59 protein-coding genes (1 of these 59 cut by a window edge) are annotated in these 93,755 nt (G+C 74.6%); 34 read left to right on the top strand and 25 right to left on the bottom strand.

Annotated elements, in window-relative coordinates; genetic code table 11:
- Positions 1-140: 140 nt before the first annotated feature.
- The 10 genes from AB0G01_RS24260 to AB0G01_RS24215 form a co-directional block, all read right to left on the bottom strand.
- Positions 141-1,703, bottom strand: coding sequence for a tryptophan halogenase family protein (locus AB0G01_RS24260; protein ID WP_360949177.1), 1,563 nt, complete (start codon positions 1,701-1,703; stop codon positions 141-143).
- A gap of 913 nt (positions 1,704-2,616) precedes the next feature.
- Positions 2,617-3,033 carry a hypothetical protein gene (locus tag AB0G01_RS24255; protein WP_360949175.1) on the bottom strand — a complete coding sequence of 139 codons (417 nt, stop codon included), beginning with the start codon at positions 3,031-3,033 and terminating at the stop codon, positions 2,617-2,619.
- A gap of 161 nt (positions 3,034-3,194) precedes the next feature.
- On the bottom strand, positions 3,195-4,769 hold the full coding sequence (locus AB0G01_RS24250; RefSeq protein ID WP_360949173.1) for a hypothetical protein: 1,575 nt from the start codon (positions 4,767-4,769) through the stop codon (positions 3,195-3,197).
- A 60-nt stretch (positions 4,770-4,829) separates the two neighbouring features.
- A complete protein-coding gene (locus tag AB0G01_RS24245) occupies positions 4,830-5,633 on the bottom strand; it encodes an RNA polymerase sigma factor (RefSeq protein WP_360949171.1) in 804 nt (267 codons plus the stop codon).
- A gap of 102 nt (positions 5,634-5,735) precedes the next feature.
- Entirely contained in the window at positions 5,736-6,446 is a 711-nt protein-coding gene (locus AB0G01_RS24240) for a TetR/AcrR family transcriptional regulator (RefSeq protein WP_360949169.1), read from the bottom strand.
- Between the two features lie 75 nt (positions 6,447-6,521).
- Positions 6,522-9,515, bottom strand: coding sequence for an amidohydrolase family protein (locus AB0G01_RS24235; RefSeq protein WP_360949167.1), 2,994 nt, complete (start codon positions 9,513-9,515; stop codon positions 6,522-6,524).
- 63 nt (positions 9,516-9,578) lie between these two features.
- Positions 9,579-11,153, bottom strand: a complete 1,575-nt coding sequence (locus AB0G01_RS24230) for a PQQ-binding-like beta-propeller repeat protein (protein ID WP_360949187.1) — start codon at positions 11,151-11,153, stop codon at positions 9,579-9,581.
- A 101-nt stretch (positions 11,154-11,254) separates the two neighbouring features.
- Positions 11,255-12,274, bottom strand: coding sequence for an acetamidase/formamidase family protein (locus AB0G01_RS24225; protein WP_360949164.1), 1,020 nt, complete (start codon positions 12,272-12,274; stop codon positions 11,255-11,257).
- The gene (locus AB0G01_RS24220) at positions 12,271-13,662 is read right to left on the bottom strand and encodes an APC family permease (RefSeq protein ID WP_360949162.1); all 1,392 of its coding nucleotides are present in this window, start codon (positions 13,660-13,662) and stop codon (positions 12,271-12,273) included. Before AB0G01_RS24220 ends, AB0G01_RS24225 begins: the two co-directional genes overlap by 4 nt.
- 120 nt (positions 13,663-13,782) lie before the next feature.
- Positions 13,783-14,934, bottom strand: a complete 1,152-nt coding sequence (locus tag AB0G01_RS24215) for a substrate-binding domain-containing protein (RefSeq protein WP_360949160.1) — start codon at positions 14,932-14,934, stop codon at positions 13,783-13,785.
- A gap of 46 nt (positions 14,935-14,980) precedes the next feature.
- Between AB0G01_RS24215 and AB0G01_RS24210 the strand changes: the two genes are divergently transcribed.
- Positions 14,981-15,400: a MarR family transcriptional regulator gene (locus AB0G01_RS24210; RefSeq protein ID WP_360949158.1), complete on the top strand. Its 420-nt coding sequence runs from the start codon at positions 14,981-14,983 to the stop codon at positions 15,398-15,400.
- Between the two features lie 79 nt (positions 15,401-15,479).
- Here AB0G01_RS24210 and AB0G01_RS24205 read toward each other — a convergent pair whose 3' ends face one another.
- Positions 15,480-15,620 carry a hypothetical protein gene (locus AB0G01_RS24205; protein ID WP_360949156.1) on the bottom strand — a complete coding sequence of 47 codons (141 nt, stop codon included), beginning with the start codon at positions 15,618-15,620 and terminating at the stop codon, positions 15,480-15,482.
- A gap of 113 nt (positions 15,621-15,733) precedes the next feature.
- Between AB0G01_RS24205 and AB0G01_RS24200 the strand changes: the two genes are divergently transcribed.
- The 16 genes from AB0G01_RS24200 to AB0G01_RS24125 all read left to right on the top strand — a co-directional run bounded on the left by AB0G01_RS24200 (position 15,734) and on the right by AB0G01_RS24125 (position 49,667).
- The gene (locus AB0G01_RS24200) at positions 15,734-17,032 is read left to right on the top strand and encodes an MFS transporter (protein WP_360949185.1); all 1,299 of its coding nucleotides are present in this window, start codon (positions 15,734-15,736) and stop codon (positions 17,030-17,032) included.
- Positions 17,029-18,429, top strand: coding sequence for an aminotransferase class V-fold PLP-dependent enzyme (locus tag AB0G01_RS24195; RefSeq protein WP_360949154.1), 1,401 nt, complete (start codon positions 17,029-17,031; stop codon positions 18,427-18,429). The genes AB0G01_RS24200 and AB0G01_RS24195 overlap by 4 nt, the downstream gene beginning before the upstream one ends.
- A gap of 76 nt (positions 18,430-18,505) precedes the next feature.
- Positions 18,506-19,078 carry a hypothetical protein gene (locus AB0G01_RS24190; RefSeq protein WP_360949152.1) on the top strand — a complete coding sequence of 191 codons (573 nt, stop codon included), beginning with the start codon at positions 18,506-18,508 and terminating at the stop codon, positions 19,076-19,078.
- Positions 19,079-19,430: 352 nt separating this feature from the next.
- Entirely contained in the window at positions 19,431-20,618 is a 1,188-nt protein-coding gene (locus AB0G01_RS24185) for a metallophosphoesterase (protein WP_360949150.1), read from the top strand.
- 313 nt (positions 20,619-20,931) lie between these two features.
- A complete protein-coding gene (locus tag AB0G01_RS24180; protein ID WP_360949148.1) occupies positions 20,932-21,147 on the top strand; it encodes an MbtH family NRPS accessory protein in 216 nt (71 codons plus the stop codon).
- Positions 21,148-21,219: 72 nt separating this feature from the next.
- Positions 21,220-26,994 (top strand): amino acid adenylation domain-containing protein, encoded by a 5,775-nt coding sequence (locus tag AB0G01_RS24175; protein ID WP_360949146.1) that lies wholly within the window; start codon positions 21,220-21,222, stop codon positions 26,992-26,994.
- Positions 26,991-30,098, top strand: coding sequence for an amino acid adenylation domain-containing protein (locus AB0G01_RS24170; RefSeq protein WP_360949144.1), 3,108 nt, complete (start codon positions 26,991-26,993; stop codon positions 30,096-30,098). The genes AB0G01_RS24175 and AB0G01_RS24170 overlap by 4 nt, the downstream gene beginning before the upstream one ends.
- Positions 30,099-30,171: 73 nt before the next feature.
- Positions 30,172-31,524, top strand: a complete 1,353-nt coding sequence (locus AB0G01_RS24165; RefSeq protein ID WP_360949142.1) for an NAD(P)/FAD-dependent oxidoreductase — start codon at positions 30,172-30,174, stop codon at positions 31,522-31,524.
- The gene (locus AB0G01_RS24160; protein ID WP_360949140.1) at positions 31,524-32,204 is read left to right on the top strand and encodes a DUF6875 domain-containing protein; all 681 of its coding nucleotides are present in this window, start codon (positions 31,524-31,526) and stop codon (positions 32,202-32,204) included. The genes AB0G01_RS24165 and AB0G01_RS24160 overlap by 1 nt, the downstream gene beginning before the upstream one ends.
- 1 nt (position 32,205) lies before the next feature.
- The gene (locus AB0G01_RS24155; protein WP_360949138.1) at positions 32,206-35,499 is read left to right on the top strand and encodes an amino acid adenylation domain-containing protein; all 3,294 of its coding nucleotides are present in this window, start codon (positions 32,206-32,208) and stop codon (positions 35,497-35,499) included.
- Positions 35,496-36,785, top strand: a complete 1,290-nt coding sequence (locus tag AB0G01_RS24150; protein ID WP_360949136.1) for an MFS transporter — start codon at positions 35,496-35,498, stop codon at positions 36,783-36,785. The genes AB0G01_RS24155 and AB0G01_RS24150 overlap by 4 nt, the downstream gene beginning before the upstream one ends.
- Complete coding sequence (locus AB0G01_RS24145; protein ID WP_360949134.1) at positions 36,782-41,170, top strand: amino acid adenylation domain-containing protein; 4,389 nt, start codon at positions 36,782-36,784, stop codon at positions 41,168-41,170. The genes AB0G01_RS24150 and AB0G01_RS24145 overlap by 4 nt, the downstream gene beginning before the upstream one ends.
- Before the next feature lies 1 nt (position 41,171).
- Positions 41,172-42,173 (top strand): methyltransferase, encoded by a 1,002-nt coding sequence (locus AB0G01_RS24140; RefSeq protein WP_360949132.1) that lies wholly within the window; start codon positions 41,172-41,174, stop codon positions 42,171-42,173.
- A 10-nt stretch (positions 42,174-42,183) separates the two neighbouring features.
- Positions 42,184-44,376, top strand: a complete 2,193-nt coding sequence (locus AB0G01_RS24135; protein ID WP_360949130.1) for an Ig-like domain-containing protein — start codon at positions 42,184-42,186, stop codon at positions 44,374-44,376.
- 78 nt (positions 44,377-44,454) lie between these two features.
- Positions 44,455-44,748: a hypothetical protein gene (locus AB0G01_RS24130; RefSeq protein WP_360949128.1), complete on the top strand. Its 294-nt coding sequence runs from the start codon at positions 44,455-44,457 to the stop codon at positions 44,746-44,748.
- A gap of 122 nt (positions 44,749-44,870) precedes the next feature.
- On the top strand, positions 44,871-49,667 hold the full coding sequence (locus tag AB0G01_RS24125) for a DUF4082 domain-containing protein (protein WP_360949126.1): 4,797 nt from the start codon (positions 44,871-44,873) through the stop codon (positions 49,665-49,667).
- 16 nt (positions 49,668-49,683) lie between these two features.
- Here AB0G01_RS24125 and AB0G01_RS24120 read toward each other — a convergent pair whose 3' ends face one another.
- The 10 genes from AB0G01_RS24120 to AB0G01_RS24075 form a co-directional block, all read right to left on the bottom strand.
- Positions 49,684-51,009 carry an IS4 family transposase gene (locus AB0G01_RS24120; RefSeq protein WP_360949124.1) on the bottom strand — a complete coding sequence of 442 codons (1,326 nt, stop codon included), beginning with the start codon at positions 51,007-51,009 and terminating at the stop codon, positions 49,684-49,686.
- A gap of 297 nt (positions 51,010-51,306) precedes the next feature.
- The gene (locus AB0G01_RS24115; RefSeq protein ID WP_360949122.1) at positions 51,307-51,483 is read right to left on the bottom strand and encodes a hypothetical protein; all 177 of its coding nucleotides are present in this window, start codon (positions 51,481-51,483) and stop codon (positions 51,307-51,309) included.
- Between the two features lie 55 nt (positions 51,484-51,538).
- Positions 51,539-52,408 carry an LLM class F420-dependent oxidoreductase gene (locus tag AB0G01_RS24110; protein ID WP_360949120.1) on the bottom strand — a complete coding sequence of 290 codons (870 nt, stop codon included), beginning with the start codon at positions 52,406-52,408 and terminating at the stop codon, positions 51,539-51,541.
- Between the two features lie 120 nt (positions 52,409-52,528).
- The gene (locus AB0G01_RS24105) at positions 52,529-53,308 is read right to left on the bottom strand and encodes a class I SAM-dependent methyltransferase (RefSeq protein ID WP_360949118.1); all 780 of its coding nucleotides are present in this window, start codon (positions 53,306-53,308) and stop codon (positions 52,529-52,531) included.
- Positions 53,309-53,454: 146 nt separating this feature from the next.
- A complete protein-coding gene (locus tag AB0G01_RS24100) occupies positions 53,455-53,685 on the bottom strand; it encodes a hypothetical protein (protein WP_360949116.1) in 231 nt (76 codons plus the stop codon).
- Between the two features lie 51 nt (positions 53,686-53,736).
- Positions 53,737-55,329 (bottom strand): serine/threonine-protein kinase, encoded by a 1,593-nt coding sequence (locus AB0G01_RS24095; RefSeq protein ID WP_360949114.1) that lies wholly within the window; start codon positions 55,327-55,329, stop codon positions 53,737-53,739.
- A 192-nt stretch (positions 55,330-55,521) separates the two neighbouring features.
- The gene (locus AB0G01_RS24090; protein ID WP_360949112.1) at positions 55,522-56,781 is read right to left on the bottom strand and encodes a GAF domain-containing protein; all 1,260 of its coding nucleotides are present in this window, start codon (positions 56,779-56,781) and stop codon (positions 55,522-55,524) included.
- A 425-nt stretch (positions 56,782-57,206) separates the two neighbouring features.
- Positions 57,207-58,244, bottom strand: a complete 1,038-nt coding sequence (locus AB0G01_RS24085) for a transporter substrate-binding domain-containing protein (protein ID WP_360949110.1) — start codon at positions 58,242-58,244, stop codon at positions 57,207-57,209.
- Complete coding sequence (locus AB0G01_RS24080) at positions 58,241-59,494, bottom strand: hypothetical protein (protein WP_360949108.1); 1,254 nt, start codon at positions 59,492-59,494, stop codon at positions 58,241-58,243. Before AB0G01_RS24080 ends, AB0G01_RS24085 begins: the two co-directional genes overlap by 4 nt.
- Before the next feature lie 130 nt (positions 59,495-59,624).
- Positions 59,625-60,533, bottom strand: coding sequence for an NADP-dependent oxidoreductase (locus AB0G01_RS24075; protein WP_360949106.1), 909 nt, complete (start codon positions 60,531-60,533; stop codon positions 59,625-59,627).
- A 379-nt stretch (positions 60,534-60,912) separates the two neighbouring features.
- Here AB0G01_RS24075 and AB0G01_RS24070 point away from each other — a divergent pair, with 379 nt between their 5' ends.
- Positions 60,913-61,566, top strand: a complete 654-nt coding sequence (locus AB0G01_RS24070; protein WP_360949183.1) for a papain-like cysteine protease family protein — start codon at positions 60,913-60,915, stop codon at positions 61,564-61,566.
- A 12-nt stretch (positions 61,567-61,578) separates the two neighbouring features.
- A complete protein-coding gene (locus AB0G01_RS24065) occupies positions 61,579-62,382 on the top strand; it encodes a hypothetical protein (protein ID WP_360949104.1) in 804 nt (267 codons plus the stop codon).
- On the opposite strand, the gene AB0G01_RS24060 is transcribed toward AB0G01_RS24065, so the two are convergent.
- Positions 62,328-63,299 carry an XRE family transcriptional regulator gene (locus AB0G01_RS24060; protein WP_360949102.1) on the bottom strand — a complete coding sequence of 324 codons (972 nt, stop codon included), beginning with the start codon at positions 63,297-63,299 and terminating at the stop codon, positions 62,328-62,330. The two genes, AB0G01_RS24065 and AB0G01_RS24060, sit on opposite strands and share 55 nt — an antisense overlap.
- A gap of 354 nt (positions 63,300-63,653) precedes the next feature.
- Here AB0G01_RS24060 and AB0G01_RS24055 point away from each other — a divergent pair, with 354 nt between their 5' ends.
- Together AB0G01_RS24055 and AB0G01_RS24050 are read left to right on the top strand one after the other, a co-directional pair.
- On the top strand, positions 63,654-65,375 hold the full coding sequence (locus tag AB0G01_RS24055) for a protein kinase (RefSeq protein WP_360949100.1): 1,722 nt from the start codon (positions 63,654-63,656) through the stop codon (positions 65,373-65,375).
- Positions 65,376-65,441: 66 nt separating this feature from the next.
- Positions 65,442-66,257, top strand: a complete 816-nt coding sequence (locus tag AB0G01_RS24050; protein WP_360949098.1) for an SAM-dependent methyltransferase — start codon at positions 65,442-65,444, stop codon at positions 66,255-66,257.
- A 94-nt stretch (positions 66,258-66,351) separates the two neighbouring features.
- Here the strand turns inward: AB0G01_RS24050 and AB0G01_RS24045 are convergent, their stop codons facing one another.
- Positions 66,352-67,107, bottom strand: coding sequence for a lytic polysaccharide monooxygenase (locus tag AB0G01_RS24045; RefSeq protein ID WP_360949096.1), 756 nt, complete (start codon positions 67,105-67,107; stop codon positions 66,352-66,354).
- Positions 67,108-67,592: 485 nt separating this feature from the next.
- Between AB0G01_RS24045 and AB0G01_RS24040 the strand changes: the two genes are divergently transcribed.
- Positions 67,593-68,513, top strand: coding sequence for a hypothetical protein (locus tag AB0G01_RS24040; protein ID WP_360949094.1), 921 nt, complete (start codon positions 67,593-67,595; stop codon positions 68,511-68,513).
- A gap of 87 nt (positions 68,514-68,600) precedes the next feature.
- On the opposite strand, the gene AB0G01_RS24035 is transcribed toward AB0G01_RS24040, so the two are convergent.
- Positions 68,601-69,056, bottom strand: coding sequence for a hypothetical protein (locus tag AB0G01_RS24035; RefSeq protein WP_360949092.1), 456 nt, complete (start codon positions 69,054-69,056; stop codon positions 68,601-68,603).
- Between the two features lie 712 nt (positions 69,057-69,768).
- On the opposite strand from AB0G01_RS24035, the gene AB0G01_RS24030 reads away from it, so the two are divergent.
- The 12 genes from AB0G01_RS24030 (at position 69,769) to cobF (ending at position 91,717) form a co-directional block, all read left to right on the top strand.
- A complete protein-coding gene (locus AB0G01_RS24030; protein WP_360949090.1) occupies positions 69,769-70,734 on the top strand; it encodes a TauD/TfdA family dioxygenase in 966 nt (321 codons plus the stop codon).
- Positions 70,727-72,457 carry a non-ribosomal peptide synthetase gene (locus AB0G01_RS24025; RefSeq protein WP_360949088.1) on the top strand — a complete coding sequence of 577 codons (1,731 nt, stop codon included), beginning with the start codon at positions 70,727-70,729 and terminating at the stop codon, positions 72,455-72,457. Before AB0G01_RS24030 ends, AB0G01_RS24025 begins: the two co-directional genes overlap by 8 nt.
- Positions 72,454-76,191 carry a beta-ketoacyl synthase N-terminal-like domain-containing protein gene (locus AB0G01_RS24020; protein WP_360949086.1) on the top strand — a complete coding sequence of 1,246 codons (3,738 nt, stop codon included), beginning with the start codon at positions 72,454-72,456 and terminating at the stop codon, positions 76,189-76,191. Before AB0G01_RS24025 ends, AB0G01_RS24020 begins: the two co-directional genes overlap by 4 nt.
- Positions 76,192-76,213: 22 nt before the next feature.
- Positions 76,214-81,049, top strand: a complete 4,836-nt coding sequence (locus AB0G01_RS24015; RefSeq protein WP_360949084.1) for an amino acid adenylation domain-containing protein — start codon at positions 76,214-76,216, stop codon at positions 81,047-81,049.
- The gene (locus AB0G01_RS24010) at positions 81,046-82,761 is read left to right on the top strand and encodes an ABC transporter ATP-binding protein (protein ID WP_360949082.1); all 1,716 of its coding nucleotides are present in this window, start codon (positions 81,046-81,048) and stop codon (positions 82,759-82,761) included. Before AB0G01_RS24015 ends, AB0G01_RS24010 begins: the two co-directional genes overlap by 4 nt.
- Positions 82,758-84,431, top strand: a complete 1,674-nt coding sequence (locus tag AB0G01_RS24005; RefSeq protein ID WP_360949080.1) for an ABC transporter ATP-binding protein — start codon at positions 82,758-82,760, stop codon at positions 84,429-84,431. Before AB0G01_RS24010 ends, AB0G01_RS24005 begins: the two co-directional genes overlap by 4 nt.
- Positions 84,428-84,604 (top strand): MbtH family NRPS accessory protein, encoded by a 177-nt coding sequence (locus tag AB0G01_RS24000; protein ID WP_360949078.1) that lies wholly within the window; start codon positions 84,428-84,430, stop codon positions 84,602-84,604. Before AB0G01_RS24005 ends, AB0G01_RS24000 begins: the two co-directional genes overlap by 4 nt.
- Positions 84,562-85,332 carry an alpha/beta fold hydrolase gene (locus AB0G01_RS23995; protein WP_360949076.1) on the top strand — a complete coding sequence of 257 codons (771 nt, stop codon included), beginning with the start codon at positions 84,562-84,564 and terminating at the stop codon, positions 85,330-85,332. Before AB0G01_RS24000 ends, AB0G01_RS23995 begins: the two co-directional genes overlap by 43 nt.
- On the top strand, positions 85,329-86,579 hold the full coding sequence (locus AB0G01_RS23990; RefSeq protein WP_360949074.1) for a hypothetical protein: 1,251 nt from the start codon (positions 85,329-85,331) through the stop codon (positions 86,577-86,579). Before AB0G01_RS23995 ends, AB0G01_RS23990 begins: the two co-directional genes overlap by 4 nt.
- A complete protein-coding gene (locus tag AB0G01_RS23985; protein WP_360949072.1) occupies positions 86,576-87,811 on the top strand; it encodes a cytochrome P450 in 1,236 nt (411 codons plus the stop codon). Before AB0G01_RS23990 ends, AB0G01_RS23985 begins: the two co-directional genes overlap by 4 nt.
- Complete coding sequence (locus tag AB0G01_RS23980; RefSeq protein ID WP_360949070.1) at positions 87,808-90,846, top strand: amino acid adenylation domain-containing protein; 3,039 nt, start codon at positions 87,808-87,810, stop codon at positions 90,844-90,846. The genes AB0G01_RS23985 and AB0G01_RS23980 overlap by 4 nt, the downstream gene beginning before the upstream one ends.
- Positions 90,847-90,952: 106 nt before the next feature.
- Entirely contained in the window at positions 90,953-91,717 is a 765-nt protein-coding gene (gene cobF, locus AB0G01_RS23975) for a precorrin-6A synthase (deacetylating) (protein ID WP_360949068.1), read from the top strand.
- 49 nt (positions 91,718-91,766) lie between these two features.
- On the opposite strand, the gene helR is transcribed toward cobF, so the two are convergent.
- A protein-coding gene (gene helR / locus AB0G01_RS23970; protein ID WP_360949066.1) for an RNA polymerase recycling motor ATPase HelR crosses the window boundary here: on the bottom strand, positions 91,767-93,755 show its 3' portion. Its footprint extends 204 nt past the window's final position; 1,989 of the gene's 2,193 nt are visible here — the last part of the coding sequence; its start codon lies beyond the right edge, outside the window — the gene reads right to left on this strand; it ends in the stop codon at positions 91,767-91,769.

Raw genomic sequence — 93,755 nt, 5'->3', positions numbered from 1 at the left:
GGGGGGGGGGGGCCCGGCCGGGGGGGGCGGGGGGGCGGGGGGGGGGGGGGGGGGGCGCCGCCGCCCCCCCACGGCGGGGGTGTCGTGGTCACGACCCCCCCGGGGCGGCCCCGGTCGGCGGTCCGCCCGGGGCCGGCCGCTCAGTGCAGGCGGGCGTGGTAGTCGTACTGGCTGGGGAGCTGGTCGACCAGGTGCTGCGCCTTGTCCCGGATGGCCGCGAACTCCTTGCGCGCGGCGGTGTCGTCGGACAGGGCCAGCGCCGGCGACGGGCGCAACTGGATCGCGCCACCGCCGAGCAGGATGCACATGTACGAGTACGCCGGCAGCCCGTGGTAGTACGGGAAGATGTTCTCCGAGTCGGGGAGCTGGACCTTCCAGCGCTCCAGCCGCTCGGCCAGGCTGTCCGGGACGACCCGGGTCTTGGTGTCCTTCCAGTACTGGGTGTCCGCGCGCTTCGCGCTGAGGTAGTGCAGCACCAGGAACTCCCGGACGCCGTCCATCACGTTGGCGACGGCCGAGTTGTACATGTCGCGCTGCTTCGGGTGCCAGTCGGCGGCCGGGAAGAACTTCACGAGCTGCTCGATGGCGTGGTGGATGAAGAAGATCCCGGTGGACTCCAGCGGTTCCACGAAGCCGCTGGACAGGCCGATCGCGACGCAGTTGTTCGACCACGACTCGCGGCTGCGGCCGATCCGCATCCGGATGTGGTTGGCCTCGACGTGCTCGGCCTCCGGTCCGACGAACGCGCGCAACGTCCGCTCGGCCTCCTCGGGCGAGCAGTAGTCCTTGGCGTAGACGTAGCCGGTGCCGATCCGGCCGAACAGCGGGATGGTCCAGATCCAGCCGGCCTCCTGCGCGGTCGACGTGGTGCACGGCCGCAACCCGCGCTCCTGCATGTTCAGCGGCACCTGGAGCGCCACCGCGCTGTCGTTGGGCAGGGTGTCCTGGTAGGACTCGAACGGGACGCCGAGCGCCTTGTTGATCAGCACCCCGCGGAACCCGGTGCAGTCCACGAACAGGTCGCCGTGCAGCTCGCCGTGCTCCTTGGTGACGACGTGGTCGATCCACCCGCGCTCGTCCAGCCGGACGTCCTGGACCTCGTCGACGATGTGCCGCACGCCCCGGTCCACCGAGTACTTGTTGAGGTACTTGGCCAGCAGCGCGGCTTCGAAGTGGTACGCGTAGGGGAACTGGGTCTTGCCCTGGTGCTCGGACATGGTAAGCCCGACGGGTTCCGCCGCGCCCTCGACGAAGTCCTGCTCCAGCAGCCGGCCGTCCAGGTGGCGGGGGCTGCGGCCGGCGTCGCAGATCGACGCCATGACGAAGCAGTCCTTGTCGAACCGGTCGGTCAGGCCGTTCTGGAGCCACCAGTCGGTGAGCGGGAAGCCGTCGACCGACCGCATCTGCTCGAACGGGTGGTAGAAGTGGTGCCCCGGCTCGCGCCAGTCCTCGAACCGGACGGCCAGCTTGTAGGTGGCGTTGCAGGCCGGCATCCAGTCCTCCTCCTTGAGGTCGAGGAACTGGAAGAAGTGCCGGATGTCGCTGAACGTCGCCTCGCCGACCCCGATGGTGCCGATCTGGCCGGACTCCACGAGGGTGACCGAGATCCGGTCGCCGAACGCCGCTTTGAGGTACGAGGCGGTCATCCAGCCCGCGGTTCCCCCGCCCACGATGACCACGTGCTCCGGGTTCTTGGTGCTCATCCCTATCCTCTCCCCTGTGACCTGGACCGGCCCGCGGACACCGGCCCGGCCGGACCGCCCGCGCCCTGCGCGCGGACGGCGGTGAAGCGAGTGCGCGCGGAGGGTCGTGCCGGATGTTCTCCGGTACTGGCGGGGTTCGCGCCGAGCCCCACCTCCGAGCTGTTCGGCACCACTGCCCGACCGGCCTGTCGAGACCGCTCGGACACCGCGCCGCCCGGACGAGAACGGGCGGTTCGGCTGCCCACACCCCCGGCCGGTGCCCGCCGGGCGGTGCGGTGCTCCGGCGTCACCGCGGTCGGCGGCGGTGCCGGAGCCCTTTCCTGATCACTTCGGTCTGCGCGAACAGGCCGACCGAAGCCTGGTCGGAGGGATGTCACGAGGTTCCGGCCACGCCGCGCCGCCATTTCTCGCCCGGTATTCCAGCGGCACCCCCGCAGAGATATACACGCCGGACCGGGCCCGCTCAACCTGTTCAGAGCAAACCGGAATGGGTACCGCAAAGGTCCGCCAATGCGCGCCGACCGGCGACCCGGAGAAGGGTTGACAGCGGGTCGGGAATGTGCGCGGGGCCGGATCGGCGGCGCGGAAAACGATGCTCCGGGCAGATCCCCCCGAATGGCCGCTTGCCCCGGCGGCGTCGACGCCCACCTGCGCGGACGCGGGGGCGGGCGAGCCGGAACCGGCCTCCGGACGGGCCGGTTCGACTCGGCGCACCAGTCGGGTCGCCGAGCCGCTATTCCACCCTGGCGACACCGCGGATATAGATCTTCAGTAGGAGATTCCGATATCTTGTCGGCAGCTCCCGGAAAACGGCCCGAGCCTTTTCACCGGGGCCGGCGGCGAGTCTCGACGTGGCGCGGGAGGAGAATGGCCGGACCGCCGGGCGGCACCTTCACCGGTGGCGCGCGCCGTTCTAGAGCCAGTCCGCTTCGATCCCCCGGGCGCGCAGCGCCTCCAGCGCCTCCTCGTTGCCCGTGTAGAACAGGGTCATCGACTTCAGGTTGGGGAAGTGCCGCAGGTCGGCGAACTCGTCGACGTCGAAGAGCCCGTCCTCGCCGTCCCAGTTCGGCGCGATTTCGAGGTAGATCTCGTTGCCGCCGTCCATCTCGATCGCGGTGATCTTCTCCGCGAGCTCGACCGGGACGTCGAGCGCCTCGAAGTGGGCCAGGGCCTCGGGCACCGCTTCGACGCTCCCGCCGTCGTAGGTGAAGCCCTGCTCGGCGGCGTACTCGCCCAGGTCGAACTTCGGCAGGAGGTCCTGGTTGTACATCAGCTCCTGGACGACGGCGAGCTTGAAGTTGATGTCGGTGAACGGAATCGACTGGGTCATGCCCGCACCATATAGACCACGGTGACACCCCATATAGACCACGGTGACACCGCCATCCGCGAAGTCGGCCCTTCCTCGGCCCACGCGGCGGCCGGGGTGGTGGCGGTGGCCCGTCCCACCACCGTGACCAGGCGTTTTCCGGCATCCCGGCCGACCGGTGCTCACCCCGGGACCTGCCCGTGCCAGGCCTGGCGGTACTCGGCGGCGGTGCGCTCGGCGAGCCGGCGCAGCGCGGCCACCGGATCGTCCTCCGGCGCGTCCGCCACCGCCACCGCGAGGGCCGCCGGGTCGGACCGGTGCGGGTGGACGACCGAGCACGCCTCCGCGTCGTAGCCGTCCAGCACGGCGACCAGGTCGGCCAGGCGCGCCGCCGCCGCCGCGCCGGTCGGTTCCGGGGGCGGCGCGGCGAGGGACGCGGCCACCCGCGCGCGGTGCCGCTCGGCGAGCGCGGGCACCGTCGCGAGCACCTCCCGGCGGGCCTGTGCCACGGAGTCGGGTTCGGCGCGCCGCAACGCCCGGACGAGGTCGTCCCGCCGGTCGCGCAGGTCGTCGGTCAGCGACCGGACCGGCGGGGCGAAGTCGGGCAGGCAGTGGCCCACGGCCGTGAAGTCCGCCGGCGCGGTGGCGCGCAGGCGGTCCACCGCGTCGACCAGGTAGGCGCGGAACCCGGCGGTCGCGGCGGTCCACTCCGCTTGGTCCGTCACGCCGTGGTGGGCGGCGAGCGCGGCCAGCGCGCCGTCGGCGGCCTCCGCGCCGAGCGGCTGTGCCGCCAGGGCCCGGGTGAACGCGTCGAAGTCCCGCCGCCGGTGTCGGGCGGGCGGTTCGCGGGGCAGCCGGCCCTGGTCGGCGATCCACCGCCACGCCTGGCGGGCGGCGGTGAACACGGGCAGGGTGAACAGCTTCCCGTTGTCCTCCCGCCACGCGCGGACGTCGGCGGCGTCGTCCCGGCCGAACGCGGAGCGCGCCGCCGCGAGCGCCGCCGCGCCGTCCGGGGTGAGCAGGCGGCGCAGCGCGGTGTCCCCGGTCAGCCGGCCGAGCACGCGGCGCACCACCCGGCGGTCGTCGGACCCGGCGAGTTCGTCCGCGGCGGCGGCCATCCGCCGCCCGGCGGCGGCGACGACGTCGAGCTCCCGCAACCGGTCCCGGCACGCGGACAGCTCCGTCGTCAACTCCGGTGGCAGACCCGACCGGTCCGCCAGGACGGCCCCCAGGTCGTCGGGCGGTGCGGCGCACAGCGATTCGAGCCTGGGCGACGACTCCCGCGCGGCCCGCGCACGGCCGGCCCACTCCCGCGCCGCGCGCGAGGAACCCGACAGTTCCGCGATCAGCCGGTGCGCCTCGTGCTCCACGGCCGTCCACCGCGCCACCAGCCCTTCGTTGGCCCGGTGGTACTCGTCGATCCAGCCCGTGAGCACCCGGTGCACCTCGGCGGCGTCACGCCCCTCGAAGGGCACCACGCGCACGTCGGCGTCGGTGACGACCACGAGGCACGGCACGTGCTCGTCGACACCCGGAGGTGCGGCGGACGCGGGTTGCCCGGCGAGGAAGGCGAACCGGAACGGCCCCTTCGAACGGGCGGCCAGGTCGTCGCCCCACCGGTCCGCGAACTCCCGGCACACCGCCGAGTCGTCGCCCGCCACGAGCACGCTCCAGCCGAGCCGCTCGGTGATCGACCGCACGTTCCCGGCCGGCCGCAGCGGTCGCCGGCGCACCGCGCCGGGAGTGGAGGACCCCATCGGCCGACCTTCGCAATCGAGGTCGGGCGCTGTCAAGGAGCACCGGCCGGGCGCACCGGCCTACCCCGTGGGCCGCAACCGGGGTGGCGTCTCCGGCACCCGGATGGTGTTCAACGACGCCAGTTCGTCGGCGAGGTCGCGACAACCCCGGCACCTGCCCAGGTGTTCGTCCACAATGGATCTTCGCCGGGGGCGCAGGGCGCGCCGCGCCCACGTGCCGAGCTCGCCCACCACGGGTGCGCACCCCGGCGGGAAGGGGCGAGGGGTGACGTGGGCGTCGAGGTACGCGGCCCGCAACGCCTCGCGGGCGCGGTGGGCGCGCGAGGAGACGGCGTTGGGCGAGATGTCCAGCAGCGGCGCGGCGTGGGCCGGCGACATGCCCAGGACCTCGGTGTAGAGCAGGACCTGGCGGGCGGAGGCCGGCAGCCGCTCGAACGCGCGGATCGCGAGGCTGCGTTCGAGCGCCCCCTCGACGGCCCGCTCCTGGTAGGGCCGGGGGTCGACGCGGGTGTGCGCGGCCTCGTCCGCCGCCGGGTCCCCGGTCAGCAACTCCTGCGCCTCGCGGCGCTTGCGGGCCAGCGCGGTGCGGGTGATCGTGGTCAGCAGGTAGGCGCGGAACGACCGGGTCGGGCCGCCGCCCGCCAGCAGGACCTCCAGCACGCGCAGGAAACCCTCGGCCACCACCTCGTCGGCCTCGGCCGCGCAGCGCGGCACCAGGTGGCGGGCCCTGGCGCGGGCGACCGCCACGTGCCGTTCGTAGAGGGGGCTGAACGCCTGCGCGGTACCGGCCCGCACCAGCGCCATCAGCCCGTCGTCGCTCGCCGCCGAGTAGTGCCCTCGCGCGACAGCTCCCGATCCGGTCACGAGTCAGCCTCGCAGATGAGCGGTACACCAAAGTAAGGGTTACATCAACGTACCAGCAAGGATGCGCAGAGTGCCAACCCGACTGCCCAGAGTGAGATCGCCTCAGTCCGCCGACCCCTCCGGTACCGGCAGCCGGGGCAGCACCAGGTCGGGGTCGAGCACGACCCCCTCGGCGCGCAGCACGTCGTCCACCACGCCCCACACCCAGTCCGACAACCGCTCCACGAGCTGCGCCCGGTCCAGTCCGCCGGGCTCGGCCGACCACCGCGCCGTCGCCGACTCGACCATGCCCACCAGGCCGAACGCCAACGGGTCCGCGACCCGCGCCCCCACCCCGAGCACGGCCAGGTAGCCGCCGATCAGGTCGCGCAGCAGACCGCCGAGCCGGGCCCGGATGTCCACCGCCCACACCCGCCGGTCCGGGCCCGCCTCCACCGAGCGGGACACGACGTAGTGGTACAGCGAGACGTTGTCGGTCATCCACGTCACGAACGTGCGCACGACCCGGGTGATGATCTCGCGCGCGCTGCCGGCGGGCCGGGTCAGCACCGGGACCATCTCGGCGACGACCAGCTCGGAGATCCGGCGGCCGACCGCGCCGTACACGTCGTCGGCGTCGGCGAAGTGGCGGTAGAGCCGGGGCCGGGAGATCCCGGCGCGCTCGGCGATCCGCTCCGTGGACACCCAGGGCCCGTGCTCGCCGATGGCCTCCAGCGCGGCGGTCACGATCTCCGCGCGCCGCTTGTCCCGCTGCCCCGCCCACCGGGTGGCCCGTCCGTCCACGGGCTTGTCCTGTCCGCCACCGTCCGCCACGGGGCTACACGGTAACGACCGACCGCGCCGACGGCCCGAGGCCCGCCGGCGCACCGGCGGGCCTCGGGTGCGCGATCACCGCGCGACGAGACCGGCGAACGGTTCCACCAGGTCGTCCACAGTGGACAGCCGGCCGTTCTTCATCACCATCCGGACGTCCGCCAGCGCGGCCAGGTCGCGGGAGGCGTCGCCACCGGTGAACACCAGGTCGGCCAGCTTGCCCTCCTCGACGCTGCCCAGGTCCCGCTCGACGCCGAGCTGCCGCGCGGACAGCAGGGTCGCGCCCTGCAACGCCCGGAACGGGTCGACGCCGTACTTGCCCATCGCCCGCAGGTTCAGGTGCAGGCTGATCGCCATGGTGTCCAGCGGCGCGTCGGTGCCCGCGAGCACCGTCCCGCCGGCGGCCAGCAACCGGGTGACCACGCCGACCTCGCGGCGGGCCTGCTCGGCGGTGCCGTCGAGGAACCCGCACGGCCCGAGCCCCTGCGCGCACAGCACCTTCGCGTGCAGGGTCTGCCGCTCCTGGGGCGTGTAGAGCGCGCGCACCCTGGGGTCGTCCTCCATCCCGGGGTCGTCGGCGAGCATCGAACCGGAGCTGAACAGCGTGGAGCTGAACGGCATCCCGCCGCGCGCCGCGAGCTGGACGACGTCCTCGTACACCCCGGCGGCCGACGAGTCGCGGGCGAACCCGAAACCCCACTTGGACGGCCCGGCCAGGTGCTCCTTCATGTCCACGCCGTGCGCGATGCCCGGGTACAGGTAGTGCGAGGTGGTCGGGACGCCCAGGTCGTGCGCCCGGCCGGTGACCCGCGCCTGCCAGTCGAACGGGAACCGCTCGTAGGTCTTGACCAGGTCGTAGTCGAGTTCCCGGACCCGGGAGAGCTCCAGGCCGAGCTGGCGCTCGCCGCGCACCGGCCGGGCGAACTCCCAGCCGACCCGCGAGCCTTCGAGCATCTCGCCGGTCATGAAGAACCGGGGGCCGGTGCGCGCGCCCGCGTCCAGCGCCTCGCGGTCCTCCAGCGCCCGGTACACCGGGTCGCCGGTCGACCGGGTGGTGGTGATGCCGTAGGACAGCAGGAGCCGGCCCAGCCGGTCGCCGACGTACTTCGCCCGCAACTCCTGGTGGACGTGCATGTCGACCAGGCCCGGCGTCACGGTCAGCGCGCTCGCGTCGACGTACTCCCAGCCCGCCAGGGACCGGTCCGGCCGGTGCGGTTCGACGCTCCTGATCCGGTTGCCCACCACGACGATGTCGACGTCGGTGCGCGGCGCGGCGTTCTTGCCGTCCCACAGCCGGCCGGCCCGGATCACCACCCGGCTGTCCGGCTTGTCGCGGGTGTAGGTGAGCCCGACGGGTACCTCCGTCGGCCTGCCGCCCGCCGCCGGGACCTTCTTCAGCCGGCCGTTGTTGAGGTAGAGCAGGGTGTCGCCGGGTCCCCAGGTCGGCGCGTCGCTCGCCTCGCGGGTGACCTGCCGGGCCGGGCCGGTCGGCGTGCCGGACGGGTCGACCGGCAGGACGTGGATCGTGCTGTCCAGGGAGAAGGCCAGCGCCCGGCCGTCCGGCGACCACACCGGGCCGTCGTCGCCACGGGTGGACAGCGACGCGTACGGCCCCGGCTCGACGGTCCTCGTGGTGCCCGAGGCGAGGTCGGCGAGCAGGATCTGGTTGCGGTCCGCCGCCGACACCGCCATCGCCAGGGTGCGGCCGTCCGGCGACCAGCTCGGCCGGCCGGGCGCGTTGAGCGGGCCCAGCACGCGGGTCGTCGCGCCGGTGGCGGTGTCCAGGGTGAAGGTCTGGGCGTCCTGGTCCTGGAACGCCACCGCCTGGCCGTCCGGCGACCAGGTCGGGGCGATCTCCGCGCCGGGCGACGACGTCAGCCGCTGCTCCCGGCCCGTGGCCACCTCCAGCGCGTACAGGTCCATGGTGCCCGCTTTGTCCGACGCGTAGGCGATCCGCGCGCCGTCGCGCGTCCACGCGGGGTCGGACTCGTGGAAGGCGTCGCGGGTGATCTTCCTCGGGGTGCCGCCCACCGGCAGCAGCCACAGGTCGTTGAGCGCCTTGAACGCCACCGATCCGCCGTCCGGGGACAGCGCCGGAGCGGCGATGCCGCGCACCGGGCGTGGCCGCCGGCTGTCGAAGTCGTAGGTCTTGCGCTCGTAGCGGTCGCGCCGGAGCTGGAAGGTCGCGGTGAACGGGATCTCGCGGGACGCCCCGGTGCTCGCCCGGGTCACCGCGATGTGGCCGTCGGCACCGTAGACGAGCTCGTCGGCGTCGCGCCAGCGCGGCGGGAACGGGAACACGTCGCGGTACTCGCCGACCTGGCGGACCGCGCCGTTCTCCGCGACCTGGAGGGTGCGCCCGGTCTGGCCGCCGCGCAGGAACGCGAGCCGCCGGCCGTCCGGCGACCAGGAGGGCGCGCCGACGAACCCCGGCGCGGCCGGCACGACCGTGCGCACGGCACCGCTCGCCAGGTCGACGCTCTCCACGGTGGTGCCCTGGACGTAGGCCAGGGAGCGCCCGTCCGGGTGCCAGGTCGGGTGGGTCTCGGCGGTGGCCGCCGAGGTGATCCGGGTCAGCGCGCCGGAGCGCACGTCCACCGTCCAGACGTCCTCGGTGCCCTGCCGGTCGGAGGTGAACGCGATCCTCGTGCCGTCCGGGGACCACGCCGGGTACAGGTCGTCGTGCTCGCCTCGGGTGACCTGGCGGGCGTCGGTGCCGTCCGCCGCGACGGTTTGGATGTGGAACATGCCGTCGACGAACGACTGGAGGGCCAGCCGGCGGCCGTCCGGCGAGAACGACGGCCAGTACGGGTCGAGGAAGTCCGCGCCGATCGGCGTGGCCGCGCCGCCCTGCGGCGGCACCGAGAAGAGTTGTCCCTGGAGGTCCACGACGAGGCTGCCGTCACGCGGCGACACGGCCACCGCGAGGTTGGTGCCCTCGCTGACGGTGACCGCGACGGTGCGCGGCCGGGCTTCGGCGACCCCGGTGGCGGGTGAGGTGGCGGACGAGGTGGCGAGCAGGCAGGCCAGCGCCACGACGCCGGACCGGCGGTGGTGCGCAGTACGCATGTCAGAGACTCCTTGCGCGGTCGCGCTCCCCGCGCCGGGGCTCCGGCGCGGGGAGCGGCGAGGTCAGAGACCGAACGCGAGCAGGACGTTGCCGTGATCACCCGGGTACGAGGGCCAGTAGCCGGACTGGACGTAGAGCATCCCGTTGGCGACCACCGCGCCGCCGTTGCCGGAGATCGCGCTGCCGCGCCCGGTCAGGCCGTTGACGCCGGCGAAGTCGCGGATCGTGTCGAACTCCCACCGCACCTTGCCGGTGGTGGAGTCGTAGATCCGCATCTTGCCGTCGACGCTGCCCTCGTAGACCAGGCCGGGACTGGTGGTGACGGCCGGCGTGTGCGCCCGCATGCAGACCGTCGGGTGCTCGGCCGCGCCGCCGGTGGTGCAGCCGTTCTCCGGGTTGGGCGTCTGCCAGAGCACGTCGCCGTCGCCGGGGTCGAGCGCGAACACCGAGCCCGGGTTGCCCCAGTTCGTCGCCGTGTACAGCCGCTTGCCGTCGAAGCTGCTGCCCCACTGGATGCCGCTCAGCCCGCCGCCGGGCATCGGCGCGGAGAGCTGCCGCCGCCACTGCACGGCCCCGGTGCGCGCGTCGAAGGTGTGGAAGACGCCGCTCTTCTGGCCCACGCCGACGTACGTGCGCCCGTCGTGCCGGAACAGGGTGGGTGTCGCGCCGATGTCGTAGTCCAGCGCGGTGCCGTCCTTCTGCCCCGGGCAGTAGCCCTCGTTGTCCGGGAAGCCGCACAGCAGCCGCCAGGTGTCCGCCTGGGTCACCTTCTGCTTCCACCTGACCCCGCCGGTGCGGGCGTCGAGCGCGAGCAGGCTGTCGAAGTCGCCGGTGGTGCCGGAGTACAGGTTGCCGGTGCCGACGTAGAGCGTGTTGGTGCGCTCGTCGACGACCGGCGAGCTCCACACGCCCGCGCCGGACGGCTCGTAGCGGGTCGCGCCGCTGGGCCACGTGCCGACCGCCTGCGGTTCCGGCGTGGTGAAGTAGCGCCAGACCAGGTCCCCGGTCTCGGCGTCGATCGAGTCCACGTGACCGCGGAAGGTGCAGCACGGGTAGGCGCGGTCGGGGTTGACGTTCTCGCCGCTGGACGCGCCGACGTAGATCCGGCCGTCGTGGTAGAGCGGGGAGCTGGTGTGCATCCCGGCCGCGTGCGGTTCGGTGTCCTTGGACCACACGAGCCGCCCGGTCCGCTGGTCCAGCGCGTACAGCCGTCCGCCGTTGTCGCCGAAGTACACCTTGCCGCGGGCCACGGCCGGCCCGTCGATCACCACGCTCCCCGCGCTCACCGTCGCCAGGTCGAACGTCCAGCGGCCCGCACCGGTCCTGGCGTCCAGCGCGTGGAATTTGCCGTCCGGACTGCCGAAGAAGATCCCGCCGTTCACCACGGCGGGCTGGCTCTTCGCCGGGAACCCGTTCTTCGGATAAGCGAAAGCCCACTTGAGCTCCAGCTTCCCGACACTCCACGGGGCAATCCGGCGCTCTGCCGCGTTGAACCGCGAACCCGACTTGTCGCCCTGCCAGCTCGGCCAGTCACCGGACCGGTGACCGGTGGTGTTCCCGCTGGCGGAAGCCACGCCGCCGACGAGCAGCGCGACCACGCCGAGCACTGCCGCGAGGCGGTGTTTCACCTTGACCACAGGCACGTCCACTCCTCTAGGTGGGCGGCCTGGAACTCAACGTAGCGGGTACCTCCGAATTTATCTTGCGCCGAACAAACCAATACGCGAAACGAGACGAGCTAACCCCGTTCGGACAGGTAGCGGGCAGCCGCGGCGCGCAGGCGCGAATGCACCCCGTCAAATACCACAGCACCCGAGAGAATGTCCTTGGGCAGTTTCGCCAACATCGTGTAGTTGGTGTCCACGACGTTCCCGGCGGGAGCCAGCCCGACCTGGCTGACCAATTGGTACGCGTCCAGCGCCGCGAGCCCGAGCAGCTCGCCGGTCCACCCGACGAGGTCGTGCTGGCTGATCCGGAAGGCGTCCTCCAGCGGGCGGGCCGAGCCGGTGGACATCAGGTGGGTGTCGCTCTCCAGCCGGGGCCACGGGGTCGCCGCGCCCTTGATCAGGTCGACCACCACGACGGTGGACATGGCCGCCTCCACGGCGGTGCCGCAGACCTCGCCCTCGCCCTGCCGGCAGTGGCCGTCGCCGATCGAGATCAGCGCGCCGGGCACGTTCACGCCGAAGTAGGCCGTGGTGCCGGTGCGCATCTCGGGGGTGTCCAGGTTGCCGCCGTGCGCGCCCGGCGTGATGCTCATGATCACCTCGCCGGCGGCGGGGGCGACGCCGACCGTGCCGTGCATCGGGTCCAGCGGGAGTTCGACCTGGAAGTCGCTCGACCGGGCGTGGAACCGGACCACGCCGCGCTCGACGTCCACGTCGTACACCCAGACGCGTTCGGGCAGGGCGTCGTGCAGCATGGCCGTGGTGTGCGTCGTGGTCAGCGCGCCGAAGTGCGGGAAGGTCGTGGACACCGCCCAGTCACGGGTCGGCCGGATCTCCGCGAAGTGCACCGCCACGGTGTCGCCGGGCTCCGCGCCCTCGACCGCGATCGGCCCGGTGACCGGGTTGAGGTAGGGGAACTCGCAGACCTGGCTGGGCAGGTCGTCCACCCCGCGCACCGCGCCGCCGAAGCAGTCCTCCGTGCTCAGCTCCACGACGGTGCCCGGCTTGACGGTCAGCAGCGGCGCGCGCCCGCCGAACGCGTACCCCAGGTCGGCTCGTTCCGGGTGCAGCCGGACGACCTCGATGCTCACTTGCCCTCCTCGTCGCCGGCGATGCCGGCCAGTTCCGGCCTGCGGCCCGCCACGAGCAGGCCGATCAGGATCACCGCGCCGACGCCGAGCCAGACGAACCCGACGGTCTGCGCGGCCACCTTCGCGTTGACCACCACGTAGGCCAGGATGCCGAACCCGATGGCGGGTGCGATCAGGTGCTTCCACCAGTTCCGGCTGCGCCGCCGGATCACGTAGTGCGCGACGACGGACACGTGCAGCACCAGGAACGCGGTCATCGCGCCGAAGTTCACCAAGGAGCTGAGCAGCGTGATGCCGTCCTCGCGGGACTGCATGTACAGGCCCAGGACCAGGGACACGCCGGCCACCAGGAGGGTGGCGTTGACCGGGACGCGGCGGGTCGGGTGGATCTTCGCCAGGAACTTCGGCAGTTGCCGGTCGCGCGCCATCGCGAACAGCAGCCGGGAGGTGGCCGCCTGCGCCACCAGCGAGTTGGCGAAACCCCAGGACACGGCGGTGGCGGCGGCGGTGAGGGTGGCCAGCCAGCCGCCGCCCGCGACGGCGGCGGCGTCGTAGAAGGCGGTGCCGCCCGCGTCGCCGTCGGCCAGCAGGGCCGCCGGGTCGGGCACGAGCAGGGCGGCCACCCAGGTCTGGGTGATGAACAGCAGGCCGGTGACCACGAGCGCGGCCACCATGGACCGGCCGATGGCGCGGGCCGAGTCGCGGTTCTCCTCGGCCAGCGTGGAGATGCCGTCGAAGCCCAGGAAGCTGAGCACCGCGATGGACACCGCGCCGAACACCAGCGGCCAGGAGAAGGTGGCGCTGTTGAACAGCGGCTCGAAGCTGAACCCGCGCCCCTTGCCCTGGGTCAGCGCGACGACGCCGATCACCAGGAACACCGCGAGGATGATCAGTTGGGCGACCAGCATGACCCGGTTGACCTTGGCGGTCATCTCGATGCCGAGGTAGTTGACCGCGGTGTTGAGCAGCACGAACGCGATCAGCCAGAGCCAGATCGGGACGGCGGGCACCAGCGAGTTCATCGCCACGCCCGCGATCAGGTAGAGCAGGCCGGGCACCAGCACGTAGTCCAGCAGGATCATCCAGCCGGCCAGGAAGCCCACCGGCGGGCCGATGCCGCGCCCCGCGTAGGTGTAGACCGAGCCGGCGATCGGGAACGCCTTGGACATCTGGGCGTAGGAGCCGGCGGTGAACAGCATGGCGAGCATGCCGATGGCGTAGGCCAGCGCGACCATGCCGCCGGAGCCCTGGAACACGCTGCCGAAGATGCCGAACGGGGCGATCGGCACCATGAAGATCAACCCGTAGACCAGCAGGTCCTTGAACCCGAGGGAGCGCCGCAGCTCCTGGGTGTAGCCGTAGCGTTCGAGGCCCGGATCTTGCGCCATGCGTCCTCCTGCCGTGCGGTGGTGCGGCGAGCCTAGACACGTTCCTTCCATTTGGAAAGATTCCGTCTGGAAGGAGTTTCCGGGGTGGCCACCGCACCGTGACCCCCGGTCCGCGCGAGGTCACCGGAGGTGGCGCACCGGTCTCAGGGGCGCGATCACGGTGAGGTCCAGCCCGTCCGCGCGGGCCAGGAACCCGCCGGGTCGGGGCGGCCCGGACGGCGCACCCGCCCACGCGCCCCGCTCGGTCGACGCCAGGAGCGCGGCCGTGCCCGTCCGGGCGTCCCGGGCGGTCAGCCGCCCGGTCCGGGCGAGCGCGGCGGCCAGGTGCACGCCGTCGTAACAGCCCTCGGCGTAGGCGTCGAGCACCGCGGCCCGGCCGCCGAACAGCGCGCGGTGCCGTTCCGCCAGCGCCACCCGCCGTTCGTCGCCCTGCCCGGCGAACGACCGCATGGCCGCGTACAGCTCCCCCGTGTCGTCACCGCCGGCGGCCAGCAGCCCGTTCTCCTCCAGCGAGCCCGACAGCCGCACCACCCGGCCGACCAGCGGCGACGCCGTGAACACCCGGTTGAACAGCGCCAGGTCCCGGCCCACCAGGCTGAGCAGCACCGCATCCGCCCGGACCCGGGCCAGCGCGGCGACGATCCCCTCCGCGACGATCCCCTCCGCGTCGATCCCCGGCCCGGGGAACGGCGTCAACCGGGTCGCCACCACCTCCGCGCCCAGCCCGCGCACGATCCCCGCCGCCGCCCGGTGCACCGCGCGCGGCCAGATGTAGTCGCTGCCGACCAGCGCCCACCGCCGCAGCCGGCGGTGCGCCACCAGCCACCGCACGGCGGGCGCGAGCTGACGGCCCGGCGAGTCGCCCAGCAGCACCACGCCCGGCTGCCGCGAACCGCCCTCGTGCGGCGGGGTGAACACGTACGGCACCCGCCCGCCGAGCGCGGCCTCCAACGCCCGGTGCACGTCGCTGGTGTGGAACCCGACGAACGCGTCCACCAGCCCGACCAGCTCGGACGCCTCCCGCGCGACCTCGTCCGGCCGCCGGCCGGCGTCCACCAGCACCAGCTCCACCGCCCGGCCCGCGACCCCGCCCGCCGCGTTCAGCTCGGTGGCCGCCAGCGACGCGGCGAGCAGCCCGGACGGGCCGGTCATGCCGAGCGCGCCGGACAGCGGCAGCAGCAGGCCGATCCGCAGCGCGCCCGGGTCCGGCCCGGCCACCGCCACGTCCAGGCGGTCGCGCAGCACCGCCCGCACGACCGGCGAAGACTCCACGCGGGTCAGTATGCTCGCCGACGAGGCCCCCGGTGAAAGGCTCGTCATGCCTGATCAGCAGCACACCCGCCGCGCGGACCTGGTCGACCTGCTGACCCGCACCCAGCGCGCGTTCGTCCGGGACCTCGGCGCGGTGCTGGAGGAGGAAGGCGCGACCGTCGACCAGTGGCGGGTGCTGCGCGCCCTGGCCGCCGAGGAGCGGTCGATGGGCGAGCTGGCCGCCGCGCTGGAGATCCCGCACCCCACGCTGACCCGGATCGTGGACGGCCTGGTCGACTCGGCGCTGCTGTACCGCTCGCAGTCGGGCGAGGACCGCCGCAAGGTCTCCGTGCACGTCTCGGAACTGGGCCACGCCCGGCTGGAGCGGCTGGAGGCGCTGGCCGCCGCGCACGAGCGGGCGCTGGCCGCGCGGCTCGGCCCGGAGACCGTCGCGAACCTCGCCGACCTGCTCCGCGACCTGCTCTGACGGTACGGCGTCGAGGACCGGTCCACGTCGACCGCCGGCCGGGTCGCCCGGTACAGGTGGCCGTCGGCGCGGCGGACGGTCAGTCGCCGTCGGACCTGCTGTCGGCCTCGTCCAGGACGGGCAGCGGGGTGGTGGCCGCCTCCACCGCCGCCTCCGCGTCCTCCACCAGTTCCGGTCCGCCCCACTGGCGGTCGGTCGCGCCCATGCTGTGCTTGCCCATCGTCGAGCTCCCCTCGAAGTTCGCCGGCTTGGTACCCGTTCGGCGGGCGGTTCACACCTGCCGTGGAATCGCTGCTGGGCCCGGCCGCCGAGAAGTGCGAAGATTGCCGGCCCATGCCGCAGATCACCGCACGGGTCCGCGCCGGCTACGCGACGGGCTCCTTCGTCACCGGCGCGTTCGGCACCGTGCCCGGACTGCTCCTGCTGCCGTACCTCACCGACCGGCTGGCCGTGCCCGCCGCCGTCGCCGGGCTGCTGGTGCTCGCGCCGAAGGCGTGGGACGTGCTCTTCAACCCCGTCGCGGGCCGGATCAGCGACCGCGCCGGCGTGCGCCGGCCGTTCCTGCTGCACGGCGGGATCGCGGTGGCGGTGTTGTTCGCGCTGCTGTTCGCCGGACCGTCCACCGGCGCGCTCGCGGCCGGGTACGTCGCCCTGGTGTTCCTGTTGTGCGCGACGGCTTACGCGTTCTTCCAGGTGCCTTACGTCGCGATGGCGGCCGAGATCACCGAGGACTACGACGAGCGCACCCGGTTGATGGCGTGGCGGATGGCGTTCCTCGCCTCGGCGATCCTGGTCAGCGGCGCGGGCGCGCCCGCCGTGCGGGACCTGGCGGGCGGCTACCGGGCGGTGGGCGTCGCGGTCGGCGCGCTGATCCTGGTGGGCACGGTGGCCACCGTCGTCGGGACGCGCGGCGTGCCGGTGTCCCGGCGGGCGACGTCGACCGCCACGCCCCGGGAACTGCTGGCCGCGGTGCGCGGGTCGCGGCCGTTCCGGCTGCTGCTGGCGGTGTTCGTGGTGCAGGCGGTCGGGCTGGGCACGATGTTGGCGGGCGTGGACTACTTCGCCCGGCTGGTGCTCGGCGACCAGGGCCTCCAGACCTGGTTGTTCGTCGGGTTCGTCGGACCGGCGCTGGTGGTGATGCCGCTGTGGCAGCGGATCGGCCGGCGGCACGGCAAGCGGACCGGCCTGGTCACGGCGTCGCTGCTGTTCACGGCGGCGGTGGCGGGCCTGGGGCTGTCCCGCGCGCTGCCGGTGGCGGCCGTGCTCGCGCTGATGGCGGTGGTCGGCGTCGGGTACGCCGGGATGCAGGTGTTCCCGCTGTCCATGCTGCCGGACGTGATCACCGCGCAGGAACGCCGGGACGGCACCACCCGTGCCGGGCTGTTCGCCGGCGTGTGGACGGCCGGCGAAACGCTCGGCCTCGCGCTCGGGCCCGGCGTGTACGGGGTGGTGCTCGCCCTCGGCGGCTACACGGCCGGCACCGACGGCGCGGCCGGCCAGTCCCCCGGTGCGGTGCTCGCCGCGCTGCTCGGGTTCACCGCGATACCGGCCGTGCTGGCGGTCGTCGCCCTGCCCCTGCTGCCCGGAGGATCACGCGTGCCCGACGAACCGGAACCCGAGGAGATCGCATGACCGCGCCCGACGACGTGCTGGCCGAGCTGCGGGCGTTGCGCGCCGGTGACCTGCCGACGCACGGCGGACGCACGCTGGCCTACGTCTACGACAGCGCGGTGCCCGGGTTGGACGACCTGGCGACCAGGGCCCACGCGCTGGCGTCCTCGGTCAACGGCCTCGACCCCACCGCGTTCCCGAGCCTGCTGCGCCTGGAGAACGACGTGGTGGCCACCGCCGCCCGGCTGCTCGGCGGCACGGCGGGGACGGTCGGCACGGTCACGTCCGGCGGCACCGAATCGTGCCTGCTGGCCGTGCTCGCCGCGCGGGAGTCGCGGCCGGAGGTGGCGCACCCGTCGATGGTGCTGCCCGAGACCGCGCACGCCGCGTTCCACAAGGCCGCGCACTACTTCGGCGTGCGGGTGGTCGCGGTGCCGGTGGACCCGGAGACGTTCCGCGCCGACCCCGCCGCGATGGCCTCGGCCATCACCGACGACACCGTGCTGGTCGTGGTCAGCACACCCTCCTACGCGCACGGCGTGATCGACCCGGTCGCGCCGATCGCCGCCGCCGCGAGTCGACGCGGGGTGCGGTGCCACGTGGACGCGTGCATCGGCGGGTGGGTTCTCCCGCACGCCGACGTCGAGCCGTTCGACTTCTCCGTGCCGGGTGTCACGAGCATCTCGGTCGACCTGCACAAGTACGCCTACTGCCCCAAGGGGACTTCGGTCCTGCTGCACGCGAACGCCGACCTGCGCCGTGGGCACTACTTCGCGAGCGCGGACTGGCCCGGCTACACGATGCTGAACCCGACCACCCAGTCCACCCGCTCCGGCGGCCCGCTCGCCGCCGCGTGGGCCGTGCTGCGGCACGTCGGCGACGAGGGCTACCGCGACCTCGCGCACCGGGCGCTGGCCAGTGCCCGGCTGATCCGGGACGGCGTCGGCGGGATCGACGGCCTGCGCGTGCTCGGCACGCCCGAGTCCACCCTGATCGCGGTGACCGCGACCGGCGCGGACTTCGACGTGTTCACCGTGGCCGACGAGATGCGCGCCCGGAACTGGTACGTGCAGCCCCAGTTCGCCCACCGCTCGTCGCCCGCGAACCTGCACCTGACGGTGACCGCGGCGAACGCGGGCAACGAGCCCGAGCTCCTCGCCGACCTGCGGGCGTCGGTGACGGCCGCGATCGCCGCCGGGCCCGTGGCGGTCGCGCCGGAGGTGGCCGCCGCGATCGGCGCGCTGGACCCGGGTTCCCTGACGCCGCAGGAGTTCGCCGGGCTGCTCGCGGCGGCGGGGCTGGGCGGCGGTGGCGTGCTGCCGGAGCGGATGGCGTCGGTCAACGCGTTGCTGGCCGCCGCGCCGCCGATTTTGCGCGAACGCCTCCTGGTGGAGTTCCTCGGCGTGCTCTACTCCTGACGTCCTCTGTGGACGGACGCGCGCCTACCCGACAACGGACTTGCGCCGGGTCGCCGCCGGTTGCGAGGGTGCCCGCATGGCGAACTGGCGGGTGTTGTTGGTGGGGGGCGCGTCGGGCAGCGGCAAGAGCTCGTTGGCCTACCCCGTGGCGCGGGCGCGCGGGGCGGCCCTGGTCGAGGTGGACGACCTCGTGGTCGCGTCGCAGGCCCTCACCACCCCCGCGCAGCAGCCCGCGCTGCACCGCTGGCGGACCGGCTCCCCCGACGGGCTGTCCAGCGAAGAGGTCACCGCGGCGCAGGTGGCGCTGGCGCGGGCGGTCGAACCGGCGCTGGCGGCGGTGATCACCAACCACCGGGAAACGGACCTGCCGCTGGTGCTGGAGGGCGACTACCTGCTGCCCGCGTTCTGCGCCGGGTGGACCGGCGGGGACGTGCGGTCGGTGTTCGTGCACGAGCCGGACGCCGGTCTGCTCGAACGCAACTACGCGAGCCGGGAACCCGACGCGGGCGCGCAGCGCAAGCGGGCCGAGGACAGCGCGCACTACGGCGACTGGCTCGCGGCCGAGGCGCGACGGCACGGGCTGCCCGTCATCACCGCCCGGCCGTGGGCGGACGCGGTGCAGCGGCTGGAATCGGCCGTCGCGGGCTGAACAGCGGACCGGTGGTCCTCGGGGGTCGACGCCGCCCGCGCACCCCGCCGAGCTCGGCCCCGCCCCCGTCGAGGCGTTCGGGTCCGCGCCGACCGGGAGCCCGGTGGACCGGCTCGTCGGGCTGGTCGTCCGGGCGAGCCGACCGGCGTATCCTGGCGCTCGGAGCAGCGACTCGCGCGGCCGGGTGACCGACAGCGACCCCGTGGTGACCACGACGGTGTGCCGGGTGGCGGCGTTGTCGCCAGGCGGGCCGGCGGGTGGCACCACAGCGCCCCTCCCGCCGCCCCTCCCGCCGCCCCTCCCGCCGCCACTCCCCGAACAGCCGCCACACCCGACCTCTTGCGGAGACGCCATGGCCCACCCGGACCCGACCACGTCCGACGCACCGGTCCGGCCCGGGACGACCCGGCGGCGGGTGGTGTCCGGCCTGGTGCTGGTGTCGATCACCGCCCTGCTGTTCGCGGTGCCGTGGGCGGGGTTGTTCGCGCCGGGCGCGGAGTGGCCGACGCCGGTGGTGGTGGTCGGCACGGCCGCGTTCGCGCTGACGGGTCTGGCGTTCCCGGTGCTCCTGGTGCGCTCGCTGGGCCGCCGGCACTCCGACCGCGCCGCCCGGATCGCGCTGCCGCTGCTCGGCGTCGTGTGGATCGCGTTCGCCTGGGCGCTGATCACCCACGTGCTGCGGCTCGTGCTGGCGGTCGCCGGCGTGGAGAACCCGTTTCGGGCGCGGTTCCTCGCGGTGCTGCTCGCCGTGATCGTGGTGGGGCTGGCGGTGCACGGCCACCACGTGGCGATGCGGGTGCCCGGGGTGCGGCGCGCGGACGTCGTGCTGCCCCGGCTCGACCCGGCGTTCGACGGGCTGACCGTGGCCGTGCTGGCGGACACCCACTACGGGCCGATCGACCGCACGCGGTGGTCCCGGGGCCTGGTCGCGGCGGTCAACGAGCTGGGCGCGGACGTGGTGGTGCACGTGGGCGACCTGGCGGACGGCACCGTGGAGCAGCGCCGCCCCCAGTCCACCCCGCTGGGCGACGTCCGGGCGGGGCACCGGTTCTACGTCTCGGGCAACCACGAGTACCTGAGCAACGCCCAGGCGTGGATGGAGCACATGGAGGAGCTCGGCTGGACCAGCCTGCACAACCGGCACCGGGTGCTGGAGCGCGACGGCGCGCGGCTGGTGTTCGCGGGCGTCGACGACATCACCGCCGTGCACTCGGGCGAGGCGGGTCACGCGGCCGACCTCGACGCGGCGCTCGCCGGGGTGGGGCCGGAGGACCCGGTGGTGCTCCTGGCCCACCAGCCCGGCGAGATCGGCACGGCGGTCGCGGCCGGGGTCGACCTGCAACTGTCCGGGCACACGCACGGCGGCCAGATCTGGCCGTTCCACCTCCTGGTCCGGCTCCAGCAACCGGTGCTCCACGGGCTGAGCGACCACGGCGCGCGGACCCGGCTGTGGACCAGTCGCGGCGCGGGCTTCTGGGGTCCGCCGTTCCGCGTGTTCGCGCCCAACGAGATCTCGTTGCTGACCCTGCGGTCCCGCTGAGCCCTCCCGGCGGCCCGCCGCGCGGGGAGGACGGCTCGATTCGACGTCCGGGGTCATTCGCCGGCGCGGCCCCGGACCACCGGACAACCCCGCCCGGCGGGGCGGAACCATTCCGACCGCGCGCCGGACGGAATGGTTCCGCGACCGGTCGACCACACCGCGTGACGACCCATAGTCAATTCGAATAGGGCGGGGCCCGATCGTCGGAAAATGGCTGGTTCGACCGTTTAGTGGATTCCAGTGGTGTCCGCCCGACGCGTAGCTTTGACGGACGGCAACCCGTCCGCCGACGGAGGGCAGGAGAACGAGCGTCATGGGCGTCGAGAACGCGGAAACACCCCAATTCCTGGTCGTGGTGAACACCGAGGAGCAGTACTCGGTCTGGTTCGCCGACCGCGACCTCCCCCTGGGCTGGCACGCCGAGGGCACTCGCGGGACCAGGCAGGAATGCCTGGACCACATTACGCGGGTGTGGACCGACCTGCGCCCGCGCAGCGTGCGCGAACACCTCGCCGCACACGGCGGCTGAGCCGGCCGGCACCATTCCGCCACCCGGTAATGCGGGTGGCCCGACGCTGCCCGGAAATAGGTCTCCTATTCCGTGCGCGGACCGACCGGCACATTAGTGGGGGAGGCTTTGGTGTACACGGATCCGGTTGTCCGGACCACACCGGCACTACCGTTGCAACGCGGAATGATCGCGGCCGGCCTGCGCGATCCGGAGGCGGGCACGGACGTCATCCAGTGCGTGCAGCGGTTCGCCGGGCCGTTCGACGCCGGGGCCTACCTGGCGGCGTGGCGGGCGGCGGTCGAGCGGCACCCGGTCCTGCGCACCCGGTTCCGCTGGCGGCCCGACGGCGACGCCGAGCAGGTGCCCGGCCCGGCGGCCGACGTGCCGATGGTGGTGGACGACTCGGTCACCGACCTGGCCGCTTTCCTCGCGGCCGACCGGAAAGCCGGGGTCGACCCGGTGGGCGGCCCGCCGCTGCGGCTGCGCGTGCTGCCCGGCGACGTCGTGGTGGCGACCTTCCACCACGCGATCCTCGACGGCCGGTCGCTGGCCCTCCTGCTGTCCGAGATAGACGACGCCTATGCCTCCGGCGGCACGGCGCGGTTCGCCGCCCGGCCCGAGTTCGCCGACTACGCCCGCTGGTACGCCGAGCGCACCGCGCCGGAGCACCCGCGGGCCGTCGCCGACCGGCGGTTCTGGGCGGACGAGCTGGCCGACCTGCCCGAGCCCGGTCCGCTGCCCCTGGAGCACGGCGGGTCCGCGACCCCCGTGATGGGCACGGCCGCGCTCGACCTGTCCGACGCCGAGACCGCGTCGGTCCGGGCGCTGGCCGACGCGGCGGGCGTCACGGTGAACACGGTGGTGCTCGCCGCCTGGGGTCTGCTGCTGACCACGCACTCGGGCACCGGCGAGGCGGTGTTCGGGGTGACCCGGGCGGCCCGCCACGATTCGGTGCCCGGCGCGCAGGACATGGTCGGCCTGCTGCTGGCCACCGTCCCGCTGCGGCTGCCGGTGGACCGCGACCGGCCGGTCACCGAGTGGCTGCGCGACGTCCGGGAGGGCTCGGTCGCCGCGCGCGACCACCAGTTGTGCCCGCTGCCGGACATCCAGCGCGCCGCCGGCCACGAGACGTTGATGCGCAGCCTGGTGCTGTTCGAGCACCGCGAGATCAACACCGTGCTAGCCGCGCGGCCGACCGCGCCCCCCGGACGGCACGTGGAGATCCTGCGCAGCCCGGGGTACGCCATGACGCTCTACGCGTTCGCCGAACCGCACCTGAGCCTGCGGCTGATCCACGACACCACCCGGTTCCCGGACTGGGCGGCGGGCGCGCTGCTGGCGCAGTTCCGCGAACTGCTGGCCGGTCTGGCTGAAGCGCCGACCAGCCCCGTCCGGGAGCTGACCGAACCGCGCGGCGCGGAACTCGTGCGCGTGCTGGAGAAGTGGAACGACACCGCCGTGGAGTACCCGGCGGACGCGACGGTGCCCGACCTGTTCGCCGAGCAGGTGCGGTCGCGCCCGGACGCCGACGCGGTGCACGACGGCGCGCGCTGGCTGAGCTACGCCGAGCTCGACGCCCGGTCCGACCGCCTGGCGCACGCGCTCGTCGCCCGAGGTGCGCGGCCCGACCAGCCGGTCGGGTTGGCGCTGCCGCGCGGCGCGGACCTGGTGACCGCGATGCTCGCGGTGGTCAAGACCGGTGCGGCGTACCTGCCGCTGGACCCGGGCAACCCGGCCGCCCGCGACGCCGCGGCGCTGGCCGAGTCCGGGACGGCGCTCGTGGTCACGGACGGGGACCGCGCGCTGCCGGCCGGGGTCACCGCGCTGGCGCTGTCCGAAGTGGACGGACCGGCCACGCCGCTGCCGAGGGTCGCGCACCCCCTGGGCGTGGCGTACCTGAACTACACCTCGGGTTCGACCGGCCGGCCCAAGGGCGTGGCCGTGCCGCACCGGGGCGTCGTGCGGCTGGTGAGCAGCCCGACGTTCGCCCGGTTCGGCCCGGGGCAGACCTTCCTGCACCTGTCGGCGACCGCGTTCGACCTGACCACGCTGGAGGTGTGGGGCGCGCTGCTGACCGGTGGCCGGGTGGTCGCCGCGCCGGACGGGCCGCCCGACCCCGCCGTGCTGGCGGACCTGCTGCGCGAGCACCGGGTGACCGTGCTGTGGCTGACCGCCGGGCTGTTCCACCAGCTCGTCGCGCACGCGCCCGAGGTGCTGGCGTCGGTCGACCAGTTGTTGGCCGGCGGTGACGTGCTCGCGCCCGACGCGGTGCGCGCGGCCCTGGTCGCCCGCTCCGGCAAGCCCGTCGTCAACGGCTACGGACCAACCGAGAACACCACCTTCACCACGTGCCACGTGCTCACCGACCCCCGGCAGGTCGGCACGACCGTGCCGATCGGCACGCCGGTCCAGCGCAGCACGGTGTACGTGCTCGACGAGCGGCTGCGGCCGGTCCCGGTCGGCGTGCCCGGCGAGCTGTACACCGGCGGCGCGGGCCTGGCCCGGGGCTACTGGGCGGACCCGGCGCTGACCGCGGCGAAGTTCGTGCCCGACCCGTTCGGCGGCGAGCCCGGCGGCCGGCTCTACCGGACCGGCGACCGGGCCCGCTGGCGGCCCGACGGCGTGCTGGAGTTCCTGGGCCGCGCGGACCAGCAGGTCAAGGTGCGCGGGTTCCTGGTCGAGCCGGCCGAGGTGGAAGCGGTGCTGCGGGCGCACGACGGCGTCGCGGAGGCCGCCGTGCTGCCGGTCGGCGACGGCGACGCCCGGCACCTGGTCGCCTACCTGGTCGGCGACGCCGACGTGGCCGACCTGCGCCGGCACGCCGAGGAGCGGCTGCCCGCCTACCTCTGCCCGGCCCGGTACGCGGTGCTGGCGGCGCTGCCGCTCAACCGCAGCGGGAAGGTGGACCGGGCGGCGCTGCGCGCGGTGCGGCCGGACGGGGTGCGGGCCGACACCCGGACCCGACCGCTGGAGGGCACGCAGTCGCGGCTGGCCGCGCTGTGGCAGGTCCTGCTGGGTGCCGACGACGTGCACGCCGAGGACGACTTCTTCGCCGTGGGCGGCAACTCGCTGCTGGCCGTGCGGCTGGCGTTCCGGGTGCGCGAGGAGTTCGCCGTCGACGTGCCGGTGGCCGAGCTGCACCGGGCCCGGACGCTGGCCGCGTGCGCCGAGGTGGTCGACCGCGCCCGGTCCGCGACCCCGGGCGGGGGCATCACCCGCCGCGACCGGACCGCCTACCTGGTGCCCGCGCAGCGCACGCCCGAGCAGACCACCGAGCCGACCGCCGAGCCGACCGCCGCACCCGGGCGGGACGCGGGCACCACCGGCGGCCGGACGGCGGCGGACCACCTGGTGCTGCCGCACGGCACCGGGAACTGGGCCGCGTGGCGGTGGGTCGAGCTGCGCGGCACCGGCTTCGGCATCGAACCGCTGCTCGCCGTCGCCAGTCCCGACGCGGCCCGCGCGGCGGACGCCGTGCTGGCCGCCGACGACGTGCTCGGGCAGGCCCGCTGGGCGGCGTTCCGGGTGCTGCGGACGGTGGAGGACCAGGCCGAGGGCGACGAGCGCTCGGCGCTGCGCAAGATCGGCAGGCTGGTCCGCAAGGGCCGGTTCGCCGAGGCCCGCGACGCGCTCGCGCACACCCCCGAGGTGGCGGACGCGCTGGCGGACGCCGCGCGGGCCGCCGGGCACCACCAGGCCGCGCTCGCCGACTACACCGCCCGCTTCGAGCGGGGCCGCCGGGAAGCGGCCGAGGTGCTCCGCGTCGTCAGCGGCGACGCGAAGTTCCGGGAAGCCGTGGCGTGGCAGAACCCGCGCGCGCTGCAAACCGCCGTCGACGCGTTGCACAAGGCGTTGAGCGGGCTGCGCGGCACCGGGCGCAACGTCGACTACCGGCGGTGGGAGCACACCGTCGTCAGCTACTTGCAGCGCTACTGCGCCAAGAACGACACCATCGGGTTCTTCGGTCCGGTCGGCTGGGCGCGGGTGCGGGACGACGCCGCCGCGCCGCTGGTGTGCCGGCCGGGACCCGGCCTGGTCGACAAGCGCACCACGTACCTGGAGAACTGGGCCGTCCAGCAGCTCGCCGAGTCGCTGACCACCGACGAGGTGCGGCCGTGGGCCGTGCCCCGGCGGATGCCGTTCGTGTCGGTCGTCGGCGACGTGCTGCACGTGCCGCTGACCGAGCCGATCCGGCTGCCCCGGCTGGACGCCGCCGTGCTGGCCGCGTGCGACGGCCGGCGGCGCGCGCACGACATCGCCGGCCACCTCGGCGCGGACCGCGCGGAGGTGCTGGCCGTGCTGGAACGGCTGCACCTCGGGCGGCGCATCGCGTGGACGCTGGAGGTGCCGCCGTCGGCGCTGGTGCCCGAACTCGCGTTGCGCAGCCAGATCGACGGCATCGACGACCCCGACGTCCGGCGGCGCGCCGCCGACGCCGTGGACGAGGTCGTGGCCGGCCGGGACCAGGTCGCCGCCGCCGTGGGCGATCCGGACCGGCTGGTCCACGCCATCGCCGAGCTCCAGGAGCGGTTCACCGCGATCACCGGTGCCGAGGCGGTGCGCCGGCCGGGCCTGTTCTACGCGGGCCGCACGCTGGTGCACGAGGAGTGCCACCGGGACCTGGAGGTCGACCTCTCCCCCGCGCTGCTGGACACCCTGTGGCCGGCGCTGGAACTGGTGCTGGAGGCCGCGCGCTGGTTCACCTGCGCGGGCTCGGCGCTCTACGCGCGGGCGCTCAAGGAGGTCTTCCGGGAGCACGCCGGGGGGCGGAAGTCGGTGCGGCTGGCCGACTTCTGGATGTGGGCCAACGACACGATCTTCCGGCTGGACGACCGGGTGGTCGGCCGGCTGGTGATCGCGCTCCAGGACCGGTGGGCGACCGCGCTCGGCCCGCACGACCCGGCCGAGCGCCACGTCCGGCGTTCCGTCGCCGACGTGCGGGAGGCCGTGCTGAAGCTGTTCGCCGCGCCCCGGCCCGGCTGGCGCGGCGCGGTGCAGCACAGCCCCGACGTGCTGATCGCCGCGAAGGACGCGGGCGCGGTGCGGGCGGGTGACTACCAGTGGGTGCTGGGCGAGGTGCACCCCGGCGTGAACACCATGCGCTCGGCGCTGTTCGTGTCGCAGCACCCGGACCCGGCGCAACTGCACGAGGCGATGCGGCGCGACATGGGCGGGCCGCGCGTGGTGCTGACCACGACCCGCGAGCAGGGCGGCACGCCGCAGCGGCTGGCCGACGCGCTGGTGCTCCCGGAGGACCTGCGGATCGCGTTCGGCCACGACTCGTGCGGGGCCGACATCCACGGCGCGGTGCCGATCGGCGACTGCGAGGTGGTGGAGGACGACGGGAAGCTGCGGGCGCGCAGCGCCGACGGCCGGGTGGACCTGGAGCTGGTGGAGCTGCTCAGCGAGCAGATCATGGCGCAGCTCGTGCAGAAGTTCCGGCTGCTGCCCTCGGGCGAGCACACGCCCAGGGTGAGCCTGGACCGGCTGGTGGTGGCGCGGGAGGGCTGGCAACTGCCCGCCGCGCGCAGCCGGTTCGCGTTCGCCGCCGACGAGCCGGGGCGGTTCCTGGGCGCGCAGGCGTGGCGGCGGGAGCACGGGATGCCCAGGTTCGTGTTCGTGAAGAGCCCCGTCGAGCACAAACCGTTCTACGTGGACCTGGAGAGCGGTCCGTCGGTCGAGCTGTTCGCGCACGCCGTGCGCGCGTTGGAGCGGGAGCAGCCGGATTCGCCGATGGGCGTCGGCGAGATGCTGCCCGGCCCCGACCGGCTGTGGTTGACCGACGCCGAGGGCAACCGGCACACCGCGGAGTTCCGCTTCGTCGCGGTGGACCGCCGGGGTTGGCGCAAGGGAGGAACGCGGTGAGCACGGTGATCCCCGACGGACGTGAGGTGTTCCGGTTCCCCGCCTCGTCCGGCCAGCGCCGGCTGTGGCTGCTGGACCAGTTGATGCCCGGCCCGGTCTACAACATCGGGTGGCGGGTGGCGTTGGCCGGCCCGGTCGACGCGGCGGCGTTGCACGGCGCGCTGAACGCGGTGGTGGCGCGGCACGAAGCGCTGCGCACCCGGTTCGCCGCCGAGGACGGCGTGCCGGTGCAGGTGGTGTCCGCGACGTGGCCGGTGGACCTGCCGGTGCGCGACGTGGCCGAGGACGAGCTGGACGAGGTGGTCCGCGACCTGGTCGGGCGGGTGTTCGACCTGCACGCCGGACCGCTGCTGCGGGCCGACCTGCTGCGGCTGCCGGACCGGCACGTGCTGGTCCTGGTGCTGCACCACGGCATCGCCGACGGCTGGTCGTGCGCGGTGCTGTTCGACGAGCTCGCCCGGTACTACGCCGGTGAGGGCGGGTCGCTGCCCGAACTGCCCGTGCAGTACCCGGACTACGCGGTGTGGCAGCGGGAGCAGGTGGAGGGCGACGCGTTCGCCGCCGACGCCCGGTACTGGCGCGAGGCGCTGCTGGACGTGCCGACCGTGCTGCCGCTGCCCGGCGACCGGCCCCGGCCGGACACGCCGAGCGGGCGCGGCGCGGAGTTCCGCCGCGAGCTGGCGGTCGGCGACGGCTCGTTCGCGACGCTGCTGGCGATGTTCCAGTGCGTGCTGCACCGGGTGACCGGGCAGGCGGACTTCCTGGTGGCGACACCGGTCGCGGCGCGCACCCGGCCGGAGACCGAGAGCCTGGTCGGCTTCGTGGTCAACACGCTGCCGCTGCGGGCCCGGTTCACCCCCGAGACGACCTTCGGCGAGGTGGTCGTGGCCGCCGAGACCGCGACCGTGTCGGCCCTGGAGCACCAGGACCTGCCCTTCGAGCAGGTGGTGGACATCGTCGCGCCGCAGCGGACGCTGGCGCACGCACCGCTGGTGCAGGTGATGTTCGCGGTGGAGCCGCTGCCGCCGGTCCGCGTGGCGGGCCCGGTGACCATGCGGCCCGAGCCGGTCGCCAACGGCGGCGCGAAGTTCGACCTGTCGCTGACCGTGGAACGCGACGGCGACCGGTGGTTCGGCCGCTGGCAGTACGACGCGGAGCTGTTCGACGAGGACACCATCGCCGCGCTGCACGAGGTGTTCGCGGTGATGGCCCGCCACACCGACCGCGCGGTGAAGGTCGCCGAGCTCCCGCTGACCGGTGACACGCCGGTGCAGGAGACCGCGCCCGTCACGCGCACGGCCCTGGAGCTGGTCGTGGCCGCGCTGGCCGCGCACCCCGACGCCGTCGTGGACACCCTGACCTGCCGGGAGATCGACCTGGCCTCGAACCGCCTGGCGCACGCGCTGCTCGCGGCGGGCGCGCGGCCGGACGAGCCGGTGGCGCTGTGCCTGGGCCGGGGCGAGCCGACCGTCATCGGCATCCTGGCCGCGTGGAAGGCGGGTGCGGGCTACCTGCCGCTGGACCCGTCGTGGCCGACCGCGCGGCTGACCGCGATGGCCTCGGACGCGGCGACCCCGGTCGTGGTCACCGACGGCCGCTCGCGGGCCGGGTCCGCCGGGCTCGACGGGCCGTGGCGGCAGGTCGACCTGGACACCGCGACGGGTCCGGACACCCGGCCCCGGGCGGTGCCGCCGATCCCGGAGAGCCTGGCCTACATCATCTACACGTCCGGGTCGACCGGGCGGCCCAAGGGCGTCCGGGTGACCCAGGGCGGCCTGGCCACGCTGCTCACCGCGATGGACGCCCTGCTTTGCCTGTCCCCCGCCGACCGGCTGGCCTCGATCAGCACCCCGGCCTTCGACGTGTCCACCGTCGAGATGCTGGTGCCGCTGCTCGGTGGAGCCCGCCTCGTCCCGGTGGCCGCCGCCGACGTGGCGGACGGGAGCCTGCTGCGGCAGCGGATCGCGGAATCCGGCGCGACGGTCGTGCAGGGCGGTCCGGCGAGCTGGCGGATGGTGGTCGCGGCGGGCGGCGTGCCCGCGCACGTGCGGCTGCGGGTGACCGGCGGCGAGGCGCTGACCCGCGACCTGGCCGACGACCTCCAGTCCGACGGCGCGACCCTCGTCGACGGCTACGGCCCCACCGAGACCACGGTGTACTCGGCTGCGGGCGTGGTGCCGCGCGGGCCCGCGCCGATCCGGCTGGGCGCGGCGGTGGCGGGCACGACGCTGCACGTGCTGGACCCGCTGATGCGGCCGGTGCTGCGCGGGCTGGTCGGCGAGCTGCACATCGGCGGCGCGGGCGTGGCGCGCGGCTACCAGGGGCAGCCCGCGATGACCGCGGACCGGTTCCGGCCCGACCCGTTCGGCGCGGGCCGGCTCTACGCGACCGGCGACCTGGTGCGGCTGCGCGCCGACGGCCGGCTGGAGTTCCTGGGCCGCGCCGACCGGCAGGTCAAGGTGCGCGGATTCCGCATCGAGCCCGGCGAGGTGGAGGCCGTGTTGCGCGGGCACCCCGACGTCGCGGACGCGGCGGTCACCACCTGGTCGGCCGGCGTGGCGGACGTGCGGCTGGTCGCGTACGTGGTGCCCCACGCGGGCCGTTCGCTCGACGCGGTGCGCCCGCATTTGGCGACGAAGCTGCCGGACTACATGATCCCGGCCGCGCTGGTGGTGCTCGACGAGCTGCCGCGCACCGGCACCGGCAAGACGGACCGGGCCGCGCTGCCCGAGCCCGAGTGGTCGACCTCGGACGTCGAGCACGTCGAGCCGCGCGACGAGACCGAGGTGCGGCTGGCCGAGATCTGGCGGGCCGTGCTGAGCATCCCGGTGGACGGCCCGCTCGGCGTGCACGACAACTTCTTCGCGCTGGGCGGCCACTCGCTGACCGCGACCCAGATGCTGGCCCGGGTGCGCACCGCGCTGGGCGCGGACCTGCCGCTGGCGGCGCTGTTCGCCGCGCCGACCATCGCGGGCCTGTGCACCGCGCTGGCCACGGCGGGCGAGGGCCTGCGCGGCCCGGTGCCGCTGCTGGACCAGTTGGACGACCTGTCCGACGCCGAGATCGACCGGCTGCTCGGCACGTTGGGCGACGACGACCGGTGAACCAGGCGCAGCACGCTACGGGGGAAGCCATGGAGGACAACGCACTCGTCCCGGCACCGCACCGGAGCCGGCCATGACCGGCGCGGTGGTGGTGGGCGCGGGCCTGGCGGGCTCGCTCGTCTCGGTCTACCTGGCCCGGCGCGGGTTCTCCGTGCGGGTGCTGGAACGGCGCGAGGACCCGCGCACGCCCGGCGTCCGGGAGTCGGGGCGCTCGTTCAACCTCGGCATGTCCCAGCGGGCGGCGGTGGCGCTGCGGGAGATCGGGTTGTTCGACGCGCTCGCACCGGCGACGGTGCCGATGCGCGGGCGGGTGGTGCACCTGGCCGACGGCTCGCTGCGGTTCCAGCCCTACGGCACGGAGGAGGACCAGGTCCTGCACTCGGTGCTGCGGCACGACCTGAACGTGGCGCTGATCGACGAGGCCGAGAAACGGGGCGTGGAGTTCCGGTGGGGCCACCGGGTCACCGCCGTGGACCGGGACGGCCCGTCGGTCACCACCACCGGTCCACAGGGGACGGTCGAGCACGGCGCGGACCTGCTGATCGGCGCGGACGGCGCGTTTTCCGCGGTGCGCGCCCAGTTGGCGCGCGGCGCGCGGACCACCCTGCACCAGGAGTTCCTGGAGTGGGGCTACAAGGAGCTGCTGATCCCGGTCGGCGACGGCGGCCGGCCGCGCACCGAGCTGCGCGCGCTGCACGTGTGGCCGGGCGACGACGGGCTGATCGTGGCCCACCCCAACGTGGACGGCTCGCTCACCGCCACGGTGTTCCTGCCGTTCGGGGGTTCGGCGGGGTTCGCCGGGCTGGACACCCCGGCGCGGGTGCGCGACTTCTTCGCCCGCGCGTTCCCGGACACCCTGACCCTGGTCCCGGACCTGGTCGAGCAGTTCCTGGCGCGCGACGCGGCCAACCTGGTCACCATCCGGACCGAGCCGTGGCACGTGCCCGCGGGCGACGGGCGCGGGACCGTGCTGCTGGGCGACGCGGCGCACGCGGTGTACCCGTTCTTCGGGCAGGGCATGAACGCGGCGTTCGAGGACTGCTCGGTGCTCGACCGGTGCCTGGCCGCCCACCCGCGCGACCTGCCGGGCGCGCTGGCCGCGTTCGAGAAGGCCCGCCGGCCGCACACCGACGTGCTGGCGGAGCTGTCCAAGCGCAACTTCGTGGAGCTGCGGGACAAGGTGCGCTCCCCGCTGTTCCTGGCCCGCCGGAAGGCGGACCTGCTGCTGCACCGGGCGTTCCCGCGCTCCTGGGTGCCGCTGTACACGCTCATCACGCACACCACCGTGCCCTACGGCGAAGCCCTGGCCCGCGCCCGCCGCCAGGACCGCCTGCTGGGCGCGGTGACCGCCGCGCTGACCGGCGCGGCGCTGACCGGGCTGGCCCGCCGGTTCCGACGCCGTCGCGGCGCAAGGCAGGTGGGATGATGCTGATCCACCCGACCCGACCGGCGCACCCGCTGGTCGAACCGGCGGATTTCGCCGCCGACCGGCTCCCCGGCCCCGTCGCCGCCCACGAGGAGGCGTTGCGGGCCGTGCACCGGTGGTCCCGGGAGTACCTCTGCGAACCGCACCCCGACCTGGGGCGGCGCGGGGACGTGTGCCCGTACACCGGGACCTCGTTGCAGAAGAACGTGTTCTTCCTGTCGGTGCACCCCGGGCGGCCGACCGACCCGGCCGAGCTGGCGGACCTGCTGCTGCACTACCGGGACTGGTTCGCCGAGCTGGAGCCGACCAGCGGCCCGGCGGCGCAGTTCAAGACGATCCTGGTGCTGTTCCCCGACCTCGGCGGGGACGGCGGCTTCGACGTGGTCGACCGCACCCAGGAGATGCTCAAGGTCGAGTACGCCGACCACGGCCTGATGCTCGGCGAGTTCCACCCCGGCCCGCCGGACAAGGAGGGCCTGTGGAACCCGCGGTTCCGGCCGTTGAGCAGCCCGGTGGCGCTGCTCGGGATGCGGCACATGGTGCCGACCGACTTCCCGTTCGTGCGGGGCGACGACGTCACCCTGGCGGTCTACCTGCGCCTGTTCGGCGAACGCGTGCCGACCCACCTGCGGCGGGAAGTCCAGGCCGCCGCCGACCGACTCGCCACGTCCGGGAGCTGACATGACCGACCCCGACGCCGAATCCGCCACGCGCAAGCGCGAACTGCTGGCGCGCAGGCTGCGCGAGCGCACGGCGAAACCGGCCGCCTACCCGCTCTCGTTCGGCCAGCAGCGGCTGTGGTTCCTGGACAAGTTCTCGCCGGGCGGCGCGGTCTACAACATCCCGTTGGCGCTGCGCCTGCGGGGCGTGCTGGACCGGGCCGCGCTGCGGCGCGCGCTGGACGGCGTCGTCGCCCGGCACGCCGCGCTGCGCACCACGTTCCCGGACTCGGGCGGCGAGCCCGTGCAGCTCGTGGCCCCGACCGGGACCGCCGCGCTGGTCGAGCACGACCTCTCTGACGGCGACCGGGACGCGGTGGCGCAGCTGTTCGCCGACCAGCGCGGCGCGGACGGGTTCGACCTGCACCGCGGCCCGCTGTTCCGGACCGAGCTGGGCCGGTTCGCCGAGGACGACCACGTGCTGGTGCTGAACCTGCACCACATCATCTCCGACGCGTGGTCGCTGTCGGTGCTGCTCGCGGAGATCGGCGAGGGGTACGCGGCGGCGGTCGGCGGTCGGGAACCGGTGCTGCCGGCGCTGCGCCTCCAGTACCCGGACTTCGCGGTGTGGCAGCGGGACCGGATGGGCGACGCGACCGCCGCCGGCCACCTGGCGTACTGGGCGGAGCACCTGGCCGGCGCGCCCGAGCTGCTGACCCTGCCGACCGACCGGCCGCGCCCGGCCGTCGCGTCCTACCGGGGCGCGCTGCTCCCGGCGGACGTCCCCGCCGCCGGCCTGGCCGCGCTGGAGGGGCTCGCCCGCGCGCACGGCGCGACGCTGTTCATGGTGCTGCTGGCCGGTTTCGCGGCCCGGCTCGGCCGGTTGGCCGGGCAGGCGGACGTCGTGGTCGGCACGCCGGTCGCGGGCCGCTCGCACGCCGACCTGGAAGGTCTGATCGGGTTCTTCGTCAACACCCTGGCGCTGCGCGCCCACGTGGGCGGCGACCCGACGTTCAGCGAGCTGCTCGGCCGGGTCCGGGAGTCCGCTGTGGACGGTCTGGCGCACGCCGAGCTGCCGTTCGAGCGTCTGGTGGAACACCTGCGCCCGCAGCGGAGCCTGGGCCACGCGCCGCTGTTCCAGGCCCAGCTCATCCTCCAGAACACCCCGCCGCTGGCGTTCGCCCTGCCCGGCCTGCGGATCTCGTCGATGATGCCCGACCCGGGGGTGGCCAAGTTCGACCTCACGCTGGCCGTGGAGCACCGCCCCAACGGGCTCGCGCTCGGCGTCGAGTACAGCACGGACCTGTTCGACGAGGCCACCGTCACCGACTTCACCGACCGGCTGGTCGCGCTGCTCCTGGCGGCGGCCGACCACCCGGACAAGCGGATCTCCGAGCTGGACGCGCTGACCGGGGTGCGGCGCTGGGAAGTCGTGGAGGGCTACAACGACACCGCCGTGCCGCTGCCCGACGCGACCACCGCGCTCGACCTGGTCGCGGGCGGCGCGGACGCCGTCGCGGTGTCGGGCACCGACGACCCAGAGCTGACCGGCCCAACGCTGACCTACCCAGAACTGACCTACCCAGAGCTGACCTATCCAACGCTGACCTATGCCGAGCTCGACCGGCGGGCCGGCCACGTCGCGGCGCTGCTCCAGCGGCACGGCGTCCGGCGCGGAGACCTGGTGGCGCTGCACCTCCCGCGCACGCCCGAGCTCGTCGCGGCGGTGCTCGGGGTGTGGCGGGCGGGGGCGGCCTACGTGCCGCTGGACCCCGGTTGGCCGGCCGGGCGGCTGGCGCTGATGCTCGCCGACTCCGGCGCGGCGGTCCTGCTCTCCGACCCGGGATCGGACCCGCCGGCGTTCGACGGCCCCGTGCTGGCGCTCGCGGACGCCGAACCCGCTGTGCCGCGACCGGTTCCGGTGACCGGCGAAGACCTGGCCTACGTCAGCTACACGTCCGGGTCGACCGGGACGCCCAAGGGCGTCGAGGTGCCGCACCGGGCGGTGGTCAACCTGCTGACGACCTTCCAGCACCTGTTCTCGCCCACCTCGCGGGACCGGCTGGCGGCGGTCACCACGCTGTCGTTCGACATCTCGGTGCTGGAGCTCCTGCTCCCGCTCGTGGCGGGCGCGGAGGTCCTCGTGGTGCCGGGCGGCACGGCGGCCGACGGGGTCGCGCTGCGGCGGCTGCTGGCCGACCGGCGGGTGACCGCCCTCCAGGCCACGCCCGCGACCTGGCGGCTGCTGCACGCGGCCGGCGGCGTGCCGGCGTGCGTCACGACGCGGATCAGCGGCGGCGAGGCGCTGCCCCGCGACCTCGCGGACGACCTGCTGTCCGACGACTCGGTGCTGTGGAACGCCTACGGCCCCACCGAGACCACGGTGTGGTCGGCGGCCGGTCTGGTCGACCCGTCGCCCGCGCCGGTCGTGATCGGCCCGCCGATCGGCAACACCCGGCTCTACGTGCTGGACGGCCGGCTGGAGCCGGTGCCGCCCGGGGTGGTGGGCGAGCTGCACATCGGCGGGTCGGGGGTGGCGCGGGGCTACCACGACCGCCCGGGGCAGACGGCGGACCGGTTCCTGCCCGACCCGTTCGCGCGCACGCCGGGCAGCCGGCTCTACGCGACCGGGGACCTGGTGCGCCACCGCGCGGACGGGACGCTGGAGTTCCTCGGCCGGGCCGACCACCAGGTCAAGGTGCGCGGCTTCCGGATCGAGCTGGGCGAGGTCGAAGCGGCCCTGCTCGCCTCCGCCGAGGTCCGCGAGGCCGTGGTGGTGCCCCGGGACGCCCGGCTGGTCGCGTACCTGGTGCCGGCGAAGCGCTCCGAGGACCTGTGGGCCCGGCTGCGCGCGGACCTCGCGCTGCGGTTGCCCGAGTACATGGTGCCCGCGACCGCCGTGCTGCTGGACGCGTTCCCGTTGACCCCCAACGGGAAGACCGACCGCACCGCCCTGCCCGAGCCCACCTGGGCGGCGGCCGGCGAGCGGGTCGGGCCGCGCGACGCCGTGGAGGAGGTGCTGGCGGGCATCTGGCGCGAGGTGCTGGACCTGCCGGACATCGGGGTGCACGACGACTTCTTCGCGCTGGGCGGCCACTCGCTGCTCGCCGCGAAAGCGCTGTCCAGGGTGCACGGCGCGTTCGCCGTGACCGTGCCCATCGGCCGGATGTTCGCCGCGCCGACCGTCGCCGGGATGGCCGCCGCCCTCGTGGCGCTGGACGAACCGGGGCGCGTCGCCGCTGTCGCCGAGCTGCACATGCAGCTCGCCGGGATGACCGACGAGGAGATCGACACCATGCTCGGGGAGGCACCGTGAAGCGGTTCGCCGTGGTCTGGGCGGGACAGCTCGTCTCGGTCATCGGGTCGGCGCTGACCGCGTTCGTGCTGGGGGTGTGGGTCTACCTCGGCACCGGGTCGGTCACCCAGTTCGTGCTCATCCAGTTCTGCGCGGTGCTGCCGGGCATCCTGCTCGCGCCGTACGCGGGCGCGTTCGCCGACCGGTACGACCGCAAGAAGATCATGCTGTGCGCGGACGTCGGCGCGGGCGTGGTGACGGTGCTGCTGCTGGTGGCGGTCGGCGCGGAGTCGCTGGCGGTGTGGCAGATCTACGTCGCCTCGGCGCTCACCGCGACGCTGAACACCTTCCACATCATCGCCTACCAGGCGCTGGTGCCCTCCCTGGTGCCCCAGAAGCACCTCGGCCGGATCAACGGGTTCATGCAGATCACCCAGGGCGTGCAGATCGCCGCGCCGCTGGTGGCGGGTGCGCTGCTGGGCCTGGTCGGGCTGCGCGGCGTGCTGGTGATCGACGTGGTGACGATGGTGTTCGCGGTCGGCGCGCTGCTCGTGGCCCGGCTCCCGGTGGTCACCGGGAGCGGCGCGAAGGGCGGCGGCCGGGACGGCATCGGGGCCGGGCTGCGGTGGCTGCGCGGCGCTCCGGGGCTGTTCGCGCTGTGCGCGGTGTTCGGCGTGTGGAACTTCCTGTTCGCCATCGCGGGCGGGCTGGTGCAGCCGCTGATCCTGTCGTTCTCCAGCCCGGCCACGCTGGGCGTGCTGATGGCGGCCGGTGGCAGCGGGTTGTTCATCGGCGGTCTGGTGATGGGCGCGTGGGGCGGCCCGAAGCGCCGGGTCCTGGGCATCTACCTGGGGTTGGGGCTGGGCGGGGTGTTCCTCGTGCTGCACAGCCTCGCGCCCTCGCCCTGGCTGATCGGGCTGGCCGCGCCGGCGTTCCTGTTCACGCTGCCGCTGATGAACACCTGCTGCGTGACGCTGTTGCAGACCAAGGTGGACCCGGCGGTGCTCGGCCGGGTGCTGGCGGTGGTGCGGATGATCAGCACGGCCGCGATGCCGATCGCGTTCCTGCTGATCGGCCCGCTGTCCGACGGCGTCGCCGAACCGCTGATGGCGGTCGACGGCCCGCTGGCCTCCACGGTCGGTGCGGTGATCGGCACCGGCGACGGCCGGGGCATCGCGCTGATCTTCCTGGTCGTCGGCCTGCTGATGTTCGCGCTGACCGCCTACGCCTGGTCGCGGCCCCGGCTGCGGGCCGTGGACGACCTGCCGGCACCGGTGGCCGCAGCGCCGGAGAGGACCCTCCCGTGACCGATCCGTCCGACCAGCGCCAGAAGCTGCTGGAACGCCTGCTCGCGCAGCGCGGCCTGGCCGCCGCCCGGCACGAGGTGCCGCGCCGGCCCGGGGGCGCGACCGTCCCCCTGTCCGGCAACCAGCGCGGCCTGTGGCTGACCGGCAAGCTGGGCCTCGACGCGGGCGCGTACGCCATGTACGCCCCGATGCGCGTCCGGGGCGACGTCGACGAAGGCCGGCTGCGGGCCGCCACGGCGGTCGTGGTCGCGCGGCACGAGGCGCTGCGCACCCGGATCGCCGAGCGCGACGGCGTGCCGGAGCAGGTCGTGTCGCCGCAGCCGGTGGTCGACCTGACCGCGACCGACCTGGGCGACCGCGTCCTGTCCGACGTCGTGGTGGCCGAGGTGGACGCGCCCTTCGACCTGGCGACCGGTCCCCTGCTGCGGGTCCGGCTGATCAGGGTCGCGCCGGGCGACTGCGCCGTGCTGGTGATCGGCCACCACATCATCTGCGACGACCTGTCGCTGGCCGTGGTGGCCTGGGAGATCGGCGACGTGTACCAGGGCGTCGACCCGGGGCCGATGGCCGCGCAGTTCCCCGACTACGCGCACTGGCAGGCCGGGCGGCTGGCCGAGGGCGAGCGGCGGCGGCAGCTCGACCACTGGGCGCACCGGCTGGCGGGCGCGCCGGAGGTGCTGGACCTGGCGGCCGACCGGCCGCGCACCCGGAACCGGACCGTCGCCGGCCGGACCCACCGGTTCACCGTGCCGGCGGAGCTGGCCACCGGCCTGGCCGACCTGGCGCGCGCCCACGGCTGCACCACGTTCGCCAGCCTGCTCGCGGCGTTCGCGCTGCTGCTGGGCCGCCGCGCGGGCGTGGACGACCTGGTGGTCGGCTCGCCGTCGACGCACCGGCCGTTCCCCGAGCTGGAGCGCTCGGTCGGCATGTACGTGACCACGACCGCGCTGCGGGTGGACCTGTCCGGCGACCCGACCGTCGGCGAGCTGCTCCGGCGCGCCAAGGACGCGGCGGTCGACGCGCTGGACCACGCCGAGGTGAGCTTCGACGAGGTGGCCGCGCGGATCGCGCCGCGCCGCGACCTCGCCCACCACCCGCTGTTCCAGGTGATGCTGGTGCTCAACCGGGGCGGCGGCCGGGACCGGTGGGCCGGGATGCCGGTGGGCCCGCTGCCGGTCGACCGGGCCACCAGCCGGTTCGACATCACCCTGCACGTGCGGGAGACCGCCGGCGCGTGGGACGCGCAGCTCGACTACAGCACCGACCTGTTCGAGCCGGACACCGTCGCCCGGCTGGCCGACCACCTGCTGACCGTGCTGGCGGCGCTCGTCGCGCACCCCGGGGCGCGGCTGTCCGCGCTGGACACCACGACCGGGGCGGACCGGCGCGCGGCCGAGGCGCTCAACGGCGGCCCGGTCGAGCCCGCCACCGGCGTGCTGGCCCGGATCGCCGAGCAGGTGGCCGCGCACCCGGACACCACGGCCGTGCTCGCGCTGGACCCGGCCGGTGCGGCGGTGGCCGAACTGACCTTCGCCGAGCTGGACCGCCGCGCCAACGGCGTGGCGCACGCCCTGGCGGCCCGGGGCGTCGGCCCGGAGACACCGGTCGGCCTGGCCCTCGCGGCGGGGCCGGACGCGCTGGTGGCGCTGCTGGGGGTGCTCAAGGCGGGCGGCGCGTACGTGCCGCTGGACCCGGCGCACCCGCCGGCCCGGCTCGCCGGGTTGCTGGCCGACTGCGGCGCGCCGGTCGTGATCGCCGCGCCGGGGGGCCAAGACCGGTTCGGCGACCACCGGGGCGCGGTGCTGGACACCTCGGACACCGCCTTCACCGGGGAGGCCGCCGAGCCGCCCGCGGTGGACGTGCCCGCCGGCGGGCTGGCGTACGTCATCTACACCTCGGGCTCGACCGGCGTGCCCAAGGGCGTGCAGGTGCAGCACGACACGCTGGCGAACCTCACCCGCGCGTTCGTCGACCTGCACGACTTCGGCCCGGGGCAGCGGATTCTGATGATCCCGCCGCTGAGCTTCGACGCGTCGGTGGGCGACGTGTTCCCGGCGTGGTGCGCGGGCGCGGCCGTGGTCGTGCACCCGGAGCCCGCCGCCGTGGACGGGCCGGAGCTGCTGCGGCTGTGCGCCGAGCACCGGCTGACCGCCGTGGACGGGCCCGCGCCGCTGTGGCGGCGGTGGGTGGCCGACCTGGCGGGCGCGACCGTCGCCGACAGCCCGCTGCGGGTCATGATGACCGGCGGCGAGGCCGTGCCGCCGCAGGCGGTCGCGGACTGGGCGAAGGCGACCGGGGTCGACCTGGTCAACCACTACGGCCCCACCGAGACCACGGTGTGCGCGACGGCCCACCGCAGCACCGACGGCTCCGAGGTCGACCACCGGGCGGCGACGCTGCCCATCGGCCGGCCGCTGGACGGCGTGCGCGCCTACGTGCTCGACGCGGACCTGCGGACCTCGCCGGTGGGCGTGCCCGGCCAGCTCCACGTGGGCGGGATCGCGCCCGCCCGGGGCTACCGGGGCGACCCCGCGCGCACCGCGTCGGCGTACCTGCCCGACCCGACCGTGCCGGGCGGCCGGATGTACCGCACGGGCGACCTGGTGCGGCTGCTGCCGGACGGCACGCTGGAGTTCCTGGGCCGGGTGGACGACCAGGTGAAGCTGCGCGGCCACCGGATCGAGCCGGGCGAGGTGCGGGCCGCGCTGCTCAGGCACCCCGGGCTGGCCGACGCGGCGGTGGCGGTGCGGTCGGGGACCCTGGTCGCCTACGTCGTGCCGCACCCGGACCGGGACGCGCCGGCGCTCGACGAGCTGCGGTCGTTCTGCGCCGGGCACCTGCCGGAGGCGATGCTCCCCGGCGCGCGGGTCGTGCTGGCCGCGCTGCCGCTCACCGCGCACAGCAAGGTCGACGTGGCCGCGCTGCCGGACCCGGACCTGGAGGCCGCGCCGTACGAACCGCCGCAGACGCCCGTGGAGCGGGTGCTCGCCGAGATCTGGGGCGAGGTCCTGCACACGCCGCTGGTCGGCCGGCGGGACTCGTTCTTCGGTCTGGGCGGGCACTCGCTCGTCGCCGCCGCCGTGCTGGCGAAGATCCGCGCGGCGCTGGGCGTCGTGGTGCCGCTGCGCGCCCTGTTCGCCACCACCGACCTGGCCGACCTGGCCCGGGTGGTGGAGGACGCCGCCACGTCGGACCACTCCTTCGCCGAGCGGTACCGGACGGGGCTGCCCTCCGCCGACGAGATGTGGGCCGACGCCCGGCCGCCGGACGACATCGTGGCCGAGCACCCGGTGCGGACCGGCCCGCCGCACCGGGTGCTGCTCACCGGGGCGACCGGTTTCCTCGGCGCGCACCTGCTCGCCGAGCTGCTCACCCGGTCCGACGCGGAGGTCCACTGCCTGGTGCGGGCGCACTCGCCCGCCGCCGCCGCCGAGCGGCTGCGCGGCAACCTGCGGCGGGCGCGCCTGGAGCTGTCCGAGGAGCGGCTGGCGCGGATCGTGCCGGTGCTCGGCGACCTGTCCACACCGCTGCTGGGCCTGGGCGGGCGCGGTTTCGACGAGCTCGCCGAGAGCGTGGACGCGATCTACCACAACGGCGCGCTGCTGAACTTCGTGCTGACCTACCGGCAGATGGTGCCGTCGCTGGTGAACAGCACGGCGGACGTCCTCCGGCTGGCCACCAAGTACGCCACCAAGCCGCTGCACCTGACCTCGACGCTGGGCGTGTTCCTGGGCACGGACTACGACGGGCGGCTGATCTCCGAGACCGACCGGCCGGAGGACCCGACCGGGCTGGACACCGGCTACAACACCGCCAAGTGGGTGGCCGACATGATGGTCCTGCTGGCCCGGGACCGGGGCCTGCCGGTGTCGGTGCACCGGATGGCCGCGATCGTCGGCGACGTGCGCACCGGCACCGCCAAGACCGACTCCTACCTGAGCCGGCAGATCCGGACCTGCGCGGCCACCGGGGTCGTGCCGCGCACCGGGGACGTGATCGACATGCTGCCGGTGGACCGGCTGGCGGGCGCGATCGCGGGCCTCTCGCTGCGGTCGGACCTGCACGGCCGGGACTTCCACTACTACCGGGCGGACGGCTTCGGCTACCCGGACCTGGGCGACGTGCTGACGTCGCTGGGCTGGCCGACCGAGGTGCTGGAGTACCCGGCCTGGCGGGCCCGGATGATGGACTCCCCCGAGAGCCCGTTCGGCCCGCTGGCCTACGGCCTGACCACCTCCGGCCGGCCGGTGCCCCGGTTCGACACCTCGGCCACCTGGCGGGCGGCGGCCGAGTGCGGGGTGGAGTTCCCGCCCGCCGACGCCACGATGATCACCCGTCACATCGAGTTCCTGGCCCGCGCGGGCGTCATGCCGGAGAGGTCCTGACATGCCACTGACCCTGCCACCGGGCGAGGGCCCGCCGTCCTTCCCCGACCTGCTCACCACCGCCGGGTACCGCGCGATGGCGGCGGCGCTGCGGCTGGGCGCGTTCGCCGCGCTGGCCGGCGGCCCGCTGTCCGGGCCGGACCTCGCGGCGGCGCTCGGCACCGACCCGCGCGGTACCGGGCTGCTCGCCGACGCGCTGGTCGCGTTCGGCTACCTGGAGCACGCCGAGGACGGCTACGCCAACACCGCGATGACCACCAAGTGGCTGTCCGGCAACGGCTACAGCCAGGTCGACCGGTTCTGGTCCACCGTGCTGTTCGAGTCCTGGGACGGGCTGGAGGAGTCGGTCCGCACCGGTCGGCCCGCGCTGGACTTCTACCGCTGGCTGGCCGAACGGCCGGAGACCCTGGCCCGGTTCCAGGGCATGTTGTCCGGGATGGCGGACACCATCGTCCCGGAGGCCGTCGAGGTCGTGCCGGTCGGCGGGCGGCTGCTGGACCTGGGCGGCGGGCACGGGAAGTACGCGATCGGGCTGTGCGCCGCGCACCCCGGGCTGCGGGCGACCGTGGTCGACCTGCCCGACGCGCTGGCGGTCGGCGGCCGGGCGGTCGCGGACGCGGGCCTGACCGACCGGATCACGCTGCGCGAAGGCGATTACGACGAGATCGACCTGGGCGCGGGCTACGACACCGCGTTGCTGTTCAACGTCGTGCACGGGCGCACGGCGGAGGCGAACCGCGCGCTGCTGGCGCGGGTCGCGGCGGCGGTGCGGCCCGGTGGCGCGGTGGTGCTGCTGGAGCAGGACGAGCACTCCACCGACCCGGCCTCCGACGTGTTCGCGCGGGTGTTCAGCCTCAACCTGTTCCACGGCCAGGGCGGACAGGTCTACGCTGCCGAGGAGGTCCGGACCTGGCTCGCCGGCGCGGGTTTCCCCGACACCACCACGCACCCCCTGCGCTCCGCTCCCGGGCAGTCGCTCATCATCGGTCGGAAATCTCCCTAGGGGGAACGAAATGCGCGCGCTGGTGGTCGTCGTCGCCTTGCTGCTGACCGGAATCCCGGCCCACGCGCACGCGGCGTTCAGCTTGCGGGTCAACTTCTCGGACCAGGCGACACCGCCGCCGACGGGGTACGTGCGCGATTTCGGCGAGCCCTACGGCACCCGGGCCGGCGGCCACACCTACGGCTGGGTGGCGGTCGGCACGACCACTCCGCTCAGCCTGGTCGGCAACGGGCGCAACCGGGGCACGCCGGACGTGCGGCTCGGCACCCTCGTGCACGCCCAACTGCCGGCGGGCTCGGCGGGCGTCCCGACGCCGGGAAGCTGGGAGTTGGCGGTACCCGCCGGCGTCTACTCGGTGACCGCGGTGGTCGGGGACGCCGGGACGTCCACGAACAGCACGCACTACCTGACCATCGAGGACCAGAGCGGCGTCGCGGCGTTCACGCCGACCCCGGCGGCCAAGCACGCCACCGCGACGCGGGTGGTGGTGGTCTCCGACGGGCGGCTCACGCTCAGCCCGAGGGCCGGGACCAACACCAAGTTCGCCTACGTGGACGTCACCGAGGTGCCCGGGGCTACGGGGCGTCCCTCGGTGCGCGCGGTCACGCCCGCGAACCTCGCGACCGACGTGCCGCCGACCTCCAGCGCGGTGGCCGACCTGCGGCTGCCGGCGGGTGCGGTGGACCCGGCGTCGCTCAGCTCCTCCTCGGTGCGGCTGACCAGGGTCGCCGACGGCGGCGCGGTGCCCGCCAACGTGATCACCAGCGGTGGCGGCGACGTCGTCAACCTCTCCCCCGCCGCCCCGCTCGCGCCCCGGACGCTCTACCGGTTCGAGGTGACCGACGGGGTGCGGGACGTGGCGGGCAACCGGTTCCAGCCGTGGTCGTCGGTGTTCACCACCGGGGACGCCGGCGGCGGTGGCGCGATCGCGTTCGACCGGGTGGTCGGGGTGGCGGCCGGCGCGCCGTTCACCAGCGTCGCGGTCGGGCCGGACGGCCGGCTCTACGCGGCGACGTTCACCGGGCGGATCCACCGGTTCCCGGTCCACGCGGACGGCACCCTCGGCGCGGCGACGGTCATCGACACCGTGCGGGCGCACGCCACGGCCGCCGGGCTGCCCGGTGCGCCCGACCGCACGGTGATCGGCCTGGCGTTCGACCCGAAGTCGGCCCAGCCGGTGCTGTGGATCACCGACAACTTCGGCGGCACGGCCGGCGCGCCGGACTGGTCGGGCAAGGTCGCCCGGCTCAGCGGACCGGACCTGGGCACCTACACCGAGGTCGTCACCGACCTGCCGCGCTCGATCAAGGACCACGAGACGAACTCGCTGGCGTTCGGGCCGGACGGCGACCTGTACCTGTCGCAGGGGTCGATGAACGCCATGGGCGCGGCCGACCCGACATGGGGCAACCGGTCCGAGCACCTGCTCAGCGCGGCGGTGCTGCGGTTGCGCACCGGCCGCCTGCCCGCGACGCTGCCGGTGAACGTGCGCACCGAGGCCGGTGGCAGCTACAACCCCTACGCGGCAACGGCTCCGCTGAAGATCCACGCGACGGGCGTGCGCAACGCCTACGACCTGGTGTGGCACCGCAACGGGCACCTGTACGCGCCGACGAACGGTTCGGCGGCCGGCGGGAACGCCCCGGCGACCCCGACGCCGCTGCCCGCGTCCTGCGCGACCCGCCCGGACGGGCCGTACACCGGGCCGGCTGTCCCCGCGATCACCACCAACCCCCAGCCCGAGACCGACTACGTGTTCGACGTCAAGCCGGGCCGCTACTACGGCCACCCCGCGCCGATCCGGTGCGAGTGGGTGCTGGCGGGCGGCAACCCGACCGCCGGCACCGACCCGTTCCAGGCCACCTCCTACCCCGTGGGCACGCGCCCGGACCGCAACTTCGACCTCGCCGGCGCCTACGACGCCGGGCTGCACGCGTCGGCCAACGGCGCGATCGAGTACCGGGGCGCGGCGTTCGGCGGACGGCTGGACGGCAGGCTGCTGGTGGTGCGCTACTCCTCGGGGCAGGACGTCCAGAGCTTCGCGGTGGCACCGGGCGGCGCGCTGTCCGACCGGACGACCGGGATCACCGGCCTGACCGGCTTCACCCAGCCGCTGGACGTGACCCAGCACCCCGGCACCGGCCACCTGTACGTGACCGAGCTCGGCGCGAACCGGATCACCCTGCTGCGGGCGCGTGCCTGACCCCGGGAACCGGAACGGCCCCGCCTACGACAACCTGGGGACAGACCTCGGGGGTGCAGGACGCGAGGACGCAGGCAGGTGCTGCGAGCGGCGGTCGCCGGTGTGGTGGCGGGCGGAGTGGCGGCGGGCGGACGACGCGAACGGCGGATCGGCATCCTGGTCTACGACCGGATGACACTGCTGGACGCGGTCGGCCCCGCCGAGGTGCGCGGCGACACCACCGCGCAGGCGATCCAGCTCGGCGCGTCGACCGACGGGAGCAGCGCGCGGGCGCGTCCAGCCGTGCCCGTCCGCCGCTCATCGGCCGTTCTCGTTGCGCCGCAAGGATTCGCGGGCCTCGGCGAATGGCCGGGTGACCGGCGGTCACCGTAACGGCCGGTGCGGCCGGGCCGATTCCCGCCGTGTACCGGGGCTTTCGCGCCCGGAGGGGGAGAGGCCAGACCATGTCAGCACCGGGCGCTGCCCGTCACAGATCCCGCGCGGTGGTGACGAGGGTGGTCGCGCTGCTCGTCCTCACCACCGCCGTCGTCGCGCCACCGGTCTGGTTCGCACCCGTCGCCGTCGCGGCCCCGTGCGACCCGCCCGTGGCGAACGAGGTCCTCTGTGAAAATCTCCGGGAGGGCGCGGTGGACTGGCAGGTCCCCTCGCGCGACGAGACCATCCTCGGTTTCACCACCGACATCAGCGCCACGCCGGGCGACCGGGTGGGATTCAAGATGCTCACCGGCGCACCGTCCTACAAGATCGACATCTTCCGCCTCGGCTACTACGGCAACCGGGGCGCGCGCTACGTGGACACCGTGCGGCGGACCACCCCGCAGACCCAGCCGCCGTGCCTGCGCGACGGCCCGACCGCGTTGACCGACTGCGGCAACTGGGCGGTGTCGGTGACCTGGGACGTGCCGCCCGACGCGGTCTCGGGCATCTACTACGCCCGGGTGACCCGTGACGACGACGGCATGCAGAACGAGATCGTGTTCGTCGTCCGCGACGACACCAGCCGCTCGAAGGTCCTGTTCCAGACGTCGGACTCGACCTGGGTCGCCTACAACCGCCACGGCGGCAACTCGCTGTACTTCGGCGACGGTCCCGGCCAGGGCGGTCAGGCGTACAAGGTGAGCTACAACCGCCCGTACACCGGCGGTGACGGCGACGAGAACTTCATCTTCAACGCCGAGTTCCCCATGCTGAAGTTCCTGGAGCGCAACGGCTACGACGTCAGCTACACCACCGACGTGGACAGCGCGCGTCGCGGGCACCTGATCAAGAACCACCAGGTGTTCATGGCCGTCGGGCACGACGAGTACTGGTCCAACGAGCAGCGCGCGAACGTCGAGGCGGCCCGCGACGCCGGCGTGCACCTGGCGTTCCTGACCGGCAACGAGATCTTCTGGAAGACCCGGTGGGAGAAGAGCATCGACTCCTCCGCGACCGACTGGCGGACCCTGGCGTCGTTCAAGGAGACCAAGGGCACCCAGAGCGACGGCCTGCCGGACTGGACCGGCACCTGGCGCGACCCGCGCCACCCCGGGCAGGACGGCGGACGCCCGGAGAACTCGTTGCTGGGCAACATCTTCTCGGTCAACGGCCGCCGCGACGACGCGCTCACCGTCCCGGCGGAGCACGGCCGGATGCGGCTGTGGCGGCACACCGACCTCAAGGACCTGGCCGCCGGGACGAGCCACGTGTTCCCGCGCGGCACCCTGGGGTACGAGTGGAACACGGTCCCGGACAACGGTGAGCAGCCGGCCGGGGTGGCGCAGTTGTCGCGCACGACGGTGACCATGGACGACGGCCCGTACGTCCTCCGGAACCACGGCGACCTGTACGCGCCGGGCACCGAGACCCACGCGTTGACCTACTACAAGCACCCGTCCGGCTCGCTGGTGTTCGGCGCGGGCACCGTGCAGTGGGCGTGGGGTCTGGACGACGAGCACGCGTTCCTCACCACCACACCGACTTCCGACATCCGGATGCAGCAGGCCACCGTCAACGTCCTGGCCGACATGGGCGTCCAGGCGGGCTCGCTGATGGCGGGCCTGACGCAGGCCACCGGGATCAGCGACACCACCGCCCCCGTCGTCACGTTCACCGACGTGCCGGCGTCGTCGACCGTCGGCGGCCAGTACACGTTCAGGGGCGCGGTCGGCGACCCGTCCGGCCAGGTCGCGGGCGTCGAGGTGTCCACCGACGGCGGTGTCCGCTGGCACCCGGCCCGGTGGCGGGCGGGCCAGACGTCGTGGAGCCACACCTACACGCCGTCGCTGTCCGGTCCGGCACCGCTGCGGGTGCGCGCGGTGGACGACTCGCTGAACCTGTCCACACCCGTGTCGGCCTCTCCCGGTGTCGCCGCGCGCACGTGCCCGTGCGGCATCTTCGCCGACCACGAGAGCCCCGAGGTCCCGGACAACGCGGACGGTTCCGCGCTGGAGCTCGGCGTCAAGTGGCGGGCGAACACCGCCGGCTACGTCCGGGGCGTCCGGTTCTACAAGGGGCCCGACAACACCGGCACGCACACCGGCACGCTGTGGGGTCCCGACCAGCGGGTCCTGGCCACCGGCACGTTCGCCGACGAGACCGCGTCCGGCTGGCAGACCCTGCTGTTCCCGGTGCCGGTCGCGGTGTCCGGCGGCACGACGTACGTGGTGTCCTACCTGTCCCCGACCGGGCACTTCTCGGTCGACACCGAGTACTTCAGCCGCAGTTCGAAGTACCTGGAACCGCTGACCGGCCTCCAGACCGGCGTGGACGGCGAGAACGGGGTGTTCCGCTCCGGCGCGGGCCACCCCGACCGCGATTCCCAGGACAGCAACTACTGGGTCGACGTGGTGTGGGCACCGGACCCCGGCCCCGACACCCGCGCTCCCGCGCTGACCGCGACCACGCCGCAGGGCAGCGCGGCGAGCGTGCCGCTGAGCCCGACGCTGACCGCGACCTACGACGAGGCGGTCGACCCGAGCTCGCTCCGGTTCACCCTCACCGGTCCCGGCGGGGCCGACGTCGCGGGCACGTCGTCGGTGACCCCCAACGGGTTGGCGGCGCAGTTCAAGCCGACCGCCGCGCTGGCCCCGGGCACCGCCCACACCGCGTCGGTCCGGGTCCGCGACGCGGCGGGGAACCAGGCGGTCGCGCACACCTGGTCGTTCATCACGGGTGCGCTGCGCCCGCCGAGCTGCCCGTGCACGGTGTGGGACGACTTCGTCGCGCCCGAGGTGCTCAGCGCCCCGGAGGGCACGCCGGTCGAGCTCGGCACCAAGGTCCGGTTCGACGGCAAGGGCGAAGTCCTCGGCGTGCGGTTCTACAAGGGGCCGGGCAACGGCGGCACGCACACCGGGTCGCTGTGGTCGTCCTCCGGCCTGCTCCTGGCGACCGGGACGTTCACCGACGAGACCGCGAGCGGCTGGCAGGCGCTGACGTTCTCCTCTCCGGTGGCCGTGCAGGCGAACACCACCTACGTCGTGTCGTACTACGCGCCGCAGGGCCACTACTCGGCGACTCCGGCCTACTTCGCCCAGGGCAGGGCGTACAGCGCGTTGCGCGCGCTGGCCAACGGTGTCGACGGGCCCAACGGCGTGTACCGGTACAACAGCACCGGGTACCCGACGTCGAGCCACAACGCGACGAACTACTGGGTCGACGCGATCTACCGCAACGGCCTCAACGGCGACACCACAGCGCCGACGCTGGACACCCGTGCGCCCGGCGGGAACGCGACGGGCGTCGGACTCGGGTCGGCGCTGTCGCTCGGCTTCTCCGAGGCGATGGACCCGGCGTCCACCCAGATCTGGCTCGACGATCCCGGTGGTGCCCGGCTGGACGGCGCGGTCGCGCTGTCCGACGACCTCAAGACCGTGACGTGGACACCGGCCGGCGCGTTGCGGGCCGGCACGACGTACCAGGCGCACGCCCTCGTCGCGGACGTCAACGGCAACGCGATGGCGAGCACCGTCGACTGGGCGTTCACCACGACCTCCGCGCCCTCCTGCCCGTGCTCGCTGTTCAGCACGGCGACCGTGCCGGACGTGACGGCGGCCCAGGACACCGGCCTGTACGAGCTGGGCGTGCGGTTCACGCCGACGCGCAGCGGCAAGATCACCGGCGTCAAGTTCTACAAGGGCGTGGAGAACACCGGCACGCACACCGGGACGCTGTGGACCCGGACCGGCCGGCCGCTGGCGACCGGCCGGCCGCTGGCGACCGGCGCGTTCACCGGCGAGACCGCGAGCGGGTGGCAGACCTTGACCTTCGCCCAGCCGGTGGTGGTCGCGCCGGGCACGACCTACGTCGCGTCCTACACCGCGCCGACCGGGCGGTACGCGATCAACGCCGGGTACTTCCAGACCACGGGCGTGGACGCGCCTCCGGTGAGGGCGTCCCGGACCGGGTACGACAACCCGAACGGCGTGTTCATGGTCGGCGGTGGCTTCCCGAAGTTGAGCCACCAGGGCAACAACTACTGGGTGGACGTCGACTACGTGCCCGGCAGCGACACCACGCCGCCCGCGCACTCCGGCCACACGCCGCTCACCGACGCCGTGTCGGTCGGGCCGCTCAGCCCGGTCACCGCGTCGTTCGACGAAGAGGTCGACCTGACCAACACCACGTTCACGGTCACCGACCCCGGCGGCGCGACCATCCGGGGGCGGTTGACCCGGTCGGCCGACCAGCGGACGGCGGTGTGGACACCGGCCGCGCCGTTGGCGGGCTCCACGAGGTACACGGCGACGGTGGTCGCGGCGGACGCCGGCGGCAACGTCATGGTGAGCCCGGTGTCGTGGTCGTTCACCACCGAGGCGGGAGGCGGTTGCCCGTGCTCGCTGTTCAGCGCGGCCACCGTGCCCACGATCCCGTCGACGCCGGAGACCTCGGCCTACGAGCTGGGCGTGCGGTTCACCCCTGCGGCGGACGGGTTCATCACGGGCGTGAAGTTCTACAAGGGTGAGGGCAACACCGGCGGGCACGAGGGCTCGGTGTGGTCGTCCGGCGGGACGTTGCTCAAGATCGGCACGTTCGGCGGTGAGACGGACTCGGGGTGGCAGACCCTGACCTTCGACGCGCCGCTCGCGGTCACGGCGGGCACGTCGTACATCGCGTCCTACCTCGCACCGCACGGGCACTACCCGGTCGACGAGGGCTACTTCGCGGGCCGTGCCGTGGTGACGCCACCGCTGACCGCGCCCGCGACGGTGGAGGGAGCTCTCAACGGCCTGTACCGGGCCGGGCCGGGGTTCCCGAACCTCAGCCACCAGGGCAACCACTACTGGGTCGACGTGGTCTTCACCACGGGTTAGCCCCAATGCCGCTTAGTTAGGGCGGTGAGTCGGTTGTCAAGCAGGTGGTGATCGTGATGTGGGTGGTGGTGCGGTGGTTGGTGCGGTCGATGGTGCCTTTGGCGCGGTGTTTGGAGATGGCGCGTTTGCCCACGCGTGGGCAGGATCGGCTGCGGCGTGGCGGCAGCAGGTGGGTCAGCACGGCGTGGCCGATGCGTCCGATCAGGTCGACCGTGGTGCCGGTGACGATGCCGGCGGCGTGGACGACCTGGTCTCGGGCGGTGTGCGGGGCGACGGTGAACCCGGCCCGGTCCTGCGGGATCGCCGGATGGGGCGCGGTGGCGTCGGCCATGGCGGTGCGCAGTGCCTGGTAGGTGACCAACAAGGCGTGGACCTCCTGGTCGACGCCGTCGGGGGTGCGGGCGCGCAGCACCCGTCCGCCCAGCACGGTCGACTTCAGCTCCAGGTAGGCGGTCTCGATCTCCCATCGCTGGTGGTAGAGGGTGACGATCTCCGCGGCGGAGTGGCGGTGGTGGTCGAGCAGGGTGGTGACCAGCCGGTAGCGGCCGGTGTGCCGCTTTCCGCCGGTCAGGGTGACGGTGATGTCGGCGTCGACCACTCGGACCGCGACTGCGCCCATCCTGGAGAGCCGGGAGCCGTCGGGCAGCACACCCAGCTCGGGTAAGGGGCGGGTGTTCTTGCAGCGGATCAGTGCGTGCGCGCCGGTGGCGGCGATCCGGGTGAGCAGGTCGGCGACGGCGAAGTTGCGGTCGGCCGGCAGCAGCATCCCCGGCCGCGGACACTTCAGCAGGCGGGGCGTCTGGGTGGTCTCGCCGACCGTGATCGGCCCGAACACCGCGTCGATCACCGTGCGGGTGCCGCAGGCGACCACCGCGACCAGGCGCAGCAGCGGATATCCCGACCCGCCGTGCGTGCCGGTCTGGCGGCCGTAGACGGCCAGGTTCGCCGGACTGTCCGGTATCGACATCGTGGTGCCGTCGATCGCGCAGACCAGCAACCCACGCCACCGCGCCGACCCGGCAGCCGGACCGGCCAGCAGCGCGAACAACGCCCGTAACGGGGCCGCGCCGACCCGGCGGCGGGCCTGGGCCAACGCCGAGGACGTCGGCATCGCCACCGCCATCCCGTCCAGACCCGAGACCAGCCTGGCCCACACCTGCCCGTAGCCCAACTCGCCGAACAACCCGGCCGCCAGCAACAGATAGACCACCACCCGCGAGGGCAGGTCACGCACCCTGGCCTGTGTCTTCCCGGTCGAGGCCAGGACGTCGTCGACCATCTCGAACGGCACGATCCGGGTCAACTCGCCCAGATGCCCCGGCGCGAACCGGCCCCCGGCCACGATCGAGACCCGACTGATGACACACTGATCTTTCAACGGAGTTCCTGCCGAACGGTGATCTTGGTCGACACTGTTCTAGCAGGAACTCCGTTGCCATCTCACCAGCCTTGACAGACCACTCCCAGCCCTAACTAAGCGGCATTGCGGCTAGCCCACCGGCGGCAGGACGTCCCCCGGCCCTGCCGTCCGGCTTATCGCGGGCCCCGCGCCACCTACCGGCGCGGGGCCCGCCCCGTGCGGCCTCACCGTCGCCGTCGAGCAGCACGGACAGGCTGTCGGTGCACCCGCCGAACCCGCTCAAGCCCCGGGGGTCAGAGCCGGATCACCCCGCCCGCACCCCCGGACGACCGGTGCGGGCGGGGTGAACTGGAAGAACACCCGGTCGGGATCGACCGGCGGCAATTCGACCCGTTCGCCGAGCGCGATTCGCGCGCCGACGTCCACCAGGTCGATTCCGGCCGCGTGCGCGGCCATTTCGGGGATGAACCCGCCGGTCCGAGGTGGACCGGCGGGGGCGTGGGGAACGGGTCTACAGGTCGTGGAGGCGCGGCACGAGCGGGGCGACGACCTGCTCCACCCACCGGGCGGGCGCGTCGCCCGGCGGCACGAGGATCACCGTGTCGATGCCGAGCGCGGCGTAGTCGGCCACGTCCCGCAGGAAGTCGTCGACGGTGTCGACCTCCGGCCTCGGCCGGTAGGTAAGGGTCTTGTCGATCGTGGCGAGGTCGCGCCCGAGCTTGTCGCAGTGCCCGCGCAGCACGTCGAGCTTGTGCCGCACCTGCTCCTTGTCGCCGGCGAACAGGTTGCACGCGTCGGCGTACTGGGCGACCATCCGGAGCGTCTTCTTCTCGCCCCCGCCGCCGATGAGGATCGGCGGCCGGCGGATCGGCTGCGGGGAGCAGAGCGTCTCGGCGAGTCGGTAGTGCTTGCCCTCGAACGGCCCGTCGTCCTCCGGGTCCCACATTTGCAGGCAGATCCGCAACGCCTCCTCCAGCCGCTCGAACCGCTCCGCGACCGGCGGGTACGGGACGCCGAGGCCGAGGTGCTCGCGCTCGTACCAGGCGGCCCCGATGCCGAGTTCCGCCCGGCCGCCGGAGAGCACGTCCACTGTGGACACGATCTTGGCCAGCAGGCCGGGGTGGCGGTAGGTGACGCCCGTGACGAGCAGGCCCAACCGCACGTCGGTGGTGTGGGCGGCGAGGAAGCCCAGCGTCGTGTACCCCTCCAGCATGGGGTCCGTCGCGGGCGCGAAGCCGTCCATCTGGAAGAAGTGGTCCATCACGGACAACCGGGCGGCACCCGCGGCTTCCGCGGCCCTGGCGACCTGCGCCAGCTCGGATGCGATGCCGGCGGGGCCGGCGGGGACGGTGAACTCGATGACGTGGATTCCCAGGCGCACCCACCCAGCCTAGGAGCTGGAGCGCACTCCGGCACAAGGGCGGAGCCCCGCCGAGTGGGACGCGCGTCCGCGATCGTCGCCGGTATGGACGCGCGTCGACGATCGTCGCGGTGTGGCGCGCTACAGCCGCCGGGTGCGGAGCACGGCGGTCAGCATCGGGAGGGCGAACTCGCCCCGGGCGGTCTCCGGCCGGCCCGCGAGGAAGGCGCGGATGCGGTCGCGCGCGGCGTCCCGCTCCCGTTCCGGCATGACCAGCATCCCGGCGCGCGTCGCGAGGGTCGCGACCAGCGAGTCGGCGGTGCGGCGCTGCCCGTGCGGGAACACGACCTGCTCCGGCGAGCCGAACCGGGCGGGCGCGTCGGTCCGGGGGAGGTGGGCGCAGGCCATCTCCGCGAGCCAGGAGGTGGGCGTGTCCCGCGGGCCGATGGCCGCGCTCCCGCTGACCCGGGCGAGCCCGTCGACCCACTCGACCTGGTCGTCCAGGACGTTCCACAGGCCGGCCGGCACACCGCCGGGGGCGAGGACCCGGGCGATCTCGGGTCCCGCGACGGCCATGTCGAACCAGTGCATCGCGTTGCCGGCCAGCACCGCGTCGACCGCGCCGGCCGGCAGCGGGATCGCCTCGGCGCTCCCCGCCAGGGCCCGGACGTCGGGCAGCGAGCGGCGCAGCCCGGTCAGCATCGCCGGGTCGGGTTCGACCGCTACGACGTCGACGCCCAGCGCGGCCAGCACTGCGGTGAGCTTGCCGGTGCCGGCACCGAGGTCGAGCACGCGCGACCCGGGAGCGGGCTGGAGCGCCCAGCTCACGGCGGCCCGGGCGTAGTCCGGGCGGTGCTCGGCATACGCGGCGGCGGCGGTGCCGAATGACGAGGCGTGCAGCAGCCGTTCGTTCTCGTCCACGTGATCAACGTATCGACGTCGGTGACGGGCGGCCACCACCCGACCGCAGCGCGTCGGTCGATCAGGTCGGTGCCGGACTCGACCGCGAGGCGCTGCGGGGAGAGCCCGGTGTCGGACGGGGTGGCCGCCCCACCTCTCGGACCGGCCTAGTCCGCCGGGCCGCGCATGGTCAGCACGACCCGCACCACGTGCTCGACGGCGGACGGGAACACCGCGCCGCGCAGCTCGCCCCGGGCGGCGAGGGTGCGGGACGCGAACTCCACCACGCGGTCGGCGTGCAGCCTCCGGACCGTCAGCGCCGCAACCTCCTCCAGGTCCACGTCGGGGTGGTCCAGGCGGGTCAGGGCGAACTCGACCAGCAACTCCTCGTCGGTCACCCCTGCCCCTCTCCACCGCGTCGGCGACGCGGTCGGCCGCGCACCCGAAACCTAGCGGGTGCCCTGGCACGCCCGCACGAGCGCGTCGCCGGACGCGGCGACCTGGTCGAGCTTGGCCAGGAACTCGCCGCCGTCGCCGGTCAGGCCGTGCCCCAGCGCCGAGGTCAGGTCGGTCGCCATCGCCTCCACGGCCGCGCGCACCTCGGCGTTGGTCGCGGCCCGGCCGGCGGCGGCGAGGCCGGTCGCGAGGTGCCGCAGCCCCGTCACGCCGGAGACCCAGTCCTCGCTCCTGGGCAGTTCCTCGAACGCGGCGATGCTCGCGATCGCCTCCGCGCACCCCTCGGCCAGCGTGTCCGCCGGCGGGGGCTCGGTCGTGGTCGTCACCGGCACCGACGTGGTCGGCCCGGCCCGCTCACCGAGCAGCCCGGTGGCGCTGTCCCAGACCTTCCCCGGGCCGAGGGCCAGGACCAGCAGGGTCGCGGCGATGATCGCGACACCCGCGAACAGCGCCCCGCGCCCGCTGGAGCGCGCCGGCGGCCTCCGCACCGGGTAGTCCGCCCGGACCCCGCCCGCTCGACCCCTGTCCGCTCGACCCCTGTCCGCCCGGACCCCGCCCACGCGGACGGCGGCCGGGTCGCGGTGGTCGACTTCGGTCTCACCGGCGTGGGTCGCGAACGGCGTGCGGTGGTCGACCCTCGTACTGGCGGCGGGCGGTGCGTGGTCGGTGTCGGTGTCGGCGACGAGCGGCGGGGACGAGCGGTACGCCGAGGCGTCGTAGGCGTCGAGGGACGCGGCCACGGCCACCGGCAGCCAGGGGCCCGGGAGCGGCCCGCCCCGCTCGCGGACCAGCGCCACGACCTCGGCCGGGGACGGCCGGTCGGCGGGGTCCTTGGCCAGGCAGCGGTCCGCGAGGGACCGGATCTCCTCGGGGCAGCCGGCCAGGTCCGGCGGTTCGCCGAGGATGCGGAAGAACATCGCCTCGCGATTGCCCTCGCCGAACGCCGGGCGGCCCACCGCCGCGAACACCGCGAGGTGGCCGAGCGCGAAGACGTCGGCGGCGGGCGTGATCGACCGCCCGCGCACCTGCTCCGGTGCCATGAACGCGGGCGTGCCGACGCTGATCCCGGTCCGGGTCAACGACGTGGCGGCGACGGCGTGGGCGATGCCGAAGTCGATGACGCGGGGACCGTCCTCGGTCAGCAGCACGTTGGCCGGCGTCAGGTCGCGGTGCACGATGCCGCACGCGTGCACCGCCGCGAGCCCTTCGGCGACCCCGGCGACGAGCCGGAGCACGGCGGGCGCGGGGAACGGCCCGTGCGCGTGCACGGCGTGCCGCAGCGACGGTCCGGGCACGTGGGCGGTGGCCAGCCACGGGAGCGCGGCCGTCGGGTCGGCGTCCACCACGGGCACCGCGCAGTCGCCCCGGACCCGCCGCGCCGCCGCCACCTCCTGGGCGAAGCGCCGCCGGAACTCGTCGTCTTCGGCGTGCTCGGGCCGGACGACCTTGATCGCCAGCGCCCGGCCGTCGGCGTCGAACGCGAGGTAGACCCGACCCATCCCGCCGACGCCGAGCCGCGCCCGCAGCGCGTACCCGCCGACCTCGCGCGGGTCGTCGGGCGTGAGCGGGGTGAATCCGCCGGACATCCCACTCCCCGCGCTCTCCGGACGTGAACGGTCGCCTACCCCGATTGTACGGCGCGACGCCCCTGCCCCAGGGGCTTCCGACCGAACCCACGACCGCCCGGCGGCGCGGGGAGCGCTGTGGTGCGCCGGGACGAGATCCGTCGACGCCCTCGTGGCGGGCGCTGCGGCTTCCCGCCCGTCCCCCGGGTCGGGTCAACGGCGGAGATAAGCGGCCAGGCCGCCGAACTCCTCGCTGGCGATGAAGACCGACCGCACGTGGATGAGGGCTTCCTCGGCGTGGGCGGCGCAGCCCCACGCCGAATCCCCCCACGAGTCGGCGATCTTGATCTCGGGGGACTCGGCGCACCCGGCCCGGCCGCCGAGCTGGCAGTGCTCGGGGTGCGGTGCGGGGGCTTGCGTGGCGGCGGCGGCGCGCACCTGGGCGGTGAGTTCGGCGGCGGCGGTGGCGCGCTCCTCGGCTTCGGCGCGGAGCTTCCGCTCCGCGCGCACCGCCTCGGCCAGGTCCTCGCGGGCGGCCTCGGCGCGGGCTTCGGCGGCCTGCTGCGCCTGCTCGCCGTGGTGGCGCTCGATGGCCAGGGCGGCGGTGCCGGCGAAGACCCGGATGAGCGCGAGGTCGGTGTCCTGCGGGACGCGCGGCACCCGGTGGTACATGGCGAAGGTGCCCAGCAGGCCGCCGTCGCGGGCCAGGATCGGCGTGGACCAGCAGGCGGCCAGGCCGGCGCGCCGGGCCAGGTCCCGGAAGTCGTCCCAGTACGGGTCGGTGGCGATGTCGGTGACGATCACCGGTTCCCGCCGGTGGGCGGCGGTCCCGCAGGACCCGACACCGTCACCGGTCGCGATCCCGTCGATGGCCCGGTTGTAGAAGTCCGGCAGGCTCGGCGCGGCACCGTGGCGCAGGTGCAGGCCGTCGGGATCGGCCAGCAGGACGGAGACGAGCAGCTCCTCCGGCGCGAGGTTCTCGATGCAGCGGGCCATCCCGTCGAGCACCTCGGTCAGCGGTGCCCGGCGGGCGATCTGCTCCAGCAGGGCGCGGTGCTCGGTCATCAGCCGCTGGGCGTGCTTGACCTGGGTGGTCTCCACCCCGATCACGCGGATGCCGGTCACCTCGCCGGCGGCGTCGCGGCGCGGCTCGTAGGTGAAGTCGAAGAACGCCTCCCGCGCGTGCGGGCCGGTGCCCAGCACGACGCGGACGTCGCGGCCGGTGTAGGGCTCACCCGTGCGGTAGACCCGGTCGAGCAGGGCGATGAACGGTTGACCGACCAGTTCGGGCATCAGGTCCACGATCGCGAGGCCGCTGCGGGCGCGTTCCTCGCCGATGGTGGCGAAGAACGCGGGGTTCGCCGTTTCCACCACGTGCGTCGGCCCGACCAGCGACGCGAACACGGCGGTGGACTGCCCGAACAACGCCCGCAGGTCCTCGTCCGCCCCGTGCCCGGCCGCCGGAGCCGCCACCGGCTGCCGACCTGATACCGCCACCATGGTTGAAGCCCGCCTCTCATCCGCAGGTGCCCGCGAGGGTCGACGACTCGCCGGCTGGTGACGACGGTAGCCGGCCGCCACCGGAACCGGCGCGATCAAGGACAAATCTACGGCACACCGGGTCGCCGTCACGGGTCGGGACCGAGGAATCGGGACGCGGACGCGGGCGCGGATTCCCGGACCCGGAGGTCTCCCGGGGCGGTGCGGCCAGGACGTGTTTCAGATGTGACGCAGCCAGGTGTCGTTGCCAGGTCTTGATGCCGCACTCGACGGCGTGGCACTGCTTGTAGACGTCCCGGTCGATCGGGGGTGCCCGCCGCAGAGTTCGCAGGCCAGGTGCAACCCGTGGTCGTCCGGTTCCCTGCCACCGGTACCGCGGGTTCGCCCGGTCACACGCGCTAGCGCTGGTAAGGCTCGTCGGGGATTCGGAGCGGGAGTTTCGTGGGTGCTCGGGCGAACTGCTCGTCGTAGATGGCTTCCAGGCGTCCGCCGCGCAGGTCGTCGAGCACGCGGTTGACGAAGCGGACCAGGTCCGGCTGCTCGCCGCTCACCGCCACGGCCGTCTTGACCGACCTCGGGTGGCGGTAGTCCAGCAGGACCGTGCCTGGGGTCTGGTACTGGTAGCCCAGCAGGATCACCACGTCCGAGTACACCGCGTCCACCAGGCCGCGTTGCAGCAGCATCAGGCAGTCGCTGGTGTCGGACACCGTCACGGCGACCAGCGCCCGCCCGGGGTCGCGGCGGCGCTGCTCGTCCCGGATCTCCAGGATCTCGTCGCTGTTGGTGGTCTTGTCGCCCGCGCACACCTTGCGGCCGGTCAGGTCCTGGGGTCCCGTCACGCCGCTCAACCCGGAGCGCACCAGCAGGCCGCTGTGCGTGTCCCGGTAGGGCCTGCTGTACCTCAGCCCGTACTCCTGCTCACGGCCGCACGTGACGCTCACGCTCGCGATCACCAGGTCGACCTCGCGGATCTCCGGCGACCGCTTCTCCTCGTTGACCGACGTCTTCAACGCGAGCAGGCGGCGGCCGGTGGGCAGGCTGACCAGGTCGAGGCCCGCGCCGCCGGCGGGCAGGCCCAGCGCGGCGGCCACCTCGCGCGCGATCTCGACCTCGAAGCCCGTGAGCTCGCCGGTCGCCAGGTCCCGCGTGCTGAGGAACTGCGCGGTCTGGCTCACGCCGACCACCAGCCCCTCCGCGCGAATCCTGCGGACGGTGTCGCCGTCCGGCCGCCCGTCCGGCCCGAGCGGGCCGGCGGCGGGGTCGAGGCTGCCGCCCGGCGCGTCCGGGCACGACCGGCCGGCCTCCGGCGACTCGGTGTAGCCCTCCGGGTAGTCGGGGGCCGTGGTCGACGTCGGGGCGCGGCCGTCCGGGGCGGCCGGTGCGGTGCACGCCGCGAGGCAGGTCAGCACGGCGACGAGGGCGAGGTACCTGATCACGTGTAGTACTCCCTGATCCGAACGCCGAGGCCGAACAGGGCCGACACCACGGCGGCGGCCATCAGCAGCGGGACGACCACGTCCCAGCCCGCGAGCGCGGACCTGGCCCCGCCCGTGGCGTCGTCGGCGGCGCGGGCGTGCTCGTCGATCAACGTGCTCAGCCGGGCGTCGAGCCGCTCCCCGTGGGTCTGCCGCGCGCCCGCCGGCGGGTCGGTGATCAGGCGGACCGCCTCGGTGAACGCCGGCGGCCGGCCACCCCGCGCCTGGGCGAGCAGCGCCTGGTCGTGCTCGACCCACGCGTCCACCTCGCTCAGCGCCGCCCGGTCGCCGCCGCCCCGCCGGACCGCGTCCCGGATCAGCTCGAAGGTCCTGCCCAGCGCGGCGAGGTCGCCGACCTTGGGGAAGATGATGATCCGGGCCTCGGCCTCGTCCGCCTCGCGGCCGAGGTTGCGGGCCTCGGCGAGGGCCTGCACGAGCGCGGTCTCCCGCGCGGCCTCCCCGCCGCGCGCCGCCGCGATCGCCGTCACCACGCCCCCGCCCACCAGCGAGACGAGCGTGAGCGCGGTGGCCAGCGCCAGCCCGCGGTTCAGCCGCCGGCGCGTGCGCCGGCGGACGAACACCTGCGCCCCGACGAGGACCACCAGCAGCACCGCCCCGAGGACGATCAACGCCCACGGCGGCGCGCCCGCGTCCCGCTGCGCCCGGACCAGCGCGTCGGTCTGGTCGACGTGCAGCTCCTTGGCCTTGCGCAGGATCTTCTCGCGCACCAGGTAGGAAGCGTTGGACAGGTAGGAGGTGCCGACCGGGTGCCCGGCGCGGCTCTCCACCCAGCCGACCTCGACCAGGGCCGCGTACCGGGGCAGCAGGTCGGACAGGTCGCGGATCAGCCCGGCGGCGGTGTCCTCGGTGTCGGCGTTGCGCGCCGACGCGACCCGCAGCGCGTCGGTGGCGGCCCCGATGTTCGCCCGGAACCCGTTGCGCAGCGGGGCCGCGCGCTGGGGGTCGACCAGCACCGCGTTGAGCGAGGCCGCGTCGGCGTCGGCCATGGCGCGGTAGACGTCGAGCGCCTTGGCGGTCAGCTCGGTGCGCCGGTCCGCCGCCTCCGCGACGCGCTCCTGCCGGAAGTCGAGCGCCGCCCACCCGACCAGGCCGGTCAGCAGGCCCAGTGCGGCGATCAGCGCCGCGAACGTCGAGAGCCGGTGTTCGGTACGCCTGGACGACGTGCGGAGCCGCGATAACCTGTCCGGCACTCCTGCCTCCCGGTGCTCGACCGATCACCCATTGTGGCCCATGGCGGGCCGTCGCCACGGGAGAACGGCGAGGTCGGGCGATCGCGGCGGCGTCGGGTGCGGATCGCGGGCCGTCCCGGGCCGTCCCGCCTCAGCCCCGCACGTCCAGGGTGATCTTCCCGCCGCTGTGGCCGGTGGCGCTGTCGTCCTGGGCGCGGGCGGCCTCGGCGAGCGGGTAGGAGCGGGCGTGGCGGACCACCAGGCGGCCGGTGGCGGCCAGGTCGGCGAGCTCGGTGAGCACGTCGGCGCTCTGGCCGCCGGGTTCGCCGCTGGAGAAGGGGATGCCCAGGTCGAACGCGGCGGTGTCGGCGAGCGTGAGCACCCGGTCCGTGCCGCCGCGCAGCTCGACCGAGTCCGGCAGCGCCCCCCGGCCGGCGGCGTCCAGCACGGCGTCCACCCGGGGCGAGACCGCGCGCACCCGCTCGACCAGGCCGTCCCCGTAGCGGACCGGGGTGGCCCCGGACGAGCGGATCGTGTCGGCGCTGCGGTCGCCGCCGGTCCCGATGACGGTCGCGCCGCGGGCGACGGCGAGCTGGGTGGCGAAACCGCCCACGGCACCGGCCGCGCCGTGCACGAGCAGCACGTCCCCCTCGCCGACGTCGAGCAGCCGCAGGCCGCGCAGCGCCGCTTCGCCCGCCGTCGGCAGCGCGGCGACGTCGCGCCAGGTGAGCGCCCGGGGCTTCGCCGCGATGACCGAGGCCAGCGCGTACTCGGCGTACGACCCGGTCTCCGCCCACCCGAACACCTCGTCGCCGACCGCCGCCGGCGCGCCCGCGCCGGCGGCGTCCACCACCCCGGCCAGCTCCAGACCCGGCCGGTGCGGCAGCGACAGGCGCACCACCCCGGCCATCGCACCGCTGCGCAGCTTCCAGTCGAACGGGTTCACCCCGGCCACCCGCACGGCGACCCGCACCTGCCCGGGACCTGGCTCGGGCAGGTCGACGTCCCGACCGCGCAGGACGTCGGAACCGCCGTACTCGGCGAACTCGATGGCGCGCATGGAGATCCTCTCGACAGGTCGGGCGGGCGATCATCCTCCCCCGCCACCGCCGGCCGCGCGCGGCACCCGCGTCGACGCCACCCCGACCGGACCACACCGTTCACACCGGGGTGAACGGCCGGTGAATGTTCTCCGACGGGCCGCGTTCCGGTGAACCCGCGCGTACCGGAGGGGCGGTTGCCCTTGTTCCCGCGACGACGCGGAGGCGGTGAACGATCACACGCCGTGCACGGGGAATCGAACGGCCGTTGTCCGGGAGGAGAACGGCGCGCACGGTAGTGCCGAGTCGGCCGGCCCACCACGCGGCCGACCGTCCCGCACTCGTCTTCCTTCCCCTGCAAGGAGAACACTCGTGGATCGGAAAATCCCCCGACGGGGGCTGCCCTGCCTGTTCGCCGTCGCCGCCGCGTTCAGCGCGTCGGTCGCGTTCCCGTCGGTCGCGACGGCGACGCCGGTCGACCAGGGCACGCCGCACGGCCTGATCAAGACCGAGGACCACCACCAGGTCCGCGAGATCACGCCGGTGGTCGCCCCGAAGAACCTCACCGCGGCGGCGTCCAAGCGCCTCAACTACACCCAGCAGGTGCAGCAGCAGAACCAGTGGTGCTGGGCCGCGACCGGGGCGAGCATCGAGCAGACCCTCGGCGTGACGGTCAGCCAGCAGTCGTTCTGCGCGGCGGGCAAGGGCTCCTCGGCCGGCTACTGCCCGAACCAGCCCGCCCAGATCCCGGAGATCGTGCGCGGCTTCCGCGGCACCGGCTTCAACGCCCAGGACGCCCGCGGCACGATCAGCTTCGCCTCGATCACCCAGCAGATCGACGCCGGCATCCCCAACCTGACCGGCATCTACTGGACCTCCGGCGGCGGGCACGCCGAGGTCATCTACGGCTACGACTCCACCAACCAGTCCATCCTCGTCGGCGACCCGTGGCCGACCTACCAGCGCTACCAGACGTGGTCGTACAACCAGTACCGGAGCAACGCCAAGTTCCGCTGGAACGACACCATCGTCAACATCACCAAGGCGCGATAAGGGGTTGAGGTCGTGATCTGCCGGAAGTTGTCCGTCCTCGCCCTGACCGCGCTCGCCCTGGTGCTCTCCGGTGCCCCGGCGTCGGCCCGCGAGGCGATTCCCCCACCCTCTCCGGAGGACTTCGCCGCCGCGCTCGACGCCGCGCGGACGCCGGCCGCGATCAGCTTCGCGAAGACCAACTTCCGGCAGGTCCACGGCACCGAGCCGGGCACCGTGACGGTCGCCGACCACGGGGTCGCGGCCTACGTGCTGAACCCCGAGTTCGTCCGGGGCGTCCCGGGCGCGCCCGCCGGGGTCCTCCAGTACATCGCGGTGACCGCCACGGCGGACGACGGGAAGCGCGCGACCCTGCGCGCCGACCCGCAGGGCACCGGCTCCTGGGCCGTGGGCAGCGTCTTCTCCGGCAACGACGAGGAGACCCTGAACCAGCGGCTCCAGCGCGGTTCGGTGCTGTTGAACGAACCCCAGATCAACGGCTGGTACGAGCTCGGCCCGACCGGCGTGGTGCTGTTGCAGGCGAGCCTGCCGCAGTCGCCGGTGGGCGCGTTCGTGCCGATCGCCGAGTACCAGGAGCAGGTCCGGGCCCGGTACGGCGACAAGCTGCCCGGCTCGGACTACCAGAAGGACCAGGGCATCGGGTTCCCCCAGCAGGACGCCGCCCCGCCGGCGGCGGCCCCGCCCGCGACGACGGGGTCCGGGTGGCCGATCGCCGGTGCGGCGGCACTGCTGGTGCTCGCGGCGGCCCTGGTGGTGCGGCGGCGTCAGTCCCAGAGGAAGTCGACCCCGGCGAGCGAGGAGTCCAGTCCCTCGAAGTAGGCGCACGCGAACCCGTTCGGCCCGCACAGCAGCGCCTCGCTGACGGTGGGTGCCTGCCCCTCGCGCGCCCGCTCGACCCGGGTGCAGCGGACCGGCAGCATCGACGGGTCGAAGTAGAGCCGGATCAGGTAGGTCCGCAGCCGGCCGCGGATCACCCGGTAGAACGTCGGCGCGCGGACGGGCGTGCTGAACTCCAGCGAGAAGCTGAAGATGTGCACGTCGCCCTCGGTGAGCTTGCGGTCGAAGAGGACCTCGAACACCATCCCGGCCGAGGACGGCCGCTTGCGCACCCGGCCGATCCGGCACCCGTCGCCGGCCAGCACGCCGGCGCTGTCGATGTCGGCGTCGGGTTCGCTCTGGTGGGTCACCACGAAGCCGTCCGGGCCCGAGCGCCGGGCCCGCACCGCCATGGTCGAGGTGATCCCCGCGATCTCGCCGGCGGCGGTCAGCCGGACGTCGTCGAACACGGTGGCGATGTCGAGGTCGGCGTTGCACGGGCTGCCGGAGACGCCGTCGAACTCGGTCAGCAGCGCGCCGGTGCCGGCCCAGCTCTCGGTGAGCTCCGGGATCGACGGCACCCGCTGGTCGAGCTCGGCCGCGCGCTGGTGCGGCCCGATCAGCACCACCAGGCTGTCCTCCGGGAGCTGGAGCACGCGCTCCAGGGCGCGCACGGTGTCCAGCGCGCGCGGCCCGGTCGGGTGCCGCAGGCCGCGCTGCCAGTAGCTCAGGGTGGACTGGGCGATGGTGACGTCCTGGGATGCGAGGTGGGCCCGCAGCCGGGACAACGACAGCCCGCGCCGGCGGATGGCCGTCGCCAGTGCGCGGTCGAACGGCCCGTAGCGCAACGCCTGGGCGAGATCGCCCGGCGGGACGGGAGCCGGTTGGGCACCTGCGAGCACTTGAACCTCATGACTCATGTGCGTTACCTCGCACTGCCGCGTCGTCGCAGCCTGGATACCAAGCCTTACGCACTGTAAGGACGTAGGCGGTGTTGGACCACCTACCAAAGTCGGGTGCGGCGGTATGGGGTATTGACGGCGACAACCACGGCCGATCACCGCGCGACCGTCCACAGTAGAGGGACGGGTCGGGGAGAGGGACGGGTCGGGCGGGGCCGCCGGTGGGCACACCCGGCCACCGCACGGTCGCGCCGTGCGGCGGGACGCGCTTCACCCGCGGTGACCGGTGCGGAGCTCTACGACGATCGGGGGAACCGCGCGCGGGGTTCGCACGTCGACTCGGAACGAGGCACCGGCCCACCCGAGGGAGTCATGACGGAGTCGTTCGGCCACTACGTGATCGGCGAGCTACTCGGACGCGGCGGCATGGGCGAGGTGCACCGCGCCCACGACACCGCGCACGACCGGGTGGTGGCGTTGAAACGACTGTCCCCGGCGCTCGACGACGAGGAATACCGCGCCCGGTTCCGCCGCGAGGCGCGGATCGTCGCCCGGCTGCGCGAGCCGCACGTCATCCCGATCCACGCGTACGGCGAGATCGACGGACGGCTCTACCTGGACATGCGCCTGGTCGAGGGGCACGACCTCGGCGAGCTCACGGCGGCCGGGCCGCTGTCGCCGGAGCGCGCGGTGCGGATCGTCGCGCAGGTGGCGGGCGCGCTCGACGCGGCGCACGCGGACGGGGTCGTGCACCGCGACGTGAAGCCGTCGAACGTCCTGGCGACCCCGGAGGACTTCGCCTACCTGGTGGACTTCGGCATCGCCCGCGACCTGCTGCCGACGGGGGCCGACGCGACGGCGTCCGGCGTGCTCGTCGGCACCCTGGACTACATGGCTCCGGAGCGGTTCGAGAACGGGGCCGTGGACGGTCGGGCGGACGTGTACGCGCTGGCGTGCGTGCTGTACGCGTGCGTGACGGGCCGGCGACCGTTCCCGGCGGACGGCGTGGCGGCCCAGATCTGGGCGCACCTGCGCAGCGCCCCGCCGTCGGCCGCGCTGCTCAACCCGGCGGTGCCGTCCGCCGTGGACGAGGTGATCCGGCGCGGCATGGCGAAGGACCCCGCCGACCGCCACCAGACGGCGGGCGCGTTCGCCGCAGCCGCCACCGCCGCCCTGACACCAGCCCGGCCGACACCGGCGGTCGCACGACCGTCCACTCCGCCCACCCGCGCCCCCGGGCCCATCCCTGTGTCCACCCCTGGGCCCATCCCTGTGTCCATCTCCGCGCCCACCGGCACGCGCATCGGCGCACCCGGCAGCCGGCCCGGTCACCCGCTCCCCCGGCCGGTGCCGCCCAGCCCACCGCCCGGCCACCGGTCCGGGCCGTACGCGGCACCGCCGGTCACCGCTGCCCGGTCCCGCAGGCCGTTGATCGCGGGCGCGGTGGCGTTCGCGCTGGTCGCGGGCTTGGTCGCGTGGTCGGTCACGCAGTGGTCCACGCACGGTCAAGCCACCCCGACGACCACTACCTCGACCACCGGACAGACCACGACCCGGCAGACCACCACCGAACGGAAGCCGACGACCACGACCACTCCGCAAGTCACTCCTGACGAGCAGGTGCTCCGGCAGCGCCTGCCGGAGGTGTACCGGGGCAACGCCTCCTGCGCGTCCAATTCGGACCGGAGCGCCGGCGTCACCGCGAGCGTCGTGTGCACGGAGGCCAACTCCGCGCACCGCCTGTTCCCTCCCCCGCAGCGCGCGGTGTTCCACCTGTTCGCCGACCGCGCCGCGCAGGACGAGTTCTTCCAGGGGATCGTGCGCGCGAACGGCATCCCGCGCGACGACGACTGGGGCGGCTGCCGGCCCAAGACCCAGCCGGTCCACTACGCGGTGTACTACCGGGACACCAGCGGTCCGCTGCCCGGCGAGTTCACCACGTGCTTCGTGCGGGACGGCGTCGGCCAGGTGTGGTGGGTGGACACCCGCACGACCACGGTCGGCGGCCTGCTGTCCACCGTCGCGACCACTCCGGACGAAGTGGACGAACTCGGTCACTGGTGGAACAGCATGATCTTGGTCGCCATGAGCTGACCGGAAACGCGTCCGGCGGCCTAGGCTCGGGGCCGGCAGTCACCACCAGCCCGGAAAGGCCGGCACATGACCTCCTTCGAACCGCGCAGCGATGTGGACCTGAGCGTGCCGTCCGCCGCCCGCGCCTACGACTACTTCCTCGGCGGCGCGCACAACTTCGCCGTCGACCGCGCGTTCGCCGACCAGGTGCTCGACATCGCGCCCTCGGTACCCGCCGTCACGCTGCTCAACCGGGCGTTCCTGCGCCGGGTCGTCCAGTACTGCCTCGACCAGGGCATCCGCCAGTTCCTGGACCTCGGTTCGGGCATCCCGACCGTCGGCAACGTGCACGAGATCGCCCAGCAGGTCGACCCGGCGGCGCGCGTGGTCTACGTGGACTACGAGCCGGTGGCCTACGCGCACGCCAAGCAGTTGCTGTCCGGCAACCCGTTCGCGGCGATCATCCAGGCCGACATCCGGGAGCCCGGGAAGATCCTGGACCACCCGGAGACCCGGCGGCTGATCGACTTCTCCGAGCCGGTCGCGGTCCTGATGGTCGGGGTGCTGCTGTTCATCTCCGACGACGACCGGCCCGCCGACCTGATCGCCCACTACCGGGAGCGGCTCGCGCCGGGCAGCCTGGTCGCCCTCTCGCACATCGCGAGCGAGCTGGCCTCCCCCGAGCTGCGGGCCGAGGTGGCGCGGCTGGTCCAGGCCTACGCCGCGGCCGACGAGTACGTGCACGTCCGCACCCACGAGGACATCCTCGCGTGGTTCGACGGGATGACCCTGGTCGAGCCGGGCCTGGTGTGCCTGCCGGACTGGAGCACCGACGGCCGGGTCGAGGACGGCGACAGCGTGGCGCGCCCGCTCGGCTACGGCGGCGTCGGCCGGGTGGGCTGACCCCTCGACGGGAGGACGCCCCCGGCTCGCGCCGGGGGCGTCCCGCGTCATGACCTGGTCCGGTGCCGCACTCCCGCACCGGCCGGATCGCGACCTAGAGCCGCTGCCAGAGCGACGCCACGTTCGGCGGCTCCCAGCCGGACAGCGAGGTGTGACCCTGGATGCAGCGGTACGACGAACCGCCGTAGGTCACCTGCGAGCCGGCCGGGTACGACACGCCGGTCGCCCACGGACCCGTCACGGGCGGGGTCGTGGTCGTCGTCGTGGTCGGCCGCGTGGTCGTGGTGGTCGTGGTGGTCGTCGTCGGGGTGGTCGTCGGGTTGGGGCCACCGGGGCCGACCTGGAGGTCGACGCAGTTGTAGAACGCCATCGCCGTGTCGGCGATGTTCCAGATGGCCAGCAGCTTGATGCGGCCGGTGCGACCGCCCAGGCTCACGGCGTGCTGGACCGTGCGGCCCGGCTGGCGACCGTGGTCGTTGAACTCGGCGATCTTGCTGCCGCCCACCCAGTACTGCCAGGTGCTGGTGGCGTGGTTGGCCGTGATCAGCCAGTTGAACGAGACGTTGTCGCCCACCGACGCGGCGGGCCACGCCTTGCGGTCGTCGTTCAGCGGTGCCCAGCGGGCGTCGCCGCCGTGGCAGTTCTGCTGCCCCTTCGGGCCTTCCACGCTCGGCGGCTCGTAGATGATGTCACCGCAGTTGGAGACCTTGCCCGCCGCGCAGTTCGCCTGCCGGCTGGGCGGCGAGGTGATGTAGCCGTGCGCGTTGGCCGGTCCCGCTGACACCACGACGATGAACGGGGCGATGCCCACGCCGGCGAGTACCGCCGCGAGCTTCCGTTTCAGACTCATTGTCCAGCTCCTTCGGAGGAACCCCCAAGGGGGGTTTCCCTGGGCAGGGTCCATATCCGCGGCGGCCGGATCCACCGGCCGCACCCGCCCACGACAGGGCGGCCACAACCGGCAAGTGGTCTAGACCATAGACGTGAAAGTCGTCCGGGTCAAGACGGCGACCCGGCTGGTCCGACCGGCCCACAGCACCCTGTTCCACGCGGCTGAGCAGGGGTTACGCGATCCGGAGTCGCTTCGGGAGCGGCGGTGCCCGGACACCGCTGCCACGTCAAGGGTGCCGGCTTCGCGGAACCGCCGGGAGCACCCGCCGCGCGTTAACAGCGGTGGGTTCTTGACCGGGACGACCGGCCGGGTCAGCCCGGTCCGCCGGGCGACCCGGGTGCGCGACCACGAACCCGTCGGCCGCCGGCGGTGTAACGCGTCCCGGGCGGCGGGAGATCACCCGGATGACCGACTCCGCCGATCGCGTCAGGAACAGGAAAGCATTGCCTCCCCTGGAAGTCAGCACCGGCACCTTCTACCCCGCGCGGTACGACCGCTACGCGGAGGAGGGCCAGGTGGGAGCGAAGGTCTCGCTGGAATACCAGCCCGCCACCTTCAAGATCAAGGACAAGTACCCCGACTACCAGGCCGGCACGCCCGCCGTGTTCCACCTGCTCCAGATCGTGCGCGAGGTCCGGCAGCCCGGCCAGGGCGGCGGGGCGCAGGCGGTGCAGGGCAACATCGGGTACGCCGAGCGGTGCGTCCCGGCCCACCTGCCGCACGCCGGGTGGGCGCTCGACGTCGACCTGATCACCAGGAAACCGGTCTCCACCGCGTTCAAGAAGATCGCCGCCGACCGCAAGGCGGAACTCGCGAACCCCGTGCAGCACGCCGCCGACTACCAGGCCCAGCAGACCGCCGACGACACGCTGGTCACCGGCCCCGTGCCGGCCGGCGGGGTGCTGGCGAGCCTGGACTACCGCTACTCGCAGCAGCGGCTGACCGAGACCATCCCGCTGTTCACCACGCAGGAGGAGCAGACCGGCGGGAACGCCCTGCGCGTGACCGACTGGAAGACGGCGGGCCCCAAGCAGACCCGGGCCACGCTCCGCGACAACCCGAACGTGCCGCTCGGCTCCGACGTCCTGGGCATGGACTTCCAGACCGCCGTGCTGCTCCAGTACCGCACGAACACCGGCCTGGTGAAGAACAAGTACGTCCTCGTGGTCTCCTGGGGCTGGTCGCGGGAGGCGGGCAAGAGCCTCATCACGCTCCGGGACGTCACCGCGCTGGCCGACCGGACCGGGCTCACCCCCGAGTTCCTGGCCGCCCGCACCCGGTGGAACGGCCTGACCGTCAACGACCCGGCCAACCCGAACGCCGGCGCGCACGCGGTGATCCCGATGCCCGACCACGACGTCTGACCGACCATGACGTCTGACCGGACGGGTTTACCGACCGACCACCGCGTCTGACCGGGCGGGTCGACCGACCGACGCCGGGCGGGCGGACTACAACGCGCACCAGCAGTAGAGCCGCTCCCCGGCGTCGCGGGCCCGCCGCGCCACCCCGATCAGCCCCTCCGCGATCTCGCGCACCTCCTCGACGGACGCGCCGTCCCACTCCTCCGCGCGCGCCCACTCGGCCGCCACCTCCGCGACCGCCGAGTCCGGCACGCCCGCCACCGCCGCCAGGGCCCGCTCCCCCAGCTCGAACACCCAGGCGTCCGTGTCCGCGCTCCCGTCCGCCGGCCACACCAACCTCGCCCCCGCGACGGTCGGGGTCCACGGGACACCCAGGGCGATGGCGACGAGCTGCCCGAACCCGACCGCCGGATCGACCCCCTTCAGCTCGAACCCGTCGAACACCGCGCCCGCCCTGGCGGCGGGACCGACCACGTCCCCCTCCACGGCGCGCACCACGGTTTCGGCGTCGGTGGCGCGGAAGTAGTCGGTCAGCACACCCATCGGTTCCTCCACTGTGGTCGGTCGTCCCAGTAGAGCAGACGGCACCGACAAAACCGGCCGGCCGGCAGGTCGGCCGGTCCGGTGCGCCGGGCGATCCCGAAGTGCCGGACCGGCGGCGAACGCGGGCGGTGACGATCCGGCGGTACTGCGGCACCGAAGTGGCCGATACCGGTCGGGGCGGGCCGGCCGGCGTGGACGATCTCGCCGACCAGGACACCGGCACGTCACCCGAACAGGCGATGAATTGTCGGCCGTGGACCGGAGATGACCGACGCAGCGTAGCCGCGAACCGGCTCTACCCGGGTTGCCGACTTCGGTTCTTCGCCACTCGGCAGAAACCCGGGACACATTGTCCGGCGGGCCGCCGTGGACGTGGTCGGGACCTTCCCGAAGGACACTTCCGGCCCGGCACTTCGGCCCTGACTCCATTCAGCCCTCCTCGGGCTGGCCCTGCGCGGCCTGCTCCAGTATGGTTCCGCCCCTTTCCTGTTTCCGCAGCTCACAAGGTTCGCTACGGCACTTCGGCAGCCACCCTTCCGGCCTATTGTGACCTGGAGCACATTCCGTTGCCGCCCGCCCGGCGGGCTTGTCACGATCGATCGCGAAGGACTGGGGAATCCTTTCGGGAACTCTGCGGAAAACCGCGCACCCGGATCTCGCTCTCACCACGAGAAGGCCCGCGCCCGGCGGCCGGCCTGAATATGGGGGAATCATGAAAACACTGCCGTTGGTGTTGCGCGCCCCGGAACCGGGAACGCCGCTCGCGGACTGGGTGGTCGGCGCGTGGCCCGAGGTGCGCGCCCTGCTGGACGTCCACGGGGCGGTCCTGTTCCGCGACTTCGCCGTCGCCGACGTCGCCGACTTCCGGCGGGTCGTGGTCAACGCGACCCCGGACCTGCTGGACTACACCGAGCCGTCGACGCCGCGGTCCACAGTGAGCGAACGGGTCTTCACCTCCACCGAGTACCCGGCCGACCAGCGCATCCGGCTGCACAACGAGATGTCCTACCGGCGCACCTGGCCGTGCCACCTGTGGCTGTGGTCGCGGATCGCCGCGCCGGTCGGCGGCCAGACCAGCCTCGCCGACTACCGCGCCGTGCTCGCCCGGCTGTCCGCCGGGACCCGCGAGGCGTTCACCACCAGGGGTGTCACCTACGAACGCCGGTACAACACCGGGTTCGACCTGACCTGGCAGCACGTGTTCAAGACCGACGACCGCGCGGCGGTCGAGGCCCAGCTCGACGCCGACGGCGTGGAGCACCGGTGGCTCGACGGCGGGGTGCTGCACACCCGGCAGACCGTGCAGGGCGTCCTGGAGCACCCGCGCACCGGCGTGCCCGCGTGGTTCAACCAGGCCAACCTGTTCCACCCGTCCGGTTTGGACCCCGACGTCCGCGCCGGGCTGGAGGCGGCGCTCGGCGAGGACGGGATGCCCCGGATGGCCACGTTCGGCGACGGTTCCCCGATCCCCGCGGAGACGCTGCGCGAGGTCCGCGCGGCGATCGACGCCGAGACCGTCCTGCCCGACTGGCGCGGCGGCGACGTCGCGGTGGTGGACAACCTGGCGGTGGCGCACGGCCGCGAGCCGTTCAGCGGTTCGCGCGAGGTGTACGTGACGATGGCGACGCCGATGCGGTCCGCGTTCGCCGCGCCGGTCACGGGCGGCCACCGTGGCTGAGACCTGCGTCCACGTCTTCGCCCGCCTCGCCGCCGCCCACCCCGAGCGGATCGCGGTGCGGCACAACGGTTCCAGCCTCACCTACCGGCAGCTCGCCCGGCGCGCGGGCGCGGTCGCCGAACGCCTGCGGGCGCGCGGCGTCCGGCCGGGTGACGTGGTGGCCACCCTGGTCGACCGCTCGGCCGGCGCGATCGTCGCCGCGCTCGGGGCCTGGGCCGCCGGCGCGGCCTACGCCCACGTCGACCCGGCCGACCCGGACGCGCGGGTGGCCGCGCTGGTCGGGCTGACCGGCGCGCGGGTGGTGCTCGCCGATGCCGCCAACGCCGGCCGCGCCCCCGGTGCCCTCCCGCTGACCGACGAGGAGCGCGACCTCCGGCCCGAGGCGGGGGACCTGGCCTACCTGGTGTTCACGTCCGGGTCGACCGGCGAGCCGAAGGCGGTGGCCGTCGGGCACGCGTCGGTGCTGAACTACCTGCGGGGCCTGCGGGAGCGGGTCGACCCGTGGCCGGACAGCTTCGCCGGCACCACGACGTTCGCCTCCGACCTCGGCAACACCAGCGTGTTCGGCGCGCTGCTCACCGGCGGCCGGCTGGACGTGCTCGACCGCGAGACCGTGCTCGACGGCGAGGCGTTCGCCGCGCGCGTGCGGGAGGTGGCGGCGGTGAAGTGCACGCCGTCCCAGCTCGAAGCGCTCGCCCGGCAGACCGGCGACCTGCGCCCGCTGCTGCCCCGCGACGTGCTGCTGCTGGGCGGCGAGGTGTTCCCGCCCCGGCTGGCGCGCGCGATCCGCTCCGCCGCACCGGAACTGCGGGTGTTCAACCACTACGGCCCGTCGGAGACCACGATCGGCGTGCTGGTCCACGAGGTGTCCACAGTGGACGGCGTGGTGCCGATCGGCCGCCCGCTGGCCGGCGTCGTCGCCGAGGTGGTGGACGACGCCGGCCGGCCGGTCGCGGACGGGGCACCGGGTCGGCTGCTGATCGGGGGCGCGGCGCTGGCCCGGGGCTACTTCGGCGACCCGGCGCGGACCTCGGCGGTGTTCACCGGGGAGGGCGCGGCCCGGCGGTACGCCACCGGGGACCTGGTGCGGCGCACCGCCGACGGGTACGAGTTCCTGGGCCGGGCGGACCGGCAGCTCAAGGTCCGGGGCCACCGGGTGGAGCCCGCCGAGGTGGAACGGGCGCTGCTGACCGCGCCGGGTGTGGACGCCGCCCTGGTCGTCGCCGACGCGCCCGCCCCGGACGCGCCGCTGGAACTGGTCGCCTACCTGGTCGGCACGGCCGACCCGGTGGCGGTGACGCGGCACCTGGCCGCGCTGCTGCCGTCCGGTCACGTGCCGAGCCGGGTGCACCGGGTGCCGCACCTCCCGACCACCGCCAACGGCAAGGTCGACCTGGTCGCGGTGCGCGCACTCGCCGAGGCCGCCCAGGACGCGCCGGCCGCGCCCGCCCCGGCCGCCGCGCCGAGCGGCGGGACCGAACTGCTCGTGGCGGGGATCTGGTGCGAGGTCCTCGGGCGCGAGTCGGTGGCCACCGACGTGAAGTTCGCGGAGCTGGGCGGGGACTCGTTCAAGAGCCTGGCCGTGTTCGGCAGGCTGCGCCGGCACTTCCCGGCGTTGACCATCGGGCAGCTCTTCGCCCACCCCACCGTGGGCGAGCTGGCCGCGGTGATCGCCGGCGGACCGGCCGCCGCGCGGCCCGCGACGACCGTGGTCGAGCTGTGACCGGCCCGATCGCCGTCGTCGGCGTGGCGTTCCGGCTGCCGCGCGCCACCGGCTGGGCGGAGCTGACCGCGATCCTGGCCGAGGGTCGGGACGCCGTCGGTCCGCTGCCGGCCGACCGCGCCGAGCGGACCGGACTGGCGCTGTCCGGCGACGAGAAGCACGGCGGCTGGCTGGCCGACATCACCGGGTTCGACCACCGCCGGTTCGGGATCTCCCGGGCCGAGGCCGAGCTGATCGACCCCCGCCAGCGGCTGATGCTGCTGCTCGCCGCCGAGGCCGTGGGCAACGCCGGGTACGCCGGTCTGGCGGGCCGCCGCACGGCCGTGCTGGTCGCCGCGCACGGCGGCCCGCACCCCGGCCTGTACGACCTGCTGGACGAACGGGACCGGGCGACCGGCCCGGCGTTCGCGGGCAGCCTGCACGCGTTCGCCGCCGGCCGGCTCGCCTACCACCTGGACCTGCGCGGACCGGCCCAGGCGGTGGACACGGCGTGCTCGTCGTTCCTGGTCGCGCTGCACGAGGCGCGGGTGAAGCTGGACCGCGACGAGGTGGACCACGCCCTGGTCGGCGGCTGCGAGCTGGTGCTCGGCGCGCCGCCCCGGCGGGTGGCGAACCCGGACGGCCTGGGCGTGGAGTCGGCGACGGACCGGTGCCGGCCGTTCGCCGCGTCGGCCGACGGGGCGGGTTTCGGCGAGGGCGGCGGGTTCGTGCTGCTCAAGCGCTTGGCGGACGCGCTGGCCGACGGTGACGTGGTGCACGCGGTGCTCACCGGCAGCGCGGTCAACCACGACGGCGGGCGCAGCGACGGCATCACCGCGCCGAGCCCCGCCGCGCAGGCCGAGGTGATCGTGCGGGCCCGGCAGGACGCGGGCGTGACCGCCGAGGAGGTCGGCTACGTCGAGGCGCACGGCACCGGGACCCGCATCGGCGACCCGATCGAGGTCCAGGGCCTGCTGGGCGCGGGCGCGCGCGGTCGGGTGTCGTCGGTGAAGGGCACGTTCGGGCACCTGGCCGGGATGGCGGGCCTGGCCGGGCTGCTGCGGGTGATCGCGCAGTTCCGGACGGGCGAGATCTTCCCGACGACGCACTTCGACGCGCCGAACCCGTTGCTGGGCCTGCCCGAGGACGGTCCGCTGCGGATCGCGACCGGGCGGGTCGCGTGGACCGGCACGCCCCGGCGGGCCGGTGTCAGCGGCTTCGGGCTCAGCGGCACCAACGCCCACGTCGTGGTCGAGGAACCGCCGGCGGTCCCGCCGCGCTCTGCGGTGGGCAGTCGCCTGGTGGTGCTGTCCGCCCGCACGGAGGAGGGTTTCCGGTCCTACGCGGGTGTCCTGCACGACGCGCTGGAAGGCGTGACGGACCTGGACGCGGTCGCGGACGTGCTCGTGCACGGGCGTGAGCACCACGGCCACCGGTTCGCGGCGGTCGTGCGGAACACCGCCGAGCTGCGCGCACGACTGGTCACGGCGACGGCCCGCGCCACCGCGCCACCCGCGCTGGGGGTGGCGCTCGGCGACGTCGTCCCGGTCGAGGACCGGGAGCTCGACGAGCACGCCCGGCTGTTCCCGGCGTACGCCGGGGTGGTGGCCGCCGCGTCGGCGGCGGTGCCGCGCGCCCGGTGGACCGGGGCGCAGCGGCACCTGGTGCGGCTGGTCGCCGGGCACGCCGCGCTGAGGTCGTTCGGCGTGGAGCCCGACCTGGTGCTGGCGCACGGCGCGGGCACGGCGGCGGCGCGGGTGGTGCGCGGCGAGGACGACCTCGCCACCGCCCTGGCCGCCGTGCCGGACACCGCCGCCCCGGCAGATGCCGCCGCCCCACCGGACGTCGCCGCCCCACCGGACGTCGCCGCCCCACTGGACACCGCTGCCCCACCGGACGTCGCTGCCCCACCGGACGTCGACCGGTTGCGCGCCGCGACCCACGGCCGCCTGGTCGTGGACCTGGCGGGCGGCGCGCTGGGCCGGGCGCTCGACGAGATCGGCACCCCCCGGGTCACCCCGGGCCTGGCCGGCCTGGGCGCGCTGTTCGAGGCGGGTCACGACCTGGACTGGGCGCGGGGGTTCGGGAGCACCGGCACCCGCCGGGTCGAACTGCCGATCGCGCCGTGGGTCCTGGAACACCTCTGGCCGCGCCTGGCGGGACGTCCGGCGGCGGCCCCTCCGGACGAGCCGCCCGCCACCGGTCTGTCCACTCAGGACGCTGTGCTGGACCTGGCGCGCACGGTGCTCAAGGAACCGGGGATCACCCCGGCGGACGACTTCTTCGACGTCGGCGGGAACTCGCTGACCGGCACCCAGCTCGTCGGCCGGATCAACGCCCGGTTCGGCACCGACCTCGACGTGCTCGACCTGTTCGACTGCGCCGACCTCGGCGCGCTGGCCGGGCTGGTGGCCGACCTGGTGGCCGAACTGGTGGGGGACCCGGTGGCCGGGACCGCCCACCCGGCGGCGCGACCGGCCGGGCCGGCCCCCGGGTCCGGCGCGCTGTCCGGTCAGCAGGCGGCGATCTGGGCGGCCACCGAGCTCGACCCGGGTACCAGCGCCTACAGCGTGCCCGCCGCGTTCCTGCTCGGCTCCGACGTGGACGTCCCGGCGCTGGAGCGGCGGCTGACCGACCTCGTCGCGCGCCAGCCCATGCTGCGCGCCGCGCTGGACCGCGACGGTGCCCGCCAGGTCGTGCACCCGCCCCACGAGGTGCGGCTGGAGCGCTCGACCGTCGACCTGGCGGGCGACGACCTCGTGGCGCACCTGCGCGGGCTGGTCGCCCGGCCGCTGTCCCCGTACGGCCGGCCGCCGGCCCGGTTCGAGCTGATCACCGCGCGGCACCGGCACGTGCTGCTGCTGACCTTCCACCACCTGTTCTTCGACGGCTGGTCGTGGCGGCTGGTGCTGGACGCGCTCGGCGGCGGCGCGCTGCCCGAGCCGGACCGCCAGTACCTGGCCTACGCCGCCGACCAGGCGACCGCGCTGGCCGGCCCGCGCGGCGCGGAGCTGACCGGTTTCTGGACCGACTACCTGGCCGGCGCGAGCGCCACGGAGGTCCCGGCCGGGACCGGGCTGGCCGGCGCGAACCTGCCGCTGGTGCTCGACCCGGCGGTGGTGGCCGCGCTGCGCGAACTGGCCCGGCAGCGCCGGGTGAGCGCCCAGATGCTGCTGCTGGCCGCGTGGGCGGCGGTGCTCTGGCGGATCACCGGCGACCGGGACCACAGCGTCGCCGTGCCGGTGGCCGCCCGGCGGCCCGCCGACGAGCGCACGGTGGGCTGCTACGTGAACACCGTCCCGGTGCGGGTGCGGCTGGACCCGGCGCGGTCCTTCGGCGCGCTGCTCGACGTCGTGCGCGAGTCGTCGTTGCGCGCGGTGGCGCACGGCGACCTGCCGGCCGACCGGGTGCTGCGCATCGCCGGCCCCGCCGCGCCGACGACGTTGTTCGACTACCAGAGCGGTTTCGCCCCGCTGACCCGGATCGGCGACACCGCCGCCGAACTGCTCGACGTCGACCCGGTGGGTGCCAAGTACCCGCTCGCGGTGACCTGCGTCGAGTGGGGCGACGAGGTGCAGGCGCGCCTGGAGCACACCGCCGCCGTCGACCGGGACACCGCCGCCGGCTGGCTGGCCGACTACCGCGACCTGCTCGGCCGCGTCGCCGCGCACGGCCCCGACCGGGACCTGTTCGACCTGGTCCAGCCGGACGCCGTCGCCGCGCGACCGGTGTCGCTGCCCGATTTCCGCTTCTGAGCACGCCGAGGGGACGACCGACGTGACCACCCTGCTCGACCGCGAGTACTGGCTCGCCCGCCGGGAGGACGCCCTGGCCGCCGTGGCGGCGACGGCCGACGCCCTGGGCGCGCACCCCGGCCGGCCTCGCCCGCACGACCGGGCGCTGCCCGCCGCGACCGCGCGGCGGCTGTCCGCGATCACCGGCGAGGACCCGGCGCTGACCTGGACGGCCGTGTCCGCCGCGACGGCGCTGGTGCTGTCCCGGTTCGGCGCGGGCGACCGGGTCCTGCTGCGGCACGGCGACGTGCCGGTGCTGCTCGACCTGCCCGCCGGCGGCACCTTCCGCGAGTGGCTGGGCGCGGTGCGCGCGGCGCTCGCCGAGGCGCTGGCCCGGGGCCCGGCGGCCGATCCCGTCGACCCGCCGGTCGACCTCACCCTGGCGGCCGGCCGGCTGACCGCCACGACCACCGCGCCCGAGCCCGTCGCGCACGCCGTGCTGGACGGGGTGGTGGCGGTGCTCGACGGCGGCCTGCGCGACCCCGGCGTCTCCCCGGCGGACCTGGCCGCCGTGGACGACGCCACCCGCCGGCGGGTGCTGGTGGAGTTCAACGACCACCGCCCGCCGGCCGTCGGCCGCTCGTTCCGGGACCTGCTGCTCACCCAGGCCCGCCTGCGGCCCGACGCCGTGGCCATCCGGGACGCCGACACCGCGATCGGCTACGGCGAACTGGTCCGGTACGTCGTCGCGGTCGGCGGCCGGCTGCGCGCGGCCGGCGTCGGACCGGGTGACCTGGTGGCGCTGCACGCGCCCCGGGACGCGTGGTACGTCGCCGCCGGCGCGGCGGTCCTCGCCACCGGCGCGGCCTACCTGCCGCTCGACCCGGAGCTGCCCGCCGCCCGCACCGCCGGGATGCTGGCCGAGGCGCGGGCCGTGCTCACCGCCGGCCCGCTCGCCGCCGACATCGACGACGCCGCCGCCGACATCGCGGTGATCGACCTGGCCGCGCTGGACCCCACCGGGCTGGACCCCACCGGGCTGGACCCCACCGGGCTCGATCCTGTGGGGGCCCCGGTGAGCCGGGCCGAGGCGGAACGCCTGCTCGGGCCGGAGGCGGAGCCGGGCGACCTGGCGTACGTGATCTTCACGTCGGGCTCGACCGGCCGGCCGAAGGGCGCGTGCATCGAGCACCGCAACCTGCTCAACCTCATGGCGTTCCGGGTCGGGGACTGCGGGCTGCGGCCCGGTGTCGAGCTGCCGCAGACCGCGCCGGTCACGTTCGACATCTCGGTGTGGCAGATGTTCACCGCCCTCACCGCGGGCGCGTGCACCTACGTGGTGGGCGCGGACGTGGCGGCCGACCCGGCCGCGCTGGCCCGGCTGATCGCCGAGCGGGGCTTCGAGGTGGTCGAGCTGGTGCCGTCGCTGATCTCGGTGCTGGTGGAGATCCTGGCCGACGACCCGGAGCTGGCCGACGGGGTGCGGACGGCGCTGCGGGCGATGATCTCGACCGGCGAGGTGCTGCCGGCCGAGCTGGCGCGGCGGTGGTGCGCGCTGCTGCCGTCCGTGCCGCTGTACAACGCCTACGGCCCGGCCGAGTGCACCGACGACATCACCCAGGGCGTGGTGACCGGCGCGGACGCGGGCACGTTCGCCCCGGTCGGCACGCCGCTGCCGAACGCCGCGGTGTACGTGCTGGACCGGGACATGCAGCCGCTGCCGCCGCTGGTGGTCGGCGAGATCTACGCGGGCGGCCCGAACGTGGGGCGCGGCTACCTGCGCCGGCCGGGGCTGACCGCGGCGGCGTTCGTGCCCGACCCGTTCCGGGCGGTGCCCGGCACCCGGATGTACCGGACCGGTGATCGCGGCCGGTGGCGGCCGGACGGCGTGCTGGAGGTGCTGGGCCGGGCGGACGACCAGGTCAAGGTCCGGGGTCGCCGGGTCGAGCTCGGCGAGATCGAGTCGGTCCTGGCGGCTCGGCCGGACGTGGCCAGGTGCGCGGTGGAACTGGTGCGCGACGGCGGTGTGGAGCGGTTGGCGGGGTTCGCCGTGCCCGCGCCGGACCACGTGCTCGACGTCGACGCGCTGACCGCGCACCTGGCCGCCCGGCTGCCGGGGTGGATGGTGCCGTCGGAGATCCACGTGCTGGACGCGTTGCCCGTCACGCCCAACGGCAAGGTCGACCGCAAGGCGCTGCGCACCACCCCGGCCGCCCGGCCGCGCGAGCACACACCGCCGCGCACGGACGTGGAGCGGGCGTTGTGCGAGGTGTGGGCGGAACACCTGCGGGTCGACCGGGTCGGGGTCCACGACGACTTCTTCGCCCTGGGCGGGGATTCGATCGTCGGCATCCGGATCAGCCACCAGGCCAACCGGCGCGGGATCGGGGTGCGGCCCCGGCACCTGCTGGAGCACCCCACGGTCGCCGCGCTGGCCCGCGTGGTGTCCGAGCGGACCGCCGAGGCCGAACCCGAGCCGGAGGGCGGCGACGCGCCGCTCACCCCCGTGCAGCGCTGGTTCTTCGCGCAGGACTTCACCGATCCGCACCACTGGAACCAGTCGCACGTGCTGGTGTCCGCCGAGCCGCTGGACTTCGACGCCGCGCGGCGGGCGCTGCGGGCCGTGGTGCACCGCCACGAGCAACTGCGCGTGCGGTTCCGGGACGGCCGCCAGGTCGTCGGACCGGTGCCCGACGACCTGCTGTGGCGGGCCGCACCCGACGACCTGACCACGATCGACCGGGCGCACGCCGCGCTGTCGCTGGTGACCGGCCCGCTGATCCGGGCGGTGCTCGTCGGCACCGACCGGCTGCTGGTCACCGCGCACCACCTGGTGGTCGACCAGGTGTCGTGGCTGATCCTGGTCGAGGACCTGGAAATCGCCTACCGGGCGGCGCTGCGGGGCGTGCCGCCCGCCTTCCCGGACCGCACCGAGCCCTTCGTGCGGTGGGCGCGGGCGTCGGCCGGGCTGCCGACGCCGGTGCCGCCGGAGCTGCCGGCGGGGTCGCGGCCGATCGCCGTGGACGAGTCGGTGCCCAACCACTACGGCCGCCGGGCGGTCGCCGAGGTGGTGCTGACCGCCGAGCTGTCCCGCCGGGTGCTGCGGCAGACCACGCCCGCCGTGCTGCTCGCCGCACTCGGGCGGGTGCTGGACGGGCCGGGTCACGTCGTGGTGGAGGTGGAGGGCCACGGCCGCGACGAGGCGGACGGCGTGCTGGACGTCCAGCGCACCGTGGGGTGGTTCACCGTGTTCGGCCCGGTGGCCCTGCCGGTGCGCGCCGACGTGACCACCGACGAGGTCGCCGACCTCCTCGCCGACGCCCGCCCGCACATCGCCGCGCACCTGCGGACCGGCCGGCCGGTGACCGCCGACCTCGGGTTCAACTACCTGGGCCGGGTCGACGGCGCGGCCTCCGGCGACGCCCTGTTCACGCTGGGAGCCGACCTCGGGCGACGCCGCGCCGACGCCGGGCACCGGACCGTCGAGTGGGAGGTCGACGCCGGCGTGGCGGACGACCGGCTGGTGATCACCGTCGAGCACGTGCCCGGCCGGCACGACCCGGCGCAGGTCGCCGCCGTGCTGCACGCGTGGCGCGACGCGATCGCGGCCCTGCCGGGGGAACGGCTGGCCGACCGCGCGCCGCTCACCCCGGCGCAGGTGTCGTTCTTCGACCGCGACCTGGCCGAGCCGGACCACTGGAACCACGGCGTGCGGTACGCCCTGGCCCGTCCGCTGTCGCGCGCCGACGCCGAGCGGGTGGCGCGCGCGCTGCTCGACCGCCACCCGGTGCTGGGCGCGGTGTTCCCGGGCCGGCGGCAGGCGCTCCCCCGCGATCCGCGCCTGCCGGTGCACGAGTACCTCGGCAGCGTGGAGGCGCACGCCGACGAGGGCCACCGGGGGCTGGACCTCGCGCGCGGCCCGGTCGCCCGGCTGCACCTGCACCACGCGCCGACCGGTGACGAGCTGCTGTTCGTCGTCCACCACCTGGTGGTCGACGCGCCGTCGTGGGACGTGCTCACCGACGACCTGTCCGCGCTGCTCGCCGGTGCCGAGCCCGCCCCGCCCACGTCGTCGTACCTGGCGTGGTCACGGGCCCTGCACCGGCTGGTGCGGGACCACCCGGAGCGGCTGGACCAGGCGGCGTGGCTGGCGTTCGACCACTCGACCGCGCGCCAACTGGTCGCGGACGACCGCACCGGCCGGGACGACGCGGTGGTCGAGGTGACCCACCGGTTCACCCCGGAGTGGACGGCCGGGTTCCTGCGCGCCCCGGCCGCCGCCGCCCGGCTGCTCACCCACCTGGGCCGAGCGGCCGAGCGGTGGTCCCCCGACGACCGGGACCTGCTGGTCGAACTGGGCGGGCACGGCCGGGAGGACCTCTTCGACGAGCTGGACGTCAGCCGCACGGTCGGCTGGTTCACCACCTCGTTCCCGTTCGTGCTGCGCCACTCGCGCGGTCGCGGGTTCGCCGAGCACGCCGCCGAGACCGAGGCGCTGCTGCGCGCCGTGCCCGGCCGGGGGTTCGGCTTCGAGGCGTTGCGCGCGCTCGGCGGTGCGGAGACCCGCAGCGCCCTGGGCGGGGTGCCGAACCCGGTGCTGCGGTTCGACCACCACGGCGAGATGTCCTTTTTGGACACCGGGTCGGCCGTCACCGCCGTGGGCACCGGGGGAACGGGCCGGTGGAAGCCCGCCGACGCCCCGCTGCCGCACCTGGTGGCGGTGAACTCCAGCGTGCACGGCGGCGCGCTGGAGGTGCGCGTGCAGTGCGCCGGGGACGTGCTGCCCCGCGCGCGGATCGACGCCCTGGTGGCCGCCATCATCGACGAGCTCGACCCGGAGCAGACCGGGACCGACACGGCGAAGGCAGGAAACGCATGACTTCCACGGTGACCGGCCGGGGCGTGCTCGGCGAGGGCGCGCGGCACGTGCGCGGCGGGATCTGGGGCGCGTTCGCCGCTCTCGCGGTGAGCCTCGCGTGCGACCTCGCGGGCCCGCTGCTGGTGCGCGCCTACGTGGACGACGCCACGGGGGCGACCACGACCGGCGCGCTGGTGGGCTACGCGCTGGGCTACTTCGGGGTCGCCGCCGTCGGCGTCCTGGCCGGGCTGCTGACCAGCTACCTGAGCACGAACGCCGGCTGGGGCATCGCGGACGCGATCCGCTCCCGGGTGTTCCGGCACGTGGTGACCCGCCGGCCGGTGCTGGCCGTGGAGAGCCGGCCGCAGGGCGAGACCCTGGAGGAGGTGGAGGGCAACGCCGACATCATCGGCGAGGCCATCGCCGAGGCCGGGTTCCGGGTGGTCGGCAACATCGCGCTGGCCGTCGGCACGCTCGTGATCATGTTCACCGTCGTGCCCCAGGCCGGTCTGGGCATCACCCTGCTCGTCGTGGTGGTCGCGTTCGCGCTGGTGAAGCTGACCAACCTGGCCGTGGAGCGGTGGGAGCGGGCCCGCGAGCGCAAGGCGCGGATCTTCGGGTTCGTCGGCGACGCGGTGGCCGCGCGGGACGACCTGCTGCCGCTGGGCGCGTCCGGGTGGCCGGCCCGCCGGCTGCACGGCGACCTGCGCGAGCTGCTCACCGCCGAGCGCCGGGCCTACGTGGGCGGGCGCGCGTTCTGGCCGCTGACCCAGCTCTTCTTCGCGCTGAGCTTCGGCATCGGGTTCGGGGTGGGTCTCCAGCTCCTCGGCCAGGGCGGCATCACCATCGGCACGCTGACCATGATCTACCTGTACGTGGACCGGCTGCGCGAGCCGCTGGAGGACATGTCGTCGCAGGTCGACCTGGTGCAGCGACTGCTGGCGGCGCTCAACCTGGCCGCGCGGTCGCTGACCGGCGGTGCCGAACCGGAGGGCGCGCGCCGGCCGCTGCCCGCCGGGCCGCTCGACGTCCGGTTCGCCGACGTCGGCTTCGCCTACCCCGGCTCGGACGCGCGGGTGCTGCACGGGGTCGACCTCGTGGTGCCCGCCGGGTCCGCGCTCGGCGTGGTGGGGCGGACCGGGGCGGGCAAGAGCACGGTGCTGAACCTGCTGTGCGGCCTGGCCCGGCCGGACCAGGGCCGGGTGCTGATCGGCGGGGTGGACGCGGCCGACGTGGACCCGGTCTCGTTCGCCGCGCGGGTGTCGGTGCTCAGCCAGCGCGCGCACCTGTTCGCCGCGACCGTGCGGGAGAACGTCACGTTCTTCGACGACACCGTGCCGGACGCCGAGGTGCACCGGGTGCTCGACGAGCTGGGCGCGGGCTGGGTCCGGGACCTGCCCGACGGCCTGGACACCGTGGTCGGCACGGGCGGTCGCGCGCTGTCCGAGGGCGAGGCGCAGGTGCTCGCCGGGGCGCGGGTGATGCTGCGGCACAGCGACCTGCTGATCGTGGACGAGGGCACCTCCCGCCTCGACCCGGAGACCGAGCGCGGCTGGACCGCCCTGCTGGGCCGGCTGGCCGAGGACCGCACGGTGGTGATGGTCGCCCACCGGGCCGCGACGCTGTCCGCGATGGACGCGGTCGCGGTGGTGGTGGACGGCCGGGTGGACGACGTCCTGCGCGGCGCGGACATCACCGCGCTCGCCGAGAAGCCCGAGGAGCTGTCCCGATGACCGCCTCGACCGCACCGCCCCCCGCCGCGCCCGAGCAGGCCGACCGCGGGGGTTTCGTCCGGGCGCTGGCCCGGCTCGGGGTGGCGTTCGCGCCGCTGTACGTGTGCACGCTGCTGGTCTGGACGGTGGTCCACGGCCTGCCGCTGGTGGTCGGCTACGCGATCGGCGCGCTGCTGGACCGGGCGGTGGCCGCGCCGACCGACGCCGGCACGTGGGGGCTGCTCGCGCTGGCGGTGGGCGCGATGGCCGCGCGGGCGCTCGTGCTGCTGCCCGGACTGGCGCTGGACTTCACGCTGATCTTCCGGGTCAGCGCGCGGCTCAAGGAGCGCGCCGTCGCGGCGACGACCGGGCGGTCCAGCGCGCGCGGCCCGCGCCTGTCCGGCGGTGACGTGCTCAACCGCGTCCGCGACGACAGCGACGAGGTGGCCGAGTTCCTGGGCTGGAGCGCGGACTTCGTCTACCGCACGGTGCTGCTGGTGATCGCGCTGGTCGTGCTGCTGCGCACGGACTGGGTGACCACGCTGGCGCTCGCGCCGATGGTCGGCGGGCTCGCGGTGGCCGGCCTGCTCAAGCGCCGCGTCGGCGCGCTGGCCGACGACACCCGCGCGCGGCAGGGCCACATCGCCGGGCGGATCACCGACGTGCTCACCGGCATCCGCGACCTGCGGCTGGGCGGTCGGGTCGACTGGCACGTCGAGGAGCTGTCGCACTCGTTCGGCCTGCGGCGCGGCGTGCAGGCCCGGCACCAGATGTACACCGACCTGCTGTCCGGGCTGTTCCGCAACATCGTGATGTTCGGGACCGCGATCGTGCTGGTCGTGGTGAGCACCCGGCTGGTGGGCGGCGGGTTCACCATCGGCGACCTGGCGCTGTTCCTGACCTACGTCGGCTGGCTCAGCGAGCAGATCTTCTTCTTCGGCCGCGCGGTGGCCCGGCACCAGAACGCCAAGGTGTCGCACGAGCGGATCGGCGAGCTGTGGCGGGGTTTCCGCGCCGACCGGCCGGTCCCCGCCGGTCCGCCGCTCACCGAGCTGACCGTGACCGGGCTGGCGCGGCGCGGCGGCGACGGGCCCGGCAGCGAACCGGTGGCGTTCACCGGCCGGCCCGGCGACGTGGTCCTGCTGACCGGGCCGATCGGCACCGGCAAGAGCACGCTGCTGCGCGGGCTGATCGGGTTGGACCCGGCGGTGGCCGGCAGCGTCCGGTGGAACGGCCGCGAGGTGCTCGGCGACGCCGACTGGTGGCGCTCGCCCCGGGTCGGGTTCGCCCGCCAGGGCGCGGGGTTCGTCGACGGCACGGTGCGGGACAACCTGGTGCTGGGTGACCCGGCGGTGGACGAGGCGGTGATGGCCCGCGCGCTGGCCGCCGTCGACCTGGCCCCCGGCTCGCCGGAACTGCCCGACGGCCTGGACACCCCAGTCGGCGCGGGCGGTGCCCAGCAGCTCTCCGGCGGGCAGCGGCAGCGGCTCGCGCTGGCGCGGATGCTGTGCCGGCCGGCGGAGGTGTACGTGGTGGACGACTGCGACTCGTCGCTGGACGCGGCGACCGCGCGGGCGCTGTGGCGGACGCTGCCCGTGCGCTGGCCGGGGCTGTGGGTCGTGGTGTCGCACAACGAAGACCTGGCCGCCGTCGCGGACCGGGTGATCACGGTGCGGAAGGCGGGGGCATGACCTACCACGTGGTGCGCAACGACGAGGACCAGCACTCGATCTGGCCGCGCGGCCGGACGCTGCCGGAGGGCTGGCACGAGGTCGGGTTCAGCGGGTCGGAGGAGGACTGCCTGGCGGAGGTCGAGCGCCGGTGGACCGACCTGCGGCCGTTGTCCGCGCGGCGGTCGGGGTGATCCGGCGTCGGCTCGCCCCCTCGCTGTGGCAGTTCGGCGGGGGCACCCCGCGAGTGGTGCTCGCGCCGTTCGGCGGGGGCAGCGCGTACTCGGTGGCGGACTGGCTGCCGCACGTGGCGGACGCGGCGGTCGTCGTGCAGTACCCGGGCCGGGGGCCGCGCGCCGCCGAGCCGCACGCGACCAGCCTGGTCGGGCTGGCCGAGGAGGTGGCCGGGGACCTGGTGCGGCACACCGCCGGGCCGCTGGTGCTCGTCGGGCACAGCGTGGGCGGCGTGCTCTGCCACGAGGTCGCCCGGGTCCTGGAGGAGCGCGGCCGGGAGGTGGCGCACCTGGTGGTGTCCGCCGCCCGGCCGCCGCACCTGACCCTGCTGCGGGAAGCGGAGGTGCTGGCGATGGACCGGGACGCGTGGCTCGGCGAGCTGGCGGGCAACGGGTTCGACCTGCCGGAGGTGGTGTCCAGCCCGGAGACCGTGGACATGGTGGTCCCGGTGCTGCGCGCCGACTACCTCGTGCTGGCCCGCCACGCGCGGTCCACCGGGCCGGTGCGCGCGCCGCTGCTGGCCGTCGGCGGCGACGCGGACCCGTGGGTCGGGGAGGAGCACCTCACGGCGTGGGGCGAGCTGACCACGGGCCCGTTCGCCACCGCAGTGCTGCCCGGTGACCACTTCTACTACCGCGACGACCCGGCGGCGTTCGGGGCCGTGGTGCGCACGGGATGTGCCCGGTGAGGCCGCTCGTGGTGGTCTACGACCAGGGTGCGGCGTCGGTCGGCGAGATCGGCGCGGGTCTGCTGGACGTGGCCCCGCTGGTGTTCGTGCCCACCGGCAGCGCGCACGCCCGGTCGATGCGGCCGTTGATGGCCCGGTTCGGGGAGGTCGCGACCCCGGAAACCCTGGCGGGGCACCGCCCGGCCGGGATCGTGACCTACAGCGAACGCGGGCTGCGGCCGGCCGCCGACCTGGCGTTGCGGCTGGGTCTGCCGTTCCACGACGCGGCCACCACGCGGGCGTTGACCGACAAGTGGGCGCAGCGCCGGGCGCTCGCCGCCGGCGGGGTGCCGGTGCCCCGGGTGCGCCGCGTCGCCCGCGCCGGGGACTGGGCGGACGCCGTCGCCGAGGTCGGGTTGCCTGCCGTGCTCAAACCGGCGCACGGCGGCGGCAGCATCGACACCCACCTGGTGCGGGACGCCGACACCGGCGGGCGGATCGCCGCCGCGCTGCTGGCCGGCGGGAGCCCGGGGTTCGAGCCGGGTGGCGCGCTCGTGCTGGAGGAGTACCTGAGGGGGCGCGACACCGCCCCGTTCGGCGACTACGTGTCGGTGGAGAGCGCGGTGGTGGCCGGCCGGGTCGAGCACATCGCGGTGACCGGGAAGCTGCCGCTGCTGCCACCGTTCCGGGAGCGCGGCAACTTCTGGCCGCCGGCGCTGTCCGACGACGAGCAGGCCGAGGTGACCGCGCTGGCGGCCCGCGCGGTCGGCGCGTGCGGGGTGACCGGCGGGCTGACCCACACCGAGGTCAAGCTGACCCCGGACGGGCCCCGGGTGATCGAGGTCAACGGCCGGCTGGGCGGGGACCTCGACGAGCTGACCGGGTTCGTCACCGGCCGGTCGCTGGTCGAGGTGGCCGGGCGGATCGCGTTGGGGCAGCCGGTGGACGTGCCGCGCGCGCCGCGCGGGCGGGTGTGGTTCCACCAGCGGCACGTGTGGCCGCGAGTGCCCGCCGAGCTGGTCGCGATCGACGGGGTCGAGGAGCTGCGGGCGCTGCCCGGGGTGTCGTCGTACCGGCCGCTGGCCCGGCCGGGCGCGACCGCGCCCGGCGGCACGCACACCGCCGAGCTCGACGGCACGCTCGGCGTCGTCGCCGACCACGCCACCTACGCCGCGCTGGCCGACCGGATCAGCGCGACCCTCCGGTTCCGGGTGCGCCTCGACGGCTGCGAGCGCGTCCTGACCGGGCACGAACTGGGGGAACTGTGAGCCCGACGAGGGTCGCGACGCTGTCCGAGGTGGACTTGACCGACCCGGCCACGCACCTGCGGCCGGACCTGGCGGACTTCTGGGCGCGCCAGCGCGCGGAGCGGCCCGTGGCCTGGCACCCACCGGTCGGCGGCCGGCCCGGGTTCTGGGTGGTGAGCCCGCACGGCCTGGCCACCGAGGTCTACCGGGACAGCGCCCGGTTCACCTCCGAGCGCGGCAACGTGCTGGCCACCCTGCTGCACGGCGGCGACTCGGCGGGCGGCCGGATGCTCGCGGTCTCCGACGGCACCCGGCACCGGCAGATCCGCCGCGAGCTGCTGAAGTCCTTCAGCCCCGCCAACCTCGCCTCGCTGCGCACCCGCGTGCGGGAGGCCATGCGCGGCCTGGTCGCGCGGGCGGTCGGGTCCGGCGGCTGCGACTTCGCGGTGGACGTCGCGCCGCACATCCCGCTGACCGCGATCTGCGACCTGCTCGACATCCCGGTCGCCGACCGCGACGAGCTGTTCGCCAACGCCAGCACCGCGTTGGCGTCCCAGGAGCAGCACGCCGACGAGCTGGAGGCCACCCTCGCCCGCAACGGCCTGCTGTTCTACTTCACCAAGCTGCGCAAGCGGCGGGCCGCCGCGCCGGCGGGCGACGACCTGGTCGGCCGACTCGTCGGGATGACCCGAGGTCCGCTCGCGCTGACCGACGACGAGCTGGTGTTCAACTGCTACAGCCTGCTGCTCGGCGGCGACGAGACGACCCGGCTGGCGTTGATCGGCACGGTGCGGGCGCTCGCCGAGCACCCCGACCTCTGGGCCCGGCTGCGCGCCGGCGACCTCGACCGGGCCGTGTTCGTGGAAGAGCTGCTGCGCTGGACCACGCCCGCGCTGCACGCCGGGCGCGTCGCCGTGACCGACACCGTCCTGGGCGACGCGCCGGTCCGCGCGGGCGACGTCGTGACCGTGTGGAACAACTCGGCGAACTTCGACGGGACCGAGTTCGCCGACCCGCACCGGCTCGACCCGGACCGCACGCCCAACCGGCACCTGTCCTTCGCCTACGGGCCGCACTTCTGCCTCGGCGCGGCACTGGCCCGCATCGAACTCGTGGCGCTGCTGGACGCGCTGGCCGACCTGGTCGCGGAGATCACCGTGACCGGCGAGCCGAAGCCGATCTACTCGACGTTCCTGTCCGGCCTGCACAGCCTGCCCGTGCGGTTCACCCCGGCGGGCGAGGGGGGATCATGACCGAATTCCGAGCTCTGCACACCAGGTTCGACGCGGCGGCCACCGCCGCGCCGGACCGGATCGCGATCAGCGCCGACGACGAGCTCACCTACCGCGAGGTGCGGGAGCGGTCCGACGGGCTGGCCCGGGAACTGCTCGCCGCCGGGGTCGCCCGGGGCGACGTGGTGGGGTTGCACCTGGACCGGTCCGCCGAGGCGGTCGTGGCCATGCTCGCCGTGCTCAAGGCGGGCGCGGCCTACCTGCCGCTGCCGGTGGACCACCCGGACGAGCGGCTGCGGCACGTGGTCGCCGAGTCCGCCGCGCGCCTGGTGCTCTCGCGCACCGGGTGGGCCGGCGTCCCGGTGCTGCGGCTGGACGAGCCGCGCCCGGCCGCGCCGGCGGTCCCGCTGCCGTCCGCCGCACCGGCCGACCTGGCGTACGTGATCTTCACCTCCGGCAGCACCGGCCGGCCCAAGGGCGTCGGGGTCACCCACGGCGGCGCGACCAACCTCGTGGCGGCGGACCAGGAGTACGTCCGCTTCGGGCCCGACGAGGTGGTGCTCCAGCTCGCGCCGATCGCGTTCGACGCCTCGGCGTTCGAGATCTGGGGCGCGCTGGCCAACGGCGGCCGGCTGGTGCTCGCCGCGCCGTCGTACCAGGCGCTGGAGGAGCTGCCGCGCTGCCTGGTCGAGCGGGGCGTCACCACGCTGCTGCTCACCCCGGCGCTGTTCCACGTCATGGTGGACCGGCACCTCGGCGCGCTCGACGGCGTGCGGCAGCTCGTGGTGGGCGGCGACGCGATGTCCGCCGCGCACGCCCGCCGCTACGTCGAGCACAAGACCGCGCTGGGCGTGGAATTCCTCTTCCACAACGTGTACGGGCCGACCGAGGCGACCACGCTGGTCAGCTTCCACCCGATGCGCGACGTGCCGGCCGACGCGGCGGCGCTGCCGCTGGGCACGGCGATCGGCGGCGCGGCGCTGCACCTGCTCGGACCGGACCTGCGGCCGGTGCGGCCGGGTGAGCGCGGCGAGATCCACCTCGGCGGTGTCGCGGTCGCCCGCGGGTACGTCAACCGGCCCGGCCGCACCGCGGAGAGGTTCCGGCCCGACCCGTTCACCGCCGGGGCACGCCTCTACGCCACGGGCGACGAGGGCCGGTTGCGGCCGGACGGGCTGATCGAGTTCACCGGGCGGCTGGACGACCAGGTCAAGGTGCGCGGGCACCGGGTCGAGCCGGGCGAGGTGGAGCACGCCGTGCTCGGCCACCCGGCGGTGCGCGCCGCGTGCGTCGTGCTGTCGGCCGGGCAGCTCGTCGCGCACGTGGTCGGCGAGGTGTCCCGGGACGACCTGCTGGCGCACGTCCGGTCGAGCCTGCCGGAGTACATGGCACCCGGCCGGGTCGTCGCGCACGACGCGCTTCCGCTGACCTCGTCCGGGAAGGTCGACCGGCGGTCCCTCGCCGAGCACGCGCTGGGCGCTCCCGCGCCGGCCGGTGCCCGCGCCGACCTGACGCCGGCCGAAGCGGTCCTGGCGGCCGTGTGGTGCGAGGTGCTGGGCGTGGCCGAGGTCGGGCCGGACTCCGACTTCTTCGCCCTGGGCGGCGATTCCCTGCTGGCGATCCGGGTGCTCGGCGAGGCCGAGGACCGGGGCCTGGCGGTGCCGCTGGTCAGCCTGTTCCGCCACCCGACGCTGCGCGGGGTGTGCGCCGGCCTGGAGCTCGACGACCGGGTGGCGGCACCGGCCGAGGAGGACGGTTTCGCACTGCTCCCCGCCGACGACCGGGCGAAGGTGCCCGCCGGGGTGGTGGCGGCGATGCCCGCGACCCGGCTGCAACTCGGCATGGTCTTCGAGAGCATGGTCAGCGCCGAGCCGGTCTACCTCGACGTCGTCTCGCGCGAGGTGGCGCTCCCGCTGCGCGCGGACGCGCTGCGGCGGGCCCTGGACGAGACCGCCCGGCGGCACCCGGCGCTGCGCACCCGGTTCGACCTGGCGACCTTCGCCGAGCCCGTGCAGCTCGTGGAACCGGACCCGGCGATCCCGCTCGTCGTGGGCGACCACACCGGGCTCGGCCCCGCCGCGCTGGCCGCCCGCCACGAGGAGGTCATGAGCGGCCTCGCCGTGCCGTTCGACCCGGAGGTGGCCCCGCTGATCCGGGTGCACGCCGCGCGACTGGGCGACGACCGGTTCCGGCTGTCCTACGCGTTCCACCACGCGGTGCTCGACGGGTGGAGCGAATCGGTGCTGGCGCTGGAACTCCTGCGGTCCTACCGGGCGGAGCTCGCCGGCGGCACGGCGGTGTTCGAGCCGCCCGCGCCGTACGCGGAGTACGTGCGGCTGGAGCGGGCGGCGCTCGCCGATGCCGGGTCGCGCGAGTACTTCCGGCGGTTCGCCGACGGCGTGGTGCCCGACGGCGAACGCCGGGTTCCCCACTACCGCAAGGCGTCGCTGCCCGTTGCGGCAGAGCACGCGCAAGCGCTCGACGCGCACGCCGGCACGTGGGGCATCCCGGTGAAGAGCCAGGTGTTCGCGGCCTACTACGCCGCGGTGGCCGCGCTGTGGGAGCGACCCGCGCCGGTCGTGGGCATGTCGGTGAACGGGCGGCCCGAGGTCACCGGCGCGGACCGCACGCTGGGGCTGTTCCTCAACCACGTGCCGGTGCGGCTGGAACCGGCGGGCACGTGGCTCGACCTGGCGCGGGCGGCGCTGGCCGCGGAGAACGACCTCCTGCCGCACCGCCGGTTCCCCTACGCCGAGGTGCGCGCGCTGCTCGGCGGCCCGCCGTTCGAGGTGGCGTTCAGCTACGTCCGCTTCCACACCCGCGACGACCTGCTGGAGGAGGGTCTGGTGACGGCGGACGAGGACGTCCGCGACCAGACCAGCCTGCCGGTGCGGGTGGAGGTGGTCAACGACGGCCCGCTGGGCATCACCCTGGACGTCACCGCCGACGAGGACCGGTTCGGGGCGGGTTTCGCGCACCGGCTGGCCGAACGGCTGCGCGACGGCATCGCCCGTCTCGCGACCGCGCCCGAGACCGCTCCGGCGCTCGTGCGCTGACCGCCGGCCCCGGGGAGGTGATCGTCGCGACGGGGCCGGCGTGATCCCCGTCGCCACCTCCACAGTGGACGGCGGCGGCCCCGGGGGTGCGTGGGAGACTGCGACCATGCGGACCATCCACCTCATCGGCATCGGTGCCGGGGACCCCGAGCACATCACCGTCCAGGCGGTCGACCGGCTGCGCGAGGTCGACGTGTTCTTCCTGCTGGACAAGGGGGACGCGACGAAGGACCTGGTCGACGCCCGGCGGGCGATCCTGGAGCGGCACGCCGCCGGGTCGGCCTACCGGGTGGTCCGGGCGGACGACGCGGACCGCGACCGGACGCCCCGGGACTACCAGGGGACGGTGGCCGAGTGGCACCTGCGGCGGGCCGACCTCTACGAGGGGCTGTTCCGCGACGAGCTCCGCGACGGCCAGGTCGGCGCGGTGCTGTGCTGGGGCGACCCGACGCTGTACGACAACACGATCGCGGTGGTCGAGGAGGTGCGCCGGCGCGGGCGGGTCGAGTTCGACTACACCGTCGTGCCGGGGGTCAGCAGCGTGTCGGCGCTGGTGGCGGCGCACCGGATCAGCCTGAACCGGATCGGCGGGTCGGTGCTGATCACGACCGGGCGCAGGCTGGCGGCGGACGGCGTCCCGGCGGACGTGGACGACGTGGTGGTGATGCTCGACGCGCACTGCGCGTTCACCCGGCTGGACGACCCCGACCTGGACATCTACTGGGGCGCGTACCTCGGCACGCCCGACCAGCTCACCGTCGCCGGGCCGCTGGCCGAGGTGGCGGCGGGCATCCCGCCCCTGCGCGACGAGGCCCGCGCGCGCAAGGGCTGGATCATGGACACCTACCTGCTGCGCCGCCGGCGGCGCTGACCGCACGGGTGCGCGGCCGGTCCCGGTCCGGGACCGGCCGCGCACCGGTTCACCGCTGCCCGGCCCCGGTGGGCGCGCCGAGCTCGACCAGTCCGGCCAGGGCCGACGGCAGCGGCCCCCGGTGCAGGACGCCGAGGCGCTGGGTGGCGCGGGTGAGGGCGACGTAGAGCTCCGCCGCGCCGCGCGGGCCGTCGGCGAGGATGCGCTCCGGCTCCACGACCAGCACGGCGTCGTACTCCAGGCCCTTGGTCTCCGACGCGGGCACCGCGCCCGGCACCCCGGGCGGCCCGATCACGACGCTCGTGCCCTCCCGGCCGGCCTCGTCCCGCACGAACTCCGCGACGGCGGCGGGGAGCTCGTCCCCGGTGACCCGCCGGGACCACGGCCGGACGCCGCACGCGCGGACCGACTCCGGCGGCTGGACCCCCGGCGCGAACTCGGCGAGCAGCGCGGCGGCGACGGCCATGATCTCCGCCGGGGTGCGGTAGTTCACCGTCAGCGACCGGTAGACCCAGCGGCCCGGCACGTACCGCTCCAGCATCCCGCCCCACGACCGCGCCCCGGCCTCCGACCGGCGTTGCGCGAGGTCGCCGACCACCGTGAAGGAGCGCCCCGGGCAGCGCCGCATCAGCACCCGCCAGTCCATCTCGGACAGCTCCTGGGCCTCGTCCACCACGACGTGCCGGTAGGTCCAGTCCCGGTCGGCGGCGGCGCGTTCGACCAGGGTGCGCGTGTCCTGCTCGACGAAGCGGTCGGCCAGGTCCTCGGCGTAGAGCAGGTCCGTGGCGAACAGGTGGTCGTCGTCGTCCATCGAGTCCTCGCGGGCGTGGAGGCTGTCCAGCACCTCGGCGGCGTAGGCGGCCTGGGTCCTGCGCTCCCGCTCGGCGGCCCGGTCGGGCGTCTTGTCGCGGCCCAGCAGGTCCACCAGCTCGTCGAGCAGCGCCGTGTCCGCCACGGTCCAGGCGGCACCGTCGGCCCGCCACAGCGCCGGGTCGCCGCCGGCCGCCCGCAGCCGCTCGCGCGACGCGTAGAGCGCGCCCAGCACCGCTTCCGGCGTCAGCACGGGCCACAGCGCGTCCAGCGCGGCGGTGAACCTGTCGTCGCCCGCGAGCTCCTTGAGCAGCTCGGCCCGCAGGCGCTCCCACCCGGTGCGGTCCGAGCGGGTCAGCCACCCCCGGCCGATCCGGGCGATGGCCCGTTCGGTGAGCACGTAGGTGACGATCTCGGTGAACGCCGAGCGCGCCTCGTTGTGCGGGAGGCCGCTCTTGCGGGCCTCGTCGCGGGCCCACTCCGCGGTCTCGGCGTCGATCCGGACCGTGATGTCCGCGAGGTCGACCGGCAGCGGCTCCTCGGGCAGCCGCTGCCGGTCGGCGACCGCCGCCGCGAGCACGTCGAGGATCTTCAGCGAGCCCTTGAGCCGCGCGGCCTCCGGCGTGTCCTCGGCGGTGGCGCGCAGGCCGGGCACGAAGTCCCCGGCGGTGATGAACACGACGTCGGACTCCCCCAGCGACGGCAGGACGCGACCGATGTGGTTCAGGAAGGCCGGGTTGGGCCCGACCACGAGCACGCCGTGCCGCTCCATCCGCTCCCGCTGGGTGTAGAGCAGGTACGCGACGCGGTGCAGCGCGACCACCGTCTTGCCGGTGCCGGGGCCGCCCTCGATCACCACCACGCCCGGGTGGTCGAGCCGGATGATCTCGTCCTGCTCGGCCTGGATCGTCGCCACGATGTCGCGCATGCCCTCGCCGCGCGGCGCGTCGACCGCCGCGAGCAGCGCGGCGTCGCCCCGCTCGGCCCCGTCCGGGCGGCCCAGCACCTCGTCGGTGAAGTCGAGCACCTGACGACCCCGGGTGTGGAACTGGCGGCGGCGGCGCATGTTCTCCGGGCTCGCGGCGGTGGCGACGTAGAACGGGCGCGACGCCGGGGCCCGCCAGTCCAGCAGCACGGGTTCGTAGTCGTCGTCCTCGTCGAACAGCCCGATCCGACCGATGTAGGAGTGGTCGCCCGACAGGGTGTCCAAGCGGCCGAAGCACAGCCC

This window comes from Actinosynnema sp. NPDC023587, from assembly GCF_040640215.1.
In the GTDB taxonomy this organism is placed as follows: Bacteria; Actinomycetota; Actinomycetes; order Mycobacteriales; family Pseudonocardiaceae; genus Actinosynnema.
This window is presented reverse-complemented; position numbering and strand designations above follow the sequence as displayed.

What these genes read in the sequence shown, in the direction of transcription:
- AB0G01_RS24135 (WP_360949130.1), top strand. Translation starts at nt 42,184, where the DNA reads ATGCGCGCGCTGGTGGTCGTCGTCGCCTTGCTGCTGACCGGAATCCCG.
- AB0G01_RS24165 (WP_360949142.1), top strand. Translation starts at nt 30,172, where the DNA reads ATGACCGGCGCGGTGGTGGTGGGCGCGGGCCTGGCGGGCTCGCTCGTC.
- AB0G01_RS24095 (WP_360949114.1), bottom strand. Translation starts at nt 55,329, where the DNA reads ATGTCCGGCGGATTCACCCCGCTCACGCCCGACGACCCGCGCGAGGTC.
- AB0G01_RS24210 (WP_360949158.1), top strand. Translation starts at nt 14,981, where the DNA reads ATGCCTGATCAGCAGCACACCCGCCGCGCGGACCTGGTCGACCTGCTG.
- AB0G01_RS24045 (WP_360949096.1), bottom strand. Translation starts at nt 67,107, where the DNA reads ATGAGTCTGAAACGGAAGCTCGCGGCGGTACTCGCCGGCGTGGGCATC.
- AB0G01_RS24220 (WP_360949162.1), bottom strand. Translation starts at nt 13,662, where the DNA reads ATGGCGCAAGATCCGGGCCTCGAACGCTACGGCTACACCCAGGAGCTG.
- AB0G01_RS24180 (WP_360949148.1), top strand. Translation starts at nt 20,932, where the DNA reads ATGGGCGTCGAGAACGCGGAAACACCCCAATTCCTGGTCGTGGTGAAC.
- AB0G01_RS24160 (WP_360949140.1), top strand. Translation starts at nt 31,524, where the DNA reads ATGCTGATCCACCCGACCCGACCGGCGCACCCGCTGGTCGAACCGGCG.
- AB0G01_RS24235 (WP_360949167.1), bottom strand. Translation starts at nt 9,515, where the DNA reads ATGCGTACTGCGCACCACCGCCGGTCCGGCGTCGTGGCGCTGGCCTGC.
- AB0G01_RS24000 (WP_360949078.1), top strand. Translation starts at nt 84,428, where the DNA reads ATGACCTACCACGTGGTGCGCAACGACGAGGACCAGCACTCGATCTGG.
- AB0G01_RS24250 (WP_360949173.1), bottom strand. Translation starts at nt 4,769, where the DNA reads ATGGGGTCCTCCACTCCCGGCGCGGTGCGCCGGCGACCGCTGCGGCCG.
- AB0G01_RS24195 (WP_360949154.1), top strand. Translation starts at nt 17,029, where the DNA reads ATGACCGCGCCCGACGACGTGCTGGCCGAGCTGCGGGCGTTGCGCGCC.
- AB0G01_RS24190 (WP_360949152.1), top strand. Translation starts at nt 18,506, where the DNA reads ATGGCGAACTGGCGGGTGTTGTTGGTGGGGGGCGCGTCGGGCAGCGGC.
- AB0G01_RS24060 (WP_360949102.1), bottom strand. Translation starts at nt 63,299, where the DNA reads ATGAGTCATGAGGTTCAAGTGCTCGCAGGTGCCCAACCGGCTCCCGTC.
- AB0G01_RS24255 (WP_360949175.1), bottom strand. Translation starts at nt 3,033, where the DNA reads ATGACCCAGTCGATTCCGTTCACCGACATCAACTTCAAGCTCGCCGTC.
- AB0G01_RS24260 (WP_360949177.1), bottom strand. Translation starts at nt 1,703, where the DNA reads ATGAGCACCAAGAACCCGGAGCACGTGGTCATCGTGGGCGGGGGAACC.
- cobF (WP_360949068.1), top strand. Translation starts at nt 90,953, where the DNA reads ATGCGGACCATCCACCTCATCGGCATCGGTGCCGGGGACCCCGAGCAC.
- AB0G01_RS24075 (WP_360949106.1), bottom strand. Translation starts at nt 60,533, where the DNA reads ATGCGCGCCATCGAGTTCGCCGAGTACGGCGGTTCCGACGTCCTGCGC.
- AB0G01_RS24185 (WP_360949150.1), top strand. Translation starts at nt 19,431, where the DNA reads ATGGCCCACCCGGACCCGACCACGTCCGACGCACCGGTCCGGCCCGGG.
- AB0G01_RS24205 (WP_360949156.1), bottom strand. Translation starts at nt 15,620, where the DNA reads ATGGGCAAGCACAGCATGGGCGCGACCGACCGCCAGTGGGGCGGACCG.
- AB0G01_RS24115 (WP_360949122.1), bottom strand. Translation starts at nt 51,483, where the DNA reads ATGGCCGCGCACGCGGCCGGAATCGACCTGGTGGACGTCGGCGCGCGA.
- AB0G01_RS24005 (WP_360949080.1), top strand. Translation starts at nt 82,758, where the DNA reads ATGACCGCCTCGACCGCACCGCCCCCCGCCGCGCCCGAGCAGGCCGAC.
- AB0G01_RS24030 (WP_360949090.1), top strand. Translation starts at nt 69,769, where the DNA reads ATGAAAACACTGCCGTTGGTGTTGCGCGCCCCGGAACCGGGAACGCCG.
- AB0G01_RS24050 (WP_360949098.1), top strand. Translation starts at nt 65,442, where the DNA reads ATGACCTCCTTCGAACCGCGCAGCGATGTGGACCTGAGCGTGCCGTCC.
- AB0G01_RS23980 (WP_360949070.1), top strand. Translation starts at nt 87,808, where the DNA reads ATGACCGAATTCCGAGCTCTGCACACCAGGTTCGACGCGGCGGCCACC.
- AB0G01_RS24200 (WP_360949185.1), top strand. Translation starts at nt 15,734, where the DNA reads ATGCCGCAGATCACCGCACGGGTCCGCGCCGGCTACGCGACGGGCTCC.
- AB0G01_RS24035 (WP_360949092.1), bottom strand. Translation starts at nt 69,056, where the DNA reads ATGGGTGTGCTGACCGACTACTTCCGCGCCACCGACGCCGAAACCGTG.
- AB0G01_RS24140 (WP_360949132.1), top strand. Translation starts at nt 41,172, where the DNA reads ATGCCACTGACCCTGCCACCGGGCGAGGGCCCGCCGTCCTTCCCCGAC.
- AB0G01_RS24155 (WP_360949138.1), top strand. Translation starts at nt 32,206, where the DNA reads ATGACCGACCCCGACGCCGAATCCGCCACGCGCAAGCGCGAACTGCTG.
- AB0G01_RS24055 (WP_360949100.1), top strand. Translation starts at nt 63,654, where the DNA reads ATGACGGAGTCGTTCGGCCACTACGTGATCGGCGAGCTACTCGGACGC.
- AB0G01_RS24010 (WP_360949082.1), top strand. Translation starts at nt 81,046, where the DNA reads ATGACTTCCACGGTGACCGGCCGGGGCGTGCTCGGCGAGGGCGCGCGG.